Annotated in this window: 104 protein-coding genes, 3 tRNA genes, 1 pseudogene and 2 riboswitches (2 of these 110 cut by a window edge); of the genes and pseudogenes, 72 read left to right on the plus strand and 36 right to left on the minus strand. The window is 64.6% G+C overall.

All coding sequences use genetic code 11. From position 1 onward, the window contains the following. Positions 1 to 1,153, minus strand: partial view of a CoA transferase gene (locus tag NT151_05200; protein ID MCX6538318.1) — the 5' portion only. The gene continues 74 nt to the left of window position 1, outside the view; 1,153 of the gene's 1,227 nt are visible here — the first part of the coding sequence; it begins with the start codon at positions 1,151 to 1,153; its stop codon lies off the left edge, out of view. Between the two features lie 271 nt (positions 1,154 to 1,424). Between NT151_05200 and NT151_05205 the strand changes: the two genes are divergently transcribed. Next, positions 1,425 to 2,117, plus strand: a complete 693-nt coding sequence (locus NT151_05205) for a hypothetical protein (protein ID MCX6538319.1) — start codon at positions 1,425 to 1,427, stop codon at positions 2,115 to 2,117. Between the two features lie 149 nt (positions 2,118 to 2,266). Here the strand turns inward: NT151_05205 and NT151_05210 are convergent, their stop codons facing one another. Both NT151_05210 and NT151_05215 read right to left on the minus strand, forming a co-directional pair. Then, positions 2,267 to 3,352: a homoserine dehydrogenase gene (locus NT151_05210; protein MCX6538320.1), complete on the minus strand. Its 1,086-nt coding sequence runs from the start codon at positions 3,350 to 3,352 to the stop codon at positions 2,267 to 2,269. Positions 3,353 to 3,362: 10 nt separating this feature from the next. Further along, the gene (locus NT151_05215) at positions 3,363 to 4,502 is read right to left on the minus strand and encodes an aminotransferase class I/II-fold pyridoxal phosphate-dependent enzyme (GenBank protein MCX6538321.1); all 1,140 of its coding nucleotides are present in this window, start codon (positions 4,500 to 4,502) and stop codon (positions 3,363 to 3,365) included. Positions 4,503 to 4,607: 105 nt separating this feature from the next. Between NT151_05215 and NT151_05220 the strand changes: the two genes are divergently transcribed. The 12 genes from NT151_05220 to NT151_05275 all read left to right on the plus strand — a co-directional run bounded on the left by NT151_05220 (position 4,608) and on the right by NT151_05275 (position 14,303). Further along, positions 4,608 to 5,399 carry an SUMF1/EgtB/PvdO family nonheme iron enzyme gene (locus NT151_05220; protein ID MCX6538322.1) on the plus strand — a complete coding sequence of 264 codons (792 nt, stop codon included), beginning with the start codon at positions 4,608 to 4,610 and terminating at the stop codon, positions 5,397 to 5,399. 53 nt (positions 5,400 to 5,452) lie between these two features. Further along, positions 5,453 to 6,628, plus strand: a complete 1,176-nt coding sequence (gene moeB / locus NT151_05225) for a molybdopterin-synthase adenylyltransferase MoeB (protein ID MCX6538323.1) — start codon at positions 5,453 to 5,455, stop codon at positions 6,626 to 6,628. A gap of 268 nt (positions 6,629 to 6,896) precedes the next feature. Beyond that, entirely contained in the window at positions 6,897 to 7,355 is a 459-nt protein-coding gene (locus tag NT151_05230) for an Rrf2 family transcriptional regulator (protein MCX6538324.1), read from the plus strand. Between the two features lie 16 nt (positions 7,356 to 7,371). Further along, complete coding sequence (locus NT151_05235; protein ID MCX6538325.1) at positions 7,372 to 8,586, plus strand: IscS subfamily cysteine desulfurase; 1,215 nt, start codon at positions 7,372 to 7,374, stop codon at positions 8,584 to 8,586. Between the two features lie 118 nt (positions 8,587 to 8,704). Next, a complete protein-coding gene (iscU, locus tag NT151_05240) occupies positions 8,705 to 9,097 on the plus strand; it encodes a Fe-S cluster assembly scaffold IscU (protein ID MCX6538326.1) in 393 nt (130 codons plus the stop codon). A 2-nt stretch (positions 9,098 to 9,099) separates the two neighbouring features. Then, positions 9,100 to 9,441, plus strand: a complete 342-nt coding sequence (locus NT151_05245; protein MCX6538327.1) for an iron-sulfur cluster assembly accessory protein — start codon at positions 9,100 to 9,102, stop codon at positions 9,439 to 9,441. A gap of 6 nt (positions 9,442 to 9,447) precedes the next feature. Next, entirely contained in the window at positions 9,448 to 10,158 is a 711-nt protein-coding gene (gene hscB / locus NT151_05250) for a Fe-S protein assembly co-chaperone HscB (GenBank protein MCX6538328.1), read from the plus strand. Beyond that, positions 10,155 to 12,023, plus strand: coding sequence for a Fe-S protein assembly chaperone HscA (hscA, locus tag NT151_05255; GenBank protein MCX6538329.1), 1,869 nt, complete (start codon positions 10,155 to 10,157; stop codon positions 12,021 to 12,023). Before hscB ends, hscA begins: the two co-directional genes overlap by 4 nt. Positions 12,024 to 12,038: 15 nt before the next feature. Beyond that, positions 12,039 to 12,491, plus strand: coding sequence for a 2Fe-2S iron-sulfur cluster-binding protein (locus NT151_05260; GenBank protein ID MCX6538330.1), 453 nt, complete (start codon positions 12,039 to 12,041; stop codon positions 12,489 to 12,491). Next, entirely contained in the window at positions 12,488 to 12,694 is a 207-nt protein-coding gene (iscX, locus tag NT151_05265; protein ID MCX6538331.1) for a Fe-S cluster assembly protein IscX, read from the plus strand. The genes NT151_05260 and iscX overlap by 4 nt, the downstream gene beginning before the upstream one ends. Before the next feature lie 106 nt (positions 12,695 to 12,800). Continuing rightward, positions 12,801 to 13,373 (plus strand): hypothetical protein, encoded by a 573-nt coding sequence (locus NT151_05270; protein MCX6538332.1) that lies wholly within the window; start codon positions 12,801 to 12,803, stop codon positions 13,371 to 13,373. Positions 13,374 to 13,478: 105 nt separating this feature from the next. Continuing rightward, positions 13,479 to 14,303 carry an ABC transporter substrate-binding protein gene (locus tag NT151_05275; protein MCX6538333.1) on the plus strand — a complete coding sequence of 275 codons (825 nt, stop codon included), beginning with the start codon at positions 13,479 to 13,481 and terminating at the stop codon, positions 14,301 to 14,303. Between the two features lie 139 nt (positions 14,304 to 14,442). On the opposite strand, the gene NT151_05280 is transcribed toward NT151_05275, so the two are convergent. The 5 genes from NT151_05280 to NT151_05300 all read right to left on the minus strand — a co-directional run bounded on the left by NT151_05280 (position 14,443) and on the right by NT151_05300 (position 20,707). Then, complete coding sequence (locus tag NT151_05280) at positions 14,443 to 15,039, minus strand: Uma2 family endonuclease (GenBank protein MCX6538334.1); 597 nt, start codon at positions 15,037 to 15,039, stop codon at positions 14,443 to 14,445. A gap of 167 nt (positions 15,040 to 15,206) precedes the next feature. Further along, positions 15,207 to 16,100, minus strand: coding sequence for a helical backbone metal receptor (locus NT151_05285; GenBank protein MCX6538335.1), 894 nt, complete (start codon positions 16,098 to 16,100; stop codon positions 15,207 to 15,209). Positions 16,101 to 16,628: 528 nt separating this feature from the next. Next, positions 16,629 to 17,633 carry an iron ABC transporter permease gene (locus NT151_05290; GenBank protein MCX6538336.1) on the minus strand — a complete coding sequence of 335 codons (1,005 nt, stop codon included), beginning with the start codon at positions 17,631 to 17,633 and terminating at the stop codon, positions 16,629 to 16,631. Continuing rightward, complete coding sequence (locus NT151_05295; GenBank protein ID MCX6538337.1) at positions 17,626 to 18,450, minus strand: ABC transporter ATP-binding protein; 825 nt, start codon at positions 18,448 to 18,450, stop codon at positions 17,626 to 17,628. The genes NT151_05290 and NT151_05295 overlap by 8 nt, the downstream gene beginning before the upstream one ends. Continuing rightward, positions 18,434 to 20,707 carry a TonB-dependent receptor gene (locus NT151_05300; protein MCX6538338.1) on the minus strand — a complete coding sequence of 758 codons (2,274 nt, stop codon included), beginning with the start codon at positions 20,705 to 20,707 and terminating at the stop codon, positions 18,434 to 18,436. The genes NT151_05295 and NT151_05300 overlap by 17 nt, the downstream gene beginning before the upstream one ends. Positions 20,708 to 20,783: 76 nt before the next feature. Further along, positions 20,784 to 20,991: riboswitch (cobalamin riboswitch) on the minus strand. 24 nt (positions 20,992 to 21,015) lie between these two features. Between NT151_05300 and mqnE the strand changes: the two genes are divergently transcribed. Beyond that, positions 21,016 to 22,119 carry an aminofutalosine synthase MqnE gene (gene mqnE / locus NT151_05305; GenBank protein MCX6538339.1) on the plus strand — a complete coding sequence of 368 codons (1,104 nt, stop codon included), beginning with the start codon at positions 21,016 to 21,018 and terminating at the stop codon, positions 22,117 to 22,119. A 169-nt stretch (positions 22,120 to 22,288) separates the two neighbouring features. Then, positions 22,289 to 22,891, plus strand: a complete 603-nt coding sequence (locus tag NT151_05310) for a superoxide dismutase (protein ID MCX6538340.1) — start codon at positions 22,289 to 22,291, stop codon at positions 22,889 to 22,891. A 34-nt stretch (positions 22,892 to 22,925) separates the two neighbouring features. On the opposite strand, the gene NT151_05315 is transcribed toward NT151_05310, so the two are convergent. The 3 genes from NT151_05315 to NT151_05325 are packed head-to-tail and all read right to left on the minus strand — an operon-like array spanning position 22,926 to position 25,153. Beyond that, positions 22,926 to 23,429 (minus strand): peroxiredoxin family protein, encoded by a 504-nt coding sequence (locus NT151_05315; GenBank protein ID MCX6538341.1) that lies wholly within the window; start codon positions 23,427 to 23,429, stop codon positions 22,926 to 22,928. Then, the gene (locus NT151_05320; protein ID MCX6538342.1) at positions 23,430 to 24,653 is read right to left on the minus strand and encodes a molybdopterin-binding protein; all 1,224 of its coding nucleotides are present in this window, start codon (positions 24,651 to 24,653) and stop codon (positions 23,430 to 23,432) included. Next, entirely contained in the window at positions 24,650 to 25,153 is a 504-nt protein-coding gene (locus NT151_05325; GenBank protein MCX6538343.1) for a molybdenum cofactor biosynthesis protein MoaB, read from the minus strand. Before NT151_05325 ends, NT151_05320 begins: the two co-directional genes overlap by 4 nt. A 95-nt stretch (positions 25,154 to 25,248) precedes the next feature. Here NT151_05325 and NT151_05330 point away from each other — a divergent pair, with 95 nt between their 5' ends. Both NT151_05330 and NT151_05335 read left to right on the plus strand, forming a co-directional pair. Further along, entirely contained in the window at positions 25,249 to 27,141 is a 1,893-nt protein-coding gene (locus NT151_05330; protein MCX6538344.1) for a glycoside hydrolase family 3 C-terminal domain-containing protein, read from the plus strand. A 54-nt stretch (positions 27,142 to 27,195) separates the two neighbouring features. After that, positions 27,196 to 27,272: transfer RNA gene (locus NT151_05335), tRNA-Arg, on the plus strand. Between the two features lie 209 nt (positions 27,273 to 27,481). Here NT151_05335 and NT151_05340 read toward each other — a convergent pair. Further along, on the minus strand, positions 27,482 to 27,892 hold the full coding sequence (locus NT151_05340; protein ID MCX6538345.1) for a cytochrome c3 family protein: 411 nt from the start codon (positions 27,890 to 27,892) through the stop codon (positions 27,482 to 27,484). A gap of 340 nt (positions 27,893 to 28,232) precedes the next feature. On the opposite strand from NT151_05340, the gene tadA reads away from it, so the two are divergent. The 8 genes from tadA (at position 28,233) to NT151_05380 (ending at position 34,679) form a co-directional block, all read left to right on the plus strand. Further along, positions 28,233 to 28,691 carry a tRNA adenosine(34) deaminase TadA gene (gene tadA, locus NT151_05345; GenBank protein ID MCX6538346.1) on the plus strand — a complete coding sequence of 153 codons (459 nt, stop codon included), beginning with the start codon at positions 28,233 to 28,235 and terminating at the stop codon, positions 28,689 to 28,691. A gap of 19 nt (positions 28,692 to 28,710) precedes the next feature. Further along, positions 28,711 to 28,801, plus strand: a tRNA-Ser gene (locus NT151_05350). A 79-nt stretch (positions 28,802 to 28,880) separates the two neighbouring features. Continuing rightward, positions 28,881 to 29,939, plus strand: coding sequence for an AI-2E family transporter (locus NT151_05355; GenBank protein ID MCX6538347.1), 1,059 nt, complete (start codon positions 28,881 to 28,883; stop codon positions 29,937 to 29,939). 430 nt (positions 29,940 to 30,369) lie between these two features. Further along, positions 30,370 to 30,891, plus strand: a complete 522-nt coding sequence (locus tag NT151_05360; protein MCX6538348.1) for a glutathione peroxidase — start codon at positions 30,370 to 30,372, stop codon at positions 30,889 to 30,891. Between the two features lie 238 nt (positions 30,892 to 31,129). Further along, a complete protein-coding gene (locus NT151_05365; protein ID MCX6538349.1) occupies positions 31,130 to 32,440 on the plus strand; it encodes a glycosyltransferase family 9 protein in 1,311 nt (436 codons plus the stop codon). Positions 32,441 to 32,480: 40 nt separating this feature from the next. Beyond that, on the plus strand, positions 32,481 to 33,137 hold the full coding sequence (locus NT151_05370; protein ID MCX6538350.1) for a LysE family transporter: 657 nt from the start codon (positions 32,481 to 32,483) through the stop codon (positions 33,135 to 33,137). A gap of 103 nt (positions 33,138 to 33,240) precedes the next feature. Next, positions 33,241 to 34,044, plus strand: coding sequence for a hydroxyethylthiazole kinase (thiM, locus tag NT151_05375; GenBank protein ID MCX6538351.1), 804 nt, complete (start codon positions 33,241 to 33,243; stop codon positions 34,042 to 34,044). Next, a complete protein-coding gene (locus NT151_05380; GenBank protein ID MCX6538352.1) occupies positions 34,041 to 34,679 on the plus strand; it encodes a LysE family translocator in 639 nt (212 codons plus the stop codon). The genes thiM and NT151_05380 overlap by 4 nt, the downstream gene beginning before the upstream one ends. 154 nt (positions 34,680 to 34,833) lie before the next feature. Here the strand turns inward: NT151_05380 and NT151_05385 are convergent, their stop codons facing one another. Next, a complete protein-coding gene (locus NT151_05385; protein MCX6538353.1) occupies positions 34,834 to 35,511 on the minus strand; it encodes a hypothetical protein in 678 nt (225 codons plus the stop codon). A 289-nt stretch (positions 35,512 to 35,800) separates the two neighbouring features. Next, positions 35,801 to 35,877: riboswitch (Fluoride riboswitch) on the plus strand. Positions 35,878 to 36,011: 134 nt separating this feature from the next. Here NT151_05385 and eno point away from each other — a divergent pair. The 6 genes and pseudogenes from eno to NT151_05415 all read left to right on the plus strand — a co-directional run bounded on the left by eno (position 36,012) and on the right by NT151_05415 (position 40,837). Beyond that, positions 36,012 to 37,307 carry a phosphopyruvate hydratase gene (gene eno, locus NT151_05390; GenBank protein MCX6538354.1) on the plus strand — a complete coding sequence of 432 codons (1,296 nt, stop codon included), beginning with the start codon at positions 36,012 to 36,014 and terminating at the stop codon, positions 37,305 to 37,307. Between the two features lie 62 nt (positions 37,308 to 37,369). Beyond that, positions 37,370 to 37,765: a fluoride efflux transporter CrcB gene (gene crcB / locus NT151_05395; GenBank protein MCX6538355.1), complete on the plus strand. Its 396-nt coding sequence runs from the start codon at positions 37,370 to 37,372 to the stop codon at positions 37,763 to 37,765. 7 nt (positions 37,766 to 37,772) lie between these two features. Continuing rightward, positions 37,773 to 38,072, plus strand: a pseudogene (locus NT151_05400) (DUF190 domain-containing protein). Positions 38,073 to 38,183: 111 nt separating this feature from the next. Further along, on the plus strand, positions 38,184 to 38,534 hold the full coding sequence (locus NT151_05405; protein ID MCX6538356.1) for a DUF190 domain-containing protein: 351 nt from the start codon (positions 38,184 to 38,186) through the stop codon (positions 38,532 to 38,534). A 30-nt stretch (positions 38,535 to 38,564) separates the two neighbouring features. Beyond that, on the plus strand, positions 38,565 to 39,575 hold the full coding sequence (locus NT151_05410; GenBank protein MCX6538357.1) for a hypothetical protein: 1,011 nt from the start codon (positions 38,565 to 38,567) through the stop codon (positions 39,573 to 39,575). A 35-nt stretch (positions 39,576 to 39,610) separates the two neighbouring features. Beyond that, positions 39,611 to 40,837: an MFS transporter gene (locus NT151_05415; GenBank protein MCX6538358.1), complete on the plus strand. Its 1,227-nt coding sequence runs from the start codon at positions 39,611 to 39,613 to the stop codon at positions 40,835 to 40,837. On the opposite strand, the gene NT151_05420 is transcribed toward NT151_05415, so the two are convergent. The 8 genes from NT151_05420 to NT151_05455 all read right to left on the minus strand — a co-directional run bounded on the left by NT151_05420 (position 40,819) and on the right by NT151_05455 (position 52,800). Then, on the minus strand, positions 40,819 to 41,436 hold the full coding sequence (locus NT151_05420) for a hypothetical protein (protein ID MCX6538359.1): 618 nt from the start codon (positions 41,434 to 41,436) through the stop codon (positions 40,819 to 40,821). The two genes, NT151_05415 and NT151_05420, sit on opposite strands and share 19 nt — an antisense overlap. Beyond that, positions 41,433 to 43,157 carry a dynamin family protein gene (locus tag NT151_05425; GenBank protein MCX6538360.1) on the minus strand — a complete coding sequence of 575 codons (1,725 nt, stop codon included), beginning with the start codon at positions 43,155 to 43,157 and terminating at the stop codon, positions 41,433 to 41,435. Before NT151_05425 ends, NT151_05420 begins: the two co-directional genes overlap by 4 nt. Continuing rightward, positions 43,154 to 45,256, minus strand: coding sequence for a dynamin family protein (locus tag NT151_05430; GenBank protein ID MCX6538361.1), 2,103 nt, complete (start codon positions 45,254 to 45,256; stop codon positions 43,154 to 43,156). The genes NT151_05425 and NT151_05430 overlap by 4 nt, the downstream gene beginning before the upstream one ends. Before the next feature lie 156 nt (positions 45,257 to 45,412). Then, positions 45,413 to 48,493 carry an efflux RND transporter permease subunit gene (locus tag NT151_05435; protein MCX6538362.1) on the minus strand — a complete coding sequence of 1,027 codons (3,081 nt, stop codon included), beginning with the start codon at positions 48,491 to 48,493 and terminating at the stop codon, positions 45,413 to 45,415. Then, entirely contained in the window at positions 48,490 to 49,593 is a 1,104-nt protein-coding gene (locus NT151_05440) for an efflux RND transporter periplasmic adaptor subunit (GenBank protein ID MCX6538363.1), read from the minus strand. The genes NT151_05435 and NT151_05440 overlap by 4 nt, the downstream gene beginning before the upstream one ends. A 16-nt stretch (positions 49,594 to 49,609) precedes the next feature. Continuing rightward, positions 49,610 to 51,025 carry a TolC family protein gene (locus NT151_05445; GenBank protein MCX6538364.1) on the minus strand — a complete coding sequence of 472 codons (1,416 nt, stop codon included), beginning with the start codon at positions 51,023 to 51,025 and terminating at the stop codon, positions 49,610 to 49,612. 92 nt (positions 51,026 to 51,117) lie between these two features. Next, positions 51,118 to 52,173: a YncE family protein gene (locus NT151_05450; protein MCX6538365.1), complete on the minus strand. Its 1,056-nt coding sequence runs from the start codon at positions 52,171 to 52,173 to the stop codon at positions 51,118 to 51,120. 30 nt (positions 52,174 to 52,203) lie between these two features. Beyond that, positions 52,204 to 52,800 (minus strand): hypothetical protein, encoded by a 597-nt coding sequence (locus tag NT151_05455; protein MCX6538366.1) that lies wholly within the window; start codon positions 52,798 to 52,800, stop codon positions 52,204 to 52,206. A 108-nt stretch (positions 52,801 to 52,908) separates the two neighbouring features. On the opposite strand from NT151_05455, the gene NT151_05460 reads away from it, so the two are divergent. Then, positions 52,909 to 53,589, plus strand: a complete 681-nt coding sequence (locus NT151_05460) for a response regulator transcription factor (protein MCX6538367.1) — start codon at positions 52,909 to 52,911, stop codon at positions 53,587 to 53,589. Then, positions 53,586 to 54,986 carry an ATP-binding protein gene (locus NT151_05465; protein MCX6538368.1) on the plus strand — a complete coding sequence of 467 codons (1,401 nt, stop codon included), beginning with the start codon at positions 53,586 to 53,588 and terminating at the stop codon, positions 54,984 to 54,986. Before NT151_05460 ends, NT151_05465 begins: the two co-directional genes overlap by 4 nt. A 2-nt stretch (positions 54,987 to 54,988) precedes the next feature. Here NT151_05465 and NT151_05470 read toward each other — a convergent pair whose 3' ends face one another. The 3 genes from NT151_05470 to NT151_05480 all read right to left on the minus strand — a co-directional run bounded on the left by NT151_05470 (position 54,989) and on the right by NT151_05480 (position 58,716). Next, entirely contained in the window at positions 54,989 to 55,984 is a 996-nt protein-coding gene (locus NT151_05470; GenBank protein MCX6538369.1) for a hypothetical protein, read from the minus strand. 103 nt (positions 55,985 to 56,087) lie between these two features. After that, complete coding sequence (locus NT151_05475) at positions 56,088 to 58,178, minus strand: M1 family metallopeptidase (protein MCX6538370.1); 2,091 nt, start codon at positions 58,176 to 58,178, stop codon at positions 56,088 to 56,090. 16 nt (positions 58,179 to 58,194) lie between these two features. After that, positions 58,195 to 58,716 carry a peptidylprolyl isomerase gene (locus NT151_05480; protein ID MCX6538371.1) on the minus strand — a complete coding sequence of 174 codons (522 nt, stop codon included), beginning with the start codon at positions 58,714 to 58,716 and terminating at the stop codon, positions 58,195 to 58,197. 166 nt (positions 58,717 to 58,882) lie between these two features. On the opposite strand from NT151_05480, the gene NT151_05485 reads away from it, so the two are divergent. The 8 genes from NT151_05485 (at position 58,883) to NT151_05520 (ending at position 67,654) form a co-directional block, all read left to right on the plus strand. Continuing rightward, positions 58,883 to 59,800 carry a PhzF family phenazine biosynthesis protein gene (locus tag NT151_05485; GenBank protein MCX6538372.1) on the plus strand — a complete coding sequence of 306 codons (918 nt, stop codon included), beginning with the start codon at positions 58,883 to 58,885 and terminating at the stop codon, positions 59,798 to 59,800. Positions 59,801 to 59,806: 6 nt separating this feature from the next. Further along, entirely contained in the window at positions 59,807 to 61,702 is a 1,896-nt protein-coding gene (glgB, locus tag NT151_05490) for a 1,4-alpha-glucan branching protein GlgB (protein MCX6538373.1), read from the plus strand. Positions 61,703 to 62,077: 375 nt separating this feature from the next. Continuing rightward, the gene (locus tag NT151_05495) at positions 62,078 to 63,106 is read left to right on the plus strand and encodes a response regulator (GenBank protein ID MCX6538374.1); all 1,029 of its coding nucleotides are present in this window, start codon (positions 62,078 to 62,080) and stop codon (positions 63,104 to 63,106) included. Continuing rightward, entirely contained in the window at positions 63,103 to 64,575 is a 1,473-nt protein-coding gene (locus NT151_05500) for a sigma-54 dependent transcriptional regulator (protein MCX6538375.1), read from the plus strand. Before NT151_05495 ends, NT151_05500 begins: the two co-directional genes overlap by 4 nt. A gap of 403 nt (positions 64,576 to 64,978) precedes the next feature. After that, the gene (locus tag NT151_05505; protein ID MCX6538376.1) at positions 64,979 to 65,593 is read left to right on the plus strand and encodes a hypothetical protein; all 615 of its coding nucleotides are present in this window, start codon (positions 64,979 to 64,981) and stop codon (positions 65,591 to 65,593) included. Positions 65,594 to 65,653: 60 nt separating this feature from the next. Then, a complete protein-coding gene (locus tag NT151_05510; GenBank protein MCX6538377.1) occupies positions 65,654 to 66,811 on the plus strand; it encodes a response regulator in 1,158 nt (385 codons plus the stop codon). Positions 66,812 to 67,000: 189 nt separating this feature from the next. Continuing rightward, positions 67,001 to 67,447: a hypothetical protein gene (locus tag NT151_05515; GenBank protein MCX6538378.1), complete on the plus strand. Its 447-nt coding sequence runs from the start codon at positions 67,001 to 67,003 to the stop codon at positions 67,445 to 67,447. Between the two features lie 117 nt (positions 67,448 to 67,564). Next, a tRNA-Ser gene (locus NT151_05520) sits at positions 67,565 to 67,654 on the plus strand. A 606-nt stretch (positions 67,655 to 68,260) separates the two neighbouring features. Here the strand turns inward: NT151_05520 and NT151_05525 are convergent. Both NT151_05525 and NT151_05530 read right to left on the minus strand, forming a co-directional pair. Then, a complete protein-coding gene (locus NT151_05525; GenBank protein ID MCX6538379.1) occupies positions 68,261 to 68,569 on the minus strand; it encodes a DUF86 domain-containing protein in 309 nt (102 codons plus the stop codon). A 28-nt stretch (positions 68,570 to 68,597) separates the two neighbouring features. After that, positions 68,598 to 68,906: a nucleotidyltransferase domain-containing protein gene (locus tag NT151_05530; protein MCX6538380.1), complete on the minus strand. Its 309-nt coding sequence runs from the start codon at positions 68,904 to 68,906 to the stop codon at positions 68,598 to 68,600. Positions 68,907 to 69,566: 660 nt separating this feature from the next. Between NT151_05530 and NT151_05535 the strand changes: the two genes are divergently transcribed. Both NT151_05535 and NT151_05540 read left to right on the plus strand, forming a co-directional pair. Beyond that, positions 69,567 to 69,893: a transcriptional regulator gene (locus NT151_05535; protein MCX6538381.1), complete on the plus strand. Its 327-nt coding sequence runs from the start codon at positions 69,567 to 69,569 to the stop codon at positions 69,891 to 69,893. A 166-nt stretch (positions 69,894 to 70,059) separates the two neighbouring features. Continuing rightward, complete coding sequence (locus NT151_05540) at positions 70,060 to 71,643, plus strand: TIGR03663 family protein (protein MCX6538382.1); 1,584 nt, start codon at positions 70,060 to 70,062, stop codon at positions 71,641 to 71,643. A gap of 31 nt (positions 71,644 to 71,674) precedes the next feature. Here the strand turns inward: NT151_05540 and NT151_05545 are convergent, their stop codons facing one another. Then, complete coding sequence (locus NT151_05545; GenBank protein MCX6538383.1) at positions 71,675 to 72,865, minus strand: LacI family DNA-binding transcriptional regulator; 1,191 nt, start codon at positions 72,863 to 72,865, stop codon at positions 71,675 to 71,677. A 285-nt stretch (positions 72,866 to 73,150) separates the two neighbouring features. Here NT151_05545 and NT151_05550 point away from each other — a divergent pair, with 285 nt between their 5' ends. From NT151_05550 to NT151_05600, 11 genes are all read left to right on the plus strand, one after another. Then, positions 73,151 to 73,351 carry a hypothetical protein gene (locus NT151_05550; protein ID MCX6538384.1) on the plus strand — a complete coding sequence of 67 codons (201 nt, stop codon included), beginning with the start codon at positions 73,151 to 73,153 and terminating at the stop codon, positions 73,349 to 73,351. A gap of 117 nt (positions 73,352 to 73,468) precedes the next feature. Then, complete coding sequence (locus NT151_05555; protein MCX6538385.1) at positions 73,469 to 77,161, plus strand: carboxypeptidase-like regulatory domain-containing protein; 3,693 nt, start codon at positions 73,469 to 73,471, stop codon at positions 77,159 to 77,161. Between the two features lie 18 nt (positions 77,162 to 77,179). Then, on the plus strand, positions 77,180 to 78,862 hold the full coding sequence (locus NT151_05560; protein ID MCX6538386.1) for a Gfo/Idh/MocA family oxidoreductase: 1,683 nt from the start codon (positions 77,180 to 77,182) through the stop codon (positions 78,860 to 78,862). Positions 78,863 to 78,886: 24 nt separating this feature from the next. Then, entirely contained in the window at positions 78,887 to 79,993 is a 1,107-nt protein-coding gene (locus NT151_05565; protein ID MCX6538387.1) for a sugar phosphate isomerase/epimerase, read from the plus strand. A gap of 192 nt (positions 79,994 to 80,185) precedes the next feature. Further along, positions 80,186 to 80,962 carry a hypothetical protein gene (locus tag NT151_05570; protein MCX6538388.1) on the plus strand — a complete coding sequence of 259 codons (777 nt, stop codon included), beginning with the start codon at positions 80,186 to 80,188 and terminating at the stop codon, positions 80,960 to 80,962. 147 nt (positions 80,963 to 81,109) lie between these two features. Next, positions 81,110 to 82,357 (plus strand): Gfo/Idh/MocA family oxidoreductase, encoded by a 1,248-nt coding sequence (locus NT151_05575; GenBank protein MCX6538389.1) that lies wholly within the window; start codon positions 81,110 to 81,112, stop codon positions 82,355 to 82,357. A gap of 143 nt (positions 82,358 to 82,500) precedes the next feature. Continuing rightward, a complete protein-coding gene (locus NT151_05580) occupies positions 82,501 to 83,688 on the plus strand; it encodes an MFS transporter (protein MCX6538390.1) in 1,188 nt (395 codons plus the stop codon). A 21-nt stretch (positions 83,689 to 83,709) separates the two neighbouring features. Continuing rightward, positions 83,710 to 85,143: a Gfo/Idh/MocA family oxidoreductase gene (locus NT151_05585; GenBank protein ID MCX6538391.1), complete on the plus strand. Its 1,434-nt coding sequence runs from the start codon at positions 83,710 to 83,712 to the stop codon at positions 85,141 to 85,143. A 24-nt stretch (positions 85,144 to 85,167) separates the two neighbouring features. Continuing rightward, positions 85,168 to 85,659: a DoxX family membrane protein gene (locus NT151_05590; GenBank protein MCX6538392.1), complete on the plus strand. Its 492-nt coding sequence runs from the start codon at positions 85,168 to 85,170 to the stop codon at positions 85,657 to 85,659. A gap of 121 nt (positions 85,660 to 85,780) precedes the next feature. Beyond that, the gene (locus NT151_05595) at positions 85,781 to 87,895 is read left to right on the plus strand and encodes a glycoside hydrolase family 3 C-terminal domain-containing protein (protein MCX6538393.1); all 2,115 of its coding nucleotides are present in this window, start codon (positions 85,781 to 85,783) and stop codon (positions 87,893 to 87,895) included. 72 nt (positions 87,896 to 87,967) lie between these two features. Then, positions 87,968 to 91,378, plus strand: coding sequence for a glycosyl hydrolase (locus NT151_05600; GenBank protein MCX6538394.1), 3,411 nt, complete (start codon positions 87,968 to 87,970; stop codon positions 91,376 to 91,378). 91 nt (positions 91,379 to 91,469) lie between these two features. Here NT151_05600 and NT151_05605 read toward each other — a convergent pair whose 3' ends face one another. The 6 genes from NT151_05605 to NT151_05630 all read right to left on the minus strand — a co-directional run bounded on the left by NT151_05605 (position 91,470) and on the right by NT151_05630 (position 95,096). Next, positions 91,470 to 91,889: a DUF1801 domain-containing protein gene (locus NT151_05605; protein ID MCX6538395.1), complete on the minus strand. Its 420-nt coding sequence runs from the start codon at positions 91,887 to 91,889 to the stop codon at positions 91,470 to 91,472. Between the two features lie 84 nt (positions 91,890 to 91,973). Continuing rightward, positions 91,974 to 93,344 carry a permease prefix domain 1-containing protein gene (locus NT151_05610; GenBank protein MCX6538396.1) on the minus strand — a complete coding sequence of 457 codons (1,371 nt, stop codon included), beginning with the start codon at positions 93,342 to 93,344 and terminating at the stop codon, positions 91,974 to 91,976. Then, positions 93,341 to 93,679 carry a helix-turn-helix transcriptional regulator gene (locus NT151_05615; protein ID MCX6538397.1) on the minus strand — a complete coding sequence of 113 codons (339 nt, stop codon included), beginning with the start codon at positions 93,677 to 93,679 and terminating at the stop codon, positions 93,341 to 93,343. The genes NT151_05610 and NT151_05615 overlap by 4 nt, the downstream gene beginning before the upstream one ends. A gap of 184 nt (positions 93,680 to 93,863) precedes the next feature. Beyond that, positions 93,864 to 94,643: an NAD-dependent deacylase gene (locus NT151_05620; GenBank protein MCX6538398.1), complete on the minus strand. Its 780-nt coding sequence runs from the start codon at positions 94,641 to 94,643 to the stop codon at positions 93,864 to 93,866. Between the two features lie 43 nt (positions 94,644 to 94,686). Then, on the minus strand, positions 94,687 to 94,833 hold the full coding sequence (locus NT151_05625) for a hypothetical protein (protein MCX6538399.1): 147 nt from the start codon (positions 94,831 to 94,833) through the stop codon (positions 94,687 to 94,689). Further along, the gene (locus NT151_05630) at positions 94,830 to 95,096 is read right to left on the minus strand and encodes a hypothetical protein (GenBank protein ID MCX6538400.1); all 267 of its coding nucleotides are present in this window, start codon (positions 95,094 to 95,096) and stop codon (positions 94,830 to 94,832) included. The genes NT151_05625 and NT151_05630 overlap by 4 nt, the downstream gene beginning before the upstream one ends. Before the next feature lie 487 nt (positions 95,097 to 95,583). On the opposite strand from NT151_05630, the gene NT151_05635 reads away from it, so the two are divergent. From NT151_05635 to NT151_05650, 4 genes are all read left to right on the plus strand, one after another. After that, positions 95,584 to 95,850, plus strand: a complete 267-nt coding sequence (locus tag NT151_05635) for a hypothetical protein (protein ID MCX6538401.1) — start codon at positions 95,584 to 95,586, stop codon at positions 95,848 to 95,850. Between the two features lie 14 nt (positions 95,851 to 95,864). Further along, complete coding sequence (locus NT151_05640) at positions 95,865 to 96,866, plus strand: hypothetical protein (protein MCX6538402.1); 1,002 nt, start codon at positions 95,865 to 95,867, stop codon at positions 96,864 to 96,866. A 318-nt stretch (positions 96,867 to 97,184) separates the two neighbouring features. Continuing rightward, positions 97,185 to 98,546: a S8 family serine peptidase gene (locus tag NT151_05645; GenBank protein MCX6538403.1), complete on the plus strand. Its 1,362-nt coding sequence runs from the start codon at positions 97,185 to 97,187 to the stop codon at positions 98,544 to 98,546. Between the two features lie 36 nt (positions 98,547 to 98,582). After that, positions 98,583 to 99,038: a hypothetical protein gene (locus tag NT151_05650; GenBank protein ID MCX6538404.1), complete on the plus strand. Its 456-nt coding sequence runs from the start codon at positions 98,583 to 98,585 to the stop codon at positions 99,036 to 99,038. Positions 99,039 to 99,198: 160 nt separating this feature from the next. On the opposite strand, the gene rsmH is transcribed toward NT151_05650, so the two are convergent. The 3 genes from rsmH to NT151_05665 all read right to left on the minus strand — a co-directional run bounded on the left by rsmH (position 99,199) and on the right by NT151_05665 (position 101,773). Next, positions 99,199 to 100,227, minus strand: coding sequence for a 16S rRNA (cytosine(1402)-N(4))-methyltransferase RsmH (rsmH, locus tag NT151_05655; protein ID MCX6538405.1), 1,029 nt, complete (start codon positions 100,225 to 100,227; stop codon positions 99,199 to 99,201). Positions 100,228 to 100,337: 110 nt separating this feature from the next. Further along, the gene (locus NT151_05660) at positions 100,338 to 101,507 is read right to left on the minus strand and encodes a hypothetical protein (protein MCX6538406.1); all 1,170 of its coding nucleotides are present in this window, start codon (positions 101,505 to 101,507) and stop codon (positions 100,338 to 100,340) included. 86 nt (positions 101,508 to 101,593) lie between these two features. Continuing rightward, the gene (locus NT151_05665; protein MCX6538407.1) at positions 101,594 to 101,773 is read right to left on the minus strand and encodes a hypothetical protein; all 180 of its coding nucleotides are present in this window, start codon (positions 101,771 to 101,773) and stop codon (positions 101,594 to 101,596) included. A gap of 206 nt (positions 101,774 to 101,979) precedes the next feature. Here NT151_05665 and NT151_05670 point away from each other — a divergent pair, with 206 nt between their 5' ends. From NT151_05670 to NT151_05735, 14 genes are all read left to right on the plus strand, one after another. Further along, the gene (locus NT151_05670; GenBank protein MCX6538408.1) at positions 101,980 to 102,192 is read left to right on the plus strand and encodes a hypothetical protein; all 213 of its coding nucleotides are present in this window, start codon (positions 101,980 to 101,982) and stop codon (positions 102,190 to 102,192) included. Next, positions 102,189 to 103,595, plus strand: a complete 1,407-nt coding sequence (locus tag NT151_05675) for a sigma-54 dependent transcriptional regulator (GenBank protein ID MCX6538409.1) — start codon at positions 102,189 to 102,191, stop codon at positions 103,593 to 103,595. Before NT151_05670 ends, NT151_05675 begins: the two co-directional genes overlap by 4 nt. 215 nt (positions 103,596 to 103,810) lie before the next feature. Then, the gene (locus NT151_05680) at positions 103,811 to 105,232 is read left to right on the plus strand and encodes a hypothetical protein (GenBank protein ID MCX6538410.1); all 1,422 of its coding nucleotides are present in this window, start codon (positions 103,811 to 103,813) and stop codon (positions 105,230 to 105,232) included. A gap of 18 nt (positions 105,233 to 105,250) precedes the next feature. Next, positions 105,251 to 105,859 (plus strand): carboxypeptidase regulatory-like domain-containing protein, encoded by a 609-nt coding sequence (locus tag NT151_05685; GenBank protein ID MCX6538411.1) that lies wholly within the window; start codon positions 105,251 to 105,253, stop codon positions 105,857 to 105,859. A gap of 14 nt (positions 105,860 to 105,873) precedes the next feature. Next, positions 105,874 to 107,784 (plus strand): FAD-dependent oxidoreductase, encoded by a 1,911-nt coding sequence (locus NT151_05690; GenBank protein ID MCX6538412.1) that lies wholly within the window; start codon positions 105,874 to 105,876, stop codon positions 107,782 to 107,784. Continuing rightward, entirely contained in the window at positions 107,781 to 108,257 is a 477-nt protein-coding gene (locus NT151_05695) for a Rieske 2Fe-2S domain-containing protein (GenBank protein MCX6538413.1), read from the plus strand. Before NT151_05690 ends, NT151_05695 begins: the two co-directional genes overlap by 4 nt. 24 nt (positions 108,258 to 108,281) lie before the next feature. Continuing rightward, a complete protein-coding gene (locus NT151_05700; GenBank protein ID MCX6538414.1) occupies positions 108,282 to 109,523 on the plus strand; it encodes a cytochrome b N-terminal domain-containing protein in 1,242 nt (413 codons plus the stop codon). Further along, positions 109,514 to 111,517: a c-type cytochrome gene (locus tag NT151_05705; protein ID MCX6538415.1), complete on the plus strand. Its 2,004-nt coding sequence runs from the start codon at positions 109,514 to 109,516 to the stop codon at positions 111,515 to 111,517. The genes NT151_05700 and NT151_05705 overlap by 10 nt, the downstream gene beginning before the upstream one ends. Further along, entirely contained in the window at positions 111,514 to 111,960 is a 447-nt protein-coding gene (locus tag NT151_05710; protein ID MCX6538416.1) for a c-type cytochrome, read from the plus strand. Before NT151_05705 ends, NT151_05710 begins: the two co-directional genes overlap by 4 nt. Positions 111,961 to 112,080: 120 nt before the next feature. After that, positions 112,081 to 112,293, plus strand: coding sequence for a hypothetical protein (locus NT151_05715; protein MCX6538417.1), 213 nt, complete (start codon positions 112,081 to 112,083; stop codon positions 112,291 to 112,293). A 91-nt stretch (positions 112,294 to 112,384) separates the two neighbouring features. Beyond that, positions 112,385 to 113,827: a DUF2867 domain-containing protein gene (locus tag NT151_05720; GenBank protein MCX6538418.1), complete on the plus strand. Its 1,443-nt coding sequence runs from the start codon at positions 112,385 to 112,387 to the stop codon at positions 113,825 to 113,827. 195 nt (positions 113,828 to 114,022) lie between these two features. Then, the gene (locus tag NT151_05725; protein MCX6538419.1) at positions 114,023 to 114,370 is read left to right on the plus strand and encodes a cupin domain-containing protein; all 348 of its coding nucleotides are present in this window, start codon (positions 114,023 to 114,025) and stop codon (positions 114,368 to 114,370) included. A 146-nt stretch (positions 114,371 to 114,516) separates the two neighbouring features. Further along, the gene (locus tag NT151_05730; GenBank protein MCX6538420.1) at positions 114,517 to 115,113 is read left to right on the plus strand and encodes a TetR/AcrR family transcriptional regulator; all 597 of its coding nucleotides are present in this window, start codon (positions 114,517 to 114,519) and stop codon (positions 115,111 to 115,113) included. 135 nt (positions 115,114 to 115,248) lie between these two features. Next, positions 115,249 to 115,343, plus strand: partial view of a TolC family protein gene (locus NT151_05735; GenBank protein MCX6538421.1) — the 5' portion only. The gene runs 1,258 nt beyond the window's last position; only the first 95 of its 1,353 coding nucleotides appear in the window; its start codon is at positions 115,249 to 115,251; its stop codon lies beyond the right edge, outside the window.

The raw sequence follows: 115,343 nt of genomic DNA on the forward strand, positions 1-115,343 counted from the left end.
CGGCCGGCAGCATTCCCAGATCGTGTTCCAGGACGCTCACGGTGTGTTCGCCCAGACGGGGCGGCGGTGCCGACACGCGGCCCGGGGTGGCCGAGAGTTTGATGGGCAGGCCGAGCAGGTCGATCGGCCCGGCCGACGGGTGCTCCACGTGCTCAATCATCTCACGGGCCAGCAGTTGGGGGTCCGTCATCACTTCATCAAGCGTTTTGACTGCGGCACACGGCACGCCGGCCGGCACCAGTCGGTCGATCCACGACTGGCGGCTGCCCTGGCCAAGCACACGGGCAATCCGAGGTTGCAATAGGTCGTAGTGCTCGACACGCGCCGCATTGGTGGCAAAGACCGGATCAGTTACGAAATCGTCCAATCCGACCACCGCGCAGAACGTCTTCCATTGTTCGTCGTTTCCCACCGCCAGCACCAGCGTCCCATCGGCGGCCGCGAAGGTGTCGTACGGCGCGATGCTCGGATGGCGATTGCCCGTTCGAACCGGCGCGGTTCCCGTCCGGAAGTAGATACCGGCCTGGTAGGTGAGTAGCGCGGCCACCGAATCGAGCAAGCTCACGTCCACCAGTTGTCCCTCGCCTGTTCGCGCACGCGCGAGCATGGCCAGCGTGATGCCTTGCGCGGCGAACAACCCGGCGGCGATATCGGCGATGGCCACTCCGAGGCGGTACGGATCGCCACCCTCAGGGCCAGTGAGGCTCATCAGGCCGCCTTCCGCCTGCGCGACGGCGTCGTAGCCGGGCCGATCGCGTTGCGGACCAGTCAGGCCGTACCCGGTGATGCTGCAGTAGATGAGGCGGGGATGACGTGCGGCGAGGTCCCTGTAACCAAGCCCGATCGCGTCGAGCGTGCCCGGCTGAAAGTTCTCGACCAGCACATCCGCACGCGCCAGAAGCTGGTCGAGAATGCGGCGGCCTTCCGGGCGCTTGAAGTCAACCGCGACACTCTCCTTATTGCGATTGATGGTAAGGAAGTACGAGCTTTCGCCACCGACAAATGGCGGCCCCCACGCGCGGGTGTCGTCGCCGCGGCCAGGGCGCTCGATCTTGATGACGCGCGCGCCCATGTCGGCCAGCATCATGGTGCAGTACGGGCCGGACAGGACCCGCGTCAGATCGAGAACGGTGGTGCCGTCGAGGGGACGCATCGGAAGAAGAATACAGGAGAACGTAGTCGGTAGACGGTAGGCAAGAGACAGAAGCAAGAAGCAAGAAGCAAGAAGTTCTGCTGGTTGTGCGTGCACCAACGCCGCGTGCCGGCGCGCCAATCGTCTCGTGCCATAATGTCGCCGCGGCGCGCGGCTCATTCGGAGGCGTTGGGCCGAGCAGATCGAACTGGAAGATGCGGCGGGATTCAGATGGTTTGGGGCCTTCTGCGATAGACTGATGCGGGCGCCTGTTTCTGAGTAGGAGACTGCCATGGCTCTCCCGTCTCTGTTCGTCGGCCTCCTCGTCTTGGCTGGCGGTTCGTGGCAGCAGGCGCAGCCTGCCGTCGCACCGATCCCCGGCAATCTCCGCTGGGTACGTGGCATCGCGACCGCCGTGTCGCCCGGCTCCCTGACGCTGAAGCTGCGAGAGAACACCCTCACGCTGACAATCGATCCGACGACCGAGGTGATCCGGGCCTCTCCCGCGGACCGCGCGACTCGCGCGCCCGTTGACCCGCTCACCGTCGGATCCCTGATTGAAGCCCACTACACCGACCTCAAGGCGATTCGTCGCGCGGTGCTGATCGTCGATGGCGTGTCGGGCGGCTCCGCCGCATCATCGAAACGGCCGGGACGAAGCTATCGAGGCCTTGTCAAAGAGACAAAGCGCGGGACGCTGTCGATGCGGGTCGAAACCCGGACGCGCAGTGTGAAGCTGGACTCCCGCACGAAGCTGACCGACACCGATGGGCGCCCGCTCGCGATCGGGTGGAAGGCGATCGCCAGCCAGTTGTGGACCGGCGAGGAAGTGCTCGTCACGTACGATGAACAGTCGGACGACATGCAGGTCAACGACATGACCATCTTTTCGACTTCCCAGAGAGCCCTCGAGATCCGCAAGCTGCGCCATGTGACTCCAGTCTCGGGACCGCCTGCCGCGGGCTTCGCGGGGTCGTTGCGGTGAGCGTCCCGGGGTCCTGTCGGCCCCGCTGATCACCCTCGGCTGCACGCCAGGCGTCGGCGCGCTGCAGGTCCGGCCGCTGACGCGCGATCTCTATCTGCCTAAGGAGTGGCTGGCCGAACTGGCGCCAGCGAACACGGTCGCCCGCCCCGTCATGCCTGTGCGGACCCTCGCGCAATGGTGATCAGGTCGGTCAGCAGCGCGTACGCGGTCTGAGTCAGGCCGCCATCGAGTTGGTGGATGCCGACATCGCCCAGCACATCCGTTTGAAGGACGAGCAGATTCTGCATGCCTGTCAATTGCGCGAGTGGGTCGCCAGCGTCCAGTTCAATGGGGGCCACTCGCCCAACCGGGTGTCCGTCGCGCCGTTCAGCCGTGGCGACCAGACGCAACCGCTTGCCCCGACCGATCGCCTCCAGCACGTGGTCCATTGTGATCCCGCCAATGCCCGTCCGATCGATCGCGTGCGGCGTCACCGAGCCGTGCATCAGCACGTTGATGAGCGCGGCAGTCTTGGCTGCCGCGTCCCAGCCATCGACGTCGAACGACGGATCGGCCTCGGCGATGCCCGCCTGCTGCATCTCCGCCAGCGCGTCCTGATAGCTCCTGCCCGCTTCCATCGCGGTGAGGATGAAGTTGGTCGTGCTGTTGATGACGCCCCGGAACCCTTCGATGTCCGCGGCCGGCAGCGTTTCGCGAACAAGATTGAAGATGGGTATGCCGTCCATCACGGCGCCTTCAAACAGGAACCGGCGACGCGCGAGCGCGGCAGCCGCATCGAGTTCGCGGTAGGCGAACGCCACGGGTCCCTTGTTGGTCGTGACGACGTGGGCGCCGCCGCGCAGAGCGGTGGCCACATGATCGGTTGCCGGCTGCCCGGCCTTGATGTCGAGCAGCGTCGTCTCGACTACGACGAGCTGTTGCACCTGCCGGCGACGCGTTTCGGCCGTTGCGTGCTTGATGAGTGCCAGGCCCGTCGCGTCAGGCCCGAGTGCGCTGACGGCGTCCGGCTGTGTCAGTTGGCCAAGAAACAGACCGGCGTCCGCCAACTTGAGTGCCTTCTCGAGGTCGAGGCCGCGCGCGTCGAACACCGTGCCGTGGCGGCGCGTACTGATGCCGATCACGCGCCAGCTCATCTCGTAATCGCCGCGCAGCCGGACGTGCTTCTCCTGCAGCAGGCGCGCGAAACGTCGGCCGACATGGCCGAATCCGACGAGCACGAGATCGAGATAAACCACCGTCTCCTCGTCACCGGGTCGTGTCGGTCGGTAACCCGCGAAGCAGGTCGGCTAGCCGATCGAGCCCGTCGCGCAGGTACCTGACTTCGCTGCCGAAGCCAATCCGGAGGTAGCCGTCCATGCCGAAATGATCGCCCGGCACGATCAGTACGCTCTTTTCCTCGCGCAGCCGATCGACCAGGTCCACGGAGTTGATCGCGTCGCGATACTTCACATACACAATCGCACCCGCCTCGGGTAGGGCATACGTGAACCTGTCGCGATGCGCATCGAGCCAGTCGGTCATCACCGGCAGGTTGGCCGTCAGGATGCGCCGCGTGCGCTGCAGGATGCGCGCGCGCACGGCCGGCTGCAGCGCGTGCCGCGCCAGCCGATCGCTGAGCGCACCGGGCCCGATGGTCGTGTAGTCGTGATGCGCCCATGTCGCGGCGACCAGGGGCGGTGCGCTGACGATCCAGCCGATGCGCAGCCCGGGTAGACCGTAGGCTTTTGACAGGCCGCTCGTGACGATGACGCGATCGTAGCGGCCCCACACCGAGGCCGTCTCGACGCCGTCGAACTCGGCGCCCCGGTAGATTTCGTCGGCCAGGACCCAGGCGCCGTACTTCGCGGCAATCTGACAGATGCCGTCGAGATCCGCCGCGCCGATCCGGGCGCCGGTCGGGTTGTTCGGGTTGCAGATCACAATCATCCGCGTCCGGGGCGTGACCAGCGTGCGCAGATGATCAAGATCGACCACCCAGCGTCGGCCGTCCACCGTCATGCGCAGCGGCCATGGCCGCATTTCGCCGCCAAACCCCTCAACCAGCCCAAGTGTCTGGCCGTAGTTCGGCACCATCATCACCACGTGGTCGCCCGGTTCGATCAGGTGCCACATCGTGACGAAGTTGGCTTCGGAACCGCCGTTGGTCACCTCGACATGGTCGGCGGTCGCGCCCGGATAGAGCGCGGCAATCCGCTCGCGCAATTCGATGGTGCCGTTCGACTGCGTGTAGAGGAGTTCCTGGGCGAGCAGTGCCGCGCGATCGGCGGGATCGTCAATCAGTTCCTCCACCCGCATCGGGTGGACACCACTTTCCGACAGGTTGTAGTCCACCAGGTTCTCATAGGTGGACTGCATCCGTTCCATCGCGAAACGGGGAATACGCATGACGGCCTCCTGAAGCGACCTAGAGCAAGGGGGGATGAAGCGATTCAGTGTACCTGACAGGAGCAAGAAGTAAGAAGCAAGAAGAGGCTATACTTTTCGGCGCGAATGACAGATCTCCTTCCGGAACTGGTGCGGATACCATCGGGTCCCTTTCTCATGGGATCCGACGAGGGCGACGCCCACGAACGGCCCGCCCATGTCATCACGCTCGACGAGTTCCTGATTGGCGCGTGTTCGGTGACCAACGCCGAGTACGCCCGGTTCGTCCGTGCGACCGCGCGCCGTTCCCCAGGCGTCTGGGAACTGCCCGCGATCTCGCAGTTCGCACCCGGCGACAGCTTTCGCGAGTTGGCCGCGCCGTACTGCTGGAACGGAACCGAGCCGCCGGCTGGCAAGATGGATCACCCGGTCGTGCTCGTGACCTACGAGGATGCCAGCGAGTACTGCCGATGGCTCAAGCACGAAACGGGTTGGCCGTTCAGGCTCCCGACGGAGGCCGAGTCGGAGAAGGCGGCACGCGGGGGACTCGAGGGGCATCGGTATCCGTGGGGCGACCGCCTCGATCGGTCCAACGCCGCGTTCCTCGCTGATCTGTCGCTCAAAGCCAGGGTGGGCACACGTGCGGCGAAATCGTTTTCGCCGAACGGGTACGGCGTGTTCGATGCGGCTGGCAATGTGTGGACGTGGGTGGCCGACTGGTACCGCGCCGACTACTACACCGTCAGCGATCCCCGGAATCCGCGTGGCCCAGCCTCCGGTTCGCTGCGATTGCTTCGGGGCGGCGCGTGGACCAATGCCGATGAGCGGTACTTGCGGTGCGCGTGCCGGCATGCCGTTCCGCCCGACACATATGGCTACAGCATCGGGTTCAGGGTCGCCTGCGCGGCCCAGGCGTGATGTGGAAGTGATGCGTGCTTCGATCAATTCCCAACTCGGCGCACAATAGAGATATGCGTCCGCTTCCTGAACTGAGTCGACACGAGATCGCCAGGTACGGCCGTCAATTGATCCTCCCCGAGGTCGGTGTCGACGGCCAACGGCGGCTCAAGGCCGGCCGGGTGCTGATTGTTGGTGCCGGCGGCCTCGGGTCGCCGGTCGCGCTGTATCTGGCGGCTGCTGGAGTCGGCACGCTCGGCCTGGTCGATTTCGATGCCGTCGAGCTCAGCAACCTGCATCGGCAGATTCTGCACGGCACCCCCGATGTTGGGCGCTCGAAGCTCGCGTCGGCGAGCGACCGGATCACGGCCATCAATCCGGAGGTCGAGGTTCGACTGCACGAAGGCGCGCTCACGTCGAAAAACGCATTCGACGTCGTTCGCGACTACGACGTTATTGTCGATGGCACCGACAACTTCCAGACGCGGTACCTGGTCAACGACGCGTGCGTGCTCACCGGGAAACCCAACGCCTACGGCGCGATCTTCCGGTTCGAAGGGCAGGCCTCCGTGTTCGCCGCCAAAGATGGCCCATGCTATCGGTGCCTGTATCCTGAACCGCCGCCGCCAGGCCTCGTGCCTTCGTGCGCCGAAGCCGGCGTCTTCGGCGTGTTGCCGGGACTCATCGGGACGATCCAGGCCACCGAGGCGATCAAGCTGCTTATCGGGATAGGCGAACCGCTCATCGGCCGGTTGCTGGTCTACGACGCGCTGCGCCTGCGATTCCAGGAACTGACCTTGCGAAAGGACCCCGACTGTCCGGTGTGCGGCACGCACCCGACGATTCGTGAGCTCATCGACTACGAGGCGTTCTGCGGGTTCAAGCCAGCTGCAGTCGGGCCAGATCCATCGCCCGCCCGCCCCGGTGATGTCGAGTTCAACATCAGCCCGGCCGATCTCAAAGCACGCATGGACCGGGGCGATGTGCCGTTTCTGCTCGATGTGCGCGAGCCGCAGGAGTACCAGATTGCCCGGCTCCCGGGCGGTGTCCTCGTTCCGCCCGGAGACCTGGTGGCGCGGCAGGGCGAGCTCGATCCCGACGTCGAGATCATCGTGTATTGCCACCACGGCGTTCGGAGCGCCAACGCCACCGCGTATCTCAGGAGCGCGGGCTTCCCGCTGACCCGTAATCTGGTCGGCGGGGTCGACGCCTGGAGCCTCGAGATCGACCCGACAGTGCCGCGGTACTGAACCACTTCTTTCAACCTCATCTTGCCGAATGAAACAGGTTTGCGTCACCCCGGCGAAAGCCGGGGCCCCCAACGCGGCAACCGCGTTGGGGTGGCAGCCGGGGTCCCCAACGCGGCAGCCGCGTTGGGGTGGCAGCCGGGGTCCAGAGAGGCACACGGCTGGATTCCGGCGTACGCCGGAATGACGAGTCACTCTTGGATATAGGCCTTGACTGGTCGGATATGCCGTTCTAATATAGGACTGTCGAGGTCGTATTTGGGCCATTGCCATGTTGAGACTGTCAAAGAAAGCGGATTACGCGCTGATCGCCATCACGCACCTGACGCTCAAGTCGGGCTCGTCGAGCGCCCGGGAGATCGCGGAACAGTTCGATATTCCCATCGAGCTGATGGCGAAAGTGCTGCAGCGGCTGACCCGCCGCGGCCTGCTGACGTCTCAGCAGGGCACGCGCGGAGGCTACCAGTTGGCCCGGGCGGCCTCCGGCATCTCGATCGCCGATGTCATCCAGGCCATCGACGGCCCGGTCGCGGTGACGGCCTGTTCGGCGCACGCCGATCGGTGCGGCCAGTTTGCCAAGTGCAACGTGCGGGACCCGCTGTGGAAGATCCGCGAAATCATCGTGTCGGCGTTGAAGGCGACGACCGTGTCGGAACTGGCGAAGGACGTCATTGTCCCGGAGGTCGTGGCACCGCCGGCACGGATGTTCGTTCAGGCCAGTCGTTCGTAAGGTGGACCTGCGTATGCTGAAGTTCCCGATCTATTTTGATAATCATGCGACCACGCCGGTCGACCCGCGCGTGCTGGACATGATGCTGCCATATTTCAGCGAGCACTTCGGCAACGCGGCCAGCCGCAACCACAAGTACGGCTGGGAGGCCGAAGAGGCCGTCGAGATTGCGCGCAAGCAGATTGCCGATCTGATTGGTGCGAGCGCCAAGGAAATCGTGTTCACCAGTGGCGCCACCGAATCGGACAACCTCGCCATCCGGGGCGCGGCGTACATGTACCGCGAGAAGGGCGACCACATCATCACGGCGGTCACCGAGCACAAGGCGGTCATCGACACCTGCAAGCGACTTGAGAAAGAGGGCTTCCGGATGACGTACCTGCCGGTCCGGAAAGACGGCCTCATCGACCTCGACCGTCTGCGCGAGGCCATCACCGACAAGACGACGCTCATCTCGATCATGACCGCCAACAACGAGATTGGCGTGCTGCAGCCGATTGCCGAGATTGGTGCGATCGCGAAAGAGCGCGGTGTGCTGTTCCACACCGACGCCGTGCAGGCGGTCGGCAAGGTGCCCTTCGACGTCAATGCGGCGAATGTCCACATGGCGTCGATCAGTGCGCACAAGATGTACGGGCCGAAGGGCGTGGGCGCGCTCTACGTGCGGCGGCGAAACCCGCGCGTCCTGCTGACGCCCATCATCGAGGGCGGCGGCCATGAACGCGGCATGCGGTCAGGGACGTTGAATGTGCCCGGCATCGTGGGCTTTGGCAAGGCGGCTGAACTGTGCCGACTCGAGATGGCGGCCGATGCGGCGCACACGCGGGCGCTACGCGACCGGCTCAACCAGAAGCTCCACCAGAACCTCGACGAGTTGTACATCAACGGCTCGATGGAGCACCGGCTGCCGGGCAGCCTGAACATCAGCTTCGCCTACGTGGAAGGCGAATCGCTGCTGATGGGCATCAATGACGTGGCGGTGTCGTCGGGATCGGCCTGCACGTCGGCCAGCCTCGAGCCGTCCTACGTGCTCAAGGCGCTCGGCACGGGCGACGAACTGGCGCACTCGTCAATCCGGTTCGGGATTGGCCGGTTCAATACCGAGGAAGAAGTCGATTACGTGGCCGACAAGCTCGTGGGCGTCGTCAGGAAACTGCGAGAGATGTCGCCGTTGTACGAAATGGCCAAAGAAGGTGTCGACCTGTCGAAGATGCAGTGGCAGGCGCATTAGGAAGGCGTTAGGCGTTAGGCGAGAGGCGAGAGGCGTTAGGGGTCGGACAGCAACAGTGTTTCAGCGTTCTTCCCTCGCGCCTACCGCCTCGCGCCACGCGCCTGAGGGAGTCGCAGACATGGCGTATTCAGACAAGGTCGTCGATCACTTCAATCATCCGCGCAATGTAGGATCAATGCCCAAAGACGATCCCAGCGTGGGCACGGGGCTGGTCGGCGCGCCTGAATGTGGCGACGTCATGAAGCTGCAGGTGCGGGTGAATCCGTCGACCGGCGTGATCGACGAAGCGAAATTCAAGACGTTCGGCTGCGGGTCGGCCATTGCCAGCTCCAGCCTGGCCACCGAGTGGCTCAAGGGCAAGACGGTTGACGAGGCGCTGTCGATCAAGAATACCGACATCGTTGCCGAGCTGGCGTTGCCGCCCGTCAAGGTGCATTGCTCGGTGCTGGCGGAGGACGCCATCAAGGCGGCCATCGCCGATTTCAAGAAGAAGCAAGAGGCAGGGCTGTAGACATGGCGACTCAACTTGCTATTCAAATCTCGGATGCCGCGGCCCGGCACATCCAGAAGCTGATGGCCAAGCAGGGCATCACCGAGGGTGGTTTGCGCGTGGGCATCAAGGGCGGCGGCTGTTCGGGTCTGAGCTATACGTTCAATTGGGAGAAGGAAGCCCGCACCGGCGACGAAGTGTTCGATGGGCCTGGGGCGGCGAAGGTCTTTGTGGACAAGAAGAGCCTCATCTACCTCGCCGGCACCACACTCGACTACGACTCGGCGCTGATGGGCAAGGGGCTGCACTTCATCAATCCCAACGCGAAGAGCAAATGCGGTTGCGGCAGTTCCTTCACCGTCTAGTCTGGTATGCAGCCCGACACATCAGCGGTGACGATTCAGCCCTGCAAACACTGCGGCACGCAGGCGCCGGTCGACGTGCATTTCTGCCCGCGCTGCGACAGGATCCTCACGCTCGGCCGCCACGGCGACTACTTCACGTTTTTCGGCTTGCCGCGACGGCTGCACGTGGACGTGCACGATCTGGAGCAACGCTTTCGCGCGCTCAGCCGGCAGTTCCATCCGGACTACTTCTACAACTCCAGTTCAACGGAGCGACTGGCCAGCCTGGAACGATCGTCGTATCTCAACGACGGGTTCCGCACGCTGCGCGAGCCGGTCGATCGGCTCGAGTACCTGCTGAAGCTGGAAGGCTTCGCGCCCAAGGAAGCGCACGAGGCCACGTCGCAGGTGCCGCCGGAACTGCTCGAGGAAGTCTTCGAGCTCAACGAGCAGCTCGAGGCAATCCAGCAGATGCGCGCCGACGGGGCAGCCGAGGCCGAGGTGGCCGCGAAGCTCGAAGCGGCGAGGCTGCCGATCCAGGCTAACCTCGATGCGCACGAGCGCCAATTGAACACGTTGATGGCGCAGCACGACGCGCAGTGGGAGCGCGGCGATGTCGCAGGCCGCAGGGTGACACTGGAAACATTGCGCGCCTTGCTCGTCGAACGCACGTATCTGACCAATCTGCTCGCGACGGTCCGGCGGGAACTGGGCGGCGACCAGGCGGCGCGCGTATGAGCAAGGTCGTCGGCATCGATCTCGGCACCACTAACAGCCTCGTGGCAATCGTGCGCGAAGGCGCGCCGGTCGTGCTGGCCGACGAGTCCGGCGACACGCTGCTGCCCTCAATCGTGTCGGCCGGCGACCACGATACCGTCTACGTCGGCCGCGAGGCGCAGCGGCGGCTGCTCACCGATCCGACGCGCACGGTCTACTCGGTGAAGCGCTTTATGGGCCGCGGCATCGAAGACGTGGCCGGCGAGTCGCGCTGGTTCCCCTTCAAGGTCAGCGGCCAGACCGGGGGCGTCGTCCACATCCACCTGGGCGAGCGCGAACTGACGCCGCCAGAGGTCTCCGGCTTTATTCTGCGAGAGCTCAAGCGGCGCGCCGAAACCGTGTTCGCCCGCGAGGGTGATTTCGATCCCGAGGTGGACCGCGCGGTCATCACGGTGCCGGCGTATTTCAACGACGCTCAGCGGACGGCCACGCGCGACGCAAGTCGGTTCGCGGGCCTTGACGTCCTGCGTATCATCAACGAGCCGACGGCGGCCTGTCTCGCCTACGGTCTCGACAAGCGCCACCAGGGCGTCATCGCCGTCTATGATCTCGGTGGCGGCACGTTCGACATCTCGATTCTCAAGGTTGAGGACGGCGTGTTCCAGGTGCTCTCGACCAATGGTGACACGCACCTCGGCGGCGACGACATCGACCGCCTGCTGGTCGAGCAGATCGTGGCTGAGCTCGGCCTGGATCCGGCGACGCGGGCCGACGCCGTGCAGGCCATCCGTAAGGCCGTCATTCAGGCGAAGTGGGATCTGTCGGACTTCGATCAGGCCGACATCGTCGTCGATCGCATTCCAGGGCGCGCAGAAGCCTATCGCCGCCACATCACGCGGGTGGAGTTCGAGACGCTCATCACGCCGATCGTCGATCGGACGATGGAGCCGTGCCGTCGCGCGCTGGAAGACGCCGGGCTCACACCCGACCAGGTCGACGAGGTCGTTCTGGTCGGAGGATCGACGCGCATCCCGATGGTGCGCCGCGAAGTCGAGCGGCTGTTCGGCAAGGCGCCGCACTCGGATCTGAATCCCGACGAGGTGGTTGCGCTCGGCGCCGCCGTGCAGGCCGACATCCTCGTGAGCGGCCGGCGCGAGATGCTGCTGCTCGATGTCACGCCTCTGTCGCTTGGCATTGAGACAATGGGCGGAATCGTGTCGAAGATCATCCTGCGCAACTCGACCATCCCGGCAAGCGGCAGCGAGATGTTCACGACGTTTGTCGACAACCAGACCGCCGTCGACATCCACATCCTGCAGGGCGAGCGCGAGATGGCTGCGGACAACCGCTCGCTCGGGCGCTTCAAGTTGCGGGGCATTCCGCCGATGCCCGCTGGCCTGCCGCGTGTGCAGGTCAGGTTCCAGATCGACGCGAACGGAATCCTGAGCGTGTACGCGCGCGAGTTACGCACCAACATCGAGCAGGCGATCGAAGTGAAGCCGTCGTACGGGCTGACCGACGAGGAGGTCGAGCGCATGCTGATCGAGTCGTTCGAGCACGCGCAGGAGGATGTCGAGGCGCGCATGCTCATCGAGGTGCGCAACGAAGCCGAGACCATCATGCAGGCGACCGAGAAGACGCTGCGACGGCCGGACTTCGACGAGATCGCGGCCGCGCAACTGCCTCCCGCCGAGGTCGCATCGATTCGCGCGGCGCTGGCCGAACTGGTGCCGGCCATGTCCACATCCGACCGCAACCTGCTTCAGGCGAAGTCGCAGGCGCTCAATGACGGCACACGCCACCTCGCCGAGGTCATGATGAACTGGACGGTTCAGGCCGCGCTGGCCGGCCGCACGGCCGACGAGGTGGCATCGAAGGGTCGTTGACGGTGAAAGCCTGCTATGCCGAAAGTCACCTTTATTGTTGATGGCGAGGCCCGGACCCTCGATGTGGATCAGGCTTCCCTGACGTATTCACACCACGGGCTGCCCGGGTCGTTGCTCGATATTGCCAAGAATTTCGACGTGCCCCTCGAGCATGCCTGTGGCGGCAGTTGCGCCTGCACCACCTGCCACGTGGTCGTCCGCGAGGGCGCACTGAACCTGAGCGAGATGCAGGATGACGAGGTCGACAGGCTCGACACCGCCTGGGACGTGACCCCGCATTCGCGCCTGGGGTGCCAGGCCGTCGTGAAGGGCGATGTGGTCTGCGAGATCCCGATGTACACCCGCAATTACGTTCAGGAGGGCGGCGCCATCCAGCTTGGAAAGTCAGGCCTCGCGACTGCAGGCCCCTCGGGATCCGTTACGGCGCTTGGGGCAGGTCCCTCGAAGGGCCAGGAGGTCGGGTCGTGAAGTGGACCGACTCGGAAGATATCGGCATCGCGCTCAGCGAGAAGTTTCCAGACGTGGATCCGCTGCAGATTCGCTTTGTGGATCTGAGTCAGCGCGTGATCGAACTGGACGGATTCGCCGACGCGCCCCATGCCTCGAACGAGCCAAAACTCGAGGCCATCCAGATGGCGTGGTACGAGGAGTGGAAGGATCGGCAAGGATAGACACCGCCGATCCGGGCGGGCCCCTCGGCATCCGTCACCGCGCTCGGGGCGGGAAGATAGTGAACCCCCCGCCGTCCAAACCGGAGTTACACTCGTCCTATCCTTTATGCGGCGCATCCTGGCGGCTCTACTCGTCCTCCTGATCGGCCTCCAGCCGGCGTTGCTACACGCGCAGCAGGCCGGCGCGGCGGGCGCGCAAACCCAGTCACCGCGTGCGCAGACGCCGACCGCATCAACCCCACAATCCGCGTTGACCGACGTGCCGGACATCGCTGCGCTGGGCGTGTCGTTCGAACGCATCAAGCGGCTGCTGGCCGATCGTGCGCCCTCCGAGAACAAGTCGCCGCTCAAGCTGAACTACTACGTCGAGGTCGTGGCGCTGGCTCCCAGGCTCCAGTTGTTCACGCGTGAGGAGCTGGCCCCGACAGGGGTGATTCCCTGGGGCGCGCCGACGCATGCCGATATCGTGAGTTTCCTCACGCCTGTGGAATTCAGGTCGCCTACGGTGCCCGTCAGCTCCCTGGCCATCCTCGGCATCATGAAGCTGGCCGAGTGGGAGGCGGGGCGCGTCAAGCGGAAGAAGGCGGAAGAGGATCGCAAGAAACGCGACGAAGAAGAACGCAAGCGTCAGCAGGCGCTCCAGGACTCCGGCCTCGTCGTGGTGAAACCGCCCAAGTAACCGTTCCGCATACATTCGTCATTCCGGCGAACGCCGGAATCCAGCCAGCGTTGCACTCTGGATGCCCGGTTGCGCAGGTATGACGCTGGTTGGTACACTCCTGCCATGCGCATTCATGTGGCCCACAGTCCCGATTCCGACGATGCCTTCATGTTTTTCGCGCTGGCGAAAGGCCACGTGGACACGAAGGGCTTTGAGTTTGTGCACGTGCTCTCGGATATCGAGACGCTGAACCGGGCGGCGTTCGAAGGGAAGTACGAAGTCACCGCCATTTCGATTCATGCCTACGCGCACCTGCACGACCGGTACATCCTGCTGCCGCACGGGGCGAGCATGGGGTCGAACTATGGGCCGGTCGTCGTGGCGAAAAAGGACGGCCCGGACTCGCTCGACGGTGTGCGCGTGGCGATTCCCGGCACGCTGACAACGGCCTACCTCGCGCTCAAGCTGTACCGGCCGGACGTCGAGACGGTCGTGATGCCGTTCGACCAGATTCAGGAAGCCGTCGCGCGTGGCGAGGTGGCCGCCGGCCTGCTCATCCACGAGGGCCAGCTCACCTACGCGGACGAGGGATTGAAGAAGATCGTGGATCTCGGCGAATGGTGGGCGAGCGAAACCGGAGGCCTGCCGCTGCCGCTCGGTGGCAACGTGATCCGGCGCGATCTCGGACCCGACACCATCAAGACCGTGAGCGGGCTCCTTCACGAGAGCATCAGCTACGGCCTGACGCACCGCACCGAGGCGCTCGAGTACGCGATGCAATTCGGCCGCGGCCTCGACCGGGCGAAAGCGGATCAATTTGTCGGGATGTACGTGAACGATCTGACGCTCGGCTACGGCGATCAGGGCCGCGCGGCCGTGCGGCTGCTGCTCGATCGCGCCCACCAGGCGGGCATCATCCCGCACGCCGTCGCCGTCGAATTCGCGTAGGCGACCGGGCCGCTCTTGCCAGGGGCTTTGGCCCGGTACGAACCAAACTCGCCCCGCCCTTCGACTCAGTTGGGCCGCCTTATCCGAAGCCTTGATACCAGGGCCCGACCTTTCGCTATCCGCCTCCACTGAAGAGAGCTCAGGGTCTAGAAGGTGTCGGTCGCTCACGCGCAAACGGCGAGGAGAACACGTCCTTGAGGTTGATTACCAGGCCCGGCAATGTGGCGGATCGCAACTTGCCGGTTCTCCAACCCGATGCGGCAAGCATGTAATCTCCGTCTTTCAGCTCCAGGATCTCGACGGTCTCGTGGTCCGGATCGATGATCCAATACTCCGCAACTCCACACCGGGCGTAGATGCGGTGCTTTCGTGTCCGGTCCCAGTTCGACGTGGAAGGTGAGAGGATTTCGATGACCAGATCCGGCGCGAAACGAATCGGCTTGTGCATGTCCAACAGGCGAGCCGTCTGTGCCGACAGAAACGTGATATCCGGCTGAAGGACAGTGTCTTCCTGGAAGACGATGTCGAGAGGAGCGGGGAGCACGAAGCCGCCGCGGGTTTTGCGATACTCCTGCAGGATGTCCAGGAGGTTGACCAGGACGATTTGATGGAGGTTGCTTGGCGCTGGAACCACACGCACCTCGCCGTCGTACAACTCGTACTGCTTGCCGTCATCCGGCCAGCGTTCCAAGTCGGCGTATGTCACGTGCGGGTGTGCCGCTTCCACGCTCGCCATTCTACCATCGTCATCTTCAAGACTTGGGCCACGTGGCGGACCCGGAAGGGCCCCAGAAATCACTGGTATTGCGGGGTAATCCGGACACTCGACCGAGGAGGGAAAACGGCGTTGCAGAATCTGCAACATCTGAATGGAATTCGGAGCGCAGAAAACGCCAGCCGCCGCTAACGCGGCATCAAGGCCGGGTGCAGGGCACGGGCGAAGGCGGTCGCCGTCAGGACGACTCGCGGCCCTGGCAGCACCAACTCCTCACCAAACAACAATTCGACCCGGCCGTGCTTCACGGCAGGCACGGCAGGTAGAAGACTCCAAGCCGCGCGTTCCTGATCGACCAGCGTTCGCGATGGCGCATCGGTGTAGTGCAGTTCCAGGATCACATCGGGCGCGCGGACCAGGATGGTCTCAGTCGATACCAGCAGGGACTCCCGCTTCACGTCGCCGAAGATGTTGGTCCCTCCCGCCAGTTCCAGCAGGTCGTGCAGAAACCCGTACCCGCCGCTGACGTTGATGGCACGCAGCGACCGCGGCTCGCGCTCGATCACCAGCAGCGTCTTTGGCCGAGCCTCGCTTCTCACCCGGGTCCGAATCCTGTCGAGATCCTGCTCGATGCCAGCCGCGACACGCTCGGCCTTCGAGGCCAGACCCAGCCGGCGCCCGAGTTCGCGCAGCGTTGTCGTGATGTCCCCAAGCGAACCGTGGCGGTACGTGAAGGTCGGCACGTTGGCTTTCGCGAGCTTGGTGGCGAGGTCGTTCTGACTGCCGTAGGTGATGACCAGATCCGGCCGCAGCGAGAGGATCTTCTCGATGTCAGGATCGATCAGTGCACCCACTCGCGGCAGCCGATCGACCTCAGTTGGAAAGTGATCGAAACTGCTCACCGCAACGACCCGCGGACCCGCGCCCATCACAAACAACATTTCGGTCACCGAGGCCACGAGTGACACGATGCGTTGCGGGAAGGGCTGGGCTTCGACGGGTACGACCGGGCGGCCTGTCGCGACGAGCGTCGCGAAGATGCAAGATGCGAAGATGCCGAACCGATTGCGTCGATTGAGCATTTCTGACTTCCGCTTTCCTTGGCCGGGCTGGAGCCCGGCGATCCCAGGCTCGCAGCGGATCGGACCGTTGGTCGGCCCTGACACTCCGGCGGTTGCAGGCTCGCCACGGATCGGACCGTTGGTCGGCCCTGACACTCCGGCGATCCCAGGCTCGCAGCGGACCGGACCGTTGGTCGGCCCTGACACTCCGGCGGTTGCAGGCTCGCCACGGATCGGACCGTTGGTCGGCCCTGACACTCCGGCGATCCCAGGCTCGCTGCGGATCGGACCGTTGGTCGGCCCTGACACTCCGGCGGTTGCAGGCTCGCAGCGGATCGGACCGTTGGTCGGCCCTGACACTCCGGCGGTTGCAGGCTCGCCACGGATCGGACAGTTGGTCAGCGTGACACCCCTGGGATCGCCGGGCTCCAGCCCGGCCTCCAGTGCGAGGCCCCCGCCGCTCCCGCCTCCCTAAACGCTACCCTCGCTTGTCCGCCGTAGCTGTAGGCGAAGGCGGAAATCCCCGAACCCCGAACCTCGTGTCCTCATTTATCTCTGTCTCACCAGTAGCCACAGGAAAAACGGTCCTCCGATAATCGCCGTGATGATGCCGACCGGCAGTTCAACTGGTGCCATCACCAGCCGCGCCAGCACGTCGCACACAATCAGGAACGCCGCGCCCAGCAGGGCGGCGGCCGGCAGGACGATCCGGTGATCGGCGCCAACCATGAGGCGGACCAGGTGCGGCACGATGATGCCGATGAATCCAATCGGTCCGCCGAGCGATACGGCCGCCCCCGTGACGAGCGAGGCGCTGAAGAACGCGATCTGCTGCGTGCGGACCACGTTGACGCCGCGTGATGCGGCCGCATCGGTGCCAAGACTCAGCAGGTTCATCGCGCGTGGCAGCCACGCGAACGCGACAAAGGCCACCAGCGTGAGCGGGAGCGCCGCCAGGATCGGGCCGTAGCCGGCCACGCCGAGGTCTCCCATCAGCCAGCGCAGCGTCTGGACCGTCTCGGCCGGGTCGGCGATGTATTGCACAAACAGGATGAGCGCCGAGAAGAACGAGTTCAACGTGACGCCGGCGAGCAGCAGCACATTGGTCGAGAATCCGCGGTGGCGAGCCCGAGCCAGCGCGTACACGATGGCGACGGCGCCGAGCGATCCGGCGAAACTCGCGCCGGTGACCGCCGATACGCCCCAGAGCGTCAGTTGCAGCTTAAGCGAGATGGCCAGCACGGCGCCCAGTGCCGCGCCAGCCGACACGCCGAGCGTGAACGGCGTGGCGAGCGGGTTGCGCAACAGGGCCTGGAACACGACACCCGCCGCGGCGAGCGACGCGCCCACCAGCGCCGCGGCCAGCACCCGCGGCAGCCTGGCGATAAAAAAGATCTGCGCATCCACGTTGTCGGCATACGGCAAGGCGGTGTCGAACGCGCGGGCGAGGTTGATCCGGGTCGTCCCGATGAGCGGCGCGCCAACCGCCGCGGCAAGCGTGACCGATCCCAGGAGCACGGTCCATCCAACCAGCCGTCGTCGCACGTCAGACATGGCGGACCTTCTCGATTGGCACCACGGCCACGCGGCCCGCACGCTGGTCGAACCACACGTTGGCCTCAACGTCGTAGAGCGCCCTGATCGCCGCCGCGTTCAACGTTTCCGCTGTTGGTCCAGCGACGAGCACCCTCCCGCCTCTCAGTAAGACGAGCGACCGGCACAGCCCCGCAGCGAAGTTCAGGTCGTGCGTCGCGACGACGACGGTGAGCCCGCGTTCGCGGTTCAGTCGTGCAACCAGCGCCGAGATTTCCAACTGGTACCCGAGATCGAGCGACGCTGTGGGCTCGTCGAGCAGGAGGATGTCGGCCTGCTGCGCCAGGGCGCTGGCGATCACGACACGCTGCTTCTCGCCGCCAGAGAGGGTGGCAAAGGACCGATGTTCGAGATGGACCGTCCCGGTCGCGGCCAGCGCGTCGCGCACGATGGCCAGGTCGCGCGGGCCCTCCAGTTCGAATGGACCCAGGTGCGGATAGCGACCCATCAGCGCCACTTCGCGCACGGTGTAGTCGAAGGCGAGATGCGTCTCCTGCGGCACCACCGCAATCCGGCGGGCGAGTGCCCGCCTGGCGAGCGTGCCGATGCCGACGCCATCGAGCGTGACTCGTCCTTCCGTGGGGGCGAGCATCCCGGCCAGCACCCGCAACAGTGTCGTCTTGCCAGAGCCGTTGGGACCGAGCAGGCCAACCACGGCACCGCGCTCGACCGCCATCGAGACCCGCTGGACGCCGGGCAACACGTCATTCGAGTCGGCGGCGATGCCACCGCGCTCGTGCGCGCCGTGGACGTAGGTGACGCTATCGGCCCGGAGCAAGGCGCACTCCGACGGTGAAGGATCGGCGAGGTGCGGGGTAGCCCAGTACGGCTTCGTACTGGCGGTCGAGAAGATTGTCGAAACGCGCGATGATGTTGATGCCGCGTCTCACCGCAAGCGAGACACCCGCGTTGGCGACGGCAAACCCCGGCGCGTGGAATAACCCACCAGAGATCGCGCCCCAGGATGGCTCCACATCGAGCATGCGGCTCCGCCCGCCGACTCGCGCGTACGCCGTCACGGGTCCACGCGCCCAGACGATGTCGAGGCTGGCCTGGTGGCGGGGCCGGCGCAGAAGCGGATCGCCGACGCTGAAGGGCGGCGGCGCCACCAGCGGCGATCGGTCGACGGCCAGAATAGTCGTGTCGAGCCAGGTGTAACTGGTGCGGATCTCGAGCCCGCCGCGCGTGCGAAGGGCCGCCGAGGTCTCGATGCCCCTCGCCCGCGCATTGGAGATGTTGTCGGTCTGGAAGCGACTGTAGTCCTGAAGCGATCGACCCACCGCGACAATCAGATCTTCGTAGCGATTGACGAAGGCCGTCGCGTCCACGACCAGCAAGCCGCCCAGCAGTGATTGTTCGAGACCGGCGTCCGCACTGCGATTGCGTTCCGGCCTGAGCCCAGGGTTGTCAGTGAACGCGATCTCCAGCGCGTCGGGTGGCCTGATGCCGGTTCCCGCCGTGGCGTGAACGCGCGTCCAGTTGCCCCGGCTATCGCCAGAGGTCCGCAGGTAGTAACTGACCGCGACCCGCGGGTTGACGGAGAACACCCGGTCTTCGGGCAGCGCCGGTCGAGGTGCGTAGGCGAGTGGATCAGGCTCGAGCGCACTTCTGACGATGTGCTCGACGCGCAGGCCCGTGGTGACAAACAGACGCTCCGATGCCCGGAATCTGGCCTCGGCGAAGTAGCCGGCAACCTGCCGCCTCACCGGCACCATCTGGCCTGCGGTGCCGACGATGTACGTGCTGTCGCCACGCTCACCAGTCAGATCAACGCCGACCGACGTGGCCGCGTGCGAGGAGAACGCATGATCAAGCTGCGCGTGCGTGGTGAGCCGGCGCGTGCGAGCCGACGAATCGCCCCACGTGCTGGTGAACGCAGAGCGCATGTCCGCATACGTGGCCTGGACCCGAAGCGTGCTCTGAGGCCCCCATGCGTGCGTGAACGCGATCGAGCCAAGGCCGTCATGGTTGCGGCCTCGTGAGATGCGATCGATGCCGGCAAACGCGCCAATCGGATTCGAGCCGAACGGGCCAGGGTAGCCGCGGTCGTCGGTACTGAAGCGGCCATCAACGCGCAGCGTCGAGCGATCCGACAGCTTCCAGCCTGTCGCCACTGCCACCGCTGTGGCCGCATCATTGTCGTTGGTGACGCGGTCGGTCGTGCCTGGTGCTACTCCTGTCCAGCCGTCACTCGAGGAGCGTTCGACGTGCGCGCCCCAACTAAACAGTCCGCGCGAGCCCGTGCTGCCAAGTGTCAGCCGATTCGTGCCGTACCCGCCGGTTTCGAGTCCGCCGGAAACGGCCGGCCTGCCGCCAATCTTCGAGCGAAGCTGAATCACACCGCCAATCGCATCCGCACCGAACACCGCGCTTTGCGGACCGCGCACCACTTCCAGTTGTTCGAGCCCAGTCGTCGTGAGGTGGCCAAAATCAAACCCACCGCCCATGCTGTTCAGGCGGACGCCATCGAGCAGAACCAGTGTGTAGTCCGAGTCGCCGCCGCGCGGGAAAAGCGACGTGAGACTGCCTGCGCCGCCCGTTGGTGCGACCGAGAAGCCCGGAACCATCTGGAGGGCCTGCGCCACGGTGGTGATCTGACGTGATGCGAGGTCGTGGCTCGTGAGCGTGGTGACGCTTCCGGGGGCCTCGGAGAGTGACGTGTCGACGTAGCCCGCCGAGATCACCACCGTTTCGGTGAGGCCAGACAGGAGCAGCGTAATCTGAATGTCCGGTGGGGTGTGTTCTCCAACGGCGACCTTCACCGGATTGGTGCGGAAACCGTCGACCGGTGCGAGGACGTCGTAGACGCCTGGCGCCACGTCGGTGAACGCAAACACGCCCTCGGCGTCGGTCTCCGCCTGGCGCACATGTCCGGCAGCCGATCGGATGAGGACCGTGACATGGGTGACTGGAAGTCCTGCCGGGTCCAGCACGTGGCCTTTGACGACTTGCGGGTTCCCGGGACTGGCGAAGACAGCCGTCGGCAACACGCACAGCGCAACAACAATGATCAGGGAAGAAAACGAGCGGATCATCTCACCTCCTGTCGGTGTGGCCTCGCACCGAACGGTTCCCTCAGCCATCCCGATGGGCGGGAGGCCGCGGAGGAGTTACATCAGTAGCCGAAGCGCCAGGTCTCCTGACTTGCGGATCGTCGCGCTCGCATCACGTCTTCCAGCACCCCTCTGGCGCCGTGACGGGCAGCCTGGTGTCAGGCTGCCTCTGATGCGCGCGCTCCCCGCTTACAGTGGCGGGACCGTGTGGGTTTTGCACCCAACTTCCCTGGCCGCTCGACCGGAGCACGATTTGTCAGGCGTCAGTATAGCATGGCAAAATCGACGGTATGTTCGGCGAAGAGAGAGTCGCGCGCGCAGGGCTTGTCGACATCAAGGACAAGCTGGATGCCGGGCAGTCGCTCAGCCTGCAGGATGGGGTGCGTCTGTTCGAGTGCGAGGATATGTTCGCGGTGGGCTGGCTCGCCAATCGCGAGCGCGAGAAGCGGCACGGCAACGCCACCTTCTACAACCACAACATCAAGCTCGAAGCCACCAACGTCTGCGTCGCCAACTGCCTGTTCTGCTCGTTCGCGCGCCTGAAGCCGGGCGACAAGGACGCGTACACGCTGTCGCTCGAGCAGGTGTGGGAGAAGCTCCGCCGCCGCGCCAACGAACCGATCACCGAAGTGCACGTGGTCAACGGCCTGCATCCGGATCTGCCATTCGGCTACTACCTCGAGCTGCTGCGCGGACTGAAACGCATCCGGCCCGACGTGCACCTGAAGTGCTTTACGGCGGTGGAGATTGCCTTCTTCGCGGACCTCTTCTCGATGACCGACGAGCGCGTCCTTCGGGAACTCGCGGCGGCCGGACTCGGTTCGTTACCAGGCGGCGGAGCCGAGGTGTTCGCCGATCGCGTGCGGAAAAAGATCTGCGCCGACAAGTGCGACGCCGATCGGTTTCTGGCCATCCACAGGCTGGCTCATCAACTGGGCATGCGCTCCAACATCACGATGCTCTACGGGCACATCGAGACCATCGAGGAGCGCGTCGACCACATGCTGCGCATCCGGGCGCTGCAGGCGGAGACGGGCGGGGTTCAGGCGTTTATTCCGCTGGCGTTCCATCCCGCCAACAACCACATGCACAAGTTGCCGGCGCCGTCAGCCGCTGACACGCTGCGCGTGCACGCGGTCGGCCGGCTCATGCTCGACAACGTGCCGCACGTCAAGGCGTTCTGGGTCGCTACCGGTGTCGAAGTGGCACAGACATCGCTCTGGTTTGGCGTGGACGACATGGATGGCACCGTGCAGGAAGAGAAGATCTACAAGATGGCCGGCGCCACCACGCCAGACGGCATGACCCCGCTGCAGATCCAGGCGGTCATCCGCGCCGCCGGCCGCGATCCGGTCGAGCGGGACACCCTCTATAACGTCATCGCCCGGAACTAGAGCAAAGTGGGGCCAGGCCCCTCTTCGCACGATCCCAACCCCCTGTCACCAATTGCCGGAATCTGGGTCTTATGGAATGGCGATTGTACTGGTCGGATATGCCCAATCCCTGCTAATATGAGGGATCTCAACACCGATCAGGTTGTCTTCTCTCAGGAGGAAAACCGACATGGCGCACGAACTGGCTCCGCTTCCCTACGCGTACGATGCCCTCGAACCGTTCATCGACACGATGACGATGCAGGTTCACCATGATAAACACCATGCGACCTACGTCTCGAATCTGAACGCGGCCATCGAGAAATTTCCCGACCTCCGGTCCAAGAGCGTGGACGATCTGCTTCGCGGGCTGTCGAGCGTGCCCGAGGCTGTCCGCACGGCGGTTCGCAACAACGGCGGTGGCGTCGCCAACCACAACATGTTCTGGAACATCATGGCGCCCAAAGCCGGTGGCGAGCCGTCCGGCCCATTGGCCGATGCCGTGAAGGCCGCGTTCGGCAGTTTCGAGGCATTCAAGGGCGAGTTTAAGAAGGCGTCGCTCGGGCGGTTTGGCAGCGGCTGGGCCTGGCTCATCAACACCGGCGGAAAGCTGACCATCGAGAGCTCGGCCAATCAGGATTCGCCGCTGTCGGAAGGGAAGAACCCCGTCCTCGTGCTGGACGTCTGGGAGCACGCGTACTATCTGAAGTACCAGAACCGTCGCGCCGACTACGTGGATGCGTGGTGGAGCGTGGTGAACTGGAGCGAAGTCGCGAAGCGGTATTCGCGGTAACGGGCGCGTCGCCGGAAGCAGCAAGAAGCAAGAATCAAGTCTTGTTTCTTGCTGCTTCTGACCCCAGCATTCCAATCTCTCTCACAATGACCTCGTGTTCCGGGAACTCCGTCTGCCAGTTCGCGACGAAGACGTACCCGACCACACCATTCCTGTCGATGAGGAAGAGGGCGGGGCGCGCGATGTTCCACGCGTCGAAGCCGACGCGGTGCCAGACGCCATAGGCCTTGATGGTCTCCCTCCGCTCGTCGACGAGGATGTCGAATGGCAGTCCCGTGTCTTCGACGTAGCGTTTCACCTTCTCGGACGGCTGCGCCACGATGGCGACGACGCTCGCGCCTAAGCGTGCGTATTCAGCTGAGTGAAGAGCCAGGTCGCCGAACCGGCGACGGCAGTTCGGTCACCACGTGCCCCGGTGGAAGCCCAGCAGCACCGGGCCCCTGGCAAGATACTCGGAGAGCGCGCGAGGCTGGCCCTTCTGGTTCGGCAGCGTGAAGAGCGGGGCGTGATCGCCGATGTTGAGCGTCGTGCTTTCCATCTAGAACAGTTTCACCTCGACCAACTGACCTTTTTCGACGATGTCAATCTGCGGGGGAATCTCGATGTAGCCATCGGCGTGCGACATGCTCGTGATGTCGCCCGACGCCTTGAAGGCGGGCAGGGCCTGCCCGTCGACGATCTTCACCGTGTAGAACTGGTGTCGCCCGGTCGTGGAGACGATGCGCTGGCCGACCGGCAACTGGACTGTGCGCGGCGTCCATGCAGGCAGGTGCGCCATCGCGCGAAGCGGCGCCACCAGCAGCATGTAGGCATTCGAGAGGCATGAGGTGGGATAGCCCGGCATGCCGAACACCGGCTTGCCCTTGATCACGCCAAACAGCGTGGGCTTGCCAGGTTTGACCGCGATGCCGTGGAACACCACCTCACCCATCTGTTCGACGACATCGAGGATGAGATCGCGCTCGCCGACTGAGCTCCCGCCGGAGAAGAGCACCACGTCTTCAACAAGGCTCACTTCGAGCGCGCGCGTCAGGTCGGCGATCGAATCGGACGCCGTGGGTTGCGGCACCGGCAGCGCGCCATGCTGGCGGAGCACGGCGCTCAGCGTGAACTTGTTGATGTCGTAAATGTGCCCCGGCTTGAGCGGCGCCCCGGGATCGACGACCTCGTTGCCCGTGGAGAGGATCGCCACGCGGGGCTGCGCGTAGACCTCGGCGTCCAGGACGCCGAGCGCGGCCAGGGCACCTATGCGACTTGGATTCAGGACATCGCCAGGACTGAGCACGGTCTGGCCAGAGGAGATGTCGGCCCCTTGGTGCGTGACGTTTTGTTCCGGATAGACCGGACCGAAGATCCTCACCGTGCCGTCGGCGTCCTTTTCGGTGTCCTCCACCATCACGACCGCGTCGGCGCCTGCCGGCATAGGGGCGCCCGTCGCGATTTCCGTGCACTCACCGGTTCCAATCGCCAGAGTCGGCACCTGGCCGGTGAACACCGTTTCGACCGAGCGCAACACACGCGCGCTGTGCGTGCCGGCCCCGAACGTGTCGGCGGCCCGGACGGCGTAGCCATCCATCGCCGCCCGCGCAAACGGAGGCACATCGATGCTGGCCCGGACCAGGGCAGAAATCACGCGGCCGTCGGCGAGATCAATCCTCACGCGCTCGGTTCGCACCAGAGGCGTGATCGATCGGGCGATCAATGCACGCGCGTCGTCGAGCGAAATCGTTTCGCGGATCGGGCGCATCTGGCGCTGGTTCACCGCGAGGCCTCCCGCACGAGGTGTCCGAGTTCGGGGAGAATCAGCTTCGTCATCGCCAGACGCACCGCGGCCTCCGAGCCGGGGAGCGACAGGATTACCTTGCCCTTCGCGAGCCCGCCGACCGCGCGGCTCATCATCGCGGCCGACCCGATCTCCTGGTAGCTCAGCATGCGGAACAGCTCGCCGAATCCGTCGAGGCGCTTGTCGAGCAGGTGCGTGATGGTCTCGCAGGTCGTGTCGCGGGCCGTGATGCCGGTACCGCCGGTGGTGATGATCACCTGCACACCGGGCTTGTTCATCTGCTCGGTGATGGCGGCGAGGACCTCGTCGGGCTCGTCGTGAACGATCTTCCGGCCCGTCACCTGGTGCCCTCCCGCGAAGAGCAGATCGAAAATGGCGCGCCCGCTCGTATCGGTCGCTTCCGTGCGCGTATCGCTGATCGTGAGGATGTAGCAGTTCGCGACGGCGGGGGAGAGCGCCTTGTGCTCGGTGTGTCCCATGTGTCGATTATACCGGGGGCTAAGGGCTCTGGGCTGGCGGCTTCGGCAATCGCGCCGTGGTGGTGTACGATTCGTCATCAGTCCCGGGAGACGCCATGAAACGGTTTGCCTTTCTCACCGCGCTCTTCATCTCCATCAGTCTTCTCGTGCTTTCCGCCGGCCCGGTTGAGCAGGCGAAAGCCGATCCTGCGAAGCAGGCCAAGGTCGACCTCGCCAGGCAGGCGAAGCTCGACCGCCAGGCCGCCGAGAAGCGGCAGAAAGAAGCCGACCTGTGGGTTCAGCGCACGCTGAAGAAGATGACGCTCGATGAGAAGGTCGGCCAGTTGATCGAGCCATCGATCAACGCGGCCTACTTGAGCGCCGACTCCGAGGAATACCAGCGGCTGCTGCACCTGGTGCGCGACCTGAAGGTGGGCGCGTTCCACGTGTTTGGCAGCGGCGAGTCGATGCCGCAGGTGATGCTCAACCCGGTGTGGGGCGGCGGCAACGCGTCGCGCAAAGGCGAGCCGTTTGCGGCAGCCGTGCTGCTGAACAAGCTGCAGTCGGAATCCGCGATTCCGCTGCTGACAACGGCGGACTTCGAGGGTGGGGCAGCATACATCCTGAATGGCGCCACGCGACTGCCGCGGGCGATGGCGATCGCGGCAACGCGCGATCCGCAGCTCGCCTTCAAGGCCGGCGAGGTGTCGGCGATCGAGGCGCGCGCCGTGGGCGTCACCGTCGATTTCTACCCGGTAGTCGACGTCAACAACAACCCGCGCAATCCGATCATCAACATCCGTTCGTTCGGTGAGGACCCCGCGCTCGTGTCCGAAATGGCCAACGCGTACATCCGCGGCATCCAGTCGGCCGGCGTACTTGCTACGGTGAAGCACTTCCCGGGTCACGGCGACACCACCGTCGACACCCACCTTGGTCTGGCGGTGATCTCGCACCCGCGCGAACGGCTCGACAAGGTGGAGTTGGTGCCCTTCAAGGCGGCTATCGACGCGGGCGTTGACGCCGTGATGTCGACGCATATTATCTTGCCGGCGCTCGACCCGGCGCCAGGCATTCCCGCCACGCTCAGCCGGCCCATTCTGACTGGCCTCCTGCGCAACGAGTTGAAGTTCAACGGCCTCATCTTTACCGATTCGATGTCAATGGATGCCATCTCGAAGGGATGGACGCCCGACCAGGCGGCAGCGATGGCCGTGAAGGCCGGCGTGGATGTCGTGCTGCACTCGCCCGACGACGATCTGGCGTTCAAGGGCATCAAGGCAGCGGTGCAGGCGGGTGAGATTAGCGCGGCGCAACTCGACGCGTCAGTGGAGCGCATCCTGCGGGCCAAGGCGAAGCTCGGTTTGCACGTGAATCGTCTGACGGACGTGGCGGCGATTCCCGAGAAACTCGGCGGGCGTGCCCACGCGAAGGTCGCGCAGGAGATCAATGAACGGGCGCTCACCCTCATCAAGGACGATCGCAACCAGGTGCCGATCAAGGCCGGGCGCGAGGCGAGCGTGCTGTATCTGTCCGTGCTCGATTACGCGAGCGGGTGGCGCGAGAGCGTGCCGAGCCGCGCGATCATTCCAGAGCTGAAGCAGCGGTGGCCGAACCTGACCTCGATTGAAATCACGGATCGGACCACGTCGTCCGAGTACGACCTGGTGCGTGCGCTGGCGCGGCGGGCCGACGTCGTCATCGCGGGCGTGTTCGTGCGAATTGCGTCGTACAGCGGGCGCATGGATCTGAGTGCTCCGCAGGTGGCGCTACTCGACGCGATTGCCAGCCAGAACAAGCCGTTCGTCACGGTGCTTTTCGGCAACCCCTACACGGCGATGGCGCTGCCGAAGCTGCCGGCCGTGCTGTTGTGCTACGAATTCTCCGATTTCACCGAGCGTGCGGCGGCGCGAGGCCTGGCCGGGGACATCCCGATTGGCGGCAAGTTGCCCATCTCGCTGCCGGGCATGTTCTCGATGGGGCACGGGCTGACGAGACCGGGGAAGTAGGCTATAATTACAGTTTCCGGCGGCTGAACGAGTGCCCGCCGGGGCTCTCAGTGTGCGCCCTTAGCCCAGTTGGATAGAGCGCCTGGCTACGAACCAGGAGGTCGCAAGTTCGAGTCTTGCAGGGCGCACCAACCTTCGCCCACGCCATAGCTCGTGGGCCTTCATGAACGAGCGGAGGCGGGGCTACGGCTGGCAAGCCGGAGTGGCTTCTTTTTCTCCGTCTCACACCAACCAGTCACAGACCTGATAGGTTTCCACCAATCCCCGTACCTGACTCCGGGGTGGCCAGGTCGGGAAACCTGAACCACCCCGGAAAAACTGTCGGCGATCGCTCAGGCGATCAGACGTTTTCCTTCTTGTGGCAATCGAGGCACTTCGCGGAAGCCGGCACCTTCTTGCCAGTCGCCTTCAAGTGACAATCGACGCATGTGCCCTTCTTCGCCATCGGATCGTGGAAGGCCGCCTGGGCCTTGGTCTTCATCGGGGCGGTGGCTGCCGTCGTGTGGCAGTTCTGGCACTTCTCCTGCTTGGTCTTGAGAGCCTTTTCCGGCTTTGATGCATGATGACAGGTGTCGCACTTGTCGCCCACAACCTTCTGGTGTGCGGCATGGTCGAACTTGACGCCACCAAGGCTGCTGCCCTTGAGTATGACTGTCTTCGGCGCGACCGGTATCTGCGCGTTGGCGATTGCCGGGCCGACAAGCAGCGCGAGGGCCATAACAGCCACCGCTAGATAAGTAAACTTCCTCATTCTGCCTCCTAGACTTGTCTGCCAGCACCCGGCCAACCGACCGGAGCGTGCGTGCGGCAGACGCGACCAGGGCGCATCTAAGGCGCCGCGGCCGAATTGTATGAAATGAACTTGGGGGCATTACTCCACCTTGGTACGGCCCATCCCGACTGGCGCCACACCACCGACGGCGGTGATCCTACCACCAGGCGGGACCGTCCAACAGTATAGCCTGCGCCTGCACAGGTTGGTTGCAGATCCTGTGCCAGCCGGCAATCCCAAGTCCTCTCCAATACGAGCCGTATCCGGCTGATTCTGCCTCGTTGTCGCTGTCACCTACCGTAGAATGGCCTTCTCCGAGATGTCAGACCACGACGCGTTCATGCGGGCGGCGCTCGAGGAAGCCAGAAAGGGCTTCGAGGCCGGAGAAGTGCCGATTGGGGCGGTCGTGACCCTTGGCGACCAGATCATCGGCCGTGGTTTCAACCAGCCGATCGGCCGGATTGATCCGACGGCCCATGCCGAGATCATCGCGCTGCGAGACGCCGCAACTGCCATTGGCAACTACCGCCTGACCGACACCACGCTCTACGTCACTATTGAGCCGTGCCTGATGTGCGTGGGTGCGATGGTGCATGCGCGCGTCGGGACGCTCGTGTTCGGAACGGCCGAGCCGAAGGCCGGTGCCGTGGTCTCCACGATGCGGGCGCACGAACACGCCGCACTCAATCACCGTCTGACGGTTGTTGATGGCGTGCTCGAAACCGACTGCCGCGCGATCATCCAGGAGTTCTTCAAGCTCCAGCGCAGCAGGGTATAATATCGCTTCAGTCTGAAGCGGAGAGGTACCGAAGTGGTCGTAACGGGGGCGCCTCGAAAGCGTCTTGTCGGGTAACCGGCACGGGGGTTCGAATCCCCCCCTCTCCGCCAATTATCTGCCACAGCGTCAGGTTTCCTGGTATTTACGGCCTCTTCTTCAGTTACGACCGTGGGTGAGAGAACTCCGTTGATGAGCCCGTCACCTTCCGAACGCATTCGGCTTGACCTGCCGTGGCTGACCATCTTGAAGATCCTGATCGCGGCAGCGCTCGTCTGGATCTGGCTGCAGGTCTGGCCCATCGTGATGGTGGTGCTCGTGTCGCTCGTCCTCGCCGTCACGCTCGAACCGGCCGTTGGGTGGCTGGAACGGTGGAGATTCAAGCGGGGTCTGGCCGTGCTCGTGGTCGGCGCCGTGACGCTTGCCACCTTCGGCGCCTTTCTCTTTGCGGCCGTGGCACCGATCACGGAAGAAACGAAGGTGCTCGTCGACCGTCTCGCCTCGTTCCAGGAGAGTGTCGCGGTGCGTGTGCCTGTGGCGGTCGCCCGCGTCGTGCGGCGAGGCCCCCAGGATCCGGCGCAGATGATGTCCGAGATCGCCGCCAAAGTGCCTGACATCGGCATCGCCGTGCTGTCGGCTGCCGCGATGACGCTCTTTGCCTTCATCCTGACGCTCTATTTGCTGGCGGATGGCCGCCGCACCTACGAGTGGGTGATCGCGTACGTCCCGCGCGCGCACCGCGCGAAGGTGAACGAGACGGTCGTGGGCGTGACCGGGGCCGTGTTCGCCTATGCCGCAGGCAACCTCCTCACCTCGATCTTCGCCGCGGTGTTCGTCCTCGTGTCGCTCACGCTGCTGAAAGTGCCCGCCGCGTTGATGCTCGCGGTGCTCGCCGGCGTGTGCGACTTCGTGCCGATTATCGGCTTCTTCGTGGCGCTTACGCCGGCCGTGCTGATTGCGCTCACCATCTCGCCAGGCACCGCCGCTGCCGTCGCCGGCCTGTACGTGCTCTGTTCCGCGATCGAAAACTACGCCATCGTGCCAAAGGTGTATGGCCATCATTTGAAGGTGTCGCGTGTCGCGGTGTTGCTTGGTCTTGTGACAGGGGCGGCGCTTGGGGGAATTATCGGGGCGCTGCTCGCGCTGCCGGTTGTTGCGGCGTATCCGATCGTCGAGCGAATCTGGCTCCGCGAGTCTCTTGGGAAGAGCGTGTTGGCCGAGCACGCGCGACTCGAGCGCGAAGGGGAGTGAGCGTCAGAGCCTCAGCCGCCAGGCCATTAGTAGGATCTGGTAGGTCGAGAGGATGTGAAAACAGGCGAAGTCTTTGGAAATCAACGTTCAGTAGTGGTTCGAATCCCCCCTCTCCGCCAGATTCTCAACACACAGCTCGTCATCTTTCCCGTCCAATTCCATGGCCCGACCATCTCGAGCTATCAGCGTGACAGGCTTTGGCGCTACCTGGCGTGGTTCGACAAGGACGTGAAGCCGAACACTCCGTAACTGTCTCCACGGACTTTGAATCGCCAGGCGGCCCCGCGGCGTCTATCGGAGTATGGCTTTCAGAAGGGGGTCACTACTGATGAAGATCGTATTTCTCACGCTCGTGTTCGTGATCCTGGTGGCCGCTGGCCTCTGGGCACGGCCGACGTTCTTGGATCCGTCCGTGGAGTCTGCGATGCCGATGGGAGCGGGTTCTCTCTACGACTTGAAGGTGACGACGCTCTCTGGGCAGCCGGCAGATCTTGGGGCGTATCGGGGCAAGGTGGTGCTGGTAGTGAACGTCGCCAGTCAGTGTGGCTACACGCCACAGTATGCAGGCCTCGAGAAGCTCTACCGGGAGATGGCGCCCAGGGGCGTGACCGTTCTCGGCTTCCCGAGCAACGACTTCGGCGGCCAGGAGCCCGGGACGCCAGAAGAGATTCAGCAGTTCTGCAAGCGAACATACGACGTCACATTCCCGCTCTTCGCGAAGGTGATCACCAAGGCTGGCCCCGACCAGTCGCCGGTGTACGCGTTTCTCGGTGAGACGGGCAATCTCCCGCAATGGAACTTCGCGAAGTACGTGGTGGACAAGAACGGAAAGGTCGTCGCCTTCTTCCCAAGCCGTGTCCCGCCGGACGCGGCGGAATTGCGCGTCGCGATCGAGAAGGCGATCGCGGGCGGCCGCCCGCTGGCTGGCTCCGTCACTAGCCCGGACCTCTAGCGCAGAACTCGTTTCGCCCGATCCACGGGTGCGGCCTCGTCGTCGAACGGCACGAGGTCGCCCCGCATGCGTTTCCACACCTCCGTGTTTCCGTGCCACGAGTCCGGACAAATCATGTACATTGGAGCGCCTGGCGGACGAAGTGCGGTCCAAGATGCCGATTCATCCGACGTTGCAGCGAACAGACAGTCCTCCGCGAGCGGTCTTTCGTGCGCCGAATCGCGATGGAGCAGCCACGATGAACAATCAGCTGTTTCGGGAACGGCTGCAAAAGAGACTCTTCCACCTCAGCGGCGTGCTCACCGCCCGTTTCCCTCGTGTGGGATCCACCGTTCTTGATTCGACCTTGGTTCCTCTCCTCGGACACCCCCTGCTGATCTGGCATTCCCACAGGCATAATCTTGCTCTCCTGAAGGGCGTCCGCGAGTTCCGGCGCATCATCGTCCTTGCCGACATTCACATCGGTGATGCCGTCATGATGCAGGCCTCTGTTTCTGCGCTGCGGGACTTCTTTCCGGACGCTGAGATCGACTACGTCGTCAAGAAAGGTGTCGTCAGCCTCATCGAGGGCAATCCTGAGATTACGCGCATCATTCCGCTCTACACTGGTTCACCCCTGCCGGCAGACAGGGACCGCCAGGGCGTCCGCGACATCATTGATAACGGAGCGTACGATGTTTGTTTCAATTTCAGTCCGTTCTTCGATGGTCCGAGCCTCTTTCCGCCGGGTCTGACCGTCATCCATTTTCTGAGTCATGGGTCGGCCCTGGTCCACAACGAATTCCATCCAGTCGCACCCAATCATTTCCTCTATCAGGCGTACAGCTTCATCCATGAGCTCCTCTCCCCGTTGTTCCGGTCCAGGCGGGACGAGCCATTCACCGGCGTGACTCTCCACCTGTCCGATGCCGCTGTAGACGAGGCTGAATGCTTCATTCGAGACATCGGCATCGCCAGGAACTCTCCAGTTCTCTTCCTGAATCCGGATGCCGCCTCCCCGTATACGCGACTGCCTTTCGAGCGACAAGTGGAGTTATTGAGCCAGTTGTCGACTCTCACCATCCCGATACTTTTGGCGGCCGGTCATTCTGAGGCGAATGTTGGTGTTCGACTCAAGGACGCGCTCCCGGTCGAGCAGCAGCGCGGCATCCACGTCATTCCGCCGACCATGCCTCTGGATGCCTGGTCGGCGTTAGTTGATTGTTCAGACGCCTTCGTGTCTGCAGACACTGGCCCCCTCCACCTTGGAGCGGCCCGCAAATGTTCGAAATCCGGATCGCGTACCTTCCGCAACCGGACGGCCATTTATGGCGTCTTTGGAGCCACGCCGGCCCGGATGTCGGGATATGATTCGAATCTTCCCGGTTTTCTGCCCGCCAACCAAGACGGGCCGTCGCACACCTACGTGGCTGGGAGTCCATGCCGGAACATCACTTGCCTGAACAAACTCTACAAGACCTGCAAGACTGTCCGCTGCTTCGAGGAGCTGCACATCGATGCCATTGTTTCGACGATCCGTGCTGAGATAGCGACATCGCGTCACACCTGACGCTTCGACGGTCGAACAACTGCCGAATAGCCATACCACAATGAATCTTGTGCTTTTGTTCCTTTTGGCTTTCACCCTGGGTTTTGTGACCGCCATTCCACTCGGCGGTTCTCAGATCGAAGTGGCGAGACGCGCCCTGGGTGGGCATCTGCGAGCTGCCGTGTTCGTCGCCGTGGGTTCGGCCAGTTCAGACATGGTGTACGGGGGTGTGGCGTTCTTTGGAATCGCCCCTTTCTTGTCTCGGCCGGGCGTCATTACGTGGTTCTATCTGATAGGCGGGGTGTTGTTGTTGGCGTTGGCATACTACACCTTCAGACAGAGCACGACGCTTCATCATTTCGATGTGAGCGACCCGTTGCTTCGCAGGAGTCGTTTTTCATATGTGATCGGATTTGTGCTGGCCTTCTCCAATCCTCAGATGATCATCACCTGGCTGATCGGGAAGGGCATTGTGGAACAACTGGGTGTGGTCAAGGTGTTCACGTCGGGATTGTCGGTGCTCTTCGTGACGGCCGGCGGCCTGGGGCTGATGAGCTACCTGACTGGCCTGGCCGTTGTGCTGAGCCGGCTGAAGCGGTCTATTCCCATCAGTGTGCTGACGCGGATCTACTACTGGCTCGGGTTTGTGTTGGTCGGACTGTCTTTCCTGTTTCTCTATAGTTCCGCGAGAATGTGGCTCCTGAAGCAGAGCGTCTGACAGGGCTTTGCTTCGGACCCGACGCGAGGCCGACGACGCAGAGAGACACGACCAGCCCGGAATTGTTGACACCAACACCGCTGTGATGCGGAAGGGGCGATACATGACAACACCATCGGCGGTCTGGCGGGACGTGGTTCGCATTCGCGAGACCGCTCCGCTCGTCCACAACATCACGAACTACGTCGTCATGAACACGACGGCCAACGCCCTGCTCGCCATTGGGGCGTCGCCCGTGATGGCGCACGCGATCGACGAAGTGGAGGACCTGGTGCGCCTGGCCGGTGCACTTGTCATCAATATCGGGACGCTGAGCCCGGCCTGGGTTGACGCCATGTTCCGTGCGGGGAAGGAAGCGTCGAAGCAGGGGATTCCGATTGTGCTCGATCCGGTTGGCGCCGGCGCGACGCCCTACAGGACGGACACCGCGCAGCGGTTGGGCCGGGAGGTGTCACCGGCCATCATCCGTGGCAACGCCTCCGAGATCCGAGCGCTGGTGCAGGCCGATGCGATGACCAGGGGCGTCGACAGCACGCATTCGACGGAGGAGTCCGTCGATCATGCGCGCCACGTGGCCGGTCAGTACCGCTGCACCGTCTCGATGAGCGGGGCGACCGACATCATCGTCACCCGCGACGCGACCACGCGCGTCGGCAACGGCCATCCGATCATGCCGCGCATCACGGGTCTCGGATGTACGGCCACCGCGCTGACGGGCGCGTTTGCGGCGGTCAACCCGTCTGTGTTCGATGCTGCCGTGCACGCCATGATCGTGATGGGAATCGCCGGCGAGATCGCCGCGGACCAGTCAGCCGGACCGGGCAGCTTCTGGTCGCAGTTCCTCGATGCGCTCTACGCGCTCCAGGAATCCGATATCACGACGCGCATGCGGGCCAGCGACGGATGATGTTTGATTCCCGCTACCTTGCGTTCGCGAGTATCTCGGCCCTTCTGGTCCTCAGCCCGGGCGCCACACTGGCCGTGGTCACCGAGACGGCGATTGCCGAGGGGCGTGTTGCCGCGTTGCTCACTGTGCTCGGCGTCGGCATCGGCAACTCGACACTGGCGCTCGGGTCCGCGCTGGGCATGTCGCTGGTGCTGCACCAATGGCCATGGGCGCTTGACGCCGTAAAGGTCGGCGGCGCGGTGTACCTGAGCTTTCTCGGCCTGCGGGGGCTCTGGTTCGGCGTGAAAGGTCGTGCACCACATCACGGTGCAGCCGGCGAACGACACGTGACGCCTCCTGCGCCGGGGCGCAGCCACGTCGGACGCGGCATCACCACGAACCTGCTGAATCCCCCGGTCGTGCTCTTCTACATGACGCTGCTGCCACAGTTTATTGACGCCAGCGATCCGTTCTTCGCGCGCTTCCTGCTGCTCGCCACCACGCACGTCTCGATGAGTCTTGCCTGGCAATCAAGCTGCGCGATCGCCGTCAGCTTTGTCGCCGATCGGTTTGCTCGCCCAGCCACCCGGCGGGTGCTCGAAGCCGCGACCGGCGCGGTGCTGGTCTTCCTCGGTGTGCGCCTGCTCCTGCGTTAATGGGAAATGCGGCGGAGCCCCTTCTCTCATGTCAGTATTTGGGCGGGCACGGGGGCCCGCCCCTACACGAGATGCATGGACGCGTAGGGGCAACCCCCCGTGGTTGCCCAACGTCCTCATTCTTCAGGGTCTCTTTCCGAGCATTCGATGCCGGCTACCGTGATTCGCTCTGTCGATCGTAGACCTGATTGGTCGTCACCTCGCGCGGCAGGCGCCCGCCTTCTACCTTGATGTGGATCATCAACTGGCGCAGATCCGACGAGACGGTATAGGTGCGCGTCACCTTCGGGCCGTCCTTGTACTTCGACTCGATGATGAGTTGCTCGCCGTTCCAGCGCGTCTTGCTCTTGATGACGCCATCGCCGGAGAGGTGTTCCTCTTCCTTGCCGTCAGACGTGTACTTCTGCGTGCGGCCGTCAGCGTTCGTGAACAGCACGAGTGGGCCGTCTTGTACGATGGTCCATCCGTCGGCCGGTTTGATTAGGTCACCGAGCAGGGCGCGCATCTGCTTCATCTGCTCCGGATCGCCACCGCGCCCACGCTCGTTGCCGCCGCCCCTCATGCCACCGCCCATGCCACCGCGCCGTCCACCACCGCCGACGCCACCTCGGCCGCCCATGCCGCCACCCGCCCCGCCGGAGCCACTGCCGCTCTCCCCGCCGCGGGCGTTCTCCGCTGCGGGCTTGTCGGTCAGGTCCTTGTTGAGTTTCCAGGCGCCGACGATCGGCGATGTCTTCCCACCGGCCGGGGCCAACGGTTTCTCCTGAGCCCAGACCAGGGCGCTTGCGCCGATAAACGTTGCGCCAACCAGCACTGCCAATACTCGCTTCATGACATCTCCTCTGAGTTCTGATCCGCCGGGACGCGCAGGCGCCTGGCGACACGAATGGCCCACCTGGGATTATGACGTCCCAGTTGTGACAGGGCTGCGGCAGGGCAGTGAAAATAGTATGGCACAGGCGGACGGGTCATCGAACTGCCGGGGCGGCCGGATCGAGTCCATCCTGACGACGCTGGGGATCACGCGGCCGGCCGCGGCCTCGGCGGTGTGACTGATCGTGTCTGCCCCACCGCCTCACTGGTTGAACCGCGTTGAACCGCGCGGCACCCGGTGCTATGCTGGCCGCGTGGGTGTTGGAGTTCACCCTGAACCGCCCTGACTCGTTTTTCTGCCAGGGCAGATGACTCCTACGAGCGGCGGGCTCGGGGAGTGTCTGCCACCCCCGCTCTCGGTCGACACCAGATGGCTCGATGCGCACCACGGACGCCGATCGCCGCACGGGCCGACACGTGTCGCATGATTTGTCTGGACTATTCATACAGGGAGTAGACATGAATAACTCAGAATGCTCGGGCCGCACGATTGATTCCATCACCGCCCTGGAGATACTGGACTCGCGGGGCAATCCGACGGTGCGCGTTGCCGTGAGGCTGGCCAGCGGCATCAGTGCCGCCGCGTGCGTTCCCTCGGGAGCATCGACGGGTGAGAACGAAGCCGTCGAATTGAGAGACGGCGACAAGAAGCGCTACCGAGGAAACGGGGTTTTGAAGGCCGTCGAGCACGTGAAGACCATCATCGCTCCCCGCCTCGAAGGGATCGACGCGACGCATCAGCGCGAGATCGACGTCATCATGAAGGAGTTGGACGGGACGCCCAACAAGGGAAACCTCGGCGCCAATGCGATCCTGGGCGTGTCGATGGCGGTCGCCCGCGCGGCGGCTGCGGCATGTGATCTGCCGCTCTACGCGTATATCGGCGGTGCGGGCGCGGCGCGGCTGCCCGTGCCGATGATGAACATCCTCAACGGAGGCAAGCACGCCGACAACAGCGTGGACTTCCAGGAATTCATGGTGATGCCGGTGGGCGCGTCGAGCTTCGCCGAGGCGCTGCGGGCCGGTGCTGAGACGTTCCACGCGCTCAAGACCATTCTCAAGAGTCGCGGCTACGCCACCTCCGTCGGCGACGAGGGAGGCTTTGCGCCCAATCTCAAGAGCAACGAAGAAGCTTGCGAGGTCATTCTCGAGGCGATCCAGGCGGCTGGCTACCGACCGGGCAAGGACGTGGCGATCGCCCTCGACCCGGCGGCCTCGTCGTTCTACGAGAACGGCACGTATGACCTTGCCAAGTCGCGGCAGGGCAGGAAGTCGCACGCCGAGATGACGGAACTCTATCGGGACTGGATCGCGAAGTACCCCATCGTGTCCATCGAGGACGGTCTGGCCGAGAACGACTGGGACGGGTTCCGGGCGCACACGGCGGCGCTGGGCGATCGGATCCAGATCGTCGGCGACGACATCTTCGTCACCAACACGGAGTTCATCGCGCGTGGCATCCGCGAATCGTCGGCCAACGCCGTACTGATCAAGCTCAACCAGATCGGCACCGTCACCGAGACGATCGAGGCCATCGAGATGTGCCGCCGCGCGGGGTGGGGGTTCGTGATTTCCCACCGATCGGGCGAGACGGAAGACACCTTCATCGCAGACTTCGCGGTGGCCATGGGTGGCGGCCAGATCAAGACGGGGTCCGCCTGTCGAAGCGAGCGGATCGCGAAGTACAACCGGCTGATCGAGATCGAGGCCGAACTGGGTCGGTCCGCCACCTTCGCAAGTCCCTTCGCGCAGTAGACGACCGGAAGCGGGAGCGCGCCGCGAATGCCCGGCGCGTCCCTGGTGGTCAGGAGTGTGTTATGAACCGGTTGTTGCCGTATCTTCTGGTCGGGGTCGGCGGCTTCCTGGGCGCCAACGCGCGCTACGTGACGGCCAAGTGGGTCGGAACGTGGGTCGATGCAGGTTTTCCGCTGGGCACATTCCTGATCAACATGAGCGGATCGTTCCTCCTGGGCCTGCTCGGCGGCCTGCTGGCCGCGCGGCTGGTTCCCCATGGCGACGACGTGCGTCTGGCGCTCGGCGTCGGATTCCTGGGCGCGTTCACGACGTTTTCGACATTTGAATTCGAGACGCACGCGCTCTTCGAGGATGGTGTGTGGCTCACCGCGCTCAGCAACATCTTCCTGAGCCTGTTCCTCGGCCTCCTCGCCGTGAGGGTAGGCCTGGTCGTGGCGAAGTCGTGGATGGTCGGATAAGGGGATCATGAAGCTCGAAGCCGAACAGGTGCTGTGCCGGTTCCATCTTTCCAACTTCGTCCGCCATCGTGACGAGCCGCTGTACCAGTGGATTGTCGAGGTGGCCCGGCACGACGGGTTGCAGGGAGCGACCGTCCTCAAGGGCATCATGGGACTCCGGCCAGACGGGTCGATTCTGCAGGAGACCTTGTGGGGGTTGTCCCAGGAACTCCCGGTGATCGTTGAGGTGGTTGACGGGCCGAAACGCGTGGAAGCGCTGCTCGCACGCGTCGAACCGGTCTTCACCGAGGGCGAGATCACGCTCGAGCGGGCGCACGTCGTGCTCTATCGCAGCGAGAAGGACCAGAACCAGGGCGTGATTCCAGCGGCGGACGTGATCGCGTCGCAGGACGACAGCGCGGCGTGGGAGGTCAAGACGATGAAACTGCCCGAACAAGGCGTCCTGCTCCGGATCTTCATGGGGGAGGCGGACCGTGAGCCCGGACGGGACCGGCCCCTTTACGAGGCCATCGTGCGGCGCGCGCGTGAAGCACATTTGGCAGGCGCGACGGTGCTCAAGGGGCCTTTGGGCTACGGCAAGAACTCGCGCGTGCACTCCGCGAAGCTGCTGGAACTATCGACCGATCTGCCCATCGTGATCGAAATCGTCGATGCCGAAGACAAGATCAAGGCGTTCCTGCCGATCGTCGACGAACTGGTCACCGAGGGCATGGTGACGCTCGAGGCGGTGCGTGTGCTCAAGTACGTCGCCTCACCCAGGCGGGCCTGAGCCGGGCGATCCCGGCGTCCGGCAGAAACGATGGAACACGCGATGCCTCAGCGCGGCCCGGACGAGTTGCGGGAAGAGCGCTGGCGCTCGATCGGACGCGAGTCATGGATCTATCGCGCCAATGGGCCGGATGAACTTCGTGGACGGCATGCCGATCTGCTCCAGTCCGCGTTGGGTTCCGACGACGAACTCCGTTACCTGGTCTACGCACCGATCTTCGACGGTGTGGACGGTCCCTTCGGCATTCGAGCGACGCCCGCGTCGCACGCCGTGGCCGTCGCGCAGGACCGTCTCGTCATCACCGCCGATGCCCATCGTGAGGGTGTGCCTGCCGATGTCCGCTCCATCCCGTTCGCGCAGATTCTGTCGGTTGAACTGGGCGCTGCGCTGCTCCTCGGTTGGCTCGTGATCCGCCACGTCGACGCCGGTCACGTGACGTCGACGGTCGTGACCTTCAGCACAACCGGCAGCCATCACTTCGAGGCGGTGGTACGTGCGTACAGGGAGCTGACGGCACTTCAGATGATCCAGAAGGAGGTCGCCATCCCGCATGCGGACGTGTGGCGCTCGACTCCGCCGTTTCTGCGCAGTGCGGTCGAGCCGCTGCTTCTGGACGACGAGCTCGTTATCGGAGCAGTCGAGTGGCAAGAATCGTGGCGATCGCGCAAGCATGGATGGTTTACCCTCCGCTCATGTGCGTCCACGCCCGGTCTCCTCCTGCTCAGTCGTGTGGGTCTCTTGTGGGCGTCCAGCGAGCCTCGCGTACGACCGGACATGCTGAGCTATGGCGTCGATGTGACGTCAATCGATTGGAAGGCGCTCCGCTCTGCATCGATCGAGCACGCCGCAGCGGGAAGCGTGGCTATGCGCGTCCGGCTAGCGTTGGAACGACAGGGCATTCCCATATGTCTCGAGATCCCGCTCGACAGCGAGGCGGGCCAGACAGCCGACACCGCGGTCGACCTGGTGGAGAGACTACGGCGATCGGCGAACGCAGGAGCTTACTCAGGAGATTCCGGCGGAACGGGCCCGGACGACTGAAGTCAGGCAACTGTGGAGTGGTTCTCGTGACACACATCGATAGACAGACATCGGAACTCACCAGGCAAGACGGCGCGGATGCTCCCACCGAGCAGGATCACAACGTCGTGGCCTTGGGGTGGGTCGCGTTTTTCGGCGGGTTTGGGCAGGACATGATCCAGCCGATCCTGCCGTTGTTCTACTCCTCGGTGCTTGGCCTGAACAAGGAGTTCATCGGGCTCGTCGAGGGCTCGATGATGACGGTCGTCAGCCTGATGAAGATTGCGGCCGGCTATCTCTCCGACCTCCTCGGAAAGAGAAAGGCCATTGTCTTCGTTGGTTATGCGCTGTCGGCGGCGGCGCGGTTCTCGCTGGGGCTGGCGGGGTCGGGGGCGGCCGTCCTTGGTCTGCGGCTCACGGATGGTGTGGGTAAAGGCCTCAAGGACGCCCCACGCGACGCACTGGTGGCCAGTTCGGCAGGCAAGAGGAAGCTGGGGTTCGCCTTCGGCGTGCAGCGCACCCTGGATACGCTCGGCTCGGTGGCCGGCCCTCTTTTGACCTTCGGGCTGCTGCGCCTGTGGGTCAACCGTCCCGGCAAATACCAGGCGATATTCTTCGTCGCCGGCGTCGTCGCCGCCATGACGTTGCTCATCATCGGGCTGGTGGTGCGGGAACGGCAAGCGGCCGTGAAGACGCAGCGCATCTCGCTCGCCGTGCTCCGAGGGCCGTTCGCCGGCTTCCTCGCGGTGATGCTCCTGTTCACACTGGGCAATTCGTCCGATGCGTTCATCATTCTCCGCGCGCAGGACGTAGGTGTCGCCATCGTGCTGATCCCGGAGGTCTATGCCCTGTTCAACCTGGTGTCGGCGGCCGCTGCGATCCCGGCAGGCAAGCTTTCTGATCGGATTGGTCGCCGCCGCGTGATCGCCTGCGGATGGGCCGTGTATGCGATGGCCTACCTGGGCTTTGCCCTGGTTCACAGCCCCTGGATGATGTGGGTGCTGTATGCCTTCTATGGCCTGTTCTATGCGTTCAGCGAAGGAGCGGCCAAGGCCATGGTCGCCGAACTGGTGCCAGAGGAGAGCCGAGGCACGGCGTATGGACTCTACAACGCCGCTGTTGGCGTAATGGCGCTTCCGGCGAGCCTGATCGCGGGCATCCTGTGGCATCGTATTTCACCGGCGGCCCCATTCGCGTTCGGCGCAGCGCTGGCGGGCCTGGCACTGCTCGGGTTATGGTTCGTGCCGCCGGCATCCGCGATTCGTCACGGCGCCCCGGTATGAGACGAAAGTGATCGCGTAGACGATGCGCGGCCTGCATCAGCCAGGCCGTCCTGCCAGGCCACAACAAGGGCCAGGCGAGGCGGGAGTAGACCACGCCCGGCCCGCCACCGCATCGCCACCGCATTGGCCACCGCCACCGCGCGGCCCGGCACCCCTTCCACCACCTTCACCGCATCGGACAGCCACGACTGCGGAATCGCCGTGCGCGACACGCCGCCGACTTTCAGTGCGGCACGTAGAAGCGTGCTGATGTCTCGAGCGCCAAGGGGTTCGACGCGCACGGCCTCCATTCGCCACAACAAGCGTCTCACCGCGCCAAGGTCAGCCGCCCTCGCGCTTCGCCCGGCTGCCAGCACGATTCCACCCGCCTCCATCACGCGCCGAAGCCTTGCCGCAACCGGCCTGGATACGCGCTCGAACGGGTCGGCCACGACCAGTCCCTGGCGCGAGACGGCCGCCACGATCGCGGTCTTGCCGACGCCCGTCGGCCCGAACAGCAACACGCTGCGCCTCGCATCGAGGAGACTACGGACCCGCGCCACGAGCGCCGCCCGGCCGATCAGAGTGATTGCGGCGACACGGTCGTAGGGATGGTTCACAGCCCCTGCTCCATGTTGTCCGCCGCGAGCAGGCGTTCGATGTCGCATCGCAACTCGTCGAGATGATCCAGGCGGCCGCGCACCGCCTGCTCCCCGGCAGTCTTGTGCTGACAGGCGCGTTCGAGCGCCCGGCCCGCTGACTCGACCAGCGACCGCATGCGACTCCGGATTTCGCTTTCCAGGCCGCGGCGGCTCTCCAGCACACGCTCGTTGAGATCGTTGGCTACCCGCGCGCTGTTGGTGGCGATCAGGCGGCGCACGTACTCCGCAGCACTCGACCTGACACCCGCGATCTCCAGTCGCCGCGGCAGCACCCAATCGAGTACCCACGCCACGGGACCGGGTCCGGCCAGACGCAAGAGCTCCGCGAAATGGAACCCGCTTGCCGCCCGAAAGCCGCGTGCCTCAATCAGGGCCGCGCCATCGTCGAACGACTCTCCTACCGACACGGCAACGCGTGCCATGAAGCCGTTGGCGAGATCCGCGAATCGTGCCGTGGCCCGCCGGTAGAGTTCTTCTGCGTGAGGTTCCACTCGGTGGCCCCAGTCGCGAATCGCCTCGCCAGCCACATCCAGCGCCAGGTCCATCGCTCTCGCGCGAAACCCCGGTCCCCGGCGAAATGGTTCGGCAGCAATTCGCTGATCGAGCACGCGCATCACGCCGGGCGTCGAGTCGGCCATGAACGCGTTTCTCGTCTGTGAGAAGGCCGCTGACAACTCCGCCTGTTCCACGCCAAGCCGGGCGGACAACTCACGCAACGCCTGCTCTGCGCCGGCGATGGTCGAGCGCAGATGGCTCAACCGACGTTCTGAATCAGCGAGGGGCTTCGTGAGTGCCGTGCGTTGCTCATCGATGTCGCGCAGCAGTCGTCGGCCCAGGCGCGCGGCACCGCGCGCGGCCGCCGCCGCCAACAGGTCGCTGGACCTGCCGGCCAACGCTCGCAGGCGGTCCTCCAGCTCGTTCCAATCGCGCGGGCACGAGCCCGCCAGCCGCTCGGTGGCACTCACGAGAAGGGGCGGACCTATCTCGCGACCGAGCCGGCGTGCGATGACCGACTGCGCAAAGTCAGCCGCTTCCTGCAGATCGCCAGCGGATCCTTTGTCGGCCTTGTTCAACACAATCAGCAGCTGGTCGATACGACTTCCCACCTCCTCGACCAGCGCCAACTCGTCGGCCGAGATAGGCGGATCGGCCCCGAGCACCACCAGCGCCGCGTCGATCTGGGGCGCAAACGCGCGGGTCACCTCGGTGTTCGCTGCGAAGACGGACCCAAGCCCCGGCGTGTCGACCAGGCACAAACCCGTTGCCAACAGCGGACTCGGGATGCATACCTCAACGACCGCGACACCCTTGGCATTGCCGGGATTGCGAGCCTCGGTGACGTAGTCCAAGATCGACGCCGTGTCGATTGGCTGGATGGTCCCGTCGAGCAGATGCACGCGCGTCTTGAGCGAGGCGCCATAGCGCAGTACGGTGACGGCCGAGGTCACCGGTACCACGCCCGTCGGCAGCAGCGGCTGTCCAATCAGGGCGTTGAGCAGCGTGGACTTACCTCGCTTGAACTGGCCCACGCACGCGACGAAGAAACGCCCCTCGGCCAGTCGGTCGGCCAGTGCGGTCGCCTCTTTGGCAATGGCGTCCGCGCCTGTGTCGCGCGCGGCCTCGGCCATCGCGCGCAACGGCGCCGTTGACCCTTCAGCCGCGGCGTGGTGGTCCGTCATGATACCGGCCTCGCTTCGTCACCTGGCGGCCCGTCGCCACATATGCGATCGAGCGCGGCCAGGTCTTCCCGGATGGCACGGACATCGGTGCCGCTGGAATCACCAGAACCGGGCATCGTGGCGCGTGTCCGTTCGATGTATGTCCGCAGGGGTTCGGCGTATTCGTGAAAGCCGTTCTGCACCTCAGCGACAGCGTCCCGCATCCAACCACGCAGGCCGACCCCAAACGCCGAGAGTGCCGCCGCCAGCGACTGGCCGATCTGGGCATCGAGTTGGCGTTCGATCGCACGGATGCGCAGCGAGCGGGTGACCGCAGCGAGCCCCGGTACCACGAGCGGCCTCGTCACTTCCGGCAGGACCAGGGCCGGCAACTCGCGCACGCGACTCAGCAACTCCGTGGCGGGCGGCGCATCCGGACGTCCCAGCGCGTCAGCAGCCTGTGCGAGAGCTGCCGCGAGATCGGCCGCGAAGCGTCCCAACGCGATCCGAAGCCCCTCTGCCTGGGCGCCCACCGTGTCCTTCGCGGCGCGCCCAAGCGCCGACCTCACGTCCTCCACAGTCAGCCCCGCCCCCTGAGCGCCGTTCACGAAGAGGCCGGCGGCTTGCCGAACAACGACCGACGCTCCACCCGCCACGGCCGCGGTCGCCTGCTCGCCCATGGGTTTTACATTCGCAGCGAGTGCACCGGCGCGGCGGAGTGCCGTCTCGGCATCAGCCAGGGACTCGGTGCTGACGAGCACCCGCCCCGCACCACGATCGGCGGTTGCTTGCAGGCTTGCGCGCACCGCATCGCGCAGCAGGACGATTTTCCGATGGATCGAATGCAGCGCGACCTCCTGGTGCCGCTGGCAGATCGGCGCGATCTCCGCGGCGAACCAGGTGTCGGTCAAGGTGGCATCCGCCCCGATGGCACTAACCGCGTGCACGGCGACGTCGAGCCCAACCTCAGCCCGAATGTGTTCCGCGATGTATGCGGCCGCGCGTGCACGATCGTCCGAACCGAGGAGGTCCGCCTTGCTGAGCAGCACCGATGCCGGGGTACCAGCGTGGACCAGTGCCTGCACGGTCATCACATCGTCCGGCATCAACGTGGACCCGGCGTCGATGAGCACGATGCCGAGGTCACAGCGCGGCAGGTACGCCAGTGTCTCATCCGCGCCGGCGGTTGCCAGCGACCCCAGGCCAGGCGTGTCGACCAGGACGACTCCGTGTTCGAGCCGAGGAGACGGGTAGCGCACGTCGACGCGCGTGACGTGCCGCCGGTTCCCGGGATTCAAGTGTTCGGTCACAAGTTGCGGGAGCAGATCGAGCGCGGCCGTCACCATCGGCGCATCGGCGAACGACGCGGTCAGGCCAGGTGGTTCGCCGTAGATCAGGCGTGTGGGGACGGCCGTAATCGGCGTCACGCCCACGGGCAACACGGCGGCGCCGAGGATGCGGTTCAGAAGCGAAGACTTGCCCGAGCTGACTCGTCCGAACACGGCAATCTCGAACGTCGGGGAAACTAGGCGGTCGACGACCATGGCCAACGTTGGCCGGAACTCGACGAGTCCCCTGGCCGTTATCACGCGTTCGATCGTCCGAAGCGCCTCGGTTTCGCCGCTGCCCGCCTCGAGCCGCTCAATGCGCATCTCCAGACCGCGGCTGGAATCCTGGGCCAGGTAGTCGTCAAGCCTGTGCAGCACCGTCCGCAGTTCGTCGACCACCCCATCCACGTCGGCCTGGAGGGCGTCCGGCAGGCCGCCATACCCGCGCATATACTTCGGCCTCAATTCCTCGACCGCGTTGTCGGCAAATGTCAGAGCCGTACGGATCGCAAAGAGCGCGTCGACCTGCGGCGGTGGGATCGGGATTCCCTGGCTCTCCAGGACGCGCACCAGCCGGCTGCGGATGCGCGCCAGGTAGTCTGCAGCCAGGCGCGCCTGCACCGGAGTCAGGGCCGTGCAATAGCGGGGGAACGGCGACGATGAACGAGACGCCGACAGGATCGCTTCGATGCTCGACAGCAGTTTGTCGACGTACTGGCAACTGACCAGCAGGTGACGTTGCTGCGGTTCGTTGAGACCGATCCGGTCCGCGTCGGCAGGCTTTGCCGTCATGCTCACCCGTGGCCGCGGCGCGTAGCCACGACACAAAAAAGAAAGACCCCTACCGGCACTTGCCCAGTAGGAGTCATCTGTTCCGTCACCGGAACGCTCGGAGCGAACTCCAACGCACGACCGCAGGCCGATTATACCCCCGGGGTCTACTCTCTTCTACGCCGAAGGCTCCGGCCCGCGACCCATGCTGCGCATCAGGTAAAACACCGTAGGCGTGGCCACCAGCGACAGGAGCACGGAGATGCACAGCGCGCCAATCACCGCGACGGCCAGCGGTTTCAACATGTCGGCGCCCGACCCCACGCCGTACGCCAGCGGCAGCATGCCTAACGCCGCAGCCATCGACGTCATCAACACGGGTCGCAACCGGCGCCTGCCCGACTGGACGAGAGCTTCCTGCAGCGGCCGGCCGTCGACCATCAGGTGTTCTACGTAGTCGAGCATCAGAATGCCGTTCTTGGCGACGATGCCGACGCCGATGATGGCACCCAGAAACGAGACGACGTTCAGCGACGTGCCGGTGAGCCATAGCGCGAGGATGGTCCCGAACATCGCCAGCACCGCGCCGATGACGATGGCGAGCGGCTCCAGGAACGAGCGGAACTCCACGAGCAACACCGTAAAGACGAGCACGATCGCCATGGCGAGCACGATCAGCAGGTTGCGGAACGACTCCTGCTGTTGCTGGTAGAGCCCGCCGTACTCGATGGTCCCGGGCGGCAGCGAGGTCTGCCGGCTGAGGATGTCGCGAATCTCGGCCATCGCGCTGCCGAGATCGCGTCCTTCAAGCCGCGCAGTCACGGCCACGTCCTGCCGCAAATCCTCGCGTCTCAATTCCAGTTGCCCCGGCTCCTCGACCACGTCGACCACCTGCGACAGGCGAATCTCGCTCCCGTCCGGCGCTCGAATCGGCAACTCCTTGAGGACAGCCAGCCGGTCCAGTCGCGAGGGATCGATCTTGACGCGGACGCCGACCACGCGGTCGCCTTCGAGGACGGTCGATGCCGTTTCACCCAGCATGGCGATGTTGACCGACGTCGCGATGTCGTCGGCAGTCAGACCGAACCGGGCGGCGTCGGCCTGCCTGACCTTGAGGCTGACCGACGATCCCGCGTACGTCAGGCCATCAAAGGTGTCTACGACGCCACGGACCTTCTTGAGCTGCGCTTCGATCTCCGGCGCATGCCGCTTGAGAAACGCGGTGTCTGTCGAGAACAGCTTGATCTCGATCGGTTTTGGGGCCCACATCAGGTCGCCGATCAGGTCGCCCAGGATCCCCGGGAATTCCCAGTTCAGGCCGGGCAGCGCTGTGTTGAACTTCTGCCGCAGCTCCGAGATGACCTCGTCGGTCTTGCGGGTGCGCCCGGGCTTGAGTTTGACCAGGAAATCGCCGACGTTGGGTTCGGCAATCGACAGCGCCAGGCGCGCGCCGGTCCGCCGCGAGTAACTCTCCACCTCCGGCGTCTTCACGAGGATGGCCTCAGCCTGCAGTAGTTGCCGGTGTGTCTCGGACAGGCTGGTGCCCGGCGGGGTGAAGTAGTCAATCACGAAGCCGCCTTCGTCCATGGGCGGCAGGAACTCGCTTTCGAGCTGCGAGTAGAGGCCCGCGCCGGCGGCCAGCACGAGCACGCAGACGCCGGCCGTCACCCATTGATGCCGCAGCGCCAGCCGCACGGCTATCTCGTAGACACGGATGACACGGCGCAGGAGGAATCCCCCCTCGTCCACGCCGTGGATCTCGGCGGCGTGCGGCCTCCGCTTGACGAGCCACGTGGCCAGCGACGGGGTCAGCGTGACGGCCAGCACCAGCGACGTCAGCAGCGCCACCACCATCGTGAGCGCGAGCGCGCGGAAGAACACGCCCGTGATGCCATCCAGGAAGGCCAGTGGGATGAACACCACGACGGGCGTGAGGGTCGAACCGACCAAGGGGCGCACGATCTCGCGGATGGCCTCCTGCACGGCGTCGGCGGTTTTCAGTCCGCCCATGAGCTTCACCTGAATCGCCTCCACCACCACGATCGCGTTGTCGATGACGAGCCCGATGGCGGCCGCGATTCCCCCGAGCGTCATCAGATTGAAGCTGAGGCCCATCAGCTTCATCGAAACCAGCGTGATGAGCACGGTAACCGGGATGACCAGGGTGGCCACCAGCGTGGTGCCCCAGTTCTTCAGGAAGAGGTAGATGATGACAACCGACAGAATCAGACCGAAAATGATCGCTTCCCACGCGCTGCGCACCGACTCGCTGACGATGACCGACTGGTCGTAGAAAAACGCCAGCTTCATGTCCGGCGGCAATTCGCGCTTGAGGACCTGCAGTTCCTCTCGCAGTCGGCTCGCGATCTCCAGCGTGCTGCCGTCCGGCTGGCTGCGGATGTTCAGCAGGACGGCGCTGACGCCGTCGGCGGTGACGACGTTGAACACGGGTTCCGGCCCGCGTTCGACACGCGCCACGTCCCTGATACGGATCGGGGTCCCTCCGACGACGGCGACGACCAGGTTCTCAATCTCACCAATGCCGTGCACGCGGCCGTCCACGACGGCGAGGTAGAGCGTGTGGTTCTCCTCGTGCATCCCGGTGGGTGCCACCAGGTTGTTCTTCGTCAGGGCCTCGGTGATCTGCGTCAGGCCGATCCTGGCAGCCTGAAGGCGCATCGGATCGACGATCACGTGGAATTCGGGCGCGCGGCCCCCGACCAGGTCGACGCGTGCCACACCCGGGATCTGGAGGAACCGGAGTTTAAGGTTGTAGCGGGCCGTCTCCCAGAGCGCCATCGTGTCCCGCGTGGGGCTCGTCAGGCTGACGCCCACGATCGGAAACGCGGAGAAGGTGAGGCGGAACACGGCGGTGGTCGCCGACGGCGGGATCGTGCTGCGAATCTGCGACAGCCGGCTCAACACGTAGAGTTCCGACTGGGTCATGTCGACCGACCATGTAAAAAAGACACTGATCTCAGCCGAACCCCGGCCCGTCGCGGAGCGGACCGATACGGAGCCGGGAATGTCCTTCATCGATTCTTCGATGGGACGGGTGATGGTGGCCATCATCTCGTCGGCCGGCATCACGCCGTTGTCCACCAGGATGACGACGCGCGGAAAGTTCGTTTGCGGAAACACAGACGAGGGAATGTGAAACGCGGCGTACCCGCCAGCGAGGCAGAGGGCGACGCAGACAAACGTGATCGCGACGCTGTGGCGGGTCGAAAACTGGCCCAGCAGTGATACTTTGGTCATGGGCGAATCACCCGAACTTTGGTCTCTTTTGGCAGGCCGTATGCGCCCGCGGCCACCACCGTCATACCGGCCTTGAGCCCGTCGCCCTCCACCTCCACGAGGTTCCCATCGCGCAGTCCTGTTTTCACGGCCCGCTTCACAGCCGTGTCGCCGGTGACAACCGCGATCGTGCTGCCGTCGGCGTCAGTGACGACACTTTCGACCGGCACAGCCAGGCGGTCGCGGTGCTCTTCGGACACGATGCGGAGGTTCACGAATTGGCCCGCACGGAGGCCAACGCCCATCGGGACCAACGCGCGCACCAGCACCGCATCGGTCTTGCTGTCGACCTGCGATGCGATGAAGACCAGCGCGCTCCGTTGGCTCACCACCTGGCTCGTCGACGCGGGGGTCCCTTGCGATCCGATGGAGACCTCAACCGACTGGCCAATCCTCAGCCTTGGCACGTCCACGCTCCGAACGGTGGCGCTGATCACCAGGCGGTCCAGATCGATCACTTCGGCCAACACGCTTGTCGGATCAACCGCGTCGCCTGGCCGCGCGGATACACGCACGAGGGTCCCGGCAAGCGGCGACAAGATGACGAGCAACGCGCGTTGCGCCTCGGCGTTGGCCAGTTCGTTCCTGGCGACCGTCAGGTTCTGTTCGGCCTCCATGAAGAGCCGCTGCGACGTGGCTTCGCCTGCGCCGAGCCTCTGCTGTCGTGCGAACCCCTGTTCGGCGTATTGGACCGCCTGTCTGGCCTTCTGGACGGCCACGTCGGCCACGCGGCTGTCCAGGCGGAACAACACCGTCCCCATTGCCACGCGTTGCCCTTCGGCGCATGACGCCTGGGCCACGATCCCAGCGACGGGCGTAGCAATGCGCGCGCTGGCCGGAGGCTGACTGGTGGTCGCCTGCTGGGGCTCAACCGTTCCCCACGCGGGCACGTAGCCTCGCAGCGTCGTCTGCACGATGGGGGCGACACGAACGGCAATGATGGTGGGTCCCGACTCCGGCTCGCCCTCCGCCGGGGCGGGACGCGCGACCCGCCACCAGACGATGCCCACCAGAACGATCACCGCCACGATGACCAGAGCGAGCGCCGCGCCACGTCTCATGATGATTCCTCTTGCCTCACTGCTTGACCACGGCCGGGTCTCTCGGCGACGCGGTCGATACCCATTCGGCCAGGTCGGCCGGACGCTGGATCGCATCTTCCAGCCGCCCAAGGGCTTGATGGGCTTTGACGAGTGCGTCGAGTCGTGCCAGTTGGATAACGGCGAGCTGCAACTGGATGACATTCAGATCGAGCCGGGAGATCTCGCCGGCATCGAACGATGCTTTCGTGGAGCGTTCCTGTTTCTGCAGCTCCGCGACCAGTGTCTCGGTGGTGGTGACCTTCTCGAGCGCCGACCGGTAGGCGGCCAGCGCGCGGTCGATCTCGCCAATCGCACGCGCCTGCACGGTGGTGAAACGTGCGGCGGCCTGCGTGCGCCGCGCCTCGGCTTCGGCGATCGGTCCCCGGTTTCGATTGAAGAGCGGCAGCGCGCCCGAGAGTCCAATCGTCCACTTGTTGTCAGTCTGATCCATCTGGTAGCCAGGCCCCAGGTGAATGTCCGGGTACTGCCTGGCAATCTCGAGCTGGAGCGCAGCCTGGCTGGCGCCGTAGGTCTCGAGCGCACCCAGAATGTCCGGCCGATTGAGAAGCGCCTGGCGCCGCATATCAGGGGCTGGCACGTCCTTCGGCAGGGCGCGGAACAGGTCGAGATCGAACTCGATGCCGTCAAGCGCGCGGATGGTCACGCCGAGCGCGTCGGCGAGTTGCACCCTGGCCTCCGCCTGCTGCCTGACCGCATCGTGCAACGCGAGACGGATCGTATCGAGCGCGATCCGCGCCTGGGTCAGCTCAAACGGCGAGATTGCACCCGCCGCGAGTTGCCGGTCGAGCAGTGCGACGACGGTCGATTGGAGGTTCCGTTGGTTCTCGAGAAGCGTAGCTGTCTCGGCGGCCTCAAACAGGTCGAGCAGGTTCTGCCGCACTCGACTGCGCACCTGCCACGCGGCACTCGCGATGGCGAGTCGGGCCGCCTGCGACAACTGCCTGGCCTGCGCGATGCGGTACCCCCGTTTGCCAGCCGTTTCGATGGTGAAATCCAGATCGAGCGAGAGAATCCACGGAGTCATCTGGCTTGCTGGCGTCGTGGAGTTGAAGCTGGGGGCCACGCTGAGGTTCGGGTTCGGTCGCTCTCCGGCGGTGATCCCGGCTGCGCGGGCGACGGCCCAGTCGGCGCGCGCCACGTCCAAATCGGGGTTGTAATAGAAGCCGACAAGGCTGAGGGCATTGACATCCCAGCTTTTCGGCGGCCACGCGGAAATGTGCTGATTGGCCCTGAGGAATGTCGCGAGGTCAGGATTGTCCAGCGTCCGGGACTCTATCGAGTCCAGGTTGGCAGGCGCCGAGATGGGTCGCGGCTGGTACTGTGCACAACCAGCCACGACCATCATTAGAAGCCCGATCCCACACGTCCGAAGCACGCGGCGATTGCTCATGATCGGATCCCACACGGCTACGTCACGAGCCAGAACGCCGCCGGACAGATGTTGCTGCGTGCGGCACGACTCGACCAACAACGGGGTACAGCCTACTTGCCCGGCGCGGCGGTCATCTCGTAGACGACAACCTTGAACGATCCGGCCACCATCGTCGGGCGCGCCGGTCTGCCGTCCGCGCCCGGTGCCCCAGGCGCCCCGTACTCGGCTGCCGCAATATACACGCGATGCGTCTTTGGATCGAGTGTCATCGTCCTCGACCGCGCCGGCGTGGCAAGCGTCTGCACGAGCGTGAGCTTGCCCGCCGCGTCCGACTTCGCGATGGTGATCGTGCCATCGCTGTTCGACGAGAAGATGAGTCCCGTGCCCGGATCGAATGCGGCGGCATCCGGACCGGCGCCGATCGGGAAGGTCGACAGCAGCTTGCCGCTGGTGCTGTCCACGACCGGCATCAGCTTGTCGGTGACGGCGTACAGCCGGTGGTTCGCCAGGTCGAGGGCCAGCCCCGACGCGCCTTCGGCCGGCTTGATTGGCCAAGTGGCCACGACGGCGTGCGTCGCCGTGTCAATGGCGACGATGACGTTCGTATCCTCGATGTTGTTGTAGATGCGTCCGGCCTTGACGTCCACCTGCGCGAACTCGGGCTTGCCGGGCAGCTTGATGGTGGCCTTCACCTCGCCGGTCACGGCGTCGAACGCGGTCGCATCGTTGCTGCGGCCGTTGAACGTGTAGACCTCCTTGTGGCCCGGCTCGTAGAGGATACAGTCGGGGTTCTGGCCGGTCTTGACGGTCGACTTGATCTGCAGCATCTTCAGATCGACGATGCTGGCCGTGTTGTCGCGGCCGTTGCTGACGAAGCCGAGGCCGAGGTCGGGAGCCAGCGCGATGCCATGGACGCCGTTGGCCGGAGCGATCTCGCCAACGACGGTGTTCTTGTCCATGTCAATGACGATGACCTTGGTCGCATGAGAGACGTAGAGCCGGCGTGCGGCGGAATCGACCGAGAGGTAATCCCAGCCGCCTTCGCCGCCGATCTTGATTTCAGCCAACTGCTTGTAGGGGCCGTCGGCCGCTGGCAGCGAGGCCTGCATCCAGAAGAGTCCGCCCGCCAGAAGGCAGGCAGCAAGTACGACGCGAAGCGTTTTCATAAGAAGTCCTTTTCGTGATGAACGCGGCTGCTACTGCTTCTTGACGTCCTTCTTGACGACGTCTTCTTTCTCGTCCTTCTCGCCGGCCTTCTTGGCAGGCGGAACGACCTTACCCTCGGGCGTGATCTCGATCGACTTCACGGTTCCAGCCCCGGCGATCGCCATCTCGAAGGTCGTGGCCTTTCCTTTGAACAGTTTCTCGGCCTTGGTGATGGTCGCCTTCGGGTACTTGGCCTTGAGGGCAGCCGTGACCGCCGGCGGAAGGCTGGTCGCTGCGACTACCTCTTCGAACTCGACGACGGTGCCATCCGGATTGTAGATCAGGTCGCGGGCGAGGCCGCTATCGGTGCTCTCGACCTCCCACGTGGTTTTGCCGTTCTCCTTTTCTTCGGCGACGTTCTTAATGACGGCTTTCGGGTAGGCTTTCTTGAAGGCGTCGAGAATGAGTTTGGGCAGCTTCGCGGCTGGATCTTCGGCCTTGGCAGCCGGGAAGGCCTTGGCGATCGGGGCAACCTTGGCGGCAGGCGGCGGATTCTGGGTGGGCTTGGTGGACGTCTGTGCCGCCGCGAGGGCGGTGACGGCGAACGAACAGGCAATAGCGAGCGCGGACACACGGACAAGCTTCATAACTGACCTCCTGGACTCACCAGTAGACCAGACGAGTCTGAAAATCCGCTGAATCGGATTCTTCAGGCGGTTTTCAGGGACGGCGGGGCAGAATAGGCACGGCGGCCCATGCGAATCCTGACCATCGAAGACGACCGGCACATGGCGGAGTTGCTCCGGAAGGGGCTCGTGGAAGAAGGCCATTCCGTGGCGCTCGCCAACACCGGCCCTGACGGTCTGGCCCTGGCCGAAGGCGGATCCTACGACGTCATCGTTCTTGACGTGATGTTGCCGGGGATCGATGGATACGAGGTCGCGCGGCGGTTGCGGCGCACCCACAACCGCACACCCATCCTCATGCTGACGGCCCGCGACGCCACCGCGGACGTCGTCGAGGGACTCGATGCGGGCGCCGACGACTACCTGACCAAACCGTTCTCCTTCGACGAATTTCTGGCCCGCGTCAGAGCCGTCGCCAGGCGCGGCCCGATTGTCCAAGGCATCGGCCTTCGCGTGGGCGACCTCACGCTTGATCCGGCAACGCGCGACGTGATCCGCGCGGGCGAACCGCTGACGCTGACGCGCACGGAGTACAGCCTGCTCGAATTTCTGATGCGGCGCGCCGGACACGTCGTGGCGAGAGATGCCCTGATCGACGGCGTATGGGGCTACGAGCGGGAGATCGAAGACAACACGCTCGACGCGTTTGTGCGGTTGCTGCGCCAGAAGGTCGACGGCAGCGGGCGCCCCCGGCTGATTCATACCGTCCGCGGCGTTGGGTACTGCCTGCGCGAGGAGCCGCTCGCATGACACGCTGGTCGATTCGCGTGCGGCTGACGGCGTGGGTCACGACCGTGCTCGGCCTTGTGCTGGTGGTCCTCGCGGCCTCGACGTGGTGGACGCTGCAAGAGAGCCTTGCCGAGGCGATTGACAAGGGGCTCGTCAGCCGCGTCACCGCGATCGGGCGATTCCTCGATCAGCAGACCGGACCGGCGACGATGCAGGAAATGGAGGATGACCTGCGCGAGTACGTGACGCTCGATCCGGGTTGGAATCTTGTCCGCATCACCAGCGCCAACGGCATTCCGGTCTACAAGTCGCCCGCATTTGACGACACCGGCCTGCCGCCGATGGCGGCGGAACTGGCGGGACGCGGGCGGGTCTTCCGCGACGTGCGGATGAAGGGACATCCGCTTCGGATGATCACGGCGCGCGTGGTGGCTCGGCAGCACGTCTATACCGTCGACGTGGCGGTGGCGCTTGGGGAATTGCAGGAGGCGCTCGATCAGTTCCGGTGGGCGGTCCTGGTCCTCGTGCCGTGCGGCATCCTGGCCGCCGCGCTGGGCGGCTATTGGATCAGCCGTCGCGCTCTTGCGCCGGTGGACAGGATCGCGAGCACGGCCCGCGCGATTACGGCCCGCGACCTCGGGCGCCGGCTCGACGTGCCCGCAACCGGAGACGAACTGCAGCGTCTGACCGAAACGCTCAACGCCATGCTGGATAGGCTGGAGGCGGCATTTCGCGAGACCACGAGGTTCACGGCGGACGCATCGCACGAGCTGAGGAGCCCGATCTCAGTGATCCGCACGTCGGCGGAGATCGCGCTCCGGCGCGACCGATCGGTAGAGGAATATCGTGAGGCGCTGGCGGGGATCCTGCGCGAATCCGAGCGCACCTCCGTACTGGTGCAGGACCTGTTGACATTGACCCGTGCCGACGCGGGCGTGGACGCCCTCCAGCGCAAGCCCCTCGATCTGCGCGTTCTGCTCGAGGACATGCGCGACTCGCTGTCGACGTTGTGCGCCCAGGCCAGTCTCGACCTGCAACTTGACCTGCCGGATCAGCCGGTTCCGACCAGTGGCGACAGTGCGGCGCTCGGTCGCCTGGTGCGCATCCTGATGGACAACGCCGTGAAGTACACACCCGCGCCGGGCCGAGTCTCGCTCTCGCTCAAGACGACGCCGGATGGCGCGGTCGTCGAGGTGGCCGACACGGGCATCGGCATCGGTGCCGACGATCTTCCGAAAGTATTCAACCGGTTCTATCGCGCAGACAAGGCGCGCACCCACGACTCGGGCGGTGCCGGTCTCGGGCTCTCGATTGCCAGGTGGATCGCCGAGCAGCACGGCGCCAGCATCGCGATCGAGAGTGAATCCGGTCACGGCTGCCGCGTGAGGGTTCAGCTCCCGCTGACGGCGTCATCCTGAATTCAGGAAACCTTGTTCGCCGCCGGGCCACCCTCTGCCTGCGGTGCGAGGTCGGTCGGCTCAACGACGCCATCGATCGACGTGGGCACAATCGTCACTGCGCTCGTCGGAGCGGCCGCGACACTCGCCGCGGGTGCGAGACGCTGGGCGTACCGGAACTCGGCATCGACCAGCGACACTCTCAGACCGACACGCGCGAACGTGATCGCCTGTTGAATGACGAACAGCATCAGGATCGCGCCCCACGAGGACGCGACCGGTGACACGGTTTCGTACGCGACATACCCGAGCATCAACACGCCAACAGGAATGAGGATGACGATGGCCATTCCGTACGTGGTTGCGGCGTGCCGCGCGACCAGCACCAAGGCGCGGATGTAGGCTCTGATCATGCCGCGGGTGTCGTCGATCACGACCTGGATCCGGGCGTAGTCCAGCGCGAGCAGAAACAGGCCGCACAAGGTCGCCAGCACCGCCAGGTTGAGGAGGAGCCACAGGTAAGAACCGGCTTCCGATCCGTTCTTGGCGAGCGGCGATTCGATAGTCACGAGCGTGAATGTCAGGACAGCCCCGACGACCACCGCGCACGTGCCCCCGATGAGCATCAGCCTGAAGAAGCGCCAAAAGAAGTAGCCGCCCCCGCCAAAGAACCGGTGCATCACGCCCCGCGACGTGCCCGTGCCGGAGATGACTTTGAGCATCCCGCCCATGATGAATCCGCTGGCGATGATCGACAGCAACGCCACGCTGGTCATGGCGCTGGTCAACAGACCGAAAGCCCCCGCGTGGTCGTACTTCGTGAGGTCTGCGAGGACGGCGAAGTTGAACCGGCTGAGCAGTGTCGTCGCCTCAATGGCGTGGTCGAACGCCCGGCGCCACCAGTTCACTGCCGGCGCAACTGCGACGGCAGCGAGCGCGACGTGCCACGCCCAAATCAACAGCACCAGCCTGTAGTTCCGGACGGTTGCGCTCAGGCCGTTCAGCACGTTGGTGAACATGTCGCGAACTCCCCACGCGGGCGAAAATGCCGGGTCTGACCGCCTCCGCCAAGGCTACGGCGGTCCGCCGAAGCTCTACGCGAAGACGGAAGACCCGGCGCGACTACAGCAGTCCCAGCGTCGATATCAGCGTCTGGACCAGGAACATCCAGCGCGTGGCCCAACTGGCCGCGGGGCGGCTGTCACCATCGAGACGCCGGCCATTGTTGAGCCAGTCGACATCGAGCAGCACCTTGCGGTCCGGGTCGATATCGACCCACTCGAGCTTCTCGGCTCGCACGAACGTGAACGTCTTTGTCCGGTCTCGCCCGTCCCATGTGAGACGCTCAGCCGGTTTTTCCGCGAACTTGAACGCCACCTCGACCGGGAAGTACACCTCGCCGCGCCGCCGCACGACCACGGTGGTTTCGTACTGTCCGGTCTTCTGTTGGTCCGCCTGTCGCTCGCGTTTCGCCGCGTCCTCATCCGTCACCAACTGGCGGCCCTTCACCCCATCGATGACGCCTCTCGGCTCTGCGACCCGCACCGACCCGGCCGCCCCGATCTCGTAGTCGACGACATCGGTGCCCCGCATCACCTGATCGAAGTACCACGCGAAGTCGCGGCCCGTGACTTCGTTGACGACGGCGAAGAAGTCCTGGCTTCGCGGGTGCCTGTATCTCCACCGCTCGTGAAACGTCCGCATGACGCGCGCCATGGTCTCGTCGCCGACGACGTTCTCGAGCGTGCGGAGCACGATCTCGGGTTTCTGGTACGCGTAGAACCCGTAGGATTCGGAAGGCGTGTAACTCCAGGCGTTCGCGATGATGCGATTGAACTTCGCATTGGGGCTGTTGCCCATCCGCAGCGTGTCGACCTCGCCCATCTTCAGCCCCAGGAACTCGAGCATCGATGACGCTGGGCCGTAGACCGCTTCCATCACCTTGCCAGTCGAGTACGAGTTGATGCCCTCGTCTAACCACGCTTCCTCGAACTCGTTGTTCGCCACCATGGCGTACCAGTATTGGTGGCCAAACTCATGGATCGTCACTTCCTCCGGGAGACGAATCCGATCGAATGGCCACCGGTGGAACAGGACAGAGGTGCCAGCGGTGATAAACGTCGGATACTCCATCCCGCCGGCGCCGCCCGCCCCGTACGCGGGGTCCACCACCGTCAGCGTCTTGTAGGGATACCGGCCGTACCACAGGCCGAACCACTTCAGGCCGTCCCTGGCGGCCTGCACGTGCCGCGCAGATTGCGCCAGGTGCTCGGGCTGCATCAGCACGGTGATGTCGACATCCGAGAGTCGCACCTCGTCGAGCGACCGGTCCAGGAGTTGGGCGACGCGCTGGTATTCCGCCGGCGTCACATCCCGGGTGGCCGAGAACTTCGCCGACACCACGACAAACTTCGGGTCGGCGGTCCAGGCGAAATCGTGAACGTCGGATTGCTCGTAGGTGTAGGTGGTCGTGCCGTCGCCGTTGGTGTGCTCGTGCTTTCTCTCGCCGGTTGCGCCAACGACGAACGTCGACGGCGCGGTGATCTCGACGCGGTAGGCGCCGAAATCCGCGTAGAACTCGGAATTGGCGTGGAACTGGTGGCAGTTCCAACCGCCGGCTGCCCGGCCTCGCAGGCCAGCCGGCTCATAGACACCGAGCTTCGGAAACCACTGGCCGACAAGGAAGAAGTTGTCCTTGAACCCTGTCCTGGCAAACACGCGGGGCAGTTGCGCGGTAAACGCGATGTCCAGTGTGATCGACCCACCCGGAGGCACCGGCTCCGGCAACGGCAATCTCGCCACCGTCTGATCGTCGCGATTCCCATCGTCGGGTTGCGCGAAGGCCAGTTGTTTCGTCAGATCGGTGCCTGACGCAGTCCGAATCGAGGTGACGTCGATCCATCCCCAGGAATCGCGCGCCATCGTGTCGCCGCGCAGTTGTCCGCCCGACTCCTTGACGAACGTCGTTCGTGTGTTCTTGAACGCGTTCAGGTAGAGATGGAACCACAGTTCGCCGACCGTGTCCGACGAGGGGTTTGTCCAGGTCAGGCGCTCCGTGCCGGCCAGTTGCTTCGACGCGGCGTCCAGTCTGACCTTGATGGCGTACTGGACGACCTGATCAGCTTTGTCGGGCAGCGGACCCGCGAGCGCGGGCATGGCCGTGCCCGCCGCGAGGAGGGCCGCGAGAAGAACCGCAAGAAGGGCTCGGCGCATGCCAGGCTCCTGTGCTCTATGACACCCGTTCGATTGTGACGCCGGTGATGACGATGTCGGTGGCAGGACGGTCGCCGGCCCGGGTCTTCGTCTTGCCGATCTTCTCGATGACGTCCATGCCTTCCACGACCTCGCCGAAGACCGAGTGCTTGCCGTCGAGCCACGATGTGGGTGCCAGCGTGATGAAGAACTGTCCGCCGTTGGTGTTGGGGCCGGAGTTGGCCATCGACAGGATGCCCGGCTTGCTGTGTTTCAGCTTCGGGCTGAACTCGTCCTTGAAGGTGTACCCGGGGCCGCCGGTTCCCCGGCCCAGTGGATCGCCGCCCTGGATCATGAAGCCGGCAATGACGCGATGGAAAACGATGCCATCGTAGTAGGGTGTGTTCGTCTTCTCGCCCGTTCGCGGATCCGTCCATTCCTTCGAGCCTTCGGCCAGCCCGACGAAATTGGCGACCGTCAGTGGCGCATCTTCATCAAACAGCTGAATCGTGAACGTGCCTTCGGTGGTGACAAACTTTGCCGAGACGCCTGAATTCAACGTAGCCTCCAAATGAGCGGATCTTGTGACCCGGTCTTGCCGCCTTGGGCGCCGTAGCCTCAGGCGAAGGCGGCCAGGACGATCCCCGCCCTCGTCCCGCCCGGATGTCCGTCTTTCGTTCAACAATCGTATAGCATGTTGCGTACGTGAGGAGCGTCGATACAGTATGAGCCAACGCTACCGCTATCTTCATCTCGACGTATTCACCAATCGGTTGTTTGGCGGCAATCAACTCGCCGTCTTCACCCGGGCTGACGGATTGTCCACCGATGTGATGCAGGCCATCGCCGGCGAGATGGCGTTTTCGGAAACCACCTTCATCCTGCCGCCCGAACGGGACGACACCGACATCCGGATGCGCATCTTCACGCCGGGCAAGGAGATGCCGATGGCGGGCCACCCGACAATCGGGTCGGCCTTTGCCCTGGCGCTCGATGGGACGATTCCGGCCGGTCGGAAGCGCTGGGTCTTCGGCCTCAACATCGGACCGACCCCCGTCGATATCGACTGGGAGGGCGCGCGGCCGACCTTCGCATGGATGACGCAACCGCTGCCGACGTTCGGGACGCAGGTCTACGACGTGGGCGGCGTGGCCGAGGCAATCGGCCTCCAGCCGGCCGACATCGGTGCGGGCCATCGGCGGGTGCAGGAGGTGTCGTGCGGCGTGCCGTTCGTGTTCATCCCGCTGGCCACCCGGGCCGCCGTGGATCGTGCCGCGCCCAATGCCGCGGCGATCAATCAGTTGTGCGCGCGTCATCATCTGGCCGCCGAGGCCGTGTTCATCTTTTCGTCGGAGCAGGCTGGAGATGGCGCCACCGTCTACAGCCGGATGTTCGCGCCAGGCCTGGGCGTTGTCGAGGATCCGGCCACCGGCGCGGCCAGTGGTCCGCTCGGCTGCTACCTCCTCCGCCACGGCGTGGTCCCGGCCACGCAGGCCAATGCCATCACGAGCCTGCAGGGCGCCAGGATGGGCCGGCCGAGCTGGGTCCACATCTCCATTGGTGCGTCGGCCAGTGGCGAGATCAGCCGCGTGCAGGTCGGTGGGGAAGCCGTCCTGGTGGGCGAGGGCGAACTTGCGGTGTAGGCGCTGATGAAGACGCTGCTGTCAGATCTCGATCTCCACCTGTTCAACGAGGGCACGCACCACCAGATCCACGAAAAACTCGGTGCGCATGCCGCCACGTTTGACGGCGTGCAGGGGCTGCACTTCGCGGTGTGGGCGCCCAATGCCCGCGGCGTGCGGGTCGTCGGCGATTTCAACGGGTGGAACGGCCACGCGCATGCGATGCAGCCGGTCGGCAGTTCGGGTATCTGGGCGGTGTGTGTCCCCGGATTGTGCATGGGCGAGAAGTACAAATACGAGGTGTGCGGGGTTGATGGCGCCGTCACACTGAAGGCCGACCCGTACGCCACGCGGTTCGAAGTGCCGCCCCGATCGGCGACCATCGCGTGGGACTCGTCGAACTTCCAGTGGCACGACGAAGAGTGGATGCGCCAGCGGGCGCTTAACGGCCACCTGCTCGACCGACCAGTGTCCACCTACGAAGTCCACCTGGGATCCTGGCGTCGCACGCTCGACAACCAGTTGCTGTCCTACCGCGATATCGCCGACCAGTTGGTGGTCTACGTGAAAGAGATGGGCTTCACGCACGTCGAATTGATGCCCGTGATGGAGCATCCGTTCACCGGATCGTGGGGGTACCAGGTCACGGGGTTCTTCGCGCCCACCAGCCGGTTTGGGTTGCCGGAGGACTTCAAGTATCTGGTTGATCGGTGCCATGAGGCCGGGATTGGCGTCATCCTCGATTGGGTGCCCGGGCACTTCCCGAAGGACGCGTACGGCCTGATCCGGTTCGACGGCACGGCGCTCTACGAGCACGACGATCCGCGCAAAGGGGAACACCACGAGTGGGGCACACTCGTCTTCAACTACGGCCGCCACGAGGTGCGCAATTTCCTGCTGTCCAGTGCGCTCTTCTGGCTCGACCAGTATCACGTCGACGGCCTGCGCGTCGATGCCGTGGCCTCGATGCTCTACCTCGACTACTCGAGAGAGGAAGGGCAGTGGGTGCCCAACAGGTTCGGCGGGCGGGAGAACCTGGAGGCCATCGACTTTCTGCGGCAGCTGAACACGCTCGTGCACGAGCGGCATCCGGGGGCGGTGACCATCGCGGAAGAGTCCACTGCGTGGCCGGCGGTGAGCCGGCCGGTGTATACCGGCGGCCTCGGTTTCACCTTCAAGTGGAACATGGGGTGGATGCACGACATGCTGGTCTACATGTCGCGGGACCCCGTCCACCGCAAGTGGGCACACAACGACATCACGTTTTCGATGCTGTACGCCTTCACCGAGAATTTCGTGCTGCCGTTCTCCCACGACGAAGTCGTGCACGGCAAGCGGTCGATGCTGGCCAAGATGCCCGGCGACCAATGGCAGCGCTTCGCCAACCTCCGGACCCTCTACGGCTACATGTTCGGCCACCCAGGCAAGAAACTGCTGTTCATGGGCGGCGAGTTCGGACAGACGCGCGAGTGGAATCACGACTTCAGCCTGGATTGGGATCTCTCGCATTACCCCCCGCACCGCGGACTGCAGCGGCTCGTCGCCGACCTCAATCGCCTGTACCGCGAGGAGGCCTCGCTGTACGAACTGGATGTCGCGCCCGAGGGGTTCAGCTGGATCGACTGCAACGACCACGACAACTCGGTCGTGTCGTTTTTGAGACGGGCGAGGGACCCCAACAATTTCACGGCCTTTGTGCTGAATTTCACACCGGTCCCGCGTCATGCGTACCGGGTAGGTGTGCCGACGGCCGGCAGATACCGTGAGTTGCTGAATACCGATGCCGCCGCCTACGGCGGCTCCAATGCCGGCAATGCCGGACTCGCGACCACCGAAGAGATTCCCGCACACGGGTACCCGCACTCGCTCAGCCTGACGATTCCACCCCTTGCCTGCGTTGTGCTCAAGCCTGAGCACGTCTGAGCGTCGCCTGGGATCGCTACGCTCCAGCGTGGCCGGAAGGCATGCCGGGCTGGAACCCGGCGTTCCCAGGATTCCCCCCGAATCCCGAACGCTGAGGGCGCGCCGCGCGCGATCCAATCTTCCGGATGTCACCGGGCCGACACTCGTGCCGGTCGAGTGGGCAGTGCGTGCACACTCTGTGTGCGGTCGCGCACGCCAGCGTGTGCACGGCGGGGCCATTGAATCCACTGGAAATCCTCAGCAAAACATGACTTTGCCCTGTGTTTGCAGCACTTACACCGTGGTGACCCGCCGTGTGCGGATGTCTGGACGCTTTCTTGCAATGTGCGGGAATGCAACGTGAGTGGGCAAATTCCTCGCGAAGGTGGATTTCTGATGCTTGAGACAATCCAGCAGACAGCAAGTGTCATCGTCGTCGACGACACGGACGTCAGCGCCGAGGTGCTCAGGCGCCTCCTGCTTCAGGACGGCTATGCCGTCGAGGTGGCACACGACGGCGAGAGCGGCCTTGAGGCCGTGCGCCGGTCGACGCCGGACCTGGTACTGCTCGACGTGATGATGCCCGGGATCAACGGCTTCGAGGTTTGCCGGCGGCTCAAGTCCGACCCGGCCACCCGCCTCACGCCGGTTGTCCTGGTGACCACGCTCGACGGCCGGGACGACCGGATACAGGGCATGGATGCCGGTGCCGACGATTTCCTGACGAAGCCGGTCGACGGCATGGAACTGCGGGCCAGGGTCCGCGCACTGCTTCGGCTCAAACGGTTCACCGATGAACTCGATTCGGCCGAAGCGGTCATTCTGAGCTTGGCGCGCACGGTTGAGGCGCGTGATCCTTGCACGGAAGGACATTGTGAGCGGCTGGCCGGGTACGCCGTCAGGATGGGCGAGGCGATGGGCCTGCGCGAAGACGAACTGGCGGCGTTGTACCGGGGCGGCTTCCTGCACGACGTCGGCAAGATTGCGATCCCCGACAGCGTCCTGATGAAACCAGGGCCGCTGCTGCCTGACGAGTACGAATTGGTCAAGCGCCATACGATCGTCGGTGACGAGATCTGCACCGACTTCAGGGCGCTGCGGCCGGTGCGCCCGATTGTCCGGCATCATCACGAACGGCAGGACGGGAGCGGGTATCCCGATGGTCTGGCCGGCAACCAGATACCGCTGCTGGCGCAGATTGCCGGTGTCGTGGATGTCTACGATGCGCTGACGACCTCGCGTCCGTACAAGGAGGCCCTCACTCCGCCCGACGCGCTCGCCCTGCTGAGAGGGGAAGCGTTCGACGGTCTCCATCGAATGGAACTGGTCGATCTGCTGGCCGGGCTGCAGCGAGACGGGATGCTCGGCGCCGCGGTCGACACAAATGAGATGAGCCGCCGCTTCCTGAAAGGATCTGCCCGATGACACCCCAAAATCCCGTATTGCTCCTGGTCGATGACGACCCGCTGGTGCGGCAGGTTGTCGGTCGATTCGGCGCCGAGGCGGGATATGACGTCGTTTCGTGCGCGGGAGGCACCCAGGCGCTCGACCAACTCCAGCGCCGGCCTGCCTTCGCGCTGGTCGATCTGCGGATGCCCGATGTCGATGGCCTCCAGGTGCTGCGGGCCGTCCGCGAACGGGTTCCCACCTGCGAGATGGTGCTGATGAGCGGCGAAGCGACCATCGAGGAAGCCGTGGAAGCCGTGCAACTGGGCGCCATCGACTACCTCCGCAAGCCTCTCGATTTCGACCGGCTCCGCCGGTTGCTCGTCACGGTGCGTGAGGAAGCCGCCCGCCGCAGGAGCCTGCTGGCCATTGAGAGCGATGTGGCCCACCGTCTCGAGTTCTGCGGCATGCTGGGTCGCAGTTCCGCGATGCAGCAGATCTTCAGCCTGGTTCGCCGGCTCGCGCCGCACGTGCGGCACGTGCTCATCTGCGGCGAGACCGGCACGGGCAAGGAACTGGCCGCGCGGGCCTTCCACCGCCTGGGACCGCGCAGCCAGCAGCGCTTCGTCGCGGTCAACTGCTCGGCGGTAGTCGAGACGCTGTCGGAAAGCGAGCTGTTCGGCCACGTCCGAGGCGCGTTCACTGGCGCCACCGAGAACCGGATCGGCCTGTTCGAGATGGCGGACAAAGGCACGCTGTTTCTCGACGAGATTGGCGAGCTCCCGCTTGCGCTTCAGGCGAAGCTCCTGCGCGTGCTCGAGACAGGCGAGATCCAGCGCGTCGGGGCGGTCGAACGCCGGCGGGTCGACGTCAACGTGATTGCCGCGACCAACCGCAACCTGCGCACCGAAATCGCGTCGGGCCGCTTCCGCACCGACCTGTTCTACCGGCTCAACGTCATCGAAGTGACGCTGCCGCCGCTGCGCGAGCATCGCGAGGACATTCCCTATCTGACCGCCGCGTTTGTGCGCGAATTTGCCACCAGGCTCAGCAAGCCACTGACCGGCATCAGCACCGAGGCCGAACGGACCTTGTTCAATGCTTACTGGGAAGGCAACGTCCGGGAGCTGCGCAATGCCGTCGAGCGTGCCTGCATTCTCGCCGAGGGTGATCTGATCACTGAACGCGAACTGGTCGGCGTTGCGACGCCGCCAGTGCGCGCCGCAGTATCGGTCTCGGTCGCCGCGTCCCAGTCTGAAGTGCCGGTCGCCGCGGCGTCGGCTCCGCCTGAACAGGAACAGGACCAGTTCGGACTCAAGACGGTCGAGCGCGACCATATCGTGCGCGTTCTCGAGCGCTCACGCGGCAATAAGAAGGCGGCCGCCGAACTGCTCGGCATCAGCCGGAGGAAGCTGTATCGCTATCTCGAGGAGTACCACCTGCACATTCCACAGAAGGCGCTCCAGGTCGACGACACCGCTCCGCTGCAGAACACGACGCGCCACTAATTTCCAGCGCCGCTTCGGTCTTCCCCTCCCGGGGCCGGGGCGGCGCGTCCCCCTCTCGTCGGCTTTCGTCTTCTCTCCTCGTTCTTCCGCCTTCCTTCTTGTTCCTGGCCGGGCGCGATCAATCGCGCCCGGCTACTGCCTCCTTGTTCCTTGCTCCCGTCCCACTCCCTCCGCCCACGTCTGCACACCTCTGTGCCTCGGCCGGGCCAGACGTATCTGGCGACTCGAACACCGCACGCGAACTGTGCGGTTGATGCACAACTCTCGTGTGAGCGCGTGCGAAATCTTCGCTAGCCCAACCCGCCCATTCACTGGAAAACGTTGAAATACACGGAGTTACACGCATTCAACCAGTTGGCCCCGCGCTTGCTTTTCATGGCGGCGTAGAGAGAGGGACACGACAATGACGATGAACGGAAGGCAATTGCTGAAGTCGGTGAAAGGCTTCACGATTGCTGAGATGGCCACGATGCTGACGGTCACGACGATCGTCGCAGGGGTGGTGGCCCCGTCGGTCCAGGACTACATCTCCGAGGCACGCTTCACGCGCGCGTTCCGCGATACCCACGCGATTGCCACGGCGGTGTCGCGTTTCGAAGGCGACGTGCTTGGTCAGTCGAACAAAGATCGCGGCTGGGGCACCTTCGATCTGCTGGTTGGCGCGGGTGCGGTCCCCACCGTGGGCGCCGGCGGCGATCCCGCGTGGGTCGCGCCCCTTGGCTCCGCCAAAGTCGGGGCGCTCGACGACCAGCTCGTGACCAATGCTGTTGGATACAGTGCGTTTCCTCGCCAGACCAACTGGATCCGGGGGTGGCATCGTCCTTACATCGAAGCGGGCATCGGGCCCGATCCGTGGGGAAACCGCTACGCGACCAACGTCAGGGCGCTCTCGAGTGGAGCCAGCTGCACGGTGGTCGTGTCGGCGGGGCCCAACGGACAGATTGAGACCGCATTCCAGGGAGCGGCGATTGTCGCTGGTGGCGATGACCTGGTCGCATTGATCGCGCCAGCTCGCTAGGGCCGGGCATCTTGCGCAGCAGGTCGTGTCACGGGCTGTTAAGTATCAGGAGGATCAGTCATGTGTTCAGTGCTTCTCGTTGATGACGAGGAACTGATTCGAGAGGTGATGATGCGCTGGCTCGAAAGCCTGGGCTACGAGCCGAGAGAGGCCGCCAGCGCCGACGAGGCGCTTCAGCTGATGGCCGAGAAGCCCGCCGCCGTGGCGCTCTGCGACATCACGATGCCCGGCCACGATGGGCTCTGGCTGGCCGAGCGTCTGCGATCGCTCTATCCGGATTCGGCCGTCATCATGGCGACCGGCTCGCAGGAAGTCGACGCCGCACTCAACAGCCTCCATGTGGGGGTGGTCGATTACCTCGCCAAACCATTCACGCGCGACCAACTGCGCAACGCGATGCGGCTGGGCATGGATTGGCACCGGAATGCCATCCGCTCACGGCAGCGGGTCGCATCGCTGGAGATGGAGTTGAGAGAGCGGCTGGCGCCGCTCGCGGAGTACCTGGGCCGGATGCCGGTGACATCGGACGCGGCGCTCAACGAGATGCTGGAGTCGCTGGGCCTGGACCGCACCACGTTCCAGCACAGCCGGCGTGTGTCGCTGATCTCGGTCAATCTCTCCCTGGCGCTTGGCCTCCGAAGCCCGGAGCTGTCCGATATCGAGCGCGCTGCGCTGCTGCACGATGTCGGGAGACTGGCCATGCCCAAGACGATCTTGAGCAAGCCGTCCGCGCTGACCGAGGAAGAATACGCGGTGATCCGGCTGCAGCCGAAGCTGGTTCACGAGATTCTCCGGAACTGCCCGTTCCTCGAGCCGGCTTCCGGCACGATTCGATCGACGTATGAACGCTTCGATGGCACCGGCTATCCGTGGGCCCTCAAGGGTGAGGAGATTCCGATCGGTGCCCGCATCGTCGCGGTCGCCGATGCGTTCGATACGATGACGCATCAGCGGCTCCACCGCGACGCCCGCGCACTGCCAGAGGCGCTCTTCGAGATTCAACACTGTCGACACACGCAGTTCGACCCCATCGTCGTCGATGCGCTGCTGAAAGTGGTCAGCCTTCACTGGCAGCGAGGCGCGCCCAAGGTTGCAAGCGGAGAGTACGTCGACAACCCCCCGGGCCCGTCACGGACTCCGCAGGATTGCCGCATTCACGCAGGCGATGACCACGAGCATCGGGAACACCTCGCGTTCGCGGGCGTGATGCAGATGTAGAAGCCCGTTCATGCCGGGCATCACGCTGTTCCAGCGAAGCTCGTGAACACGGGCAGGCGCTCTTCGAAATCCACGCCATAATGCCTCATTGGGCATTAAAACAGTACGAGCGTTCGGTAAGTATGATATTATTCGTTTTGGATGCTCGTCTCGTCTGACGGACTCCATCCCCCGGATAGCGAGGCCTTTATGCGTACCAGTTCAATTGTTCTCGTGCTTGTTGCCCTGATCGTGATGTGCGGGTTTGCTCCCGCCACGTCGGCTCAGACGCCGTCCAACACCCAGTTCGAGGCCGCGGGAACCGATGCGGTCCGGGTCCAGGCGTTCCTCGCGACGCTGCAGGGCGCGTTGGCCATTGAGAACCACCTGAAGGTGGCCTCGCTCGTGAAGTATCCGCTCGACGCGTGGGCCGACGGCCAGACGCTCACGATCAGGAACGACTCGGACCTGTTGGCTCATTACCGCCAGATCTTCGATTCTTCGCTCCGCCGATCGATTGCCGAGGCGCGTATGGAGTCGCTCGCTGTCAGTGCGGACGGTGTGGTGCTTGACGGCGGCCGGCTGTGCTTCAAGGCCGGCGACAAGGGTCGGGCGCTGAAGATCGTGAAGATTGGGGAGCCTGTGGGGACCCGCTGAAGCAGCACCCGCGCTGGTGCTGAACCGGGGCCGCCGAGGCCCGTGCTAGAATCAAAGGCCTCGCAGCCCTTGGCGCGGCCTGCCGTGAGCGAGCCGGGCGAGCCGAGCGAGTCGAACGGAGAGATGTCCGAGAGGCTGAAGGAGCACGCTTGGAAAGCGTGTGTAGGGGAAACTCTACCGAGGGTTCGAATCCCTCTCTCTCCGCCATCCTTCGCTCACCCTCAGCTCGCACCACGCTTCCGGTGAGCTTCGGCTGGCGAGCCCACCTCTTGCGAAGGATGTCCGCCGTAGCCCGAAGGCGCGAAGGCGGACCACTCTTCGCTGTTTTTCCTCAGTATTTCGCACGGAATCATCAAGAATCGGAGTCTCTCACCCACCCCGCCGGTTCCGCGCAGAAACGCTCAGCCATTCGTTCAGTTGTCGGGTCGGAACGGCGCGAGTGACATTCCGGTGTGACATTCGCGCGTTCCTCAACGTGACGATTCCCTGAGCATCGACGGGCACTGGAACGACGCTGCCGGCCTCGACGCCAACGTTGTGCCAGCTGCAAGCCGAGAATCTGCTCGGCACATGTACCTTATCGAAACCGTGCGCGGCGTACCCACGGATGCGGGTTCGGCGACGGTAACGCCAAGTACAATGACGGGGAGTCGTGCGTCCATTGCGCTGCCGCGGATCATGCGGCCGGATGGTGCGGGAGCATGGCCCCGCGCATCCGTCGTCGGGGAGTCTACCTTCGGATTGTCACCTTGACGGGGACGTCTACGGTGCGGCACCGTCGAAACCCGTGCAGACCTCGCTATTGTTGGCCGGCTAACCGATGTCCCGAAGGATGTCGTCGATCTGCTTCAGCAGTGCTGGCAGCTTCGTCTTGAGCACATCCCACAGGATGTCCATGTTGACGCCGAAGTAGTCGTGCACGAGCTTGTCGCGCATGCCCGCGATACCCTTCCATTCGACCTCGGGATGTGCACTTGTGAGCGCCGCCGGGAGACGTTTTGCTGCTTCCCCGAGGATCTCGATGTTGCGGATGACGGCGTCTTGCGTCTTGGAATCGGCGAGAAACTGATCGTAGGTGATCTCTACCGTGTAGCGCTGGAGGCGAACGATCGCTTCGCGCATGTCCGCGAGGTATTCCTGCTGCCCTCACTTAGACATGCACGAGCGTCCACTTGATGTCTTCGGAGATCCGGGGCACTCGTATACTCTCGACGCCAACTGGCGTCAGGATGTCGACTCTTCTGCCGAAGAGTTGCACGAGGAATTGCTCAAGGCTCGTGAAATTGTCGTAGGTGGGCTTGGAGAATTCCACGACAAAGTCCAGATCGCTGGAATCCGACTGAGCGTCCTTGGCGAACGAGCCGAACAGCGCGATGGTCTTGACGCTGAAGCGCTCCAGGTTCGGTCGATGACGCCGCAAAACCTCAAGGATGTCTACCTTCGTCAACGCTGTCTTCATCGTAATTCCGCTCACCGTTCAGAGTACCAGAAGCGCCCTCGCGTTTGAATCTCAATTCCGCACTGCTCCGTAGCGGATCTTTAAGGTGGCCGCCGTGTAACGGCCCGGGAGACCCTCGCGGAGTACATTTTTACGAGTGACATCGCCCCGGCAAAACGCGAAAACGGACGCGAACAGACGCAAGCGGGCGGGAGAATTGGATAAGGCTAACCAGCAGGGCCAGTGCGAGTTACGCAGAAGAGCCCGTATTTGTTGGGGTTTCTTGGGTCTGGCTGCAAGACTCCCTCTCTCTCCGCCAGTTCCCTTTCGCTGTTTCTCCTCAGCAATCTGTACGAAACCGCCGAGACTCGGTTTCTCTTAACCTCCGTGTCAGATTCTCGCAGAATTGCTCAACAAGTTGCTGAGTTGTCCCGCCCAATTGGCCTGAGAGACATTCTCGCGTGACATTTCGGCTTCAGGCATAGCGAGAAGAGGATTGCAGGCCATACGCATTCAGCGTATGGTTTAGCCTGTGGAGTGTTTCGAGGCGCCAGCACGAGGTTGACGATTTGACGCCGACCCTGAAGGCCCATCTGCGCACGGCGATCGAGGCGGAACGAAAGACCCGTCAGGCCCGGCGCGGTGAGCGTCGACGGAGATAACCATATGGCAACAAACAAGCTGAAGAAGCGCGATCTCTTTGGTGAATTGATGGAAGGCGTCTCGGCGATGCGCGCCCACCGTGAGGGCCGCATCACGCTGCGCTCGCACCAGATCGAGCGGTTGTCGCTGCCGCCGATCGACGAGCAGGTCATCCGAAGCACGCGCGAACGTCTGCACATGTCGCGTCCCGCGTTTGCGTACCGCATCGGCGTCAACCCGCGCACACTGGAGCGATGGGAACAGGGACGGAGCAAGCCGAACGATCAGGCTGCGGCGCTGATTCTGCTCGTGCGCAAGTACCCGGACACGCTCAAGCGCCTGCAGCACCTCGCCGTGGCGGTGTAACCCAAGGACGCCCAGTTTCCTTTCAGGCGGCAGCCTGTTTCTCCCCCATACTTGACGCGGTCGAGTTGTGCTGCTAGCTTCTGTGTCCTTCGCGGCTTCCGTGCCCGCGGGCACGGCGTGAGTGCTGTCCACCGTTCGCTCGTGAGAGGATCTGACGGAGATTCCCATGTCTGTCGCCGACCGCCGTCTGGCGCCGTGGGCCTTCGCGGCGATCGTGGTCCTCGCCGCCGCGATGCGCCTGCCTGCGCTCGATGTGCGGCCGATGCACACGGATGAGGCCGTCCATGCCGCGAAATTCGCGAGGCTGCTGGAGCAGGGCGTGTACGAGTACGACCCCGAGGAGTTCCACGGACCGACGTTGAACTACCTCACGCTGGTCCCCGCGCGCGTGCGGGGCATCGCGCGCTACGCGGACCTCGACGAGATCACGCTGCGCAGCGTGCCTGCCGTCATCGGCATCCTGCTCGTCGCCGCCCATGTCCTGCTCGTTCCGGTCGTCGGGTTCCGTCCGGCTGCCCTCGCCGCCCTCCTCACAGCCGTCTCGCCCGCGATGGTCTATTACAGCCGGTACTACATCCAGGAGACACTCCTCGTCGCCTTCAGCTTCGGCGCGCTCGTCTCCATCTGCCGCTACCAGCAGAAGCCGCGCGCAGGATGGGCGATCGCGGCCGGGACGTCGGTCGGATTGATGTTCGCGACGAAGGAAACGTGGGTGATCGCGTTCGCGTCGATGGCAGGAGCCCTCGTTCTTGCGCGGGTGCTCGAGCGAAGGCGGCCGGCAGCTCCTCTGCCGGCGGACCGCCGGCGAACGGCTGTTCATCTTGCCGCAGCCGGCCTCACGGCCCTCGCTGTGGCCGGACTGCTCATGTCGTCCTTCTTCAGCCATCCGCGGGGGATCGTGGACTCGGTGACGACGTACACGACGTGGGTGACACGGGCAGGGGGCGCGTCGTGGCACATCCATCCGTGGCACTACTATTTCGGCCTCCTGCTGTCTGCCGGTTCGGACGGCAGCCCGGTCTGGACGGAAGCAGCCATTCTCGGCCTCGCCCTCATCGGCCTCGTCGCGGCCTTCGTGGGGAGCCGCGTCCCGGGCGGTAACGGGTCGCTGCTCGCGTTTCTCGGCGCCTACGCCGTCGTGATGGTCGTCGCCTACGCATCGATCCCGTACAAGACGCCATGGTGCGTGCTCGGATTCCTCCACGCGCTCATCCTGCTTGCAGGCGTGGGCGGCACTCGATGGATCGAGGCCTCGCCGGCCAGGCTGGCAAGGCCGCTCGTCGCCGCGGTCCTTGGTGCCGCCGTCGTCCACCTCGGGTGGCTCGCGTGGGCGGGCAGTGTCCGCTACGCGTCCGATCCTCGGAATCCCTGGGTCTATGCCCACACAGGCACCGGTGTCTTCGAGATCGCGCGGCACGTCGATGCCCTGTCCCGCGCGCATCCACTCCACGCGATGATGCCGATCGAGGTGATCAGCGGCCAGAACCTCTGGCCGCTGCCCTGGTACCTTCGACGGTTTTCAGCGGTCCGATGGGAAACGGCGCCCGTGAACGACGGGATCCACGCCCCCGTGATTCTCACCACTCCGGACATGGAGAACGCGATCCGCCGCAAGCTGTACGAGTGGCGCCGGCCCGGCGAGCGCGAGCTGTATGTGCCGATTTTCGACACCCCCGTCGAGTTACGGCCGCAGGTGGAAGTGCGCGGCTATGCCGCGAAGACCCTCTGGGATGAGACGGTCGTTCGCTGAACCTCCGGAGGTAGAGCCGTGATCGTTGGCGTCAGATTTCCACCACTCGAGCGGGCGCCGTGCGCCGCGGTCGGCGTGCGCCCGTCGGGCCGCGCACCCCGTCGGGCGGGGGCGGCGCAGTGCTCGAACGGATGACGAGCTCGTGCGGGAGCGTGACCGACAAGGGACCAACCAGCTCTCCCCGCAGGACCCCGAGGAGCAGTCGAACCGTGGCCTCGCCGATCTCCTGCATCGGCTGACGGGTAGTGGTCAGCGGTGGGTCGGCGAATCGGGCGAACCGGATGTCGTCAAAGCCCATCACCGACAGATCCTGTGGCACGCGCAGGCCGCGCTGGCGGGCGATCTCCAGCACGCCCATCGCCATCTCGTCGTTGAAACAAAACACGGCGGTGGGACGGCTCTTGCGACCCAACAACCGCCGTGCACCGTCGATCCCGGATTCGATCGAGAAGTCGCCCTGGATCACGGTCAATTGCTTCCGGATTCCCGCGATCCTCGCCCGTGCCAGCGTGCCTTTGAGGCGGTCGCGGCTGAGGGGACTCGCCAGTGGGCCCGTAATAATGCCGATGTTGCGATGCCCAAGCCGGCACAGATAGCCCATGGCCTCGTGGGCCGCCTTGGCGTTGTCGATGTGCGCGCTCGGCACGCCGAGGGCGGGACTGAACTCGCAGCCGTTCACGACCGGTGCGCGGCCGGGCGCGGTCGACCGCACGAGGCGCGCGGCGGCTTTGGGCAAGCGGTGCCCGAGAAAGATGAGGCCGTCGGCCTCCTGCCGCAGGAGCATCTGGGCATATCGATCCTCGCGCTGGACGTCGTGCTGCGTGTCCCCGAGCAGGACCGCGTAGCCGGCCCGCAGGGCGGCCTTCTCGATGCCTTGCAGGATCAGCGCGAAGAACGGATTGGTGATGTCCGGAACGGTGACGAGCAGCTTGCGGGATCGGAGCGTGCGAAGGTTCCGGGCCGCTGCGTTTGGCGCGTAGCCGAGTTCCTCGACGACCTGCTTCACACGCCGCCGGGTTTCCGGGGACACCACCTGCGCCCGACTCAGCGTACGAGATACCGTGGCGGTCGAGACGCCGGCCCGGCTGGCCACGTCGCGGATGGTCGCCGCCGTTCTGAACCTGCCGGAGCCTGGCTCCGAAACACCATGCGACGAGACCGGCCTCGTGCTCATCACCGCTCCCTCGAAGTCGCGCGGGAAGCCGCCGGTGGGCGCGCGCATGCCTAAGGCTATCATGTGCGCCGACGGGATCGGGCCTGGATCCATGGACGGAATCGGGCAGGAACTGAGCCGTTGAAGCGATGCCGCCGCAGCGTAGTTTCCGCTTGCGCGGGATTTTGGGTTATGTTATAAGCCTGCGTGTAATCGGTTACATTGCTAGTAGTCCTTCATTCTTCGTGAGTCGCGCTTGACTGTCGTGCCTGCATGACGCATTCGGTCGTTGAGACGCAACGATTGTTGTACCAGACTCCGCTCATGCCATGACCCTCGAAGGGACGTTTCTTGGTGCAACGACACCAAGGCGAGCGGAGGCTGTTCGATGTGTCGCTGCTTGACGGCGCGACACTCTGGCCGCTGTCCTTGCGGCGCATCGACGTGCTGCTGGAGGACGACGGCATGATTCGTGTCTTCACCGGAGTGCAGTTCAAGGATGCGCGTCTATGCCGAGGCTGGCCCCAACAGCATGCTGCGGCGTTCGTTCAATGACCGGCTGGTCGCCCCGATCCGACAGGGAGACCGGCCGGCGCCTATCCCACCCAGAACCCGTCGTTCATCACGCCAACCGCTCACGTATCTCGAAGAGCTTGGAGGAGGACCTAACCTATGAGTGCGAAGCCAACGTCGAACATCGTCATGGGCTTGTTAGCGGCCTCGTGGCTCCTGGCCGCGCCGGCCGCCGCGCAGTTGACTACCGGAACCGTGACGGGATCTGTGAAGGACGCCCACGGAGCCGTGATTCCGGGCGCCAGCGTCGTGTTGACCAGTGTGAACCGCGGCACGGCTCTCTCGCGCGCCTTCACCAACGGGACCGGCGACTTCGTCATGGTGAACGTGCCGCCGGACTCCTACAACATCACGGTGACAATGGACGGCTTCAAGACGCTCAAGCGCGGCCCGATCGCGGTCAGCGCCGGCGACCGTACCGGGGTCGGTGTGCTGAACATCGAGGTCGGCGGCGTGTCCGAGTCGGTCGTGGTCACAGGTGAAGCGCCGATGGTGCAGGCGCAGAGCGGCGAGCGATCGTTCGCGGTCCCGACCAGCGCGGTCGAGAACCTGCCGATCACCACCCGGAGCTTCGTTGCGCTCGTGTCGCTGGCACCGGGCGTGGCCAACGACACGAGCGGGCAGCAGGTCGGCCGCATCGGCGACCGCGCCTCCACCGGCGGCGGCAACGGCAACATCATGATGGACGGCATCTCGACGATGGACACCGGCAGCAACTCGATCCTGCTGCAGATGAACGTCGAGTCGATCGCCGAGGTGAAGGTCCTCGTGTCGGGCTACCAGGCCGAGTACGGCCGGTCCAGCGGTGTCCAGGTGAGCGCCGTGACCAAGAGCGGCACGAACAAGTTCCGCGGGGCGGCCTACGGCGTCTTCCGGAAGTCGAACTGGTACTCGAACAGCCAGACGAACATCCTGAACGGCGACCCCAAGGCGACGGTGAAGGAGAAGGACCTGGGCTACTCGATCGGCGGTCCGATCGGCAAGCCCGGCGGCAACAACAAGCTGTTCTTCTTCTATGCGCACGAGTTCATGCCCCGGACCATGGGCGGCGATACGGTGCGCTACCGCTTTCCCACCGCGCTCGAACGGGCGGGCGACTTCTCGCAGACGTTGGACAACAACGGCAACCCCTACCCCTACATCAAGGATCCGCTGATCAGCGGCACCTGCTCGGCGTCCAACCAGACGGCCTGCTTCAATTACCAGGGCGTGCTGGGGCGCATCGACCCGGCCCGCCTGTACCAGACGGGCGTCAACATCCTCAAGATGTACCCGATGCCGAATGTAAACGGGGGCACTTACAACTACGAGGTGCAGCGGCCCGAATACAGCCTGAGGGCGAACCAGCCGGCGGTCCGCCTCGACTACCTCCCGACGCCGAAGCTGCGCCTCTCGTTCAAGTACGCCGGGTGGGCACAGGGGAGCGACACGATCATCGGCACGACTCCTGGCTGGAGCGACACCCGTCAGTACAACCCGTTCGTCCGGACCATCGCGGTCAACACCACCTACTCGCTGAATTCGACGACGTTTCTCGAGGCGACGTGGGGCCTCGGGCAGAACTCGCTCACCGGCTGCGCCCTCGCGCAGGGCAGCACGGGCCCGAACGACTGCCGCGCCGGGTTCCCGGTGAACGACAACGCGGCCCTGAAGAACGTCGGCCTTTCGGGTCTGCCGTTCATCTACCCCGACGCGGGGATCGTCAACCTGGACTACTTTGCGTTTCAGGCGTTGAGCGGCGTCAACCCGCCGATTTGGGACGGTACGCGCATCGGGATGGTGCCGAACCTGGCGTGGGGCAGCCGCATCGGCAACGCGCCGCAGAACATCCCGTTCCCGGGCTACCTGAACACGAACAAGACCTGGGACTTCTCGACCAGCCTGACGAAGGTGACGGGCCACCACACGTTGAAGGGCGGGTTCTATACCACGCACAGCCTGAAGGCGCAGCAGCGGCAGGGGTGGCAGGGCACAATCACGTTCGGCCAGGACACGTCCAATCCACTCGACACCTCCTACGGCTATTCGAACGCCGCGCTGGGCGTCTTCTCCTCCTATGCCCAGAACTCGAAGTACATCGAGGGGATGTTCGTCTACACGAACATCGAGGGCTACATCCAGGACAACTGGAAGGTGAGCGACCGCCTCACGCTGGACTTCGGCGCGCGGCTGGTGAACCAGCAGCCGCAGTACGACCAGTTGCTCCAGGCGTCGAACTTCCTCCCCGACAAGTGGTCGAAATCCAGCGCCCCGTACGTCTACCTCGCGGGCTGCGGCAACGGCGTTTACCCGTGCTCGGGCACGAATCGCCAGGCGTTGGATCCGCGCACTGGTGCGCTGCTCGGCCCGAACACCGCCGCGGCGATCGGCACGCTCGTGCCCAACTCGGGCAACGCGCTGAACGGCCTGTACCAGGCGGGACAGGGGATCGCCGACACGGCGTACCTGTGGCCGTCCCTGGTGGTTGGCCCGCGCTTCGGCGCCGCGTACGACCTTACCGGCAAGCAGCAGATCATCCTGCGCGGCGGCGCGGGGCTGTTCTTTGACCGCACGAGCGGCAACGCGGTCATGTCGATCATCGCGAACCCGCCCGCGCTCGAGTCGGTCACGGTGCGGTACACGACCCTGCAGAACATGGCGTCCGGCCTCAGGACCCAGGGCGCCCCGGCGCTGAACCCGTATCAGTATGAATCGAAGCTCCCGTCCACCTGGACGTGGAACGGCGGCGTCCAGCTGATGCTGCCGTGGGCCACGGCGCTCGACGTCGAGTACACCGGTCTGCACGCCTATAACATCGTCGAGCAGCCGGACATCAACTCGATCGACTTCGGCACCGCGTTCCAGGCCGCGTACCAGGACCCGACGCTATCGAGCACAATCCCGGGCGCCGCGGCGGTGCCCACCGACGCCATGCGGGCGATCCGCGGCTATGGCTCGATCGCGATGTTCTGGGACCGCGGCTGGCTGACCTCGCACACGCTGCAGATGTCGGTGAACCGCCGCTTCCGGAACGGCCTCTCGTTCGGCTTCAATGACACGTGGTCCCTCTACCAGATCGGGAGCACCACCGTGAGGCTGCAGCACAACGCCGACGGCAGCTACACCGAGCGCGCCGACCAGGCGAAGGCGGACCAGCTGCTCGGGAAGTACGTGCCGATCACGCACATCATGAAGGGGAACTTCGTGTGGGACATGCCCGATGTCCCGAACAACGGACCGCTGACGAAGACGCTGGGCTATGTCCTGAATGACTGGCAGCTCTCGGGCGTATGGACGGGCAACACCGGCCCCGCCTATACGATCGGTGTGTCCTACGCCAACGGCAGCGGCAACGTGAACATCACCGGCTCGCCGAACTACGGGGGCCGGGTGAGCCTCGTCGGACCGACCGGCTCGGGCTGCAGCAGCGACCCGCTGCGCCAATTCAGTTACGCCGGCTTCGCGCCGCCCGCCATGGGTAGCGTCGGCCTCGAGTCTGGCTCCGACTACGTTCGCAGCTGCTTCCAGAGCGCGCTCGATTTGTCGCTCGCGCGCAACATCAGGCTCGGCGGTACGCGGAATCTGCAGTTCCGGCTCGACATGTTCAACGCACCCAACGCGGGCGGCGTCACGGGGCGCAACGCCACGATGCAGGTGCAGAGCCCGCTCGACGCGACCATGACCAACCTGCCGTTCAACGCTGACGGCACCGTGAACTCCAACCGTAGCCTGCCGAAGAACGCCGGATTCGGCGTGGCGAACGCCTACCAGCTTCCGCGGCGGATTCAGATGCAGATTCGATTCTCGTTCTAGGCCGAGAGAGGTACAGGCATGGCGAACGAAGGCATCTCCAGGCGACATTTCTTCTTTGGGACGCTGCTGGCGGGCTTGATTCCGCGCGTGGGCTTCGGGAGCGTGCCCTCGCTCAAGGCACTGGGCTACCAGTCGCCCAACGAGAAACTGAACATCGCAGGCATCGGGGCCGGCGCCCAGGCGTTCAGCGATCTGCGCCAGTGCGAAACGGAGAACATCGTTGCGCTGGCCGACGTCGACTGGGTGCGCGGTGTCCCGGGCTTCGAGCGGTACGACAAGGCGACGAAGTACAAGGACTTCCGGCAGATGCTCGACAAGGAGGGCAAGAGCATCGACGCCGTGGTGATTGGCATCCCGGACCACATGCACACCTTCGCGGCGCTCTGGTGCATGGAGCGCGGCAAGAGCGTCTACGTGGAGAAGCCGCTGACGCGGATCGCCTCGGAGGCGCGCCTGCTCCGGCTGGCCGCGCAGAAGTACAAGGTCGCGACCCAGATGGGCAACCAGGGGTACTCGCACGAGGCGACGCGGGTCGCCAGTGAGATCATCTGGGCCGGGGAGATTGGGGCGGTCACCGAAGTCCACGCCTGGATGAGCCGGCCGAGCTGGCCGCAGGGGATGACGAAGACGCCGCCGCCGACGCCGGTGCCCTCGACGCTCGACTGGGACATCTGGCTGGGCACCGCGGCCGCCCGCCCGTTCACGACGGGCGACCAGGAGTACAAGGACTTCGTTGCGGCCCGCAGCGCCGCGCGAGGGCGGGGCATGGGGGGCGGCGGCGGCGCGGCACCGGGCGCGCCGGGCGCCGGGCAGGCCGGAGGTCCGCCGCCGGGAGCGGCGGGCGGCGCGCCGGCAGCCGCCCAGGCCGGGCGTGGCGGCATGGGCGGGGGCGAGGACTTCGGCTTCTACCTGCCGTTCAACTGGCGCGGGTTCTACGACTTCGGCAGCAGCCTGATTGGGGACTGGGGCGTCCACATTCTCGGGCCGGCCAACTGGGCGCTCGGATTGAGCCCGGAGAATCTGATCAGCGTGGAGTGCATCAAGAAGGATCCGCTCCCGCCGTTCACCTTCCCGGACGTCTTCACCATCAAGTACGAGTTCAAGGCGCGCAAGGGCATGCCGCCGGTCACGGTCTACTGGTATCAGCACACGGGCGGGGACGCCTACATCCCCAGCGGCATGACGGTCGACGAGGCCCGGAAGGTCCCCAACACCGGCCCGCAGGTCGGACCGGCGAACGCGGGGCGGGCAGGCGCGGGCGGCCGTGCAGGCCGGGCTGCCGCCGGTGGTGGCGCGCCGGGTGCGCCGGGTGCGCCTGGCGGCGGCCGCGCGCCGCAGGGGAGCGGGTACAACTGCATCTTCGTCGGCAGCAAGGGATATCTGGGGACCAGTGGGCGCGGGGAAGGCGTGGGCCTCCTGCCGGGGTCGCGCTGGGCGGACTACACGTTGCCGCCGGCGTTTCTGACGCGCTCGCCGGGACATCAGCGGGACTGGATCCGGGCGTGCAAGGGCGGCGCGCCGGCGTGCTCGCAGTTCGAGATCGCCGCGCCGTACACCGAGTGGCTAGTGCTGGGATCGGCCGCCGTGCGCGTGGACGGCAAACTGCTCTACGACGCGCAGACGGGGCTATTCACCAACAGCGCTGAAGCCAACAAGCATCTCCAGCTCAACTACCGCAGAGGTTGGGAAGTCAAGCTGTAGGGAACCGCGACGGGAGGACATCCAGTGGATTACACGCGACGGGAATTCGGGAAGATCGCCCTGGCCACGGCCACCCTGCCGCTGGCTTCGTGGGAGTTGATCGCCGCCGCCAAGCCGAACTCGACCTTCGGCGGCGTGCAGATCGGCACCATCACCTACAGCTTCCGCTCGCTGCCGAGCAGCGCGGAACAGGTGCTGCAGTACTGCCTCGATTGCGGCATCGACGGGATCGAACTCATGTCCAACGTTGCCGAAAACTACGCCGGCTCGCCGCAGGCAGGACGCGGCGGCGGCCCGGGCGGACCTCCGCCGGGCGCGGCGGCCGCGGGCGGTCCGCCTTCCGGGGGAGCGGCAGCCGGTGGTCCGCCTGCCGGCGCAGGCGCTCCGGGCGGTCAGGGCCGCGGCCGGGCGGCGCTGACGCCCGAGCAGCAGGCCGAAAGGCAGAAGCGGGCCGAGGAACTGAAGGCGTGGCGGCTTGCCGTGCCGATGGCGAAGTACAAGGCGTTCCGGAAGATGTACGAGGACGCGGGCGTGAAGATCTACGCCTTCAAACTCCCGCCGACGCTCGAGATGTCCGATGAGGAGTACGCCTACATCTGGAACGTGGCCGAAACGCTCGGCTCCAACCACGTCACCATGGAACTGCCGACCGAAGATGCGCTGCTCGCGAGGGTCGCGTCATACGCGGCGAAGAGGAAACTGCGGATTGCGTTCCACACCCATGGACAGGGCGGTGCATCGGGATTCGAGAAGGTGCTGAGCGCGTCCAAGTACACGGCGCTGAACTTCGACGTGGGTCATTACTACGGCGTCAACGGCGAGTCTCCGGTGCCGCTGGTTCAGAAGTACCACGACCGGATCGCCAGCCTGCATCTGAAGGACCGGAAGGGGCCCGGCGTCGCCGCCCCAGAGAGCGCCCAACCTGGCGCTGGCGGCCAGGGCCGCCCCGGCGGTCCGAACATGCCTTGGGGGCAGGGCGAAACGCCGCTCAAGGACGTGTTGCAGCTCATGAAGAAAGAAAAGTACAAGTTCCCGGCCAGCATCGAGTACGAGTACCAGACGCCGGAAGGATCCGACGTGCTGACTGAGATCAAGAAGTGCGTGGAGTACTGCAAACGGGCGCTTGCGTAGTGCTTCGACTCGCGCATCCGGTTGCGTCTTCGCGCTCGGCGACCGGTCAGAACGCGCGCTCAGCACTACGTCCTGAGGGAACACGTTCGTCACCGAAATTGTGAATCGAAGGACGTAACGGACGTACACTCACCAAACCAAGGGGACAGACACCGGAACCGCCTGACAGGCGCTGAGGGATACATGGTCTCGATGGCGATTTCGGTGTTTGTTCCAGTTTCTTCCTCTGAACAGCTGAATCCAGTTATGAACATCAGGCGCCGCTGCAAGGGGCGGTGCGCCGGCGTGGCGCACCCGTGGCTGCTCGCCGCGTTACTACTGCTGGCCATGCCGATTCTGGCGGCCGCGCAGGCGCCGCCGGCGGGCGGGCAGAAGCTCGTACCCATCCGTATCGTGCTGCCCCAGCCCATGTTTGAGGGCACGCCTCAGAATCTGAGGGTGCCCAACCTGGAGAAGCCGCGCTATAAGGCGCGAGACCCGTTTCTGGCTCCAGCCGGAGTAGTGAATGTCGCCAGACGCAAGAAGGTGGTCGGCAGCGACATGGCGCCGGTGATCGGCGAACTGGCCATGATCATCGACGGGGACAAGTCGGGGGAGGAAGGCAGCTACGTTGAGCTGGGTCCGGGGCGCCAGCAGGTGACCGTGGATCTGGGGGCCCAGCACGAGATCTATGCCGTGCTGTTCTGGCATTTCCACCAGACTCCCCGGGTATACTTCGACGTCGTAGTCCAGATCGCGGATGACGAGAAGTTCTCCAAGAATGTCCGGACGTTGTTCAATAATGATCACGACAACACGTCCAAGCTCGGTCCGGGCAAGGACATGAATTACGTCGAAACATCGGAAGGCAGGCTGGTCGACGCCAAGGGTTCCATCGCCCGTTATGTCCGGTTGTACAGCAACGGCAACAATGCCAACGAGATGAATCACTACGTCGAAGTCGAGGTTTTTGGCCGTCCCGTCAAGTGATGGTGTGATGCTCGACGCCATCGATGGGGGCTCCCCGCAACCTTATACGCCCTGTGATATCGCGGCTGCCGTCGCGGGCCTGACGGACGCCGTTGCTTGATTCATGAGCGCATCACGGGAACAGACCACTAGCTCAAGGACGCCAGCATGAACACAACAAGGCTGAGGGTCGGCTTCGTGGGGGCCGGTTTCATCGCACGATTTCAGGCGACGGCGATGAATCAGGTCCGCGGAATTGAACTGGCGGGTGTCCACGCGCAGAAGGGCGCTCCCGAGCTGGCGTCGATGGCCAGGAACCTGGGGCTTGGGGACACGGTGGTCTACGGCAGTGTCCCGGAGTTGGTCAAACACGTGGACTGCGTCGCGATTCTTGCGCCGAATTTCGCGCGCGTTCCCATCATGGAAGAAATTGTCTCAGCCGTCAAAGCCGGGGCGCAGCTGAAGGGCGTGATCTGTGAGAAACCCCTGGGCCGCACCGTCGCAGAGGCGCGGCGCCTGGTCGAGCTGGCCCAATCGGCCGGCCTGCGCACGGCCTATTTCGAAAACCAGATCTTCATGAAACCCATCGCCACGCAACTGGCGCAGTTGGTGCCGGTTCAGAGGAACATGGGTCCGCTTTCCCTGACGCGATCGGCCGAAGAGCACGGCGGACCCCATGAAGGGTGGTTCTGGGATCCGACTCGGCAGGGGGGCGGGGTGCTGAGCGACATGGGGTGCCACAGCATCGCCGTGGGGTGGTACGTGTTGACGCCGACCGGCAAAGGTATCACCTTCCTGCAGCCGCAGAGCGTCAACGCGGAGGTCGCGTTGCTGAAATGGGGGCAGCCTTACTGGCGTGAGAAACTGCTCAAGGACCGGGGCGTGGATTATACAAAGACTCCCGCCGAGGATTTCGCCACAGGAATGGTCACGTACAAGAATCCCGAAACCGGACAAAAAGTGAAGTCGCAATTCACAAACTCCTGGATGTTCGAGAAGCAGGGGCTCCGGCTGTTGATGGACGGCATGGGGCCCGGATACGCCTTTGAGATCAACACGCTGGTGTCGCCGCTCAACATCTTCATCGGCGATGCCGCCGCCGAGGCCATCAAGGACGCCGAATCCGCGCTTGAGAAGGCCACGGCCTCCCGCGGATTGCTGGCCGTGCAGTACAACGAGGCCGATCTCTACGGCTACACGGACGAAAGTGCCGATGCCCTCGAAGCGTTCACCGGCGGTCGCGACGCGATGCTGCCCTGGAGTTACGGTTTGGAGATTACGCGGCTCGTCATGGCGGCGTACCTGTCTGCCGAACGCAAGAAGGTCATTGACCTCACCGATCCGGCAGTTCAGTTGGAGTTGGAGACCTACGTGCCCTTGATCCAGCAGGGCCGGGGCGCGGACGTTCTATTGTGAACCGCTGATTCACGCTGAAGAACCAGAGACGAGACAGCATGGACGATGCCGGCGGTGACCTGACGCCCGCATCGGCATTCAACGGCTGACATCGGCGCTGGCGCATGTCGCGACGGCAGGGTCGTTCAGAGGAGGAAACTGTCATGGAAGAAACGAAAGGGACGAAGCTCACTGCCGCAGTCGCCCTGATGGCTGTGTTCAGCCTGGCAATCTGCTTCATCATCATCGGCGCTGTCTCGGAAGAACTGAAGAAGGCGCTGGCTATTACCAATGACCAGATTGGAAGTCTGGTCCTGGCGCTCTTTCTGACCAGCATGATCGTGCAGCTGATCATTGGTCCGATGCTGGACAAGTTCGGTCACAAGCCTCTGGCCATTCTCGGTTTCCTGGTGGCCAGCGGCAGCATGTTCCTGTTGGCGTTTGCGCCGAGTGTGGGGTGGGCATTCTCTGCCTGCATCCTGCTGGGCGTCGGCGCGATGTGCCTGAACACCGTGGGCAACACGCTGATTCCTGTCGTGATGTTCGAGGGCCGGGACCCGGCGCGCGCGAGCAATTTCGGAAATGCGTTCTTCGGCTTGGGGTACGTGCTGACACCCCTGCTGTTCTCGCTGTTCGCCACGCTGGCCCTGGGCTACAAGACGGGGGTGTCGATCATCGGCGTACTCCTGCTGGTGTTCCTGCTGATAGCGCTCGGCACGAAGTTCCCGAAGGCGTCAACGGGATTCCGGTTTTCGATGGCCGTCACGCTGCTGGGAAAGCCAGCCGTCCTGGTTGCCGCCCTTGCCCTCTTCTGTTACGTGGCGCTGGAAATCAGCATGGGCACCTGGATCAAGCCGTACATGACCGAGATCTTCGGCGGCGACAAGAATCCCGCCGCCGTGAGCAATGCCGGACTGGTGCTGAGTGTCTTCGGGGTGGCCATGATGGTTGGAAGGTTCTTGACCTCGGCGGTGAAGAACCTGACGGCCCTGGGCGGCAAGGTGATCGCCGGCGCCGCTCTCGTCTCGATTCTGGCCGTCCTGCTGATGATGCTGACGCACAGCACGGTCCTCGCGATCATTGCGGTGGTGCTGACCGGTCTGGTTTTCGCGCCCATCTTCCCGACCATCGTGGGGGTCACGTTTGCGAAATTCGAACCCAATCTCTACGGCAGCATCTTCGGCATCGTGTTCGCCGTGGGCTTGCTGGGCGGAACGGTCGTGCCGAAGATTATCGGCAACTTGAGCGTTGGCGCGACGGTCCAGCAGAGCCTGGGCATCGCCGTCGCGATGGCGGCCCTTCTATTCCTCATCGCGCTGTTCATCAGCAGGGTCGGGAAGCAGGCACGATAGGCCACGTCGGGAGAGGACACCATGGCGGAGGACGACAAGAAGGATCAGCACGCCAATCCCAGCAAAGAAGCCGGCAAGCTGATGAATCGGCGCGACGTGTTGCAGGGACTGTCGACGGTGCCGGTTCTGGGTCTGTTCGGATATGCCCTCAACAAGCAGATCGGCTACGAGAAGGCGCAACAGGAAGCGGTGGCCAGCCCCGCGGCTCCAGCGGCGGGTCTCTCCGAGATCAACGTTGCGTTGCTCGGCACTGGCGCTCAGGGAGAGGTGCTGCTCAGCTCCATGCTGAAGATACCCGGCCTGCGTTTCCGCGCGGTCTGCGACATCTGGAAGGAGTACAACCAGAAGCGAACGGTGAACCTGCTAGCGAAGTACAAGTTCGATGTCAACGCTTACGAAGACTATCAGGAGATGATCAGCCAGGAGAAGAACCTGGACGCGGTCGTCATTGCGACGCCGGACTTCTGGCACGCGCAGCATACAGTCGATTGCTTGAAGGCCGGACTGCACGTCTACTGCGAAAAGGAAATGTCAAATACGGTGGAGGGCGCCCGGCGCATGGTCCGTGCCGCCCGCGAGACTGGAAAACTGCTGCAAATCGGGCATCAGCGGCGCAGCCATCCGCGGTACATCCACTGCTTCGAGAAGATCATCAGGGAAGCGCGGATGCTCGGTCGCATGGTCACCGTCAACGGCCAGTGGAACCGAGCCGTGAAGCCCGATCTGGGCGCGCCGCTTCGCTATGCCATCCCGGAGGACCGGCTCAAGAAATACGGCTTCAAGTCCATGGCGCAGTTTCGCAACTGGCGCTGGTACAAAGGACTAGGCGGAGGCCCGATCGTCGATCTCGGGTCTCACCAGATCGACATCTACAACTGGTTCCTCGAATCTCAGCCCCAGTTCGTCGTCGCCAGCGGTGGGACCGATTACTATGATCCGGCAACGCACGAATGGTACGACACGGTGATGGCCGTCTATGAGTACGAGACCAAGGCGGGCAGGGTCCGGGCGTATTACCAGACTCAGACGACCAACGGCAGCCAGGGGTATTTCGAGAATTTCATGGGCGACCAGGGAACCCTGATCATCTCCGAATCGGAAGCGGCGGCTCGCGGCGTGATCTACCGGGATGTTTCTGCGCCGGCGTGGGATCAGTGGATCCAGAAGGGCTACGTCTCCACGCCCAGGGTCCTCGGCCCCAAGCCGGAAGGCGGTGAGGCGAGCCTGGATGTCCGCGAGTCGGTTTCGCCCGACGAGCACCGGATCCCGATCACATTCCGCGACCCCTACCACAAACCGCATTTGGAGAACTTCTTCAATTCCATTCGCGGAAAGGCAACGCTGAACTGCCCGGCCGAGATCGGGTTTGAAACGGCGGTGACTGTACTGAAAGTCAACGAGGCGGTTGACGCCAATAAGCGCCTGTCCTTCACCAAGGACGAATTCAGCGTTTGAGACATGTCATACCTGGCAGGGGATATGGAAGAAGAACGAGTCTCCCGGCTGCAGATGAGCGCCCTGGTCATTCTCAGGGTCGTGATCGGCTGGCACTTCCTCTATGAAGGGGTCGCCAAGTTGATGAAACCCGGTTGGTCGGCGGCCGGATTTCTCTTGCAGTCCCGGGGTCCCTTTGCCGATCTGTTCCGGGGGATTGCCGGAAGCCCGGATGTTCTGGCGGTGGTGAACACCCTGAACATGTGGGGCTTGTCCTGCATCGGGCTGGGACTTATTCTGGGTTGCTTTACGCGCTTCGCTAGCGCCTCGGGCATATTTGTGCTCGGCGTCTATTACTTGTGCAATCCGCTGCTGATTGGCTACTTCTACTCCATCCCGATGGAGGGCAGTTATCTGATCGTCAACAAGAATCTGGTGGAACTGGCCGCCCTGTTTGTCATTCTGGTCACACAGAGCGGCCGGCACGTGGGACTGGACCGGATTCTCCACGTGTGGTTCACCAAGCTGCGGCGCTGACGGGCTCGGGACGAGTGCGGTCTCACCGATCCTGATCCAGTCGCCGTCACTCGGATACGTGGTCTGCGCCTGCCGCGTTCATTTCTCACCCGGCGCGACAGGCGGTGCGATAGGAGACGCGATGAGCTGGAAATCTGCATTCGCAGCAGTCATTGTCGCACCAGTACTCGTGGTGCAGGCGGCGCCCCAGGCGACAGCGCCCGCCGCGGCAGCAGCGACGGCACAGGCGAAACCCGCGGCGGCAGCGCCTGCAAAGCCGGCAACGCAACCGAGGATCGAGGGGCGCAAGGCGCCGGTAATGACGGTCGCCGGGTTGAAGTTCCGCGACCTGAACAAGAACGGCACGCTTGATCGCTACGAGGACTGGCGGCTGCCGGTCGACCAGCGCGTCGCCGATCTCGTCGCGAAGATGACGGTGGCGGAGAAGACCGGTCTGATGATCCACTCGTCGCTCGCCGGTTTCACCGGTCCGAACGGCGAGGTGCTCGGAATGCCGGCGGCTGGGGGCCGGGGCGGCGCAGGCCGCGGCGGCGCGGCCAGCGCTCCAGCGAATCGCGCGTTCGAAGGCGGCCCGAACCCGAACAACGTCGAACCGACGGGGAGCGCGAACCCGACGCAACTCATCACCGAGCGCCACATCCGCTACATCCTGGTCCGCCCCAACGCGGGCGAATCGCCTGACATCACCGCGAAGTTCCACAACGGCCTCCAGGAGATGGCGGAGGCCAGCCGGCTGGGCATCCCGATCGTGTTCAGCACCGACCCGCGGCACGGTGTCGGCCGCGGCGGTGCTGCCGGCGCCGCGCCTGCCAAGCCGACGATCTCCCAGTGGCCCGACCAGTTGGGGCTCGCCGTCGCGCGGGACCCGGCGCTGGTGAAGCAGTTCGGACAGATCGCGGCCAAAGAGCTGAGAGCGATTGGCATCCAGTGCCTGCTCGGGCCGATGGCCGACACCATCACCGAGCCGCGGTGGAACCGGATCAACGGTACGTTCGGCGAGGATGCCAACCTGAATGCGACGATGATCAAGGCGTTTGTCGAGGGCTTCCAGGGCAAGCCGCTCGGGCCGGACAGCGTGATGACCGTCACCAAGCACTATCCCGGCGACGGCCCGGTGAAAGACGGCTACGACGGCCACAACGCGTACGGCAAGTGGTACATCTACCCGGGCAACCAGTTCGACTACCACCTGATTCCGTTCAAAGCCGCGTTCGAGGCGGGCACCGGCGGCATCATGACCGCCTACGGCATCCCGGTCGGGAGGGACACGGTCGGGATTGCGTTCTCGAAGGCGATGGTCAATGAGTTGCTCCGGCGCAAGCTGGGCTTCCAGGGCCTGGTGGTCACCGACTGGAACCACAACATGCCGTGGGGCGTCGAGAAGCTTTCGGAGAAGGACCGGCAGAAGACGGAAGTGCTTGCCGGCGTCGACCAGATCGGCGGCAACAACGATCCCGGCGTCATCCTGAGTAACGTCAAGGACGGCTCGATCCCGATGGCCGTGATCGACACGGTGGCGCGCCGCGTGCTGCGCCCGATGTTCCAACTCGGCCTGTTCGAGAACCCCTACGTCGATCCGGACCGCGCGAAGGCCACCGTGGCCAGCTCGGAATTCCTGGCGGCCGGGTATGCCGCGCAGCAGAAGGCCGTGGTCCTGCTGAAGAACGCCGACGACCTGCTTCCGGCTGCCCCCGGGAAGAAGATCTACGTCGAAGGGATCTCGAAGGACATCGCAGCCACGTTCGGCACAGTCGTCGATGATCCGAAGGCCGCCGACATTGCGATCCTGCGCGTGGCTAGCCCGACCTCCACCTATCCGTACGGCGGCGCGTTCGCCGGCGGCGGCGGGCGCGGCGGTACGGCCACGCCCCCGCCTCCACCGCCGGCGACGCCGTTCGGCATCACCTTGGCCTACGGCAACGCGGCGAACTGGCAGGTGCTCGACAACATCAAGAAGATCGCGGCGACCGGAGCGAAGACGGTGGTCATCGTGAACATGGACAAGCCCGCGATCCTCACCGAGTTCATCGACAGCGTCGCCGGCGTCTACGGCGTGTTCGGGCCCAGCGACGCGGCATTGCTCGACGTGGTGTTCGGCAAGGCGAAGGTCACCGGCAAGCTGCCCTTCGACGTGCCGAGCGACATGCCCTCGGTCATGGCGCAGGCCGCCGACGTGTCATTCGACATGCTCGACCCGATGTTCAAGTTCGGCTTTGGGCTGAGCTACAAGCGCTGAACCGGAGCGGCGGCTCGGCGCACGAATCCTCCAGGCTTCGGAGTTCGGATCGACGGCACGCGGGAGAAACAGATGCGACTTTCAGGCCGGTCTCGATGGCTCACGGCGGCAGCCGCTGTCGTCGTTGGAATTGGCATCTGGGCGGGAGTGGTCCGGACTCAGGGCGATGCCCTGCTCGCGGGCTTCCAGAATCCGCCGGACAGCGCCAAGCCGCGCGTGTGGTGGCACTGGATGAGCGGCAACGTCACCAAGGAGGGCATCAAGGCTGACCTCGAGTGGATGAAGCGCTCCGGCATCGCCGGATTCCAGAACTTCGATGCCGGCCTGAACACGCCGCAGGTCGTAGAGAAACGGCTCGTCTTCATGACGCCGGAGTGGAAGGACGCCTTCAAGTACGCGACCACGCTGGCCGACCAACTGGGCCTCGAAATGGCGATCGCGGGCTCGCCGGGATGGAGTGAGAGCGGCGGGCCGTGGGTCACCCCGGCCCAGGCGATGAAGAAGTACGTGTGGAGCGAGACGCGCGTCGACGGTGGAAGGCCGTTTACAGGTTCGCTGCCCAAGCCCTTCACGGCGACTGGCCCGTACCAGAACCAGGTTGGGGGGCGCGGCGGGTTTGGCGGCGGCCCGGCCGCCACCCAGGCCCCCCAGCCACCGCCCGAGTTCTATGCCGACGCGGCTGTTGTCGCCTATCGAGCGCCCGACAGCGACCGTCCCATGATCGCCTCGTCGCCGAAGGTCACCTCGAGCGGCGGCGCGTTCGACGTGGCCGCCCTCACCGATGGCGATCTGGCGAAAGCCACGCTCCTGCCGGCGGCTCCGGTGGGCGAGCGAGCCTGGATCCAGTACGAGTTTCCGCAGACGGCGACCATCCGCGGAGTGAGCTTCATCACCGCTGGCGGCGGGGGAGGCGGGCGCGGCGGGGGCGCGATCGCCGCTCAGCAGCTCGAGGCGAGCGACGACGGCACCCAGTTCCGCGTCGTGACGGCCATTCAGCCCGGCGCGCGCACCATGGCGTTCGCCCCGGTGACAGCGAGAGTCTTCCGCATGTCCATCCTGACGCCGCAGCCACAGCAGAACCAGGCGCGCGCTGGTGCGGGTGGCGCGATTGGCGGCGGGCAGGCCGGCGCACAGGGCGGCGGGCGGGCGCAGGCACCTGCGGTGCCGGCCGGGACGCAGATCGCCGAATTCGTCCTGCACACTGCCGTCGTCAACCGGTTCCAGGAAAAAGCCGCGTTCTCGGCAGCGACGAACATCTATGCGATGGCCACCCCGGCCGTTCCGCCAGCCGAAGCCATCCGCAAGGCGGAGGTCGTGGACCTGACGTCGAAGATGCGCGCCGACGGCACGCTCGACTGGACGCCGCCAGCCGGAAACTGGGTGGTGCTTCGCATCGGGTACTCGCTGACCGGGCAGCAGAACCGTCCCGCGTCGCCCGAAGCCACCGGCCTCGAAGTGGACAAGCTCAACAAGGGCTACGTGAAGGGATATTTCGACAACTATCTGGATCAGTACAAGGACGCGACCGGCGGCCTGATGGGCACTCGCGGCCTGCAGTACGTGATCACGGACAGCTGGGAAGCCGGCGTGGCCAACTGGACCAACGACATGATCGCCGAGTTCGCGAAGCGGCGCGGCTACGACATCAAGCCATGGCTGCCCGCGCTCACCGGCCGCATTGTGGAGAGCGCCGAAGCCAGCGATCGCTTCCTGTGGGACTTCCGCAAAACGCTCACCGAGATGACCGCGGAGTACCACTACGACCAGTTGACCGACCTCCTCGCGGCGCGCGGCATGGCACGCTACACCGAGTCGCACGAAAACGGCCGCGCCTTCATCGCCGACGGCATGGAGGTCAAGGCGAAGGCCGCCGTGCCGATGAGCGCCATGTGGACCGCTCAGGCGAACCGACCCAGTTCGCAGTTCGACGCCGATATCCGCGAATCGGCGTCGGTCGCGCACATCTACGGCCAGAACCTCGTCGCCGCCGAATCGCTCACCGCGGGCAGCGGGGCCTGGTCGTTCTCGCCCGAGACGCTGAAGCCGACTGCCGACCGCGAACTGTCGATGGGCCTCAACCGCTTCGTGATTCACACATCGGTCCACCAGCCGGTCAACGACAAGATCCCCGGGCTTGGACTCGGGCCGTTCGGCCAGTGGTTCACGCGGCACGAGACCTGGGCGGAGCAGGCGAAGGTGTGGACGACGTATCTGTCCCGCAGTTCCTACCTGCTGCAGCAAGGGAAGTTCGTCGCCGACATCGCCTACTACTACGGCGAGGATTCCAACGTCACCGCCCTGTTCCAGGGCAACCCGCCGCCGATCCCGGCCGGCTACAACTTCGACTACGTGAACTCGGACGTGGTGAAGAACCGCCTGACCGTCTCTCCCGCAGGCCTGCTCACGACGGCCACCGGGATGAGCTACCGCGTCCTTGCGCTCGATCCGAACAGCCAGCACATGCCCCTCGCCGTGCTTCGCAAGGTCCGCGACATGGTGATCGCGGGCGCGGTGGTCGTCGGGCCCAGGCCGATCGAATCGCCCAGCCTGTCCGACGACGCGGCCGACTTCAAGAGCATCGCGGACCAGTTGTGGAGCGGCACAACCGGAAAGGGCAGGGTCCTCACCGGCAGCATCGCCGACGCCGTAACATCGCTGAAGGTCGCGGCCGACTTCGAGTATACGAAGCCGCAAGCCGATACGGAGCTGGCCTTCGTGCACCGCCAACTCACGGATGGCGACGTGTATTGGGTCAGCCACAGAAACGCTCGCGCTGAGGACGTCGAGGTCACCTTCCGCGTCCAGGGCAAGGCGCCGGAGCTCTGGCACGCCGAGACGGGTTCGGTCGAGCCCGCCTCCTACCGGACCGTCGATGGCCGCACCATCGTGTCGTTGAGCCTGCATTCGAACGATGCCGTGTTCGTGGTGTTCCGCAAGGCGGCCACGGCGCCGTCGCGCACCATCGCCAGGCCCGTTGAAACGAAGCTCGCGTCGGTTGATGGTCCGTGGGACGTCGCGTTCCAGCCGAATCGCGGCGCGCCCGCCAACGTGACGCTGTCCGCGCTCGCGTCCTGGCATCAGCACAGCGATCCCGGAGTGAAGTACTTCTCCGGCACTGGCACGTACACCAAGACCGTCCAGGCTCCGGCGGAGTGGTTCCAGTCTGGCGCGCGGCTGTGGCTCGACCTGGGCGATGTGAAGAACATCGCCGAGGTCACGGTCAACGGCAAGGCGCTCGGCACGTACTGGAAGACACCGTTCCGGGTGGACGTGACGTCCGCGCTGAAGCCGGGCGCGAACACCCTGGAAGTCAAAGTGATCAACCTGTGGGTCAACCGGCTGATCGGCGACCAGCAGGAGGGCATCACCACGAAGTACACCTACACGGCGCAACAGTTCTACCGCGCCGATTCGCCACTGTTGCCGTCCGGACTGATCGGGCCCGTGCAGGTGATCCGGTCGTTCGGCAAGTCGCGCGAGTGATGAAAGACGATCCGATCCGCCGTGCGGGATGGCCCCGCAGAGACGCGCTGAAGGCTATCGCGATGTTGGCCTGTCTTGGGGGTGGAATCTCTTAGGACTTCGCTTTCTTCGGAGATTTCGACTTGCCAGCAGTGTTGAGCGCGACCGCCTGGCGAACAAGCGCCTTGAAGGCGGACTCGTCAACGCCTTCTGCTTCGTGGATGTCGATCGCGCGGCGCGCGTTTCCGTCGAGACTCGAGTTGAAGAGACCGGCCGGATCCTTCAGAGACGCGCCCTTGGAGAAGGTAAGCTTCACGACATTCTTGTAGGATTCGCCCGTGCAGATGATGCCGTCGTGCGACCAGACCGGAACGCCCCTCCACTTCCACTCCTCGACCACCTCAGGGTCAGCCTGTTTGATGAGACCGCGCATATGGGAGAGCGTCTTGCCCCTCCAGTCGTCCAGTTCCTTGATCCTCGCGTCGATCAGCCGGGAAGGGGATTCGCCATTGGCCGTTGCGCTCTTCTTCATCGTGTGTGCACCTCATTCGGCTGGTCTTCCATCTTGCGAAGGCACCAATGACTATCCGCCGGTGCAGTGCCCGTGGGGGGTGCGTCAACGGTAGCCGAACACGGGCGGGAACATGACAACCACCAGTGCCGCCCATCCGGCGTACACGGGCAGATAGGCGATCTGCCATCGCTCGAGGACGGCAAACGAGCCCCGGTGACGCAGGAAGCACGCATAGAGCCACGCCGACCACGCCAGGTTGACGAGCAGAATGAGATTCTCGCCCAGAGCCGCCACTCGGTTGGGAGTGAAGCCAAACTCGGAGATGCGGGCTGCGATCGCCGCGAGCGCCACCCCATCGACCACGAGCGCGCTGACCACGAGCAGCAGTTGCAGGCCGTCGAACAAGTCGGGCGGTGCCTGCGGGTCGCGCGCGGAGGCAGCGTAGAGCACCAACCCGACGACGACCGCGAGCAGCAAATCGAAGCCGATCAGCACCTCCCGCTTCACGTTGATGGGGCTGCCTGTCCACGCCATCGTGGCCAGAAACACCAGTAGCAGCACTGTGAACAGCGGCGTGAACAGCTTGGTCAGCACCGGTGCCATGTTCTCGATGACACCTTGCTTCGCCTCCACGAGCCAGGATCCGATGATGACGGCCCCCATCGCCCCGCACGGGATCAACCAGCCCCCTATGAACCACTCAGGGTTCATCCCGATGGCCTTGAACATCATCACCGTAAAGCCGGTGAGGACGCCGCCGCCGAGCGCGATGAGCACGTAGTAGATCGCCAACTCGCCCGAGAACCGGACGAAGTTCATGCGCCCACCATCGTCGAACCAGCGGCCTCGGACATACGCGAAGCCGATGGCCATCCAAAGGGCGATTGGCAGGTGCAGAATGGCCAGCACCTCAGTGTTGCTGCCCGGGCGGAAGGGGAAGACGTTGGCGAAAACAGCCCCGGCCGCGAAGGGCAGCGCGAGCCAGAGGCCGCTTGCAACGCTTGAACCACGCTTCCACACGAAATAGGTCGCGAGCAGTGGGAACACGAACAGGCTGGCGTTCCGGGCGTAGAACGGATCGTCGCCGCCGCCGAGCCGAAGACCGAACAGCGCCGGTACCTTGATGGCCAACGCCGCAGCGACGGCAAGGCTCAGGACGACGAGCGTCTCGGCGTGTGCGGTGTTCGCCGACTCATCGGCAGCGTCGGGGGCAATGACCAGCTGCTTCCACAGCCGCTCGGAGTGCGCGCGTGCAAACTCGCGTGACAGCGCATCGAGGCTGCCCATGCGCTTGACCGCAACTAAGAAAGCTTCATCCCCTGCCAGGCCGGCCTCGGTGAGCGCCACCAGCTGGTCGCGCAGATGTCCCTCGAGCTCCTCTACGTCGGGACCGTGAAGGGCCTGCCGGCGGCGTACGTACGCCCGCCACTGCGCGATTTGCTCCTCGAGCGGTCGATCGGCGAAGGTCGTCATGCCGTGCACGCCTCCATCCAGATACCCCGCAGGGTACCGTCCACGGCCTGCCATTGCTGCCGCTGGGCTGCGAGTTGCGCCCGGCCCTGTCTAGTGATCCGATAGTACTTACGCCTGCGGCCGTTCTCGGACGCGGACCACTTCGCCGCGACATGGCCTTGGCGCTCAAGCCGGTGCAGCACGGGATAGAGCATGCCGTCGGTCCACTGCAGGTGCCCGCCTGACAACTCGGTCACTCGCTTGATGATGGCGTAGCCGTAACTGTCGCCTTCGGCAAGGATGGCGAGCACGAGCGGCGTGGCGGAAGCAGCGACCAGGTCCTTACTCATGTCCATACGTAGAAGTCTTATACATTGTTGTTCTATGTAAGTCAACAACCTGAGGTCAAGCCCCTCGGTTGATGGAAGCACGTAGGCGGTTGGATAACCGCGCTGCAGTGGAAGTCGACACCTCCGGCGCGGCAAATCGGTCCTGTGTAACGCCGTAGTGCTGAGATGACTCGGGAGGGCTTCCCCTTCCTTACAGTCGAGCCTCCAGTGCAGGCAGGACGACACCGGCCGGTCCACGCAGCACGATGTCCACGGAATCGGAAAGCGGCGTCGGCTCGACGTTGATCTCGATGGTGGTGGCGCCGCTCATGCGAGCCAGACCAGGCAGAGCCGCGGCCGGGTGAACCAGGCCGGAGGTGCCGATGACGAGCATGACATCGGCGGCTTGCGCCTCGTCGATGGCGGAGCTGAGCACCTCAGCGTCCAATGATTCACCGAACCACACCACGTCGGGGCGCAACAGGGACCCGCAGGCGCAGCGCGGCAGCGCGTTGGGTTCGGGCGACGCATACGCAGGAGCCAGCCGGGTCTTCCACGGCGACTCATCGAGCACGACGCCACAGCGCCTCGCACAGACCGACCGCCAGATGTTGCCATGGAGTTCCACGACCCTCGCGCTGCCAGCCTGCCGGTGCAGGCCGTCGACATTCTGTGTCACGAGCGTGAACGCAGGCAGCCGACGCTCCAGCCTCGCCAGACATTCGTGACCCGCGTTGGGTCGTGCCTCGGCGATTCGCTGGCGACGCCAGAAATACCACGCCCAGACTAGAGCTGGGTTACGGCTGAAGGCCTCGATGTTCGCGAGATCCTCGGGGCGGAACTGCCTCCAGAGTCCTCCCGGTCCTCTGAATGTGGGGACACCGCTTTCGGAGGAGATTCCGGCGCCGGTCAGCGCGACCACGCGACGTGCTCCGGCTATCGCCTTCGCGGCGCGTTCGAGGGTGTCAGCCGTTGTCTGCTCGAGTGCCATCGTCCTGGTCCAATGAGCGCTCTTGACGAGGCGCCCGAGCGCATCAGTCCTCAGGCGGCGCTTCGCGGAGCGCGCGCTCGAGCAGGTCTGAGACGCCGAGAATCCCGGCGCTCTCGCGGAGGTAGTCGCGGTCGTCTAGATGGCGCGCGACCAGCAGAGCCGTCTCGATCGGGTCGATCGGCCTTGTCACCGGGAGATTACCCCAGCCGCATCGGGGTACGCGAGGCGAGCCAGATGCGTCCCCAGCACGATGACGGCAACCCCCAGGAAGTGCTCGCGGGATGACGCGTCAGGATGGCGCTGCCTCACCCCTGCGCACGTCATGGCGTAGGCCGCGCGCGTCAGCCCCGTCACCATCGCGGCTTTCTGCGCGGCCGACATCTGCCGCCACGATTCGATCTGTCGGCGCTCGACGTCCGGTGATGTGTCAAGGCTGAGCGACGTCTGCGTCACGTCGGCAATTATAGCAGTGCTGGCAGGACCCGAGTCCGCGTTGGGCGATGGCGCTCGTCGGTGTGGTGCTGGGCTTCACCCCTGCGTTGGGGGCGGGCTTGGGCTGGTTCCGCTTTCGAGGACACTTCGCGAGTGCCGTCCGGAAGAAACTCCCGCAGGTTCTCGACGCCGGATGAAGGCCAGTTCGACGAAAAGCTTGTCGAAAGGCTACCGGGCGAAACGGGATGCCACCATCCCCCGCCGTTCGACGATGCTCACGGCGAAGGATGGTGGCGGGCACTTACGTGCCGATCACAAGAATCGAAAACGAACCCGGTATCGCCGGGCCTTGGCCTCCGCGGCCAACCCATTGGCCGGTTCGTTTTCGTTCGAGAATCCAGCTCCCATCTGCTAGACTGCCCCGGCCCAGCGAGTGGCAATTTGGCGTCGACGCGGGAACTCGTGAGGATCGGTCCGTCTAAGCTGACGGCACTGAAAGAGCATCCATATGGCCGACGAGACGGTGGTAAGGGACAAAGTCCTGAGCGAGCTCAGCAAGGCCTCCGGCGTTCCGAAGACGAGGCTGAAGGACGAGATGAAGCTGAGGGACGATCTCCAGATTGCGCACCAGAACTACGTCACTCTTGCGCAGAACCTCCGGTCGTTCATCAGGGAGAACAACTTCCAGCAGACTCTGCTGCTCAATGAAATCGACACGGCGGCGGCCACGGTTGGCAGCGTCTTCCAGCTTGTCTTGAAGAGGGTCAACGGATGAAAGCAGCAGTTACTATGCTCGTTCTCCTTGCGATGCCTTGGTCCGCGGCCTCGGCACAATCAACGGAACCTGGGCAGCGTCCGTCTCCAAAGAGCAACCCTGAACAGAGGGCCGCACCAGCAGCCGGGAACCTGTCGCCTTGGGAGCAGTTCACAAAGTACTTCCAGGTCCGAAAGGCCTTCGACGGCGGCAAGGACGAGAACGAGGCCGGTGTTTTTGGAATCATCGCTCCAGGAAAGGGTTCCCCGACGTACTGGCTGGTCGATGCCGGCGTTCGGCTGACACCTCAGGACAAGCCACTGAACAAGCAGGGCAACCTCGAGCTGTTCTACTACCCGTCGGTCGAGTGGCACCACATGAGTGCGGAGCCGCTTCTCAAGCAGGATGCGGCAAACAAGACCGGCGCAGCGTTCAACACGGAGCTCTGGTTTCCGCCAGTGACAACGTTCCACATCCGCACGTATCTCGCAGGCAAAGCTAGCCTCCAGCGGAATTTCATCAAGGACACGACCGAGAACTCGGTGACGCTCGTGCTCGGGGCATGCGCCGAAGGCGTGGTGACGCAGGGAGTCGGATGGGAGAACGGCTTCCGCCCGTGCGCGGAGCTTACGTACAACGGCGCGCGGCGCCTGCGCTATTATCCCTACGTCGGCTACGAGCATTACGGAAAAGTGGCAATCGCGTCACAGACGACCACGTTCGCGCCCGCTTTCGACGGCTCGCTCTTCCTGATCCGGCTTCAGGCCGACGCGTATCCCTTCAACAGCGAGGCCCTGCCCGGCGATATTAAGGGCTTCGTCCTGAACTTCGACTACGCGTACCGACGGATGCTCGACGACAACCCAGGTCTCGACGCCCGAAACCTCAACATGCTGAAGCTCGGGGCCACCTACTTCTTCGTCAAAGGTCAAGTCGCTGGCGTCGGCCTGACTATCGACCTCGGTCGCTCGCCGGCCGTCAACTTCGTCAGCCAGCGGCGGGTGGTGCTGGCGTTACGGATCAAGACGAAGACTTGATGGCATCTGAAGGATTCGAGCGTCGTACACTCCCCTGAGGATCGATCCCGCAACATCGCCGACCGTCCGCTCGTTCATCGAGCAGCACTTGGACATGCAGTTGCATGACGTTCACTGTATGGTCAGGCCCGCGGACTCCCTTCTATCGATGGCGCAAGGACGTGCACCAGTACGGGCCGGACGGCGTGCGGCCCGTGAACGGCGATCCGGGCGGGCATCCCCACCGCTGTGTTCCCAGGGTATAATTCCGCACCCTGGAACAGTTGGCATGTCCGCGCCCATGGCCGCGCGGCGGATCGAGGAGGGAGGACATCGATCATGGCGGCGAGACGGCTCGAGTTCGAAGCGTTGGCGGCCGCGCGAGAGGTCATCGACGGTTACGATAGCGCCAGCGATCAGTGGACATTGTCCTTCGAGAGTCCGTTCTGGCACGCGGTCACACACGCCCAGTCGCTGGGCCGGCGAGGGGCGGGCCGGCGCATCGCCCTCATTGATTCCGGATGTGATCTGACGATTCCGCGACTTCGTCGCGTGGTTGATCGCCTGACATCATTCGTGCCCGATCCGGCCGATCACGATGAGCTGGGACACGGCACGGCCGTGGCGCTGCTCATCAGCGAGGTCGCGCCGGAATGTCGGTTGGACGTGTATCAGGTCGCGCGAAACGGGACGCCCGACGACGCTGCGGTCGTGGCGGCGCTCCGCGCGGCGGGGGCATCGTCGGCCGATGTGGTCAGCGTGAGCCTCGCGGCGCGCTCGCCATTCCAGTTCACTCGAGATCAGCTCCAAGAGGCGATAGCGGCCGGCGACGGCTCGGGCAAGAGATACGCGTTCGAACATCCACCGTGTGCCGTCTGTGCAGCCGCCATGGACGTAGCAGGGCGCGGCAAGATGATCGTCGCTGCGGCCGGGAACGCGTTGGACTCGGCGTGTTGTCCCGCTCGCGCCGACGGCGTGGTCGCGGCCGGATTCGAAGGGCGCGACGCGCGCACCACGACATTGGAGGACGGTGGCAAGCAGGAAGTCGCGTTCGCCGCCGCACCCGCGGTGGCGCAGTCGCTCCTGACTGACATGTCGCTCGCGGAAATTCCTGGCGTGTTGGGCACGAGCTTCGCGGCGCCGCTGATCGCCGGCGCCGCGGCGATCGTGCTCTCGCCAGCCGAACTGTCGGCGTACGTCGCGAGTCAAGCTTTGGCGGCGATGCCGCAATTCCTGCACGCGCTCATCAAGACGTCGCGCGCCGACGTTCCGGCCGAGTCGGTCCGACAGATCGGCGAGTGGTACATGCGCGCGCAGCAACGATTGCCGCATGTGCATTGTGACTATCAGGCGCGGCTCAATCCGGCGGTCGCCTGCACCGATCCGGCCCAGTGCGCCTCGTGTGGGATTTTCGCCGAATCGATTATGGTGAATCACGGCTTGTGGCTGCTGGAGACCGGACGGCTCGAGTGGGGCAAGTCGCTGTTGGAAGCGGCGCGTCTGGTGGCGCCGTGGAGCGCCGACGCAACGGCGAACCTTGGAGCGATCGCGCGGGAACTGGGTGACATCACGGGCGCCATCGAGCTATACGAGCGTGCGTTGGAGTTGCGGCCCGGTTTTCGCGTCTACACGTCCGAGCTGAAACGGCTGCGCAACCGTCTGCCAGCGGCCGGCCGCTGGTGGTCGCGCTTCTGGTCGTAATAACCTGGTCGAGACGCTCTTGGAGAGGTGAGTCACATGTCACGATTGGTCGAGCTGAAACCCGCCGAGGCCGTGCCCAGCCGTTTCGAGTTTGCCGGCGCGGAAGCCGGTTGGCAAGAACGCGTGAAAGAGTACGGCGAGCGTATCGCGAAGTACGTGCCCGCCGAAGTGCTGGCGTTCTATACCGCTGCCGTCGAGTTGATCCTCACCAAAGGGGGTATCGATCATCGCGGCTTCCGCCTCTGGGCGTTCGCTGTCGTCGGTCTGGTGGCGTGGATCGGCACGCCGCTCTATCTTGGGATGTTCACGAAAAATCGCCGGCAACGACGCGTCAATCAGATCGTCGCATCGATCGCGTTCGGCGTGTGGGCCTATTCATACCCGGCGGGCTGGTTTGCCGAGCAAGGTTGGCACGATCCGGTCGTCGGGGGTCTACTGTTGCTGTTCTTCAGTTTTGCCAGTGGGTTCTATCAACCCAGAGCGATACGCTAGTTTAGTCGTTGAAACAGCCTCAGGAGAAACCCGACCGCGGCGGCTTGCGCCAACGAACTCAAGGACGGTCGACCGAGTCGAGCCACTCGTTCCTGAATCGCGGCGAGTGACATTTTGAGTGGCATTGCGCTGGCACGTCCCGAAATAGGGAAGCTGCCGCCTACCGCCTGGCCCAGCGGAGTTTCGCGGCGCTGGCGCGCGGGTTCGAGCGGCACTCTTCGGGGTTGGGCCGGACGACACTGTCGGCAATCGCGGTGTACAGCCCGTCGTGCAGCCCGGCCTGAAAGGCCTTCTTCACACGCCGGTCCTCGCCCGAATGAAACGCCACGATCGCCACACGTCCGCCCGGATTCATGCAGTGCGGCAAGTGCCTGAGCAGCGTGTCGAGGGCGGTGAACTCCTCGTTCACCGCGACCCGCAGGGCCTGGAATACCCGGCGAACGGATTGCTCCCGTTCTTCTTCCTTGACGTGAGGCAGCGCCGCGCGAATCACCTCCGCCAGGGCGGTTGTCTGCTCGAGGCTTCGGCCGGCAAGCGCGTCGGCCAGGGCCAAAGCATGCGGTTCGTCGGCATTCTCCACCAGGAGTGCCGCCAGTTCTGCCGGCTCGATTCTGAGCAGCAACGCCGACGCAGGCTGGCCCCTGTTCGGATTCATCCGCATGTCGAGGGGCCCTGGCGTCTTGAAGGAGAAGCCGCGGCCTGGCGTGTCGAGTTGCATCGAAGAGACGCCGAGGTCCGCCAGAAGACAGTCCGCACCGACCAGGCCCTCCGCGGCGAGAGTCCCAGGCAGACCCGCGAAGTTTGATCGCCGCACGACGAACATGTCCGGGCCGAAACCCAGGCTTCGCATCCGGGCCTCGGTCTTCGGGAGTTCCAGCGGATCCACCTCGAGCCCAAGTAGCTTCCCGCCCGGTTGGATCCGCTGGAGAATCGCACGCGCATGGCCCCCATAGCCGAGCGTGCAATCGACGGCGGTTTCTCCCGGTTGCGGATCGAGCGCTTCCAGCGTCTCGGCGATCAGGATCGGGACGTGCGTGCCGGCGGGTGTCTTTCCAGAGGCGAGCACCTTGTCCACCGTATCGGGGTATCGCTCCGGGTGGTGCTCCTTGTACTTCTCGTCGAACCGGCGCGGGTACTTGCCGGCGTATCGCGGACGGCGACGGTGGGGCGTAGAAGTGTCGCCGGTCACAGTTCGTTGTGCTTGGCGTTCGAGCCTCTGGCTTTGTCCACCGGGTAGAACAGGATGCCACCATCCCCCGCCGTTCGACGATGCTCACGGCGAAGGATGGTGGCGGGCACTTACTTGCCGATCACCAGAATCGAGAACGACCCTGGGATCACGGGACCCTGGCCCCCGCGGCCTCCGGCAGGTGGCGGCGTCGGTGCCGGCCCACGCTCGACGCTCATCGTCAAGATGTGGTTCGTCTTGCTGTCGAACGTCAGCGTTCGGGCACCCATCATCGTCTGAAGATTCTGCTCGACCTCGAAACTCGTCGGGCTCTTCTCCTTGACGACGGTCATTGTGCCATTGCCATGCGAGCTGAAGGCTTCCATCGTCGCCGGGTTGAACACCGCACCGTCGGAGCCGCCGGCGAGCGGCAGGCTCGTGATGATCTTGCCGTCCTCGGAACTCAGAATCACCATCATCGGCTTAGGCGGTGGTGGCGGCTGTGTGGGCGGTGCGGGCGGTATGGTCTGTGCGGGGGGCACGGGCGGTGCGGGTGGTACTCCAGAGCTGGCGCACGCCGCGAAGAGCACGTGATTCTTCGCATCCAGGGCGAGCCCATTACACCTGCCCTTGTCGCCGAACGGATAATGCCCGGTCGCCTTCATCGTCTTGGCGTCGACGGCCGTGACGCTTCCCTGCGCGTCCTGCATGACAACCCATAGATTGCCTTTGCCGTCGGCCACGCCCTGCTCCGGCACGCCGCCCAGATCGATCGTGCCGAGCACGGTACCGTCTTTGGAATCGATCACCGTCGCGTCCTTGGTCGGGTGACTGAAGACGTAGACCCGGTCGTTGAACGCATCGAAGAGAATGCCGTCCGGCGAGGCGGCGCCCACATCGATCTTCTTGATCAGCTTCAGCGTCTTGGTGTCAAACATCGAGACCGGTTTGCTGCTGGAGAAGCCGTGGCCTGACTTCGGGTCGACCACTACGCCGTTGCCTCCGGTGTCGGGAATCTCGCCGACCGGATCGAGCGTGTCGAGATTGAAAGCCGTGATCCGGCCAGGTTCTGCGGGCGTGGCAGGCGTGGTGTCGGTTGCCGGAACCGCTCGCCTGCCGCCACGCGGAATGTACAGCCGGCGTCCGACGACGTCGGCATAGATATAGTCAGTGCCACCTTCACCGCCGACCTTAGCGGTCTTGAGCACCTTGTACGGCCCATCGGTTCCGGCCTGCTGGGCCAGTCCCGCGGACGTGAGTAGCGCGATCGCGACTGCGGATACCAAGAGAACTCGTCGCATAAAGGGCCTCCTTGAACGAGAAACGCGATAGAACACGAAGCGAGCCATCTACGAGGATCGCACCGGTGAGACTCTGCGCCGCGGTTTCATCGGAAGGCCGGCTCACCCCGGCGCGGGACCGTCACTCCGATCCCACGCTCATCGGCGCTCTCGCACAAGAGCGCAGCCGCCGCACCATGCTGAACCGTCATCCCGCCACTGTCAAACCGACCGCGCATCGTCGCTTTGAGTTCTTCCACGTAGAGTGTCGCGACTGGAAATGCCATGTGTTCGAGGGCCGCTCGCCCGCACCGGATTCAGCAGTGTAGCAATCTTCATCACAACACACTCGTCTGAAGAATCGGTGAAGTCACGTTTCGCCGTTCCCAGATCACCCATCACACGTTCACGTGTCCTGACGTGGCGTTTCTGTGTCATAGCGGAATTGAGCTCTAAGAGCTATGCTTGCAATTGAACCCTGAAAAAAGAGCTAATGCGCGTCGGGTTTCTCGCGTTGGTGACTCCTCGCCAGTTCATCACCGTCATGCCGTGGACGATGTATGGAGACATGAGCGAGGAGGACCTCGGCGAGATGTACGAGAACCTGCGGACGGCCGAGCCCGTCACGAACGCGGTCGACAAGTTTTTGCGCCCGCGGCCGGTGTGGGCGATACAATCGATGTCACACAACGCTTGGAATCTGTGACGCGCACCTCCCAGTCCGAGTCGCGCCTCCTCATCGCGTCCGAAGACGAGACGCTCCGCCTCGCCCTGTCGGAGCTTTTGCACCAGCACGCTCCGGAGGTGATGGACGGGCGGCCTGCGTCGGTCCTGGCGGCCGTTGACGGTCGACCGAAACTCGAGCTGCTGATTCTCGTCGAGAGCGGACTGGATTCGACGTCGGTCGACCTGCTGCAGACAGTCAAGGAACGGCGTGACGATCTGGCCATTCTGCTAGTCAGCGCGCACCCGACCATCGAGCACGCCACTCTATCGATCCGTCGCGGCGCGGAGGACTATGTTCCCGTCCCGTATCTGGAAGAGATCGTCCGCAACGAGGTTGCCAGAATCCTCGAAGCGGCCGAATTGCGCGATCGCGTCGCGAACCGCGATCGCCTGATTGGCTCGCGCGACGGGTTCGAACGCATCATCAGCCGGTCGACCTGCATGCGGCCGGTGTTCGACCGCGCGAGTGCCGCGTCGCGAAGCGATACACCGGTCCTGATCATCGGTGAAACCGGTACGGGGAAGGAGTTGGTCGCGCAGGCCATTCACGCGAGCGGCCGACGCTCGAAACGCCCGTTTGTGCCCATCAATTGTGCCGCCTTGCCGCGCGATCTCGTTGAAAGCGAGTTGTTCGGCCACCGGCGTGGCGCCTTCTCCGGCGCGTTCACAGATCATTCAGGTCTCTTCGTCGCGGCGCACGGCGGAACCCTGTTGCTCGATGAAGTGGGGGAACTGCCGCTCGGGGTGCAGGCGAAACTCCTCCGCGTGCTACAGGACGGTGAAGTGCGTCCGGTGGGCGGCCTCGAGAGTCGCCGGGTCGACGTGCGGATTATTGCGGCCAGCAATCGGGGCCTGGCGGCTATGCGCGACAGCAAGGCGATGCGCCAGGACCTGTTCTATCGGCTTTCCGTGCTCGTGATCGAGATTCCGCCGCTCCGAAAGCGTCGTGAAGACCTGCCGCTTCTGACTGAGCACTTTCTGAGCATGATCCGCGCGCGTGGCGGCCATCGCGTTGAAGCGATCGATCCACAGGCTCTCGAGCTGCTGTCTGAGTATCACTTCCCGGGCAACGTTCGCGAACTCGAGAACATGATCGAAAGCCTCAACGTGGCGCTGCCACCCGATCGCGCGATTATCCGCGCCGAAGACGTCCGGGGGTGGTTGCGCCGGCGCGGGATCTCGACTGAGACGGGAACCGGCGACGCGCGGCACGTGCCCCTCAAGCTCGACGACCTTGAAGCGTGGGCCATTGCCGAGGCGCTGCGACGTTCGCTCGGCAACAAGAGCGCAGCGGCGCAACTGCTGGGAATCTCCAGGGACACGCTCTATCGCAAGCTCCACGAGCTCGGTCTCCATACCGAAGTGTCCGATCCTCGGGCATAGCCTGTAAACGACAGGCTACACGGTGGTTATGCCGGTGGTGTCAGAAGATCTGACACGGACCGTTCGGCGCGTGGTGCCGGCCTGAGCGCCCGATTCGGAGGAATCCCAGCCATTTCCTCGTGATCTTCTCAGCCGCCGCGTCGGCTCGCGTCTTGCTCTAGAACTAGTAGCTCTTGTCACGAGGGCCGGCACTGATACTTGCGAAAGAGGCGATCATGACTCGACTCGAAAGGACGCGACGCGTTGTCGCAGGCGCAGTTCTTGTGTGCCTGGCCCTCGCGGTGACGGAATCCACCGCGCTTGCGGTTCCGGCGTTCGCACGAAAGTACCAGACCAGTTGTCAGACGTGCCACATTGTCTTTCCGAAGCTCAATGCGTTCGGAGAGGCGTTTCGCCTGCGCGGGTATCGGATGCCGGCCGAAACCGAGGAGATGGTGAAGGAGCCGCCGGTCAGCCTCGGCGCGCCCGCCTACAAACGTCTGTGGCCGCAAGCGGTATGGCCCGGCGCGATCTCCAGCCACACGCCGCTGGCTGTCAACGTGAAGCTGGCGGATGTCAACACCTCGTCGCTCAACGAGGACGGCACAGTCACGAGCGTGAAGAACGATCTGCAATTCCCGCAGGAGGTGAACGTCTTCGGGGCCGGGACGCTTGGGGACCACGTCTCCTACCTTTCCGAGATCACGTTTGGTGAGGGCTCCGACGGGTCGGTGGCAGTCGAACTCGAGCACGCCAGCATCCACTTCGATTCGCCGTTTGGTCCCGAGGATCTGTTCCACTTCCGCCTGGGCAAGTTCGCTCCCAACCTCGCCGACGGCTTCCAGGAGATGTGGATTTCGACCGATGCGGGTATCGACTCGCTGTTCAATTACAATCCCATTGGGTTCAACGGAGGCACGGGGCTCGGCGCTGACGCGGTCAGCCCAAACCCGATCTCGCTGCCCACGCTCGTTCGCGGCATCGAAGCGTACGGCATTATCCGGCATCGCGCGCTGTGGGTGGCGGGCATCGCCAACGGCGTCGGGCCTGGCTCCAACGACACCACCGGCCGCTTCGACGGGAACAACGCCAAGGACGTGTACGCGCGCTTCGACTACAAGATCGGCGGCATGGGGTTCGACGGCGACATGGGCGGCCATCCGATCCCGGACAAGAACTGGCAGGACAACTCGCTGCGCCTCGGCGTTTTCGCGTACCGCGGCGACGCCAGTGGCATCAACTTCCCGTTCACGACCGACAGCGGCCTGATGACGAACATCCAGGACGTGCACTTCCAGCGGACCGGCATCTACGCGAGCCTCTTCACCGGGGATCTCAACGTGTTCAGCGTGTACCTGCACGGGAGTGACTCGCTTCAGGTGTTCGATGCGGGAACGGCCGCGCTTCTGAGCACCGGCGTACCGGACTACCACGCGTGGTTTACGCAGGCCGACTACCTCTTGTACCCGTGGCTGCAAGCAGGGCTCCGGTATGAGACGGTGACGCCTGCCGATCGCAGCGTGCCGACCCTGAAAACGGGCGTCGCCAACCTGAGTGCCCTCATCCGCGCCAATGTCAAAGCGATGGTCGAGTACCAGCGCGATCTGCGGCAAGGCAAGAACCACTCGTTGAACGCGGTGCTGCGATTCGCGTTCTAGGTGAGGAGGAATCCTATTATGTTTCGCCATTCCGTCGTCATCGGGTCAGTGTGCACGGCGATCGTGCTCGCGTATGTGGCATCGCCAATTGGCGCCAGTGACAGCATCACGGGCGTCGTCAAAGTCACCGGGTTGGCGTCCAGTGCCGATGCGGTCGTCTACATCCAGCAAGCGCCGGGTTCCTTCACGCCAGCCAAGCCCGCCCAGATGGACCAGCGGCAGATGCAGTTCGTTCCGCACGTCCTGCCGATCGTTGCCGGGACGACGGTGAAGTTTCTGAACGGCGATCCGACGCCGCACAATGTCTTCTCGCCTGACAACGAGAAGTACAACCTTGGCACGTGGCCGCAAGGGCAGAGCAAGGACTACACGTTCAATAAGTGCGCCAAGACGCCGTGCGTGTATACGCAACTCTGTCGCGTGCATCCCGAGATGGAAGGCTATGTGGTCGTGCTGCAGAACCCGTTCTTCGCCGTCACCAACAAGGAGGGACACTACCAGATCGACAACGTACCACCCGGCAGCTACACGCTTGCCGTGTGGCACGAGAAGGCGAAGGCACAACCCAAACCCGTGATCGTCGAGGCCAGCAAGCCGACGACGGTCGATTTCGTGCTGGGGCGCTGAAGGCGGGATTCGACATGGCCAATCGAGAGTACGCGACGGTCGTGCCCGACCTTCTGTACTTCCTCAATCTCATTCCCTGCCGCACCGCCTGCCCGGTGCACACGAACGCCGGCGCGTACGTCCGCGCCGTTGCGGAGGGGGACACCGCGCGCGGATACCGGATTGCCCGAGCACCCAACCCGTTGACCTCGATCTGCGGTCGGATTTGCGCGCATCCCTGCGAGTCGGAGTGTCGCCGCGGCGTCATCGATCAGCCAATCTCCATTCGCGCCCTCAAGCGGACGTTGACCGAGCGGCACGGGGTCGAAAACACACTGAACGCCCAACCGACCGCGTTGAAGCCGCTGCAGCTAGCGGTGAGGAGCGTGGAGGGGGCCGCCCGTGTCGGCGTCGTCGGGGCGGGTCCGGCCGGCCTCAGTTGTGCGCACGATCTGGCGTTGCTCGGCTACCGCGTCACGTTGTTCGACGCCGCGCCGGTTGTCGGCGGCATGCTCTACCAGGGCGTGCCGGAGTACCGACTGTCGCGCGATCTGATTCGCGCCGAGGTCGATCAGATTCTGTCGCTCGGCGTCGAGCTAAAGCTGGAGTGGCGGCTCGGCCGGGATTTCACGGTGGGCGATCTGCGCCGCAACGGGTTTGCGGCGGTATTCCTCGCGCTCGGCGCGTCGCGGGGCCGCGACCTGGACATTCCCGGCCATGCTCTCGACGGCGTCATCAATGGCGTCGACTTCCTGCTGAATGCAAACCTCGGGTATCGTGTCACGCTCGGAGAGCGCGTCATCGTCATCGGTGGTGGCAACGTGGCGATTGACGTCGCGCGGACGGCGCTGCGGTACGCGGCGTCGGAACAACGGCCGGAGCTGCCGGGCGGCGCCGAGCAACTGCTCCAGACGTGGGGGTACGACAACGCGTTCATCGATGCCGCCCGGACGGCGTTGCGCCTCGGTGCGCGGCATGTTCAGTTGGTGTCCCTCGAGTCGCGGGTGCAGATGCCGGCGCATCCGGACGAAGTGCGCGAGGCTGAAGAGGAAGGCATCACCCTCGTGCCAGGTGTAGGACCGAAGGCGATTCTCGGTCACGAGGGGCGGGTCGTCGGACTGGAAACGCTCGACGTGGCAGCGCTGTTCGATGCAACCGGTCGGTTCAATCCCACCTTCACCCCGAGCACGGAGCGGCGCCTCGATGCTGACACGATCATTCTGGCCGTCGGGCAGCAACCCGACACGAGCTGTTTGGAGGCAGATGCCGACATCGAGATCACGCCGCGCGGGTTGATCAAGGTCGATCCGCGCACGCTCTCGACGACGATGCCGGGGGTGTACTGCGGCGGCGATCTAGCCTTCGGGCCGCGCATCGTGATCGAGGCAGAGGCTGACGGCAAACGTGCCGCGCTGGCGATCCACGAATCGCTCGGCGGCGGAAGCGTCCCGCGTGCACACGCGCGGTTCCGTCCGATTGCCTTGGACCGCGCCGGCGACCGCTACGACCGGATCCCGCGCCAGGCCGTGCCGAGCCTGCCGGTGACACGGCGCACCGGCTTCCGGGAAGTGGAGGAGGGCTACAGCGAGGAGCAGGCCCGCCTGGAGGGGTCCCGCTGTTTGTGGTGCAACGTCGAGACGATCTTCGACTCGGACAAATGTATCCTGTGCAGCGGCTGCGTCGAGATCTGTCCCGAGGCCTGTCTTGCGCTTGTTCCGGCGTCGCGACTGCGCGGCGGTCCCGAGATCGCGGCCGTGCTTGACGGGATGGACGGTGGCGCCGACGCGGGCGCCATTGTCAAAGACGAAACGCGATGCATCCGGTGCGGCCTCTGCGCGGAACGCTGCCCGACCGGTGCGATCACAATGGAAGCGCTCGAAATCGACGAATCGCCGCAAACAGCACTCGGGCTGTATCACGAATCCATGAACGAGGTGCGGGCATGACGACCGATCGGCCGCGACTATTGGAGCGACCGGATCCCGTGCGGCGCAGCATGTTCGCGATTGGCTGTATCGCCATCGGTGCCGCGACGGCAGGCTTTCTCGCCGCGACGTTGCGGTTTTTCGTGCCTAATGTCCTCTATGAGCCGTCGCGCAGGTTCGACATCGGGCCGCCGTCGGGTTTTCCGCCCGGCGCGGTCACCTTCCTGCCAGACCGGCGGCTATATGTGTTCAACGGGACAGACGGCTTCTACACGATCTCGTCGGTGTGCACACATCTGGGCTGCAACGTGAAGCGCGGCGGCCCGGGATTCGCGTGTCCCTGCCATGGAAGCCAGTTCAACGAGAACGGGCAGGTCGTGCAAGGGCCGGCGCCGAAACCGCTGGCGTGGTACTCGCTCAGCCTCTCGCCGCACGCGCACCTCGTCGTCGACCTGGATCATCCAGTCACTCCCGAGTTTCGCCTGCGGGCCTGAGTGGAGCGCAAGGTGAGTCAACCAATGCGGCACAGACTGGCAGTCTGGTTCGACGGCGTGCGCCGTTCTGTCTGGCGTATCGGGTGGCCCGTGACAGACAAGGACCGCGCCGCCGCGATGATCTCGAGTCTGTTCCTGCACATCCATTCCGCACGCGTCAGCCGCCACGTGCTGAAGCCGACCTACACGTTCGCGTTGGGGCTCGTCTCGGGAATTCTGTTCATCGTCCTCTCGGTGACCGGCCTGGCGCTGATGCTCTATTACGTGCCGTATCCGCCGGAAGCGTACCGGAGCATGAAGGATTTGCAGTTCGTCGTCACCTTCGGGATCGTGTTGCGCAACATGCATCGCTGGTCGGCCCACGCGATGGTGGGGGTCGTATTCCTGCACATGTGCCGCGTGTTCTGGACCGGATCCTACAAGCCGCCGCGCGAGTTCAATTGGGTCGTCGGCGTTTTGCTGCTGCTCTTGACGCTTGGCTTGTCGTTCACCGGATACCTGCTGCCGTGGGATCAGCTCGCGTTCTGGGCCATTACCGTTGGCACCAACATCGCGGCGTACGCGCCGGTCGTTGGCGATCAGGTGAAATTCCTGTTGCTTGGCGGCCACATGATTGGTCCGATGACGCTGCTGCGCTTCTACGTGCTGCACTGCGTGATCCTGCCGCTCGCGATGCTGCTGCTCATCTCCCTGCATGTATGGCGCGTGCGGAAGGACGGATTGAGCGGCGCCGAGATCTCCGCGTCGCCCACGGAGGAGCGGGCCGGTGTCTTTCCGGCGTCCGCGAAAACCTACGGGCTTATGGGCCTCACCACACGCCCGCGCGCATCCGTCGAGGCGCGCGATCCGAACGATGAAGTGTTCGCCTGGCCGCACTTGTTGTATCGCGAGCTGTTGGTCGCCCTCGCCGTGATTGTCGTGCTTCACGTCGTCTCGTTGGTGTTCATGGCACCACTCGAGGAGATCGCCGATCCGACGCGCACGCCCAACCCCGCGAAAGCGCCTTGGTACTTCCTCGGGCTCCAGGAGCTGGTGCACTACTCGGCGCTGGTGGGTGGCGTCATCGTCCCAACGCTGATTGTGCTGGCACTGCTGGTCCTTCCGTATATCGACCGGGGCACATCGGGCTCTGGTCGATGGTTTGCGCCAGAGCGGCGCCTGGCCAATTCGGTGTTCACCACGCTCGCTGTGGTGAGCGTCGTGCTGACGGTCATCGGGACGTTCTTCCGCGGCGCCAACTGGGCGTGGGTGTGGCCATGGAAGTGAAGCAGATTGCTCCCGCGCGGCTGCACATTCTGCTCGCGTGCCTCGCCGTGGCGTTCCTGCTGATCTTCTCGTGGGTGTTGCTGCGCGAGGGGACCGCCGAGTGGCGCACGACACAGGCGCAATTCGCCAGGCTCGAAGCGACTGTCAAGAACCCGCACCAGCTCGCCCAGGCCGCCAACGTCGGCGGCCCTCACCAGATCTGGCTCGAAGACCTCGGGCGCGTCGACCGCTGCACCACGTGCCATCTCGGGATTGACGATCCCGCGTTTGCCGTCGTCCCTCAGCCGTTCACCGCCCACCCAGGCGCCTGGCTGACGACGCATCCGCCCGACCGGTTTGGGTGCACTGTGTGCCATGACGGTCAGGGCCAGGCGACCGACTACCGCGCCGCCGCGCATCAACCGCAGGACTTCGAACTGCGGCCGATGCGGCCGCTCGAGACGATCGAAGCCAACTGCGGCACCTGCCACCGCGCCCTCGACCCGCCGGACGCGCCGCGCCTGGCCGAAGGCCGCCGGCTGATCATCGAGTCTGGGTGCGTCTCCTGCCACGAGATCCCGGGCTTCGAGGGCGTGACGTTTAGCGGCCCCGCCCTGGCGAGCATCGGCTACAAGGTCCGGCCCGAATGGCTGCGCGCGTGGTTGAAGGATCCGAAAAGCTACCTCTCGCAGTCGAAGATGGGCAACTTCCGGTTGTCGGACGTGGAAATCGCCAGCCTGCAGGCGTTCCTGCTCTCGCAGCGGGCGGAGGCTCCGCCCGACAGCGCCGGCGTCGACTGGTCGAAGGCCAGCGCGGACAACGGGCGCGCGCTCTTCGGCGAGCTGCGCTGCGTGAGCTGCCACGCCGTCAACGGGCGCGGCGGCACGATGGGGCCCGAACTGACGCGCGTCGGCGACAAGGTGCGCCGCGCCGGGCTCTTCAGCTTCCTGAAAGATCCGCATCGCACGCAGCCGGATACGCCGATGCTGCAGTACCGCCTCACCGACGACCAGGTGCGCGATCTCACAGCGTTCCTGCTCGAGCAGTATCGATCGACCGATACGCCCGAGTCGGCGCCGGCCGCCTATCAGGACGCGCGGGCGGTGGCGGCGGGACGGAGCGTCTTCGAGAAGCGGGGCTGCGCGAGCTGTCACCAGCTCCCGGGCGTGACCGAGTCGGGCCGCATCGGCCCGAGCCTGGCCGGCATCGCCGATCGCGACCCCGACCAGCTGCTTTACGGCAGCCACATCGTGCGGCACACGACCGAGAACTACATCTTTCTGAAAGTTCTCCTACCCAGCGCGCTCGGTCAACCCTCGACGATGCCGACGTTCTCGTTCACGCCCGCCCAGGCGGCGAAGATCGCGCTGGCGCTGGCGGGTATCCGGAAGGCTGACCTGCCGGCCTCCTACGTGCGAAACCGCCAACCGCCGGCGCCGTACCGGCCGGCCGGCCGTTTCGGAGAGCTGGTGGACCGATACCGGTGCCTGAGCTGTCATTCGGTCGGCGGGTACGGCGGCGATCTCTCGACCGTTCCGCTCGATCGCATCGGCAGCCAGTTAAAGCACGACTACATCGCGTCGTACCTGCTGAACCCCGGGGCCGTGCGCGTCAGCCTCGAAGCGCGCATGCCGGTGTTCCACATGGCGCCCGACGAGGCAAAAGAGGTCGCCGACTACTTCTCGAGCGTCTTCCTCGACGACGAACTGGAGCGGTACAACGCGCGTTTCACGCCGGCGGAGGCGCGCCACGGCCAGGAGCTCTACGGGCAGCTCGGGTGCGCAGCATGCCATCAGCTGGGGACGACCGGCGGGTACGTCGGCCCGGAGCTGTCGCACACCGGCGAACGGCTGAAGTCGGGGTGGATCGCCGCGTTCCTCACGGCGCCGACGCGCTACAAACCGGGCACATTGCAGCCCGATTACGGGCTGTCGAGCGCCGATGCGCGTGCGCTGACCGCGTATCTGAGCAGCATCGGTGAAGGCGCGGCGGGGAAGATGGGGGGTACGCGATGAGGTATGCGCGCCGATCGGTGACAGCGCTCGCGCTGGTCGGATACGCCGTCGCGATGGCCGCGCTGGTGGGCTGCAACCGGCCGGCCGCGCGGCCCGGCGATCCGCTGCTCGATGCGATTCGCGCCGAAGAGCGGGGCGCGGGCAATCTCACCTACGCCGAGAGCCAGGGCAGAGCACTGTTCGCCCACTACTGCGCCACCTGTCACGGCGACGAAGGCCACGGCGACGGTCAGAACGCGTCGAATCTGACGCCACCGCCGCCCGACCTGACGGTGCCGAAGAACGTCAGCGACCAGGCGCTCGTACGGAAAGTGATTGCGGAGGGGAGTGCGGCGGTCGGCCGCTCACCGCTCTCGCCGCCCTGGGGACGCAGCCTGAGCCGCCAGGAGATCGACTATCTGACCGCGTACTGTCAGGCGCTCGGCCGAAAGCCGCCGAAATAGTCGGCACACGCCAACTCGCTCAGTTCCCTGCCAGGTCGCCACCGCCGATAGCGCGCTCGCGACGACGACGATCACTTCCGGGTCCATCGGTGCCACGCCGTACAGCACGGTGACCAGCGCGTGGCGCAGGCCGATCAGTCCCACGAAACTGAGCGCGACACCGATCGCCACGATCTTGACGCCATCGCGAAGCACGAGACCGAACACCTCGCCGTCTCGCCCCTCTTCCGCGAGGGAGATGTCGATCGATTCTTTGTGGACATCCATCCCCACGAACATGCTACGTTTCGCCATGACGGCCTGAAGGACTTCTCCTTTTGCGGAAGACCTTGATGTCTTCAAGGCGTCATGTTCGGGGACCACTTCTCGGATGGCGCAACGCAGGTACATGAGCGCGCCACCAAAGATAGAAGCACGACCTGACATGAACATCCTCGTTACCGGCGCGACCGGGTACATCGGAGGGCGACTCGTCCCGCGGCTCGCGGCGGCCGGACATCACGTCATCTGTCTGGCGCGCGATCCGCAGCGGCTGGCCGGACGCCCATGGCCGGATGTCGACGTCCGGCAGGGCGACGCGCTCGACGCGAAAACGCTCTGGCGGATTCTCGTCGGCGTGGACGTCGCCTACTACCTCGTCCACTCCATGGCGACCGGCGCCCGTGGCTTCGGCGAGCGCGACCGGGTCGCGGCTGAGAACTTCGGCACGGCGGCCCGCGTGGCCGGCGTCAAGCGCATCATCTATCTGGGCGGTTTGGGCTCGGACGACAAGCCGCTGTCGGCCCACCTGACGTCACGGCACCAAGTCGGGAACGTGCTGCGCGCGTCAGGTGTGCCTGTGACGGAATTTCGCGCTGCGGTCGTAGTCGGTTCCGGCAGCGTTTCGTTCGAGATGATCCGCTACCTCACGGAACGGCTCCCCATTATCATCACGTCGCGCTGGGTGACGACGCGCTGTCAGCCGATTGCGATCGCCAACGTGCTGGAATACCTGATGCGCTGCCTCGACGAGCCGCGTTCGATCGGGCGAACGTTCGAAATCGGCGGGCCCGACGTCCTGACGTATGGCGACATGATGCGGGGGTATGCCGCCGCCCGAGGTCTCAAGCGCTACCTGATTTCGCTACCCGTGTTCACGCCACGTCTGTCGTCGTGGTGGGTCGATCTCGTGACGCCGATTCCGGCGGCGTATTCACACCCACTCATCGAGGGATTACGAAACGAGGTCATCGTGCGGGATCCGAGCGCGCATTACGTCTTCGACATCCGGCTCATTTCCTACGCCGAAGCCGTTCGACGGGCGACCGAGCGTACCCGTTTGGGCGAGGTCGAAACCTATTGGGCTGGCGCGCGCGCGGGACTCCAGCCCGGCGTGACCCTGCGCGTTACTGAGGGCATGGTCTCTGAGGAGCGGCGCGTCGGGTCGGCCGCGGCACCCGCCGACGTGTACGCGGTGTTTGCCGGCATCGGCGGGGCGCGTGGGTGGTTCTACGCCGACTGGCTCTGGCAACTGCGCGGCCTTCTCGATCGGCTCCTGGGCGGGGTGGGCATGCGGCGCGGGCGGCGCAGCCCGGACGACCTGCGTCCCGGCGATGCCCTCGATTTCTGGCGCGTGGAAACGGTGGAACCGAACCGGCTCATCCGCCTGCGCGCTGAAATGGGCCTACCCGGATTCGCCTGGCTGCAGTTTGAGGTCCAGCCCCGACCCGCGGACGGGACGCTGCTGATCCAGACCGCGTTTTTCGAGCCGCACGGTCTGTTCGGCCTCATCTATTGGCACGCCCTGTATCCAATCCACCAGCTCATCTTCTCGGGACTCGCCCGCGCGATCGTCCGGCGTGCTGAGGCTCGGACGAACCCGCGTTAGCACGACCTTGTCAGATTCAAGGATTCGCACTTACCGACCCAGCATTTCGTACTCAGGGGCGGTCCACGGCGAGGGGGCGAGCGGAATCACGGTGGTAACATAGCACGCAGCCAGCGCCAGTGAAGATCCGGCCCCGTGCGGAGAAGGTTCTGCGCGAACCGTTCAGCGCTCGCCTCGGCAAGGAAGGAAGACCCGATGTCCACAACGACCCAGATGATTCCGGCAGCCGAGGCGTTGCTACTTCAGTCGCTCGTCAGCCCCACCGAACACGGAATCGCCAGTCGCGTGCTGGCGAAGACCAGTGGCGGCAACATCACACTCTTCGCATTTGACGCGGGGCAGGGACTCACCGAGCACACGTCGCCGTTTGATGCGCTCGTGATGGTCCTCGAAGGCTCACTCACCCTCACGATCGGCGGCACGCCGATTCGCGCGACGCCGGGCACGATCGTGCGCATGCCCGCCGACGTTCCGCACGCGCTCGATGCGCCTGAGCCGGCTCGAATGCTGCTCATCATGTTGCGGGACCCCAAGGTGGCGTAAAGGGCCCGCTGGCACGGCATCGCACCTTTTCGCTCCATGCTGCGCTGGCTGCTGGCCGAGCCGCTTCGGGGACTCTTGACAAGATCGTCGACGAGGGGTATATTGTGAATTAGAATTCACAATCGAGAGAGCAAGGTGAGGGACGGATGGCTGAGAAACGGGACACCGAGATTCGCCGCGAGCAAATCGCCCAGGCCGCCCTGTCGGTGGTCGCCGGCAAGGGCGTGCGGGGGTTGAGCATCGCGGCCGTCGCGCGCGTCGTCGGCCTCGTCCCGTCGGCCCTGTACCGACACTTCGCGGGCAAGGATGCCATCCTCGATGCCGTCCTCGACCTCATCAGCGAACGGCTGACCGACCACGTCACCGCCGTCACGCTGGCGCATCCCGACGCGCTCTCGCGCCTGCGCGACCTGCACGGCAGGCACATGGAGCTGATTCGCAGCAGCCATGCGATTCCCCGCATCGTGTTTTCGGAGGAAGCCTACAACGGCAATCGCCGCCACCGGGCCAAGGTGGTCTCGTTGGTCACGCGCTACCTGGCGCGCGTCGCCGAGATCATCCGGCACGGCCAATTGCAGGGAGAGATTCGGCCGGATCTCGACCCAGAGGCGGTGGCCACCTTGTTTCTCGGCCTGGTTCAGCCGCCCGCCTTGCTGTGGCAGGTGAGCGGGGGGACGCTGGATCTGACGAAGCACAGCGACCAGACGTGGATGCTGTTCAGCGAAGCGATTCGGCAGCGCTGAGGAGCTCCTTTTTTTGCCAGCGTAGTGAATGACGATTCATATAATAGGGCCGCGCACCTGAGAGCAGCGGCCGGGTAGGGAAGACGGAGGCACGAAGATGTTTAAGCAGGCAAGCGGCCGCCGGGAGGAGAAGACATGAAACTCGTCGTAGCGCTCCTGTGTGGGATCACCGCCGCGTTGCTGTCGCCGAGCCCGGCATCGGCCTGCCAGGACGTGCCTGCGTCTCGGCC

Source organism: Acidobacteriota bacterium, assembly GCA_026393675.1.
GTDB lineage: Bacteria > Acidobacteriota > Vicinamibacteria > Vicinamibacterales > JAKQTR01 > JBAXOX01.

Bases quoted from the DNA above. Each gene is read 5' to 3' on its own strand.
- NT151_05205 (MCX6538319.1), top strand. From the start codon at position 1,425: ATGGCTCTCCCGTCTCTGTTCGTCGGCCTCCTCGTCTTGGCTGGCGGT.
- NT151_05215 (MCX6538321.1), bottom strand. From the start codon at position 4,502: ATGCGTATTCCCCGTTTCGCGATGGAACGGATGCAGTCCACCTATGAG.
- NT151_05220 (MCX6538322.1), top strand. From the start codon at position 4,608: ATGACAGATCTCCTTCCGGAACTGGTGCGGATACCATCGGGTCCCTTT.
- moeB (MCX6538323.1), top strand. From the start codon at position 5,453: ATGCGTCCGCTTCCTGAACTGAGTCGACACGAGATCGCCAGGTACGGC.
- NT151_05230 (MCX6538324.1), top strand. From the start codon at position 6,897: ATGTTGAGACTGTCAAAGAAAGCGGATTACGCGCTGATCGCCATCACG.
- iscU (MCX6538326.1), top strand. From the start codon at position 8,705: ATGGCGTATTCAGACAAGGTCGTCGATCACTTCAATCATCCGCGCAAT.
- NT151_05245 (MCX6538327.1), top strand. From the start codon at position 9,100: ATGGCGACTCAACTTGCTATTCAAATCTCGGATGCCGCGGCCCGGCAC.
- hscB (MCX6538328.1), top strand. From the start codon at position 9,448: ATGCAGCCCGACACATCAGCGGTGACGATTCAGCCCTGCAAACACTGC.
- hscA (MCX6538329.1), top strand. From the start codon at position 10,155: ATGAGCAAGGTCGTCGGCATCGATCTCGGCACCACTAACAGCCTCGTG.
- NT151_05260 (MCX6538330.1), top strand. From the start codon at position 12,039: ATGCCGAAAGTCACCTTTATTGTTGATGGCGAGGCCCGGACCCTCGAT.
- NT151_05270 (MCX6538332.1), top strand. From the start codon at position 12,801: ATGCGGCGCATCCTGGCGGCTCTACTCGTCCTCCTGATCGGCCTCCAG.
- NT151_05275 (MCX6538333.1), top strand. From the start codon at position 13,479: ATGCGCATTCATGTGGCCCACAGTCCCGATTCCGACGATGCCTTCATG.
- NT151_05280 (MCX6538334.1), bottom strand. From the start codon at position 15,039: ATGGCGAGCGTGGAAGCGGCACACCCGCACGTGACATACGCCGACTTG.
- NT151_05285 (MCX6538335.1), bottom strand. From the start codon at position 16,100: ATGCTCAATCGACGCAATCGGTTCGGCATCTTCGCATCTTGCATCTTC.
- NT151_05290 (MCX6538336.1), bottom strand. From the start codon at position 17,633: ATGTCTGACGTGCGACGACGGCTGGTTGGATGGACCGTGCTCCTGGGA.
- NT151_05300 (MCX6538338.1), bottom strand. From the start codon at position 20,707: ATGATCCGCTCGTTTTCTTCCCTGATCATTGTTGTTGCGCTGTGCGTG.
- mqnE (MCX6538339.1), top strand. From the start codon at position 21,016: ATGTTCGGCGAAGAGAGAGTCGCGCGCGCAGGGCTTGTCGACATCAAG.
- NT151_05310 (MCX6538340.1), top strand. From the start codon at position 22,289: ATGGCGCACGAACTGGCTCCGCTTCCCTACGCGTACGATGCCCTCGAA.
- NT151_05325 (MCX6538343.1), bottom strand. From the start codon at position 25,153: ATGGGACACACCGAGCACAAGGCGCTCTCCCCCGCCGTCGCGAACTGC.
- NT151_05330 (MCX6538344.1), top strand. From the start codon at position 25,249: ATGAAACGGTTTGCCTTTCTCACCGCGCTCTTCATCTCCATCAGTCTT.
- NT151_05340 (MCX6538345.1), bottom strand. From the start codon at position 27,892: ATGAGGAAGTTTACTTATCTAGCGGTGGCTGTTATGGCCCTCGCGCTG.
- tadA (MCX6538346.1), top strand. From the start codon at position 28,233: ATGTCAGACCACGACGCGTTCATGCGGGCGGCGCTCGAGGAAGCCAGA.
- NT151_05355 (MCX6538347.1), top strand. From the start codon at position 28,881: ATGAGCCCGTCACCTTCCGAACGCATTCGGCTTGACCTGCCGTGGCTG.
- NT151_05360 (MCX6538348.1), top strand. From the start codon at position 30,370: ATGGGAGCGGGTTCTCTCTACGACTTGAAGGTGACGACGCTCTCTGGG.
- NT151_05365 (MCX6538349.1), top strand. From the start codon at position 31,130: ATGAACAATCAGCTGTTTCGGGAACGGCTGCAAAAGAGACTCTTCCAC.
- NT151_05370 (MCX6538350.1), top strand. From the start codon at position 32,481: ATGAATCTTGTGCTTTTGTTCCTTTTGGCTTTCACCCTGGGTTTTGTG.
- thiM (MCX6538351.1), top strand. From the start codon at position 33,241: ATGACAACACCATCGGCGGTCTGGCGGGACGTGGTTCGCATTCGCGAG.
- NT151_05380 (MCX6538352.1), top strand. From the start codon at position 34,041: ATGATGTTTGATTCCCGCTACCTTGCGTTCGCGAGTATCTCGGCCCTT.
- NT151_05385 (MCX6538353.1), bottom strand. From the start codon at position 35,511: ATGAAGCGAGTATTGGCAGTGCTGGTTGGCGCAACGTTTATCGGCGCA.
- eno (MCX6538354.1), top strand. From the start codon at position 36,012: ATGAATAACTCAGAATGCTCGGGCCGCACGATTGATTCCATCACCGCC.
- crcB (MCX6538355.1), top strand. From the start codon at position 37,370: ATGAACCGGTTGTTGCCGTATCTTCTGGTCGGGGTCGGCGGCTTCCTG.
- NT151_05405 (MCX6538356.1), top strand. From the start codon at position 38,184: ATGAAACTGCCCGAACAAGGCGTCCTGCTCCGGATCTTCATGGGGGAG.
- NT151_05410 (MCX6538357.1), top strand. From the start codon at position 38,565: ATGGAACACGCGATGCCTCAGCGCGGCCCGGACGAGTTGCGGGAAGAG.
- NT151_05425 (MCX6538360.1), bottom strand. From the start codon at position 43,157: ATGACGGACCACCACGCCGCGGCTGAAGGGTCAACGGCGCCGTTGCGC.
- NT151_05430 (MCX6538361.1), bottom strand. From the start codon at position 45,256: ATGACGGCAAAGCCTGCCGACGCGGACCGGATCGGTCTCAACGAACCG.
- NT151_05435 (MCX6538362.1), bottom strand. From the start codon at position 48,493: ATGACCAAAGTATCACTGCTGGGCCAGTTTTCGACCCGCCACAGCGTC.
- NT151_05440 (MCX6538363.1), bottom strand. From the start codon at position 49,593: ATGAGACGTGGCGCGGCGCTCGCTCTGGTCATCGTGGCGGTGATCGTT.
- NT151_05445 (MCX6538364.1), bottom strand. From the start codon at position 51,025: ATGAGCAATCGCCGCGTGCTTCGGACGTGTGGGATCGGGCTTCTAATG.
- NT151_05450 (MCX6538365.1), bottom strand. From the start codon at position 52,173: ATGAAAACGCTTCGCGTCGTACTTGCTGCCTGCCTTCTGGCGGGCGGA.
- NT151_05455 (MCX6538366.1), bottom strand. From the start codon at position 52,800: ATGAAGCTTGTCCGTGTGTCCGCGCTCGCTATTGCCTGTTCGTTCGCC.
- NT151_05460 (MCX6538367.1), top strand. From the start codon at position 52,909: ATGCGAATCCTGACCATCGAAGACGACCGGCACATGGCGGAGTTGCTC.
- NT151_05465 (MCX6538368.1), top strand. From the start codon at position 53,586: ATGACACGCTGGTCGATTCGCGTGCGGCTGACGGCGTGGGTCACGACC.
- NT151_05470 (MCX6538369.1), bottom strand. From the start codon at position 55,984: ATGTTCACCAACGTGCTGAACGGCCTGAGCGCAACCGTCCGGAACTAC.
- NT151_05475 (MCX6538370.1), bottom strand. From the start codon at position 58,178: ATGCGCCGAGCCCTTCTTGCGGTTCTTCTCGCGGCCCTCCTCGCGGCG.
- NT151_05485 (MCX6538372.1), top strand. From the start codon at position 58,883: ATGAGCCAACGCTACCGCTATCTTCATCTCGACGTATTCACCAATCGG.
- glgB (MCX6538373.1), top strand. From the start codon at position 59,807: ATGAAGACGCTGCTGTCAGATCTCGATCTCCACCTGTTCAACGAGGGC.
- NT151_05495 (MCX6538374.1), top strand. From the start codon at position 62,078: ATGCTTGAGACAATCCAGCAGACAGCAAGTGTCATCGTCGTCGACGAC.
- NT151_05500 (MCX6538375.1), top strand. From the start codon at position 63,103: ATGACACCCCAAAATCCCGTATTGCTCCTGGTCGATGACGACCCGCTG.
- NT151_05505 (MCX6538376.1), top strand. From the start codon at position 64,979: ATGACGATGAACGGAAGGCAATTGCTGAAGTCGGTGAAAGGCTTCACG.
- NT151_05510 (MCX6538377.1), top strand. From the start codon at position 65,654: ATGTGTTCAGTGCTTCTCGTTGATGACGAGGAACTGATTCGAGAGGTG.
- NT151_05515 (MCX6538378.1), top strand. From the start codon at position 67,001: ATGCGTACCAGTTCAATTGTTCTCGTGCTTGTTGCCCTGATCGTGATG.
- NT151_05525 (MCX6538379.1), bottom strand. From the start codon at position 68,569: ATGCGCGAAGCGATCGTTCGCCTCCAGCGCTACACGGTAGAGATCACC.
- NT151_05530 (MCX6538380.1), bottom strand. From the start codon at position 68,906: ATGAAGACAGCGTTGACGAAGGTAGACATCCTTGAGGTTTTGCGGCGT.
- NT151_05540 (MCX6538382.1), top strand. From the start codon at position 70,060: ATGTCTGTCGCCGACCGCCGTCTGGCGCCGTGGGCCTTCGCGGCGATC.
- NT151_05545 (MCX6538383.1), bottom strand. From the start codon at position 72,865: ATGCGCGCGCCCACCGGCGGCTTCCCGCGCGACTTCGAGGGAGCGGTG.
- NT151_05555 (MCX6538385.1), top strand. From the start codon at position 73,469: ATGAGTGCGAAGCCAACGTCGAACATCGTCATGGGCTTGTTAGCGGCC.
- NT151_05560 (MCX6538386.1), top strand. From the start codon at position 77,180: ATGGCGAACGAAGGCATCTCCAGGCGACATTTCTTCTTTGGGACGCTG.
- NT151_05570 (MCX6538388.1), top strand. From the start codon at position 80,186: ATGGCGATTTCGGTGTTTGTTCCAGTTTCTTCCTCTGAACAGCTGAAT.
- NT151_05575 (MCX6538389.1), top strand. From the start codon at position 81,110: ATGAACACAACAAGGCTGAGGGTCGGCTTCGTGGGGGCCGGTTTCATC.
- NT151_05580 (MCX6538390.1), top strand. From the start codon at position 82,501: ATGGAAGAAACGAAAGGGACGAAGCTCACTGCCGCAGTCGCCCTGATG.
- NT151_05585 (MCX6538391.1), top strand. From the start codon at position 83,710: ATGGCGGAGGACGACAAGAAGGATCAGCACGCCAATCCCAGCAAAGAA.
- NT151_05590 (MCX6538392.1), top strand. From the start codon at position 85,168: ATGGAAGAAGAACGAGTCTCCCGGCTGCAGATGAGCGCCCTGGTCATT.
- NT151_05595 (MCX6538393.1), top strand. From the start codon at position 85,781: ATGAGCTGGAAATCTGCATTCGCAGCAGTCATTGTCGCACCAGTACTC.
- NT151_05600 (MCX6538394.1), top strand. From the start codon at position 87,968: ATGCGACTTTCAGGCCGGTCTCGATGGCTCACGGCGGCAGCCGCTGTC.
- NT151_05605 (MCX6538395.1), bottom strand. From the start codon at position 91,889: ATGAAGAAGAGCGCAACGGCCAATGGCGAATCCCCTTCCCGGCTGATC.
- NT151_05610 (MCX6538396.1), bottom strand. From the start codon at position 93,344: ATGACGACCTTCGCCGATCGACCGCTCGAGGAGCAAATCGCGCAGTGG.
- NT151_05615 (MCX6538397.1), bottom strand. From the start codon at position 93,679: ATGGACATGAGTAAGGACCTGGTCGCTGCTTCCGCCACGCCGCTCGTG.
- NT151_05620 (MCX6538398.1), bottom strand. From the start codon at position 94,643: ATGGCACTCGAGCAGACAACGGCTGACACCCTCGAACGCGCCGCGAAG.
- NT151_05635 (MCX6538401.1), top strand. From the start codon at position 95,584: ATGGCCGACGAGACGGTGGTAAGGGACAAAGTCCTGAGCGAGCTCAGC.
- NT151_05640 (MCX6538402.1), top strand. From the start codon at position 95,865: ATGCTCGTTCTCCTTGCGATGCCTTGGTCCGCGGCCTCGGCACAATCA.
- NT151_05645 (MCX6538403.1), top strand. From the start codon at position 97,185: ATGGCGGCGAGACGGCTCGAGTTCGAAGCGTTGGCGGCCGCGCGAGAG.
- NT151_05650 (MCX6538404.1), top strand. From the start codon at position 98,583: ATGTCACGATTGGTCGAGCTGAAACCCGCCGAGGCCGTGCCCAGCCGT.
- NT151_05660 (MCX6538406.1), bottom strand. From the start codon at position 101,507: ATGCGACGAGTTCTCTTGGTATCCGCAGTCGCGATCGCGCTACTCACG.
- NT151_05665 (MCX6538407.1), bottom strand. From the start codon at position 101,773: ATGGCATTTCCAGTCGCGACACTCTACGTGGAAGAACTCAAAGCGACG.
- NT151_05670 (MCX6538408.1), top strand. From the start codon at position 101,980: ATGCGCGTCGGGTTTCTCGCGTTGGTGACTCCTCGCCAGTTCATCACC.
- NT151_05680 (MCX6538410.1), top strand. From the start codon at position 103,811: ATGACTCGACTCGAAAGGACGCGACGCGTTGTCGCAGGCGCAGTTCTT.
- NT151_05685 (MCX6538411.1), top strand. From the start codon at position 105,251: ATGTTTCGCCATTCCGTCGTCATCGGGTCAGTGTGCACGGCGATCGTG.
- NT151_05690 (MCX6538412.1), top strand. From the start codon at position 105,874: ATGGCCAATCGAGAGTACGCGACGGTCGTGCCCGACCTTCTGTACTTC.
- NT151_05695 (MCX6538413.1), top strand. From the start codon at position 107,781: ATGACGACCGATCGGCCGCGACTATTGGAGCGACCGGATCCCGTGCGG.
- NT151_05700 (MCX6538414.1), top strand. From the start codon at position 108,282: ATGCGGCACAGACTGGCAGTCTGGTTCGACGGCGTGCGCCGTTCTGTC.
- NT151_05705 (MCX6538415.1), top strand. From the start codon at position 109,514: ATGGAAGTGAAGCAGATTGCTCCCGCGCGGCTGCACATTCTGCTCGCG.
- NT151_05710 (MCX6538416.1), top strand. From the start codon at position 111,514: ATGAGGTATGCGCGCCGATCGGTGACAGCGCTCGCGCTGGTCGGATAC.
- NT151_05720 (MCX6538418.1), top strand. From the start codon at position 112,385: ATGAACATCCTCGTTACCGGCGCGACCGGGTACATCGGAGGGCGACTC.
- NT151_05725 (MCX6538419.1), top strand. From the start codon at position 114,023: ATGTCCACAACGACCCAGATGATTCCGGCAGCCGAGGCGTTGCTACTT.
- NT151_05730 (MCX6538420.1), top strand. From the start codon at position 114,517: ATGGCTGAGAAACGGGACACCGAGATTCGCCGCGAGCAAATCGCCCAG.